96 protein-coding genes and 5 pseudogenes (1 of these 101 cut by a window edge) are annotated in these 115,343 nt (G+C 40.5%); 54 read left to right on the forward strand and 47 right to left on the reverse strand.

What is annotated here, in order from left to right:
- The first annotated feature begins 12 nt into the window (after positions 1-12).
- From KME09_10220 to KME09_10230, 3 genes are read left to right on the forward strand one after another with little or no spacing between them, the layout of a single operon-like run.
- Positions 13-804, forward strand: coding sequence for a MinD/ParA family protein (locus KME09_10220; GenBank protein MBW4534300.1), 792 nt, complete (start codon positions 13-15; stop codon positions 802-804).
- Entirely contained in the window at positions 804-2,078 is a 1,275-nt protein-coding gene (locus tag KME09_10225) for a hypothetical protein (GenBank protein MBW4534301.1), read from the forward strand. Before KME09_10220 ends, KME09_10225 begins: the two co-directional genes overlap by 1 nt.
- Positions 2,079-2,120: 42 nt before the next feature.
- Entirely contained in the window at positions 2,121-3,251 is a 1,131-nt protein-coding gene (locus KME09_10230) for a cyclic nucleotide-binding domain-containing protein (protein MBW4534302.1), read from the forward strand.
- 194 nt (positions 3,252-3,445) lie between these two features.
- Here the strand turns inward: KME09_10230 and KME09_10235 are convergent, their stop codons facing one another.
- Genes KME09_10235 through KME09_10245 form a run of 3 tightly spaced genes read right to left on the reverse strand, consistent with a single transcriptional unit; the run spans position 3,446 to position 8,446 of the window.
- Positions 3,446-7,699, reverse strand: coding sequence for a hypothetical protein (locus KME09_10235; GenBank protein ID MBW4534303.1), 4,254 nt, complete (start codon positions 7,697-7,699; stop codon positions 3,446-3,448).
- Positions 7,700-7,727: 28 nt separating this feature from the next.
- Entirely contained in the window at positions 7,728-8,171 is a 444-nt protein-coding gene (locus KME09_10240; protein MBW4534304.1) for a type II toxin-antitoxin system VapC family toxin, read from the reverse strand.
- A complete protein-coding gene (locus tag KME09_10245) occupies positions 8,171-8,446 on the reverse strand; it encodes a DUF2281 domain-containing protein (GenBank protein MBW4534305.1) in 276 nt (91 codons plus the stop codon). The genes KME09_10240 and KME09_10245 overlap by 1 nt, the downstream gene beginning before the upstream one ends.
- Before the next feature lie 80 nt (positions 8,447-8,526).
- On the opposite strand from KME09_10245, the gene KME09_10250 reads away from it, so the two are divergent.
- Both KME09_10250 and KME09_10255 read left to right on the forward strand, forming a co-directional pair.
- The gene (locus tag KME09_10250; protein ID MBW4534306.1) at positions 8,527-8,802 is read left to right on the forward strand and encodes a hypothetical protein; all 276 of its coding nucleotides are present in this window, start codon (positions 8,527-8,529) and stop codon (positions 8,800-8,802) included.
- Positions 8,795-9,160 carry a type II toxin-antitoxin system PemK/MazF family toxin gene (locus KME09_10255; GenBank protein MBW4534307.1) on the forward strand — a complete coding sequence of 122 codons (366 nt, stop codon included), beginning with the start codon at positions 8,795-8,797 and terminating at the stop codon, positions 9,158-9,160. Before KME09_10250 ends, KME09_10255 begins: the two co-directional genes overlap by 8 nt.
- A gap of 3 nt (positions 9,161-9,163) precedes the next feature.
- Here the strand turns inward: KME09_10255 and KME09_10260 are convergent, their stop codons facing one another.
- The 5 genes from KME09_10260 to KME09_10280 all read right to left on the reverse strand — a co-directional run bounded on the left by KME09_10260 (position 9,164) and on the right by KME09_10280 (position 15,007).
- On the reverse strand, positions 9,164-10,306 hold the full coding sequence (locus tag KME09_10260) for a hypothetical protein (GenBank protein MBW4534308.1): 1,143 nt from the start codon (positions 10,304-10,306) through the stop codon (positions 9,164-9,166).
- A 5-nt stretch (positions 10,307-10,311) separates the two neighbouring features.
- Positions 10,312-12,342, reverse strand: a complete 2,031-nt coding sequence (locus tag KME09_10265; protein ID MBW4534309.1) for an N-6 DNA methylase — start codon at positions 12,340-12,342, stop codon at positions 10,312-10,314.
- Between the two features lie 192 nt (positions 12,343-12,534).
- Positions 12,535-12,768, reverse strand: coding sequence for a helix-turn-helix domain-containing protein (locus tag KME09_10270; protein ID MBW4534310.1), 234 nt, complete (start codon positions 12,766-12,768; stop codon positions 12,535-12,537).
- Positions 12,769-13,707: 939 nt separating this feature from the next.
- On the reverse strand, positions 13,708-14,121 hold the full coding sequence (locus KME09_10275) for a hypothetical protein (protein ID MBW4534311.1): 414 nt from the start codon (positions 14,119-14,121) through the stop codon (positions 13,708-13,710).
- The gene (locus tag KME09_10280; protein MBW4534312.1) at positions 14,114-15,007 is read right to left on the reverse strand and encodes a pirin family protein; all 894 of its coding nucleotides are present in this window, start codon (positions 15,005-15,007) and stop codon (positions 14,114-14,116) included. The genes KME09_10275 and KME09_10280 overlap by 8 nt, the downstream gene beginning before the upstream one ends.
- Positions 15,008-15,131: 124 nt before the next feature.
- Here KME09_10280 and KME09_10285 point away from each other — a divergent pair, with 124 nt between their 5' ends.
- On the forward strand, positions 15,132-15,674 hold the full coding sequence (locus KME09_10285; protein ID MBW4534313.1) for a PadR family transcriptional regulator: 543 nt from the start codon (positions 15,132-15,134) through the stop codon (positions 15,672-15,674).
- A gap of 9 nt (positions 15,675-15,683) precedes the next feature.
- On the opposite strand, the pseudogene KME09_10290 reads toward KME09_10285, so the two are convergent.
- The 6 genes and pseudogenes from KME09_10290 to KME09_10315 form a co-directional block, all read right to left on the reverse strand.
- Positions 15,684-16,238 (reverse strand): annotated as a pseudogene (locus tag KME09_10290) (thiamine pyrophosphate-binding protein).
- Between the two features lie 189 nt (positions 16,239-16,427).
- Positions 16,428-16,907 (reverse strand): nucleoside deaminase, encoded by a 480-nt coding sequence (locus tag KME09_10295; protein MBW4534314.1) that lies wholly within the window; start codon positions 16,905-16,907, stop codon positions 16,428-16,430.
- A 131-nt stretch (positions 16,908-17,038) separates the two neighbouring features.
- Positions 17,039-17,143, reverse strand: a pseudogene (locus KME09_10300) (IS1 family transposase).
- 179 nt (positions 17,144-17,322) lie between these two features.
- Positions 17,323-18,093, reverse strand: a complete 771-nt coding sequence (locus KME09_10305) for a glucose 1-dehydrogenase (GenBank protein ID MBW4534315.1) — start codon at positions 18,091-18,093, stop codon at positions 17,323-17,325.
- 22 nt (positions 18,094-18,115) lie between these two features.
- Positions 18,116-19,483 (reverse strand): beta-lactamase family protein, encoded by a 1,368-nt coding sequence (locus KME09_10310; protein MBW4534316.1) that lies wholly within the window; start codon positions 19,481-19,483, stop codon positions 18,116-18,118.
- A gap of 39 nt (positions 19,484-19,522) precedes the next feature.
- Positions 19,523-20,092 carry a hypothetical protein gene (locus tag KME09_10315; protein MBW4534317.1) on the reverse strand — a complete coding sequence of 190 codons (570 nt, stop codon included), beginning with the start codon at positions 20,090-20,092 and terminating at the stop codon, positions 19,523-19,525.
- A gap of 827 nt (positions 20,093-20,919) precedes the next feature.
- Between KME09_10315 and KME09_10320 the strand changes: the two genes are divergently transcribed.
- The 11 genes from KME09_10320 to KME09_10370 all read left to right on the forward strand — a co-directional run bounded on the left by KME09_10320 (position 20,920) and on the right by KME09_10370 (position 34,215).
- Positions 20,920-21,477: an HdeD family acid-resistance protein gene (locus KME09_10320; GenBank protein ID MBW4534318.1), complete on the forward strand. Its 558-nt coding sequence runs from the start codon at positions 20,920-20,922 to the stop codon at positions 21,475-21,477.
- A gap of 468 nt (positions 21,478-21,945) precedes the next feature.
- Positions 21,946-23,211, forward strand: coding sequence for an NAD(P)/FAD-dependent oxidoreductase (locus tag KME09_10325; protein ID MBW4534319.1), 1,266 nt, complete (start codon positions 21,946-21,948; stop codon positions 23,209-23,211).
- Positions 23,212-23,380: 169 nt separating this feature from the next.
- Positions 23,381-24,073 carry a hypothetical protein gene (locus KME09_10330; GenBank protein MBW4534320.1) on the forward strand — a complete coding sequence of 231 codons (693 nt, stop codon included), beginning with the start codon at positions 23,381-23,383 and terminating at the stop codon, positions 24,071-24,073.
- A gap of 15 nt (positions 24,074-24,088) precedes the next feature.
- Positions 24,089-24,982, forward strand: coding sequence for a DUF2993 domain-containing protein (locus tag KME09_10335; GenBank protein ID MBW4534321.1), 894 nt, complete (start codon positions 24,089-24,091; stop codon positions 24,980-24,982).
- Positions 24,983-25,008: 26 nt separating this feature from the next.
- Positions 25,009-26,163, forward strand: a complete 1,155-nt coding sequence (locus tag KME09_10340; protein MBW4534322.1) for a phosphatidylinositol-specific phospholipase C1-like protein — start codon at positions 25,009-25,011, stop codon at positions 26,161-26,163.
- 276 nt (positions 26,164-26,439) lie between these two features.
- Positions 26,440-27,267 (forward strand): photosystem II manganese-stabilizing polypeptide, encoded by an 828-nt coding sequence (locus KME09_10345; protein MBW4534323.1) that lies wholly within the window; start codon positions 26,440-26,442, stop codon positions 27,265-27,267.
- 154 nt (positions 27,268-27,421) lie between these two features.
- On the forward strand, positions 27,422-27,784 hold the full coding sequence (locus tag KME09_10350; GenBank protein ID MBW4534324.1) for a DUF4278 domain-containing protein: 363 nt from the start codon (positions 27,422-27,424) through the stop codon (positions 27,782-27,784).
- A gap of 461 nt (positions 27,785-28,245) precedes the next feature.
- Entirely contained in the window at positions 28,246-29,505 is a 1,260-nt protein-coding gene (locus KME09_10355) for an efflux RND transporter periplasmic adaptor subunit (GenBank protein ID MBW4534325.1), read from the forward strand.
- Positions 29,506-29,569: 64 nt separating this feature from the next.
- A complete protein-coding gene (locus tag KME09_10360) occupies positions 29,570-32,839 on the forward strand; it encodes an efflux RND transporter permease subunit (GenBank protein MBW4534326.1) in 3,270 nt (1,089 codons plus the stop codon).
- Positions 32,840-32,850: 11 nt separating this feature from the next.
- A complete protein-coding gene (locus KME09_10365) occupies positions 32,851-33,123 on the forward strand; it encodes a hypothetical protein (GenBank protein ID MBW4534327.1) in 273 nt (90 codons plus the stop codon).
- 30 nt (positions 33,124-33,153) lie between these two features.
- Positions 33,154-34,215, forward strand: a complete 1,062-nt coding sequence (locus KME09_10370; protein MBW4534328.1) for an AI-2E family transporter — start codon at positions 33,154-33,156, stop codon at positions 34,213-34,215.
- A 75-nt stretch (positions 34,216-34,290) separates the two neighbouring features.
- Here KME09_10370 and KME09_10375 read toward each other — a convergent pair whose 3' ends face one another.
- On the reverse strand, positions 34,291-37,224 hold the full coding sequence (locus KME09_10375) for a calcium-translocating P-type ATPase, PMCA-type (protein ID MBW4534329.1): 2,934 nt from the start codon (positions 37,222-37,224) through the stop codon (positions 34,291-34,293).
- Between the two features lie 334 nt (positions 37,225-37,558).
- A complete protein-coding gene (locus KME09_10380) occupies positions 37,559-38,164 on the reverse strand; it encodes a Uma2 family endonuclease (GenBank protein MBW4534330.1) in 606 nt (201 codons plus the stop codon).
- Positions 38,165-38,541: 377 nt separating this feature from the next.
- Here KME09_10380 and KME09_10385 point away from each other — a divergent pair, with 377 nt between their 5' ends.
- The 5 genes and pseudogenes from KME09_10385 (at position 38,542) to KME09_10405 (ending at position 42,273) form a co-directional block, all read left to right on the forward strand.
- Positions 38,542-38,805, forward strand: a complete 264-nt coding sequence (locus KME09_10385) for a DUF1830 domain-containing protein (protein ID MBW4534331.1) — start codon at positions 38,542-38,544, stop codon at positions 38,803-38,805.
- A 49-nt stretch (positions 38,806-38,854) separates the two neighbouring features.
- Positions 38,855-39,169, forward strand: a complete 315-nt coding sequence (locus KME09_10390; GenBank protein MBW4534332.1) for a hypothetical protein — start codon at positions 38,855-38,857, stop codon at positions 39,167-39,169.
- Between the two features lie 40 nt (positions 39,170-39,209).
- Entirely contained in the window at positions 39,210-41,627 is a 2,418-nt protein-coding gene (locus KME09_10395; protein ID MBW4534333.1) for a phosphoketolase family protein, read from the forward strand.
- 43 nt (positions 41,628-41,670) lie between these two features.
- Positions 41,671-41,859: pseudogene (locus tag KME09_10400) on the forward strand (Sua5/YciO/YrdC/YwlC family protein).
- Positions 41,860-42,009: 150 nt separating this feature from the next.
- Positions 42,010-42,273, forward strand: a complete 264-nt coding sequence (locus KME09_10405) for a hypothetical protein (GenBank protein MBW4534334.1) — start codon at positions 42,010-42,012, stop codon at positions 42,271-42,273.
- 128 nt (positions 42,274-42,401) lie between these two features.
- Here the strand turns inward: KME09_10405 and KME09_10410 are convergent, their stop codons facing one another.
- The 3 genes and pseudogenes from KME09_10410 to KME09_10420 form a co-directional block, all read right to left on the reverse strand.
- Positions 42,402-42,773: a response regulator gene (locus KME09_10410; GenBank protein ID MBW4534335.1), complete on the reverse strand. Its 372-nt coding sequence runs from the start codon at positions 42,771-42,773 to the stop codon at positions 42,402-42,404.
- Positions 42,770-44,731 (reverse strand): PAS domain S-box protein, encoded by a 1,962-nt coding sequence (locus KME09_10415; GenBank protein MBW4534336.1) that lies wholly within the window; start codon positions 44,729-44,731, stop codon positions 42,770-42,772. Before KME09_10415 ends, KME09_10410 begins: the two co-directional genes overlap by 4 nt.
- A gap of 154 nt (positions 44,732-44,885) precedes the next feature.
- Positions 44,886-45,328 (reverse strand): annotated as a pseudogene (locus KME09_10420) (hypothetical protein).
- Positions 45,329-45,510: 182 nt separating this feature from the next.
- Here KME09_10420 and KME09_10425 point away from each other — a divergent pair.
- From KME09_10425 to KME09_10445, 5 genes are all read left to right on the forward strand, one after another.
- On the forward strand, positions 45,511-45,930 hold the full coding sequence (locus KME09_10425; protein MBW4534337.1) for a response regulator: 420 nt from the start codon (positions 45,511-45,513) through the stop codon (positions 45,928-45,930).
- Positions 45,931-46,013: 83 nt separating this feature from the next.
- Positions 46,014-46,718 carry a phosphoribosyltransferase gene (locus KME09_10430; GenBank protein MBW4534338.1) on the forward strand — a complete coding sequence of 235 codons (705 nt, stop codon included), beginning with the start codon at positions 46,014-46,016 and terminating at the stop codon, positions 46,716-46,718.
- Between the two features lie 149 nt (positions 46,719-46,867).
- The gene (gene ftsH / locus KME09_10435; GenBank protein MBW4534339.1) at positions 46,868-48,790 is read left to right on the forward strand and encodes an ATP-dependent zinc metalloprotease FtsH; all 1,923 of its coding nucleotides are present in this window, start codon (positions 46,868-46,870) and stop codon (positions 48,788-48,790) included.
- 32 nt (positions 48,791-48,822) lie between these two features.
- Positions 48,823-49,020, forward strand: a complete 198-nt coding sequence (locus tag KME09_10440) for a hypothetical protein (protein MBW4534340.1) — start codon at positions 48,823-48,825, stop codon at positions 49,018-49,020.
- 312 nt (positions 49,021-49,332) lie between these two features.
- Positions 49,333-49,689, forward strand: coding sequence for a hypothetical protein (locus tag KME09_10445; protein MBW4534341.1), 357 nt, complete (start codon positions 49,333-49,335; stop codon positions 49,687-49,689).
- Positions 49,690-49,945: 256 nt separating this feature from the next.
- Here the strand turns inward: KME09_10445 and KME09_10450 are convergent, their stop codons facing one another.
- The 5 genes from KME09_10450 to KME09_10470 all read right to left on the reverse strand — a co-directional run bounded on the left by KME09_10450 (position 49,946) and on the right by KME09_10470 (position 54,407).
- Positions 49,946-50,674, reverse strand: a complete 729-nt coding sequence (locus KME09_10450; GenBank protein ID MBW4534342.1) for an alpha/beta hydrolase — start codon at positions 50,672-50,674, stop codon at positions 49,946-49,948.
- Positions 50,675-50,697: 23 nt separating this feature from the next.
- On the reverse strand, positions 50,698-50,943 hold the full coding sequence (locus tag KME09_10455) for a hypothetical protein (GenBank protein MBW4534343.1): 246 nt from the start codon (positions 50,941-50,943) through the stop codon (positions 50,698-50,700).
- Positions 50,944-50,993: 50 nt separating this feature from the next.
- Positions 50,994-51,326 carry an Hsp20/alpha crystallin family protein gene (locus tag KME09_10460; protein ID MBW4534344.1) on the reverse strand — a complete coding sequence of 111 codons (333 nt, stop codon included), beginning with the start codon at positions 51,324-51,326 and terminating at the stop codon, positions 50,994-50,996.
- Positions 51,327-51,471: 145 nt separating this feature from the next.
- Entirely contained in the window at positions 51,472-53,343 is a 1,872-nt protein-coding gene (locus KME09_10465; GenBank protein ID MBW4534345.1) for a response regulator, read from the reverse strand.
- A 59-nt stretch (positions 53,344-53,402) separates the two neighbouring features.
- Positions 53,403-54,407, reverse strand: coding sequence for an NADP-dependent oxidoreductase (locus KME09_10470; protein ID MBW4534346.1), 1,005 nt, complete (start codon positions 54,405-54,407; stop codon positions 53,403-53,405).
- A 521-nt stretch (positions 54,408-54,928) separates the two neighbouring features.
- Here KME09_10470 and KME09_10475 point away from each other — a divergent pair.
- The 5 genes and pseudogenes from KME09_10475 to KME09_10495 all read left to right on the forward strand — a co-directional run bounded on the left by KME09_10475 (position 54,929) and on the right by KME09_10495 (position 57,558).
- On the forward strand, positions 54,929-55,573 hold the full coding sequence (locus tag KME09_10475; protein ID MBW4534347.1) for a universal stress protein: 645 nt from the start codon (positions 54,929-54,931) through the stop codon (positions 55,571-55,573).
- 53 nt (positions 55,574-55,626) lie between these two features.
- On the forward strand, positions 55,627-56,352 hold the full coding sequence (locus KME09_10480) for an MBL fold metallo-hydrolase (protein ID MBW4534348.1): 726 nt from the start codon (positions 55,627-55,629) through the stop codon (positions 56,350-56,352).
- Positions 56,353-56,362: 10 nt separating this feature from the next.
- Positions 56,363-56,443, forward strand: a pseudogene (locus KME09_10485) (universal stress protein).
- A gap of 5 nt (positions 56,444-56,448) precedes the next feature.
- Complete coding sequence (locus tag KME09_10490) at positions 56,449-56,757, forward strand: (2Fe-2S)-binding protein (GenBank protein MBW4534349.1); 309 nt, start codon at positions 56,449-56,451, stop codon at positions 56,755-56,757.
- 270 nt (positions 56,758-57,027) lie between these two features.
- A complete protein-coding gene (locus KME09_10495) occupies positions 57,028-57,558 on the forward strand; it encodes a DUF3124 domain-containing protein (GenBank protein MBW4534350.1) in 531 nt (176 codons plus the stop codon).
- Positions 57,559-57,742: 184 nt separating this feature from the next.
- Here KME09_10495 and KME09_10500 read toward each other — a convergent pair whose 3' ends face one another.
- The 3 genes from KME09_10500 to KME09_10510 form a co-directional block, all read right to left on the reverse strand.
- The gene (locus tag KME09_10500) at positions 57,743-58,522 is read right to left on the reverse strand and encodes a cupin domain-containing protein (protein ID MBW4534351.1); all 780 of its coding nucleotides are present in this window, start codon (positions 58,520-58,522) and stop codon (positions 57,743-57,745) included.
- A 54-nt stretch (positions 58,523-58,576) separates the two neighbouring features.
- Entirely contained in the window at positions 58,577-59,344 is a 768-nt protein-coding gene (locus KME09_10505; GenBank protein MBW4534352.1) for a class I SAM-dependent methyltransferase, read from the reverse strand.
- Positions 59,345-59,513: 169 nt separating this feature from the next.
- Positions 59,514-60,095: an HPP family protein gene (locus KME09_10510; protein ID MBW4534353.1), complete on the reverse strand. Its 582-nt coding sequence runs from the start codon at positions 60,093-60,095 to the stop codon at positions 59,514-59,516.
- A gap of 581 nt (positions 60,096-60,676) precedes the next feature.
- Here KME09_10510 and KME09_10515 point away from each other — a divergent pair.
- Positions 60,677-60,940 (forward strand): DUF1830 domain-containing protein, encoded by a 264-nt coding sequence (locus tag KME09_10515; protein ID MBW4534354.1) that lies wholly within the window; start codon positions 60,677-60,679, stop codon positions 60,938-60,940.
- Positions 60,941-60,959: 19 nt separating this feature from the next.
- On the forward strand, positions 60,960-61,595 hold the full coding sequence (locus KME09_10520) for an L-threonylcarbamoyladenylate synthase (GenBank protein ID MBW4534355.1): 636 nt from the start codon (positions 60,960-60,962) through the stop codon (positions 61,593-61,595).
- 341 nt (positions 61,596-61,936) lie between these two features.
- Here the strand turns inward: KME09_10520 and KME09_10525 are convergent, their stop codons facing one another.
- From KME09_10525 to KME09_10545, 5 genes are all read right to left on the reverse strand, one after another.
- Positions 61,937-62,314 carry a response regulator gene (locus tag KME09_10525; protein ID MBW4534356.1) on the reverse strand — a complete coding sequence of 126 codons (378 nt, stop codon included), beginning with the start codon at positions 62,312-62,314 and terminating at the stop codon, positions 61,937-61,939.
- 103 nt (positions 62,315-62,417) lie between these two features.
- On the reverse strand, positions 62,418-63,323 hold the full coding sequence (locus KME09_10530) for a DUF3267 domain-containing protein (protein MBW4534357.1): 906 nt from the start codon (positions 63,321-63,323) through the stop codon (positions 62,418-62,420).
- A 17-nt stretch (positions 63,324-63,340) separates the two neighbouring features.
- The gene (locus tag KME09_10535; GenBank protein ID MBW4534358.1) at positions 63,341-63,880 is read right to left on the reverse strand and encodes a hypothetical protein; all 540 of its coding nucleotides are present in this window, start codon (positions 63,878-63,880) and stop codon (positions 63,341-63,343) included.
- Between the two features lie 58 nt (positions 63,881-63,938).
- Positions 63,939-64,445 carry a DUF1772 domain-containing protein gene (locus KME09_10540; protein ID MBW4534359.1) on the reverse strand — a complete coding sequence of 169 codons (507 nt, stop codon included), beginning with the start codon at positions 64,443-64,445 and terminating at the stop codon, positions 63,939-63,941.
- Between the two features lie 191 nt (positions 64,446-64,636).
- The gene (locus tag KME09_10545) at positions 64,637-65,158 is read right to left on the reverse strand and encodes a hypothetical protein (protein MBW4534360.1); all 522 of its coding nucleotides are present in this window, start codon (positions 65,156-65,158) and stop codon (positions 64,637-64,639) included.
- Positions 65,159-65,234: 76 nt separating this feature from the next.
- Here KME09_10545 and KME09_10550 point away from each other — a divergent pair, with 76 nt between their 5' ends.
- From KME09_10550 to KME09_10565, 4 genes are all read left to right on the forward strand, one after another.
- The gene (locus KME09_10550; protein MBW4534361.1) at positions 65,235-67,202 is read left to right on the forward strand and encodes a PAS domain S-box protein; all 1,968 of its coding nucleotides are present in this window, start codon (positions 65,235-65,237) and stop codon (positions 67,200-67,202) included.
- Positions 67,203-67,465: 263 nt separating this feature from the next.
- Positions 67,466-68,527 carry a response regulator gene (locus tag KME09_10555; GenBank protein ID MBW4534362.1) on the forward strand — a complete coding sequence of 354 codons (1,062 nt, stop codon included), beginning with the start codon at positions 67,466-67,468 and terminating at the stop codon, positions 68,525-68,527.
- Between the two features lie 188 nt (positions 68,528-68,715).
- On the forward strand, positions 68,716-68,880 hold the full coding sequence (locus KME09_10560) for a hypothetical protein (protein ID MBW4534363.1): 165 nt from the start codon (positions 68,716-68,718) through the stop codon (positions 68,878-68,880).
- Between the two features lie 25 nt (positions 68,881-68,905).
- Positions 68,906-69,376, forward strand: a complete 471-nt coding sequence (locus KME09_10565; GenBank protein MBW4534364.1) for a hypothetical protein — start codon at positions 68,906-68,908, stop codon at positions 69,374-69,376.
- A gap of 126 nt (positions 69,377-69,502) precedes the next feature.
- On the opposite strand, the gene KME09_10570 is transcribed toward KME09_10565, so the two are convergent.
- Positions 69,503-74,590, reverse strand: coding sequence for a translocation/assembly module TamB domain-containing protein (locus KME09_10570; protein MBW4534365.1), 5,088 nt, complete (start codon positions 74,588-74,590; stop codon positions 69,503-69,505).
- Between the two features lie 426 nt (positions 74,591-75,016).
- On the opposite strand from KME09_10570, the gene KME09_10575 reads away from it, so the two are divergent.
- Entirely contained in the window at positions 75,017-76,231 is a 1,215-nt protein-coding gene (locus KME09_10575) for a trypsin-like peptidase domain-containing protein (protein ID MBW4534366.1), read from the forward strand.
- Between the two features lie 184 nt (positions 76,232-76,415).
- Here the strand turns inward: KME09_10575 and KME09_10580 are convergent, their stop codons facing one another.
- Complete coding sequence (locus KME09_10580) at positions 76,416-76,685, reverse strand: hypothetical protein (GenBank protein MBW4534367.1); 270 nt, start codon at positions 76,683-76,685, stop codon at positions 76,416-76,418.
- A gap of 293 nt (positions 76,686-76,978) precedes the next feature.
- Between KME09_10580 and KME09_10585 the strand changes: the two genes are divergently transcribed.
- Together KME09_10585 and KME09_10590 are read left to right on the forward strand one after the other, a co-directional pair.
- A complete protein-coding gene (locus KME09_10585; protein MBW4534368.1) occupies positions 76,979-77,866 on the forward strand; it encodes a DUF2382 domain-containing protein in 888 nt (295 codons plus the stop codon).
- 24 nt (positions 77,867-77,890) lie between these two features.
- Positions 77,891-78,943, forward strand: coding sequence for an AI-2E family transporter (locus tag KME09_10590; protein MBW4534369.1), 1,053 nt, complete (start codon positions 77,891-77,893; stop codon positions 78,941-78,943).
- A gap of 59 nt (positions 78,944-79,002) precedes the next feature.
- Here the strand turns inward: KME09_10590 and KME09_10595 are convergent, their stop codons facing one another.
- Positions 79,003-80,076 carry a DUF3616 domain-containing protein gene (locus tag KME09_10595; GenBank protein MBW4534370.1) on the reverse strand — a complete coding sequence of 358 codons (1,074 nt, stop codon included), beginning with the start codon at positions 80,074-80,076 and terminating at the stop codon, positions 79,003-79,005.
- A 303-nt stretch (positions 80,077-80,379) separates the two neighbouring features.
- Here KME09_10595 and KME09_10600 point away from each other — a divergent pair, with 303 nt between their 5' ends.
- The 4 genes from KME09_10600 (at position 80,380) to KME09_10615 (ending at position 84,211) form a co-directional block, all read left to right on the forward strand.
- The gene (locus tag KME09_10600) at positions 80,380-80,571 is read left to right on the forward strand and encodes a WGxxGxxG-CTERM domain-containing protein (GenBank protein MBW4534371.1); all 192 of its coding nucleotides are present in this window, start codon (positions 80,380-80,382) and stop codon (positions 80,569-80,571) included.
- Positions 80,572-80,792: 221 nt separating this feature from the next.
- Positions 80,793-81,653, forward strand: a complete 861-nt coding sequence (locus KME09_10605; protein ID MBW4534372.1) for a hypothetical protein — start codon at positions 80,793-80,795, stop codon at positions 81,651-81,653.
- A 209-nt stretch (positions 81,654-81,862) separates the two neighbouring features.
- Positions 81,863-82,651, forward strand: coding sequence for a M48 family metalloprotease (locus KME09_10610; GenBank protein ID MBW4534373.1), 789 nt, complete (start codon positions 81,863-81,865; stop codon positions 82,649-82,651).
- Positions 82,652-82,990: 339 nt separating this feature from the next.
- The gene (locus KME09_10615) at positions 82,991-84,211 is read left to right on the forward strand and encodes a chloride channel protein (GenBank protein MBW4534374.1); all 1,221 of its coding nucleotides are present in this window, start codon (positions 82,991-82,993) and stop codon (positions 84,209-84,211) included.
- A gap of 224 nt (positions 84,212-84,435) precedes the next feature.
- Here the strand turns inward: KME09_10615 and KME09_10620 are convergent, their stop codons facing one another.
- The 7 genes from KME09_10620 to KME09_10650 form a co-directional block, all read right to left on the reverse strand.
- The gene (locus tag KME09_10620; protein MBW4534375.1) at positions 84,436-87,696 is read right to left on the reverse strand and encodes an efflux RND transporter permease subunit; all 3,261 of its coding nucleotides are present in this window, start codon (positions 87,694-87,696) and stop codon (positions 84,436-84,438) included.
- 80 nt (positions 87,697-87,776) lie between these two features.
- Complete coding sequence (locus tag KME09_10625; protein ID MBW4534376.1) at positions 87,777-89,432, reverse strand: biotin/lipoyl-binding protein; 1,656 nt, start codon at positions 89,430-89,432, stop codon at positions 87,777-87,779.
- Positions 89,433-89,656: 224 nt separating this feature from the next.
- Positions 89,657-90,988: a DUF2254 domain-containing protein gene (locus KME09_10630; protein ID MBW4534377.1), complete on the reverse strand. Its 1,332-nt coding sequence runs from the start codon at positions 90,986-90,988 to the stop codon at positions 89,657-89,659.
- A 17-nt stretch (positions 90,989-91,005) separates the two neighbouring features.
- Entirely contained in the window at positions 91,006-92,010 is a 1,005-nt protein-coding gene (locus KME09_10635) for a mechanosensitive ion channel family protein (GenBank protein ID MBW4534378.1), read from the reverse strand.
- A gap of 339 nt (positions 92,011-92,349) precedes the next feature.
- Positions 92,350-93,165 carry a potassium channel family protein gene (locus KME09_10640; GenBank protein MBW4534379.1) on the reverse strand — a complete coding sequence of 272 codons (816 nt, stop codon included), beginning with the start codon at positions 93,163-93,165 and terminating at the stop codon, positions 92,350-92,352.
- A gap of 9 nt (positions 93,166-93,174) precedes the next feature.
- Positions 93,175-93,633: a hypothetical protein gene (locus tag KME09_10645; protein MBW4534380.1), complete on the reverse strand. Its 459-nt coding sequence runs from the start codon at positions 93,631-93,633 to the stop codon at positions 93,175-93,177.
- Positions 93,634-93,701: 68 nt separating this feature from the next.
- Complete coding sequence (locus tag KME09_10650; GenBank protein MBW4534381.1) at positions 93,702-94,700, reverse strand: hypothetical protein; 999 nt, start codon at positions 94,698-94,700, stop codon at positions 93,702-93,704.
- Between the two features lie 143 nt (positions 94,701-94,843).
- Here KME09_10650 and KME09_10655 point away from each other — a divergent pair, with 143 nt between their 5' ends.
- The 3 genes from KME09_10655 to KME09_10665 all read left to right on the forward strand — a co-directional run bounded on the left by KME09_10655 (position 94,844) and on the right by KME09_10665 (position 98,334).
- Complete coding sequence (locus tag KME09_10655) at positions 94,844-95,404, forward strand: YIP1 family protein (GenBank protein MBW4534382.1); 561 nt, start codon at positions 94,844-94,846, stop codon at positions 95,402-95,404.
- Positions 95,405-95,657: 253 nt separating this feature from the next.
- Positions 95,658-97,298 carry an alpha/beta hydrolase gene (locus KME09_10660; protein ID MBW4534383.1) on the forward strand — a complete coding sequence of 547 codons (1,641 nt, stop codon included), beginning with the start codon at positions 95,658-95,660 and terminating at the stop codon, positions 97,296-97,298.
- A 199-nt stretch (positions 97,299-97,497) separates the two neighbouring features.
- Positions 97,498-98,334 carry a hypothetical protein gene (locus KME09_10665; GenBank protein ID MBW4534384.1) on the forward strand — a complete coding sequence of 279 codons (837 nt, stop codon included), beginning with the start codon at positions 97,498-97,500 and terminating at the stop codon, positions 98,332-98,334.
- A 26-nt stretch (positions 98,335-98,360) separates the two neighbouring features.
- Here the strand turns inward: KME09_10665 and KME09_10670 are convergent, their stop codons facing one another.
- Complete coding sequence (locus tag KME09_10670; protein MBW4534385.1) at positions 98,361-98,921, reverse strand: DUF3611 family protein; 561 nt, start codon at positions 98,919-98,921, stop codon at positions 98,361-98,363.
- Positions 98,922-98,938: 17 nt separating this feature from the next.
- A complete protein-coding gene (locus tag KME09_10675; GenBank protein MBW4534386.1) occupies positions 98,939-99,493 on the reverse strand; it encodes a DUF3611 family protein in 555 nt (184 codons plus the stop codon).
- Positions 99,494-99,893: 400 nt separating this feature from the next.
- Here KME09_10675 and KME09_10680 point away from each other — a divergent pair, with 400 nt between their 5' ends.
- The 4 genes from KME09_10680 to KME09_10695 all read left to right on the forward strand — a co-directional run bounded on the left by KME09_10680 (position 99,894) and on the right by KME09_10695 (position 102,636).
- A complete protein-coding gene (locus KME09_10680) occupies positions 99,894-100,067 on the forward strand; it encodes a hypothetical protein (GenBank protein ID MBW4534387.1) in 174 nt (57 codons plus the stop codon).
- Positions 100,068-100,150: 83 nt separating this feature from the next.
- Positions 100,151-101,050, forward strand: a complete 900-nt coding sequence (locus tag KME09_10685; GenBank protein ID MBW4534388.1) for a metallophosphoesterase — start codon at positions 100,151-100,153, stop codon at positions 101,048-101,050.
- Positions 101,047-101,424 carry a hypothetical protein gene (locus KME09_10690; GenBank protein ID MBW4534389.1) on the forward strand — a complete coding sequence of 126 codons (378 nt, stop codon included), beginning with the start codon at positions 101,047-101,049 and terminating at the stop codon, positions 101,422-101,424. Before KME09_10685 ends, KME09_10690 begins: the two co-directional genes overlap by 4 nt.
- A gap of 246 nt (positions 101,425-101,670) precedes the next feature.
- Positions 101,671-102,636, forward strand: a complete 966-nt coding sequence (locus KME09_10695; GenBank protein MBW4534390.1) for a DUF3102 domain-containing protein — start codon at positions 101,671-101,673, stop codon at positions 102,634-102,636.
- Between the two features lie 316 nt (positions 102,637-102,952).
- Here KME09_10695 and KME09_10700 read toward each other — a convergent pair whose 3' ends face one another.
- From KME09_10700 to KME09_10710, 3 genes are all read right to left on the reverse strand, one after another.
- The gene (locus KME09_10700; GenBank protein MBW4534391.1) at positions 102,953-103,453 is read right to left on the reverse strand and encodes a tyrosine-type recombinase/integrase; all 501 of its coding nucleotides are present in this window, start codon (positions 103,451-103,453) and stop codon (positions 102,953-102,955) included.
- 63 nt (positions 103,454-103,516) lie between these two features.
- A complete protein-coding gene (locus KME09_10705; protein MBW4534392.1) occupies positions 103,517-104,014 on the reverse strand; it encodes a phage integrase N-terminal SAM-like domain-containing protein in 498 nt (165 codons plus the stop codon).
- A gap of 974 nt (positions 104,015-104,988) precedes the next feature.
- Positions 104,989-105,615 carry a pentapeptide repeat-containing protein gene (locus KME09_10710; protein MBW4534393.1) on the reverse strand — a complete coding sequence of 209 codons (627 nt, stop codon included), beginning with the start codon at positions 105,613-105,615 and terminating at the stop codon, positions 104,989-104,991.
- Here KME09_10710 and KME09_10715 point away from each other — a divergent pair.
- Entirely contained in the window at positions 105,523-106,461 is a 939-nt protein-coding gene (locus KME09_10715) for a hypothetical protein (GenBank protein MBW4534394.1), read from the forward strand. The two genes, KME09_10710 and KME09_10715, sit on opposite strands and share 93 nt — an antisense overlap.
- On the forward strand, positions 106,458-115,343 hold the 5' portion of the coding sequence (locus tag KME09_10720) for a DNA/RNA non-specific endonuclease (protein ID MBW4534395.1). Its footprint extends 2,376 nt past the window's final position; only the first 8,886 of its 11,262 coding nucleotides appear in the window; the start codon lies at positions 106,458-106,460; its stop codon lies off the right edge, out of view. The genes KME09_10715 and KME09_10720 overlap by 4 nt, the downstream gene beginning before the upstream one ends.

Here is a 115,343-nt window from a genome sequence, read left to right on the forward strand (position 1 = left end):
AGGAGAAAAAAAATGTGTCAAGTTGTTTCAATTCATTCTTTTCGCGGTGGTACTGGCAAATCTAATTTAGTTGCTAATGTCGCAGCCACTATAGCAAGTCAGGGAAAAAATGTCGGTGTGGTTGATACCGATATTCAATCTCCAGGAATTCATATTCTTTTTGGCTTAGACGAAAATAAAATTGACTATTCCTTAAATGATTATCTTTGGGGCAAGTGTGGTATTCAAGATACTGCTTATGATGTCAGTCATATTTTTCCCCAGCAAATAAACAGCAATATTTACCTGATACCTTCTAGTATTAAAGCTGGTCAAATCGCTCGTATTCTTAGAGAAGGTTATGACGTAAGCAAACTCAATGATGGCTTTCAAAAACTGATTGATTGTTTAAATTTAGACTATTTATTGATTGATACTCACCCTGGTCTAAACGAAGAAACCCTACTGTCTATAGCTATTTCAGATACACTTGTAGTTCTTTTGCGTCCAGACAATCAAGATTTTCAAGGAACTGGAGTAACAGTTGAAGTAGCTCGCAAACTGCAAGTACCCAAAATGCTAATGGTAGTAAACAAAGTACTACCAGAGTTCGATTTTGACGCTCTGCGCCAAGATATTGAGACTACCTACGATACTCCATTGGCAGGAATTATACCTTTATCGGCAGAAATGGTGCAGCTTGCCAGCAGCGGTATTTTTTGTCTACAGTATCCCGATCACTCTATCAGCAAAACAATAGCAAAAATTGCTGCGCAGATTCTTGGTGAACGACAAAAAGTTTTAGTAAGCAACCGTAATTTCTAATGAATCAACAACTATCTCGTTCTAGAGCGATCGCCAATTATGGAGCTTCTGCTTCAGAAATTGAAGAAATATTAAACTACAATCGTAATGTTTTCGATCTTACTCATCTCAAAGATTTTCTGCGGTTTTCTCGCCCCGATGAAGCTCATCTAACTATTTGGCGAAAATCTTTAACTACAGCGACAGCTACGGGCATATTTGAGGCTCTTAAACCCATTTTAGTCCAACTACAATTTCCGATTCAAAAAGGGATTAGTCAAACTGAGGTCTATCGTGCAGTGACTCTTAAAGGTCAAGCAACGGCAAATATGCAGCAAGTACAAGGTTTACAGCTTCAGTACCCAGAAAAACTCCAGTTGAAAATTCATTCTTGTTTGGCAGGATCTATTCCAGTCTTATTACCAGAAACCCGAGCTGATTTTGTCTCTTTAGTGCAGGCATTAACAAAAAAAAATGAGCCAGAATCTATACCTGATTCTATGGGTGCGTGCATGGTGGCTAACTACAATAATTGGGGGAGAATAAATCAATATCGAGATCGATGGTCATTAAACAATGATGGCAACTGTTCTGAAACAGACTGGCAATCAGAATTTCGCCGACTTATTCCTCAAAAACAATTATATCAAGATTGCTTTATTATTCTGAGCGATGGTTTTTATAGTGGTGTCACTCCTCAAGAGATGAATCTATCAGAGGCAGAATGGCGACGTTTATCTTTAACTATTCGTTTAGAACATGAATGCACTCATTATTTTACTTATCGAGTCTTAGGTTCGATGCGTAATAATCTGCTCGACGAGCTAATTGCTGATTATCAGGGAATTGTCAGTGCTATAGGAAAATACCGTGCCGACTGGTTTTTACGCTTTATGGGGCTAGAATCATTTCCTCATTACCGAAAGGGAGGTCGATTTCAAAATTATCAGAGCAAGCCAGCACTTCTTGATGCAGTCCTAAAGGATACACCTTCGGATATCGCTCATGGGGGAAACCACGCCAGTTCCTATAACGGGGGGAACCCCCGCAACGGACTGGCTTCCCAAGACCGCGCTGCATCGCTTTCCACAGGAGCATTTAACATTTTGCAACAGTTAGTTAAGGCGGCAGCAGAAAATTTAGAGTATTTTGATCGTCACTATGTCAGATTCCAACAGCGGCATAAAGTTTTATTAGCTTTGACCTGTTTTACTCTTGAAGAATTAGCTTCAGCCAATGCACCTGAGCGTATTTTACAAGCTCTTGAACGACTACAAGAAGATATCTGTGTTTGAAATATAAAAATAATTATTTGCAATTTACAAGGAGAAAATCCGATGGGAGAAGTTTTACTGAAAGAATTAAGTCGTAATGACCTTACATGGATGCTTGATTGTGGTCATCGTCAAGAAATAGAAGCGGGAACTATCTTAATCGAAGAAGGACAATCAATTGATTGTCTTCATATTGTGCTGGATGGCACCTTAGCTGCTTCTATATCTGGTAATAATCAAGATCCACTAAGTCGATCTTATACTGCGATAGAAGGAGCAGAATCTTCTTTAGAGATCGCTAGGTTATCTAGTGGGGAGGTTGTAGGAGAAATTTCTCTAATTAGAATGTGTTTGGCAACAACAACCATTACAGCAGTAGAAAAATCATCTATTGTTTCAGTTCCTTTGTTGTCTTTAGAACATAGATTAGCGCAAAATGCAGATTTTGCAGCTCGTTTTTATCGGGCGATCGCTATTTTACTAAAAGATAGATTGCATAATTTCATTGAAACCAAAGTTCACAGAAAATTTAGATCTAGTCAATCAATAAAAGATGTTTTGCTTCTTTTTAGTCAATTGAATGATAGTGATTTAGATTGGATTATCGCCAATGGTGAACTTCAGGAGTTTGCTGTTAATACAACTTTAATTCAAGAAAATGGGCCGATAGATGCCCTGTATATTTTATTAAGTGGTGCAGTTTCGCTATCAAGAATGAGTAGCGATCGCAATCCTTTAGCTCGCATCTTTGCCACATTAGAAGCAACCACAGTAGCAGGTGTAGAAATATCACGCTTATCTAAAGGTGAAATTATCGGAGAGAGCCAGTTTATTGATGGTGAATTACCATATTTTACCGCGAAAATAATTGAACATTCACAGGTATTAGCTATTTCTCGTCAAAAACTCAACGTAAAGCTACAGCAAGATTTAGGTTTTGCTTCTCGCTTCTATCGAACTTTAGCAATTGTGTTTAGCGATCGACTTCAAGAAATGCTTAACAGAATGGGATATAGCAGGCGTATTTACTCTTCAGGTAGTTCTTTAGCTAGCAATGTAAAATATGATCTAGAACTCGATGATCATAGTTTAGGGCAGATATATCTTGCTGGTCAAAAATTTACTTGGATGCTAGAGCGTTGCGGTAGTATTGTAGAAAGTGGAAAGACTTCGGGTCGTGACCACAGCTTTTGACCATGACTTTTGCGATTGTCCTACTCTAATTCAGAGATGGGATTTTTCTGCCAACTGAGGGAGAACTATTTTTGTTTTTCGTGCAGTCGAGATTAACTGCTGATTGTATCGTTGACCGACTCGAAGATTGGTATAGCAGCGTTAGTGAGGGTCAGTTATCGTTGTGGTAAGTGCGATGCCTTTAGGGCATATCGCTACTTTACTTGCGTTCTTAAAAGCAAAGCTGATAAAGAAGCTTTCAAGCTGGTAGGTTTAATCCCTTCAAGATTTAGTAAATTAAGAATTTCTGTGTCATTAACTAGTTGCTTGATAAACTTATCATCGTTTAGCTGACTTTTATCGCCATCGGTGCAATCTCGCAGCAGTTTTTGGACTTTCTTTTGCTCTTTTCCAGAATTAAGTTTCTTCAAAGTATCTTTGACGGTTTTACGGTTGATTCCAGACGGAAAACTATCCATTGCCATAATTCGCTTCTGAATTTTACTAATCCGCTCAGAAGTTAAATTAATGTTTTCTAAAGTTTCTGGTTGTTCTAATTCGGAACAACGCTGTTGCTTGAGTTTCACCAGTTGTTCGTACAAAGAATGAGTAATAGTTAGGATTTTTTTTGCCGAAACTACCTCACCAGAGTCAGGGGTTTTAAATGCTGAAGAAACCGCTATTCCGTAGCCATCATTTTCTTGTGCGAGATCGTTCCAGTAAATTGTTTGTTTATGGTCGGGAATGGGTTCACCATTTGGGCCATAATATTCTAAGGTCAGTGCCACAAGACAAGTTGGTTCATCGGAGTCGTTGGTACGATGTCCGACAGCAATGGGATTGGCTTGGTAATCGAATCCTAATTCCTCAATTAGTTTTCTCAGTTCTTCGCTGTGCAAGATTTCGTTTTGAGTGTAGAGGTCTCGGTTAGCTTCTTGTTTTTGATAAGTCTCTTCTTGTAAACTGCCCTGCTCCAAGGATCGGGCTTTAGTTAAACTGTGGATGAAATCGATATATCCAGGCAAAATTTCATCATCAAAGAGAGTATCGCCATAGATTGAAGCTCCTAGAGTATCGATTCGCTCAATGTTGCCAATTGCGCCACTTTCTTCAACTAGATCGCCGACCAGTTTTTTGTTTAGATTAGATAGGCGACTGGCTTGTCTGAGTAATTGACTTTCGCTATTGGCGTAGTAAATATAAATATTTTCAACTTGACGTTGTTTGGGGCGGTCGATGCGACCAATGCGCTGCTCTAAAATCATTGGATTCCAGGGCAAATCGATGTTAATCAAATAATCTGCATCTTGAAGATTTTGACCGACTGAAAGAGTTTCTGAACCGATTAAAACTGAGATCTCTTCTTCTGGCTGTGGACGTTCGGCAGGATTTCTACAAGTAGCAGCAGGGGCAAACAAGCGGAATATTTGCTGTCGTTTTAATCCAGGTTTTTGATTAGTTCCTTTGACCGCATTATTAGGACTAACTTTGATTGGATAGTCTAAATCGCTGTTGTAATAAAGTTTATTAGAGCCGATTGCCATACCAATTCCGCTTGATGCGATCGCGCCTTCTTTTGCCATGTAGCGGTAGTAATCGATCACCGTATCTGAAAAGGTGGAAATCAAGAGAACTTTATGACCTTGACTGACGATTTCCCTGACTTTCTGGGTAACTTGTTCGCGTTTGTGGTCTTTGACAAATTCATCCACTAGTAGTTTTTGAATCTGTTTGAGTTGAGCTAAGTCGCTGTCACAGTCAGCCATAATTTGGTAGTAAATTTCTTTAGCTCTGATTGGGTCATCTCGCAGAGCATCGGTAGCAAGATCTATGGATTTGCGTAGTTGTTGACGCTTTTCCTCTTTCTTCTCATTGGTTTCTTCCTCGTCTTCGTCGTCTTCATCTTCTAAATAATCTTCATCCCAGTCATCGCTTAGATCTAAGACATCTAATGATTTATCTTTTTTCTTAGACCCAAATTCATAATGCAGCAACAAGAATTCTTTGAGTCCATCAGCATCAGGAGAAACCATTTCTAATCTGTCTTTAACCAAAGCAATGCGATCGCTAAAGTTCTTAATCGTGCGACCCAGAGCATACATACTCGACTCTGCCCGTTGTAAAAAGAAGCGACGTTGATTGGCAAGGAGCGATCGCTGTTCGGTACTGCCCTTGAGATAACGTATCGGGTCAGCTGACGGAATATAGAGGTTGGTTTCAAATTGAGTGAAGATTTGGTCTAATGCTTGCTCTGTATCTGATTCAAATACTACGGGCAACCATTGAGCTACTCGTTTAGCATAGAGATTGAGATCTGGAGTAGCTTCTCTAAGCATCTGTCTGGTGCGTTGGAGAAATAACTCTCGATAGGTGCGTCGAAATAAATTGGTATTGTCGGTAAAGTTTTCGACTCCTGCATCTCGACGCTCGAACCATAATGCTACTTCTGGGGGAAAATCTAAATCTTTGAATCCTTCTGGGCGAGAAAGAAATGGAGACAAAATATTATAGATATCCTCGCGGCGGTTATTCCAAGGAGTAGCTGTCAGCAGTAGAAAATGCCTTTCTCTTTCAGAGGCGCGATCGCTCTGTTGAATCTGCAAACAAATTTGATGAATGCGATTTCGATAATTGCGAATGCCTTCGTGAGCCTCGTCAATAACGATCAGATCTGCACCACCATAGCGATTAAAGTCATCTAGAAATCGGTTGCCTTTGAGACTCATCAAGTTTTTATTATAAAGTTCATAATCGCCCCCTTTAAAGCCAAGTTCGGTCATTTCCCTTTCCCAGTTAGGAAATAACTTTTTGGCAGCAATAATGGCAACCTTAGCTTGACCTTTTTCATTACGGTACAGTTTAGCCACCGCAGCAGCTAATCTGGTTTTTCCCAATCCCACAGCATCAGCACAAACCGCTACGCCAAAATCCTGCATGACTCTAAGACAGTGCTGCGCGCCTGATTTTTGATGCTCGAATAAAATACCTTGGTAGACAAACTCATCTAGTGTGTCGCTTTGTTGGACTCGCAGTAGGTGAGGACGTTCCATTGCCAGCCAGTAGAGAAAGTCTTGAGGTTGCCCGTGTTTTCCTGCCAAGATTAATTCGACTGCTTGCTTAAAGCCTTCAATTTCGGGAAAGTCGGGAATAATTAGGTCTGAGCTTACAGAAATGGGCTTTTCTGGAGTTATGTTATATGTTCCTGTAGTGGCTTTAACTCTGAAATTCTTCAGCGAAGTCGATGGATGATCGGGATATACTTCAACTTGACCGATAATGCGTTCTGGTTCTCGACTGTCGATAGTAACTTTAACCAACTCATCATCGGCAACTTCAATGGTTTCAACTTGGTCTAGGTTACTGCCTGTAATTTCAACTGGGGTGATTTCTCCATTGGGGAATTCGTCAGGAGTAATAGATTCGATAACTGGTTGCTTTAACTGGATACGGCGATCGCGTTCGGCGATTATTTGCGCTAAAAATTCTTGGCTGAGGTCAAAAGTGAGTTCTTTGTCTTGCCATTCTTCATCAAATTCAATAATGCTCTCTTTAATAGCGTCTAAATCTATAGGATCTGAATAATAGAGGAAAGTAACGCTTTCAGCATTTCTGGAATGGGCAGCGCGAGTAAAGTTATCCGAGCCTTCATGGAGAATGTGGTTATCCAGGCGATCGCTCAAGATGCCAGTCTTTTTGTGATAGATAGCCCGTCTTTCTTCCATCTTGACCAGCTTGATTTTTAGAGTACCCAACCTCACTAATTCGGCGAGAATTTCAGTGCTAGAAAAAGAGCTATCTTCTAAACCTGCAAGAAATTCTTGGAGGGTACGACGAATGTATTCGGTTCGATATTCTGAGTCGTGTAGTTTTTGGAGTTCCTTGAGATCTCGACTATTAGTAAATCCTTGCCAATCCATCAACAAGCGGATTTCCCCTTCATTTTTAACAATATTTTGCAGGGGTTCAGAGTAAAGTTTCAGTACGCCACTTTCAAAGTAAGCAGTAGAGCGACGATAGAATTTAGTGCGTTCTAAATAAGCAGTGATAAATTGGTGATATTTGTCAATATCATCTGGTAAATTAAATCGGCGACGGCGACGAATTTTGGTTTCTAATTCTAGAAAGCTTCCTATTAGTAATACTTCTTCTTTAACTGCATTTTCTAATTGAAGAAACTGCTCAATAATTGTTAGTTTGCTGGTGCGTAATAGAGTAGCATTAGGAATATTGCCTTCTTGCTTGGGGATGTATTCAAATATATGAGCGGTATTGAGATCTATCCGAATTAGTTTATAGGTAGAGTGTGTTTGAAAACTTAGGAAACTGACAATATTTTTGAGGAGATTATCGGCATCGCGGTGTTGAAAAACTAGCCAGTATTGATTGTCAACTCCTTTAATGGGATTTCCTTGAGGTAGGTAGTAAGGGCGTTGTTTACGGATTAGGTCGGAGATGATAGTTTCAAGCATAAAAGATTGTATAAGCAGTAAGAAATATTTAAAGCCAGGATTCAACAGATAAGGCTTTAACGGTACGAATTCGTTGAAAGTCGCTATCGGCTGAGACTATTGTGAGATTTTGTTGTAGAGCGAGAGCAGCAATCCAAAGATCGTTTTCATCAAATCCTAAGTCGGTAATTTTTGTCTTTCGGCGTTTGCCTTTTTCTTTAGGAGCAAACTGGTTAAATAAGGCTGCTTTCAGTTGTCCATAAATAATGGCTGCCTCCTCAGTAACTAGGTAAACACGTATATCTTCGAGAAATTCTGCCAACCGAGCGCGATTAGTTTCCTTTTGAGTCGATTTTTCCACCATATATGTGAGTTCTCCCTGGGCGATGATGCAGGTAGCAATATTCAACTCCCCTACTTCAGTGACTCGACGAATAACGTTTGGTACGTTTAGAATGATTGCGCTACAGTGATTCGTATCGAGAAGGTACATTATTCAAAGGGATTAAGGTCATAGTCAAATTTGGCTTTGCCGCGAGTGGCGTAAACGGCACGAAGACATTCTTCCAAGTCGTCACCTGCCCACGTACCAGCGTGTCTAAGAATGGAACGCCCAGAAGCAGGGCGATAAGGTTGTTGAGATTCTGTAACTTTCGGCTTCTCTGAATCTTGTTTTGTTTTTAAATTTCGCAAAAAGTCTAAAGTTTCTTCTAGAAGTTCTTCTGGAGTAGATTCGATTTCTTGAAATAATAATTCTTTGATAGTCATGGTTTAATCCTCACGTTTTTTTTACCGTTACAGGAAACTTATTCATAATAATAGAGAAAGATTTGTGAAATAGAGTGTAAATGAATATTCAATTAGTAGATTCGATCGTTCAAATGATTGGCAATCTCCCATTAGCAGAAAGAGAATTAGTCAAACAAAAACTATTTGCCTTTAATGGCAATAATAGTTCTGAAGATTTAGATAGTCCTACCTTAGAAGACCGTAAGGCTTTTCTGAATAAGCCTTTGGCAGAGCGACAATCTATTCTGGCTACCCAAGCCGAGAAAATAGCCAAACACTATCAAAATTCGACTGAGTGGCGGGAATTGATGGCTGGGGATATCATTGATGACTAGGACAAAACTGCCCCAGAGAGGGGAAATTTGGTTAGTCAACTTTGACCCAACTATTGGTAAAGAGATCAAAAAAACTAGACCTGCGGTTGTAATTAGTTCTAATGCGATCGGTATATTGCCCATCAAGCTAGTTGCTCCTCTTACAGATTGGAAAGATTGGTATAGGGAAAATCTGTGGCACATCAAAATTGAACCCAATAAAGCTAATGGTTTAGCGAAAGAATCAAGTGTAGATGTGCTACAACTGCGTGGTGTTGATACGCAGAGATTTATTCGTAAACTAGGAATTGTTTCTCCTGAAAAAATGTCTGAAATTACTATTGCCATAGTTACAGTGATTGAAGCCGACCTATCCTAATAGTTACTGAATCGGAAAGTCAGGAATAGCTTGGTCAATTTTTGTCATTAATTTAATCGTTTCTTTGAGAGAAACAACAACTTTTTGATAATGCCCGATATCATCTTGACTCAGAGTGCGACCTTTGCGATCCTTGAGCCATTTATGGCAAACTTGATAGCCGCCAACATGGAAGTTCCAAACCGCTTCAGGTACATCCACAAAGCCGTCTTTTTGTTTGTTGATGATTACTTTGCCATCTTCATATTTAGGATGCCCAGCATCGACAATACAGCCGCCACCATTATTGATAAATGGGGATGATGTTTCGTTGAGGATTGGGGATTTCATCAGGTGCAAATTCACCAATTGCTCTCCCAATTCACTCAATTGACGGAATAAATTGACATTACGGGTAATTGGTATATGAGGAAAATCAATCTGTAATAACTCCGCATAACGGCTACGGTAATTTGAAGAGTAAAGAATAGCATAAACGTAACTAAATATTGCTTCAGGAGTAGGAGTGTAACCGAGAAATAATTCGATTTCAGTGAAGAATTCATTGGCAATATTGGGCTTACGGGTAATTCCCATCATTATTTCTGCTGGGGTCGTAGGATAGAGATAAAGGGGAAATAAAGGTGCTGAATTCCCTGGCCTAGTCGCCATCACACCAAATTCAACTATGTGGGTTGTAACCTGTGCATCACGCCAAGGTTCTCCTCTAACTGAGCGAGATACAGACATTGCTAAATTGTCTCCCATCAGCATATGATTCATAACTTTACTGCGTGGACGAGTAACAACGTTAGAATCGTAAACAATATGGCGTAAATCGAACGGTCGATAGAGAATTGGTTTGACACTACAAGTTGACAAATTATGCTTTGTTGCCAGTATCTCAGCATCTATCTTTTCAGTGGCAATAGTCAAAGCATCTTGGCCGGTAACAATCCCCACACTATTAACAGGGAATATATCAGTTATTTTCCACCACTTGTCATATTCACGACGCAAATCAGAATCTTGAGGAATTAATAAATAAAAGCTAGATGTTTCAATATCAATACTTGACCATTCGGTTTTACCAATATCTAAAGCCAACAGAGTTTGGTCTTTTATATTTAGTAGGCCGTGTAAACTCGCGTGAAAAATTTTTGCCATTTTATTTACTCCTGAGCAGGTAATTTAACCATTAAACCGATCGCGACACCCTGCTGAATATCAAAGACATTCTCATCCTTCGAGCCATCTGGTGCGACTTCCTTCTTCTTGCTATTACCATGTAGATCGAAAACATACATCTCATCAAAAGTCTTGTCCAGACTGCGCCGCATTCCCCGAAACGTCGGATTATCCAGATAACCATGATTGGTAATAAAAGCCAAAATCCCTTTCCCCGTCTGCTGAATTCGCCACTGAGAAAACCGAATAAACTTCACATAGTCATCCTGTAACCACTTGGAATTCTTCTCACCCAAAGGCTTTCCATCCACTTGGTAATAGTCCTTGAGCAGATTGCTAATCCACTCGCCCTTATTCTCCGAATGCCCCGAATACGGTGGATTTCCAACAATTACCATCACTGGCTCATCCTGCTTAATGCTGGTAGCCTCATGAGCTTCATCGGCAATAAACTCATCAAATAGAGTCTCAGACTTGCGCGGGGTATTATCCAACGTATTCGTCAGATACACCTTCAACCGCTGATTGGGATCGAATTCATACCCACTCTCCTGCAAAAACAAACTCAGCTTCAGGTGAGCGATCGCATAGGGAGCCATCAACAACTCAAACCCTGCCACCCTCGGCAACAAATGATCGCGCACATATTGCGACCACGACATCTCCCCAAACCGTTCCTTAATCAACCGCTGAGACTCTACATCCCCATCAGTCCCCTTAAACCGCCGCTCCACCAACTGAAAAATCCACAGTAGAAACGTGCCTGTACCCGTAGCTGGGTCTAAAATCATCACATCAGGATCTGCCAACCCTAGCGGCTTGTTAAACTTATCCTTGAGCAGAATATCCACACTCCGCACCATGTAAGAAACTACCGATTCAGGAGTGTAGTAAACTCCACGATTCTTTTTCAGCTTGGGATTGTAAGCGGCTAGAAACGGCTCATAAAAATGGATGATAATATCGTCACGATTTCCCGTCTGGGAGAAATCACTCAAAATCGCCTCTATCTTCGCCGCCCGCAGAATTCCAAAAATATTGGCAATCTCCGTAATCAGTTCATCACCCAGATCTTCAGCTTTCTGCTTAGAAACATCCTTAAATAACTGTCGTAAAAACGGATTCGTCTCTGGCAACTGCTGCCATGCTGACTCTCGATCAAACAATGGCTGCTTAACCGCAGGATCTAGCTGCAACTCTTTCTGCCAACTAATATGACTAAATACTCGCGCCGTAAATAAGGCATAAGCTACCGTCTGAGCGTAGATATCGGCAAACCCATACTCCTTATCAGTTTTCGCCTCCAGCTTCAAAAAAGGTAGTAATTCCTGCTGAAAACTTGCCAACAGCTTGTGCAAATAACCATCCTGCTTTTCCTGCCGATAAACCTGGGGAATAATCCCTTCGATTCTTTTCGCCACCGTCGCTAATTGCTGGGCTAATTCCTTCGCAGTTTCAATTGGCTTATAAAACGCAAACTCCGCCAGGGGAATCGACAGCATCGCCTTGTGCGCCACAGGTAGAGTACCCTGTTTAAGGCGTTCTAGACGCGATCGCAACTCCGCCGATCCCATCTCAAAGTTTTGAATATTCCGCTGCTTTAGCCCGCCCTCAGTCGGCAATACCAAAGTCGCCTGCCCTGTCTCTCCCGATGGCAACAGCAAATACATCACAGGTTTCTGTTCATTAACTCGATCAATATAATGCCCATAAATTTCTTGCTGCTGTTCGGGACTGGTTAAAAATGCCTTAATTTCGCGATCGCCCTTAGAATTAAGTTCGTCATAAAACCCAACTGCGATCGGCTGTGTCTCTTCTGCTGCTGAGTGACTTTCTCCTGGTCGCAAAAACCAAAATCGAGAACCAGAGCGATCGCGCAGTGCGATCGGATAATCTAATAGTTCTTTGAGGGCTTCAACACGGCTTTTTTCATCACCACTCATAACAGATTTAAACTGTTGAGTCGTAAAGCTTAAAGATTTAATTTTTTCGGATTTAATTGGAGCTTGAACCATAATAATTCTCCATAAAAAAGCACGCAGAATCCCTGTCACGCACTGCCGATAAGTGCGTAAAGACGTGAATATTAGCGGACGGGCGCGGTCTTGGGGGTTTCCACCCAACTAAGCGGTGCAAGCCCCATGAGCGACCCGTTCAAGAAGTTAGTGATTAAATTTCGTTTCGCCTTGATTAAAAGGCTGACAGTTTTAGTTAACTGATTTAGCTAGATAGTTTTCCAGTAACTCATCACCTCGTTTTCCTAACTCTGTAAGCTTTGCCTCAATTAGCTTGAGAGCCATTGGAGAAGGTTGAGAATGACCGTTTTCCCATCGGTTAACCGTTGGCGTAACTACTCCTAATTCAACACTTAGCTGCTGTTGGGTCAGATTGAGCTTCTGTCGAAGCGAACGAATCAACTCACCTACTTGAGGCTGTTTCATCGCGCTGATTTTTATTGACTGCATAGGTGCAATAAAGCTCATTTAAGTTATATTGAGCTTCTATTTATTTATTTGATATATTGTTTGATTTCGTAAACGTTATATTGTCGAATATAGCTGTGATCCCAAGCAGATGTAATCGCGATTTACCCTTAATCTCAATAAAATCTTCAATTATCCGAAATTGAGCTACACATACCAAATGTAGCGGAATATAGCTAACAAATTCTTTAAATTACGTTATTTTAGTTCTATATCTAGCGTCCTATCGAGAAATACCTACAGTACTTTTGTACCTAGTACAAATACTTTTTTAACTCCAATACTTTCCTACTTTAAGATCCACTACAACTGGAATAGAGTAGTCATTCTTGAGCCTAAGATTACTCATTGATGATGAGCTTTAAAATAATCGTGTTTGCGATCGCTAATTTAGAAGCTGCTCAAATCCTTCTCCAGAATCAATTTATCTCACTTAATCATTGGAATTACTAAACCTGCTCTAACGTATTAAGGCGGTTGACTATGTTTTGGTCTGATTAAATTTCGCTATTCGACCAAAATTTTTCTGTTGCTATACAAACGCTTAAATCATTTATTTTGCAATTACAAAAATACAAAAGTTGGCTTACGCCCTCTCAATGAAACCTTGCAATTTACTTGCTCAATCCCTTGATTGCATAACTGTTTGCTATAAATTCAATATAGGAGATCGCCTTCAAGCTGTCGTCTATATCAAGTTAAAATTTTTACAGTACAAATTGATAGAGTCGCCATGCGATCGCGGAGTAGAAGGTTGGCTATAACTTAAGTTAGAATCGGATGCACTGATTTGTTTGAGAGTACACCTGAACACGTCGCGAATGCTTACGATTCGGTAAATACAATGCATAAAAGCAGTTCGTCTAGATTAAATTTAATCTGGACGAACTGCTCAATTTATAGTTGAACCTTAGTCGCTAGCAGTGTAACCAAATCAGCATGAGCTAACACCACATCGGGGTTGTGTTGAAACGCCGCATCATACTTCACAGCAAAGTCATTTCCAGCTTCATCAGGTGTGAGTAGAATCCGAACATCAGCAATGACAGCGATCGCCTCAGAGGTGATAGGCTCATCAGAGTGGATTAACTCATCAGTTTGCACGATCGATTCTGAAAGGCGATGCAACCAGGCAAATTGATCGTGATCGATCGCCAGTTGCAGCAATTCGCTGTTAGAGACCCGTCCGCGCACCTGTTCGTAATGAATACGCTCTGTATCCAACAACAGTTTATGCAAATGCAATAACTTGATGCGTATATCGGTCAGCAGTTGATGTTGGGTAATGCGGTGTTGAAGTGTGTTAAGCATAAATATGTCCCATCCTTCCATTTTGGTAATCGTCGATCGCTTGCAGTATTTCGGCTTCAGTATTCATCACAAAAGGACCATAGCGCACCACAGGTTCATTCAGTGGCACTCCAGCAATCAGCAGTAGATCGAGGGGTTGGGTGGCATCCGCAGGATTAGCGATCGCCACTTCCTCACCATCAGGTGCAAAAATCACCATTTGCCCATCCTCACCCCGTTCCTGCTCAGTGCCAAACAAACCAGACCCATCGAGGACATAGGTAAAGGCGTTGTACTCTTTCGGTACCGATTGAACAATGCTTGCTCCCGGTTGGAGCGTGAAGTGCAGATAGATAATCGGGGTGCGGGTTTCAATCACCGCTTTCGCCCCCAACGATTCTCCCGCAATCACTCGCACTGTCACTGACCCATCTTTGGTCTGAGCCACTGGAATCTGCGCTGACGGAATTTCCTGATAGCGAGGAGCAATCATCTTGTCCCGCTGTGGCAAGTTGACCCAGAGTTGAATGCCGTGCAGTCGCCCACCCGTGCGGGTAAACTCAGCTTCTGGCATTTCGGAATGTACTACGCCTGCTCCAGCGGTCATCCACTGCACATCACCGGGATTGAGCAGTCCGGCATGACCGACCGAGTCCTTGTGTTCCAGCCGTCCATCCAGGACGTAGCTGACGGTTTCAAAGCCACGATGGGGATGATCTGGTGCGCCCTTTGCTTGACCGGGCTTCTGATTCACGGGACCCAATTCATCGAGGAGGAGAAAGGGGTCAAACTCGGAAAAGCTACTCTTGGGAAAAGGACGACGCACCAGGAAGCCGGCTCCTTCAAGCGTTTCTACACTATTAATGATTCCAGCAACGGTTCGGAGTGTTTGAGTTTGAGTTGTCATACAGTTGCCTCCAAGCAAACAGTTTACAAAACTTGTCCTATATATGATTAGTCATATATTAGCATAGAAGTATATAAATTCTATGGGTAGGGCTTGCCCTCCCTGTTCGTTCGGTAAACCGCCTATGTCTCTTGCCCATGTGATTCTGGGTCTGCTCCAACAACAGGAGCGGACAGGCTACGACCTCAAAACCAAGTGCTTTGACGATTGCATTGCCCATCTATGGCCAGCAGATCAGGCACAGATTTATCGGACTTTAGACAAACTGGAGTCACAGGGGTGGATTACCTGTACCGTCGAGATTCAGCACGATCGCCCCAATCGCAAGGTTTATCGAATTACTGAAGCAGGTGAAGTAGAGTTAACCCACTGGCTCCAGACGCATCATCCGTTGCCCGTGTTGCGAGAGCCGTTGCTGGTGCAGCTCTATTTTGCGGCTCAGTTGCCTCACGAGGCGATCGTGGATCTGCTAGAGCAGGAACTGGAAGCACGGCAAGAAAAGCTAGCCCAGTGTGAGGAGATCGAGGCTCTATCTTTGAGTAATCCGACTGCATCGCACGAACAAAAACTGCATCGACTAGTTTTGGACTTAGTGAAGCAACGGGAACAGACTTATTTAGATTGGTTGCAAAAGGCGATCGCAGCAATCCGTAGCCAATCAACGTAAATTCCATTTTCAGATCGAGTTCACGTCTGCCATCACTTCCACGAGCGCCAGACCGTTATAGACTAGGGTATCCGCGATCGCTTGGTCTAAGTCTTGCTTTTGAGTGACTTGTACACCCATGCCACCGCAGATTTCAGCATACTTAGCAAAGCTGGGATTGTGTAAGGAGGTCTGCCACACATCCCATTCCTCGGCTCGCTGTTCCTTGCTGATTTTGCCCAGTTCGCAGTTGTTGAGCAGGATATGGGTAACGTTCATGTTGTATTTCACGGCGGTGGTAAACTCCCCCATATACTGACCAAAGCCGCCATCTCCTGAGACAGAGACAATGGGGCGATGACCTTCGGTCGGTCGGAGACCATCGTGTCCCACAGCGGCCCAGGCTCCCATTGCTCCCAGAAAACCAAAGCCAATCGAACCCAGGTAGCCCGACATCAGCACGGATTGAACACGGCACTCAAAGTATCGTCCAAAGGAATAGGTATTGTTTCCCACATCGACCGAGATCAGGGCGTTTTCAGGAACCTGGCGGGTCATGGCTGCAAAAATCGCCGCCGAATTCACGCTAAATTAAATCAAACGATTATAGATTTAATTAAACCATGATTTTGAGACATAAACGTTAGATTAAAAGGTACATTTAATCCAGACAGTTGTACAGCTTCCTTATTGAGAAACAGATGAAGCCAAGAACAGATAAAGCTTCTTTGCTTTCATGATTAATCCGCCCATAACCAAGCATTATCTTGCTGCTCATGAAAAACTGTAGAAGCGACGATGTAAGTCTCGTACTTGCTCAGCTAAGTCGGGAACTGGACCCTCTACCACGAGGCTTGGAACGACCTCGTTAATGGGTAGACTCCGTACAGGAGATGCTGAAACCCCTAACTCGGCGAGCCAAGTAGACAGTTGCGTGGAAGAACTGATGTACACAATACGTCCTAGCCCAACCCAACCATGAGCGGCAGCACACATCGGACAGTGTTCCCCAGAGGTGAAAACGGTCGACGCTGCTCTTTCCTCGATGGTCATGTTCGCCGCCGCCCAGCGCGCTAGAGCGAACTCTGGATGGCGAGTTTGATCGCCAGAGCCGACATGGTTACGTTCCTCAGCGAGAACGGTTCCGTCGGCAGCGACAAGCACAGAGCCAAATGGCTCGTCTCCTGCCTCCAAAGCTTTGGTTGCCAGTTCTATGCAGCGGTGTAAATTCTGCAACTCAGCGTCGTTAATCATGGAGGTCTCCTAAAATTGTTTCTTACGTTCTCTCAAGCCTCAATCGGACATAATACTAAATCCAATTGGTATAAATATATGCAAAATTAGTCATATTTGAACCAATGAGGCGTTGGTAAATGCGTAATGCTTCATGCAAAAGCAGGGACAGTTTTAAATTTTAGATAATGCAATAGTAAACGAATAGAATATCTGAGAAAAACTAAAGATTTGGAATAGCAAAGCGTTTTTCGATTACTTAATTCATTATCTTAAATTTTGGGATGTCCCTGTTCCTTATGTAGAAAATAATTTTCCTTAAAGAGCGATCGCGAAGCGTAGGCTATGCCTAATCGCTTTTTATTTATCATACCTTCATTTACCAACGCCAAAATTAGTTTTTTAATTTGCAACAGGTGTATCAAATTTCGGATGTTTAATCCAACGTTTGCACACCACCACCGTTGACAAATAACACTTGACCGCTTACCCATGACGATATTGGTGCTGCAAAATAAAGCACTGCACCAGCAATATCTTGCACCTCACCTAGTCGCTGTAGTGGCGTATGTGACAACATTTTTTGCTCCCTTTCTGGTGTCAGCACCGAGGCCAAAGCATCAGTTTTTATCGCTCCTGGTGCTACTGCATTAATTCTTACTTCAGGACCATAATCAAAGGCTAGATTGGCAGTCATATGGTTGATTGCTGCTTTAGATGAAGCATAGGCGCTGATAGCAGGACTTTTGTTTATGGATGACATTGAAGACATACTGATAATCGAGCCATACCCAGACTTTTTCATTTCAGGAGCGCACAGTTGCGACAACCGCCAGGCACTAAATACATTGAGTTGAAAAGTTCGAGCAAAGTCATCTACCGAAATATCTGACGGACTTTCTTTTCCAGCACCGCCACCGCCAACATTGTTGACTAAAATATTTATACCGCCAAATTCATCAACTGTACGCTTGACTAAGTTAGTCAGTTCTTCGTCTTTGGTTACATTGCAGGATACGGCGATCGCTTTTCCGCCTTTTTGCTTAATTTCATCGGCTACTTTTTGAGCATCTTCTGTTTTTAAATCCGCGACTACGATATTAGCACCAGAATCAAAGAGCATCAAACAACAGGCTTTGCCGATGCCGTTCCCGCCTCCAGTAACAATCGCAGTTTTTCCTTCTAAGTTAAATAGTTCTGTATTCATGACATTTGTGTGTTATTTGTGGTTAATTTTGTTCGATTAAATGATCGGCTACGGCTTGATAGGCAGGCAGAGAATAAGGATCGTTAGCAGAATTGGCAGCAATAGGATGGGAAGCGAAACGCACGAGAACCATCTGGGCCGTAGGATCGATGTAAATGGTTTGTCCGTGTATGCCTCGCGCAGCAAATGCACCGCCTTCATTGTTAGTAATCCACCACATATCTCGATAAGACCAGCCTTTCAGCTTGTCATAATCTGACTTGGCGAATTTCTCTTTGCTTCCGCCTTGTTGAATATCTTCGATGACAGTTTGAGGTACAATCTGTTTACCCTGCCAACTTCCTCCAAGGCGAATCATTTCTCCAAAACGCCCCAGATCTCGCAAACCCGCACTTAGTCCGCCTGCGGCAGAAGGTATTGCTAATTCATCTACAGAATAATAGGCATCTTGTTCCATGCCAAGGTTCTGCCAGATTTTTTCCGAAAGTAACTGATTTACTGATTTTCCCGTAGCCCTAGAAATTATCCAGCCCAAGGCATCGGTATTAACGCTTTTATAGCCAAAGGCTTCTCCGTGTTCGCCATCCTTTTGTACCGTTTGTAGGTATTCAAAATAACCAACTGGCCCGTTGTAATTTTCGGGCTTGGGCAGTGGACTTCCCGCGATCGCATATTTCCAGATCTCTGCGTTTGGGTTGGAATAGTCTTCGCTAAATTTTAGAGCGGTGGTCATATCCATTACCTCCCTGACGGTGGCATCGGCAAAGCCAGAATTTTCTAGTTCGGGGACGTATTCGGCTACGGTTTTGCTATCATCTAACGCTCCTTCGGCAACCAGCATCTGCGCCAGCGTTCCTGTAAAGGATTTGCTAACTGACATAGCTACGTGTTTTCCAACTTCGGTTAAAGCAGCAAAATACTTTTCATAAATGATTTTGCCTTGATGCAGGATAAGTATGCCATCGGTATAATTCTTTCCTAGAGAAGCCTCCCAAGTCATCTCTTCATCCTCAGACCACGGGACAAAAGTTAGCGTGTCAATATTCTCATCGAGATTGTATTCAAAGGGAACTGGTGGTTTTTTTATTCCACGGGAAACTTCGACTGTAGGCATAAACTGCCTCATGTGCGCCACACTATAGCGCAAAGCAGGAAACTCAAAGAAAGAGCCGTTGGCAAGCTTCAAGCGTTTATCTTCTGGCGGTGGAAACCCCTGCATCCAACCCATTTTTATGGGGTCGCTTTCTCCCGCGGAGAGATATTGTTTTTTTTGGTTATCCTGTGCAGATGAATTCACGGCGATAAAAAATACAACAAAAAGTACGGAGGCGATCGCTAAGAGATTTTTAGAAGTACGAGAAAATGATAAAAGGCTGTTTTTAGGCTTCATTTATTCTTGTTTCTATGCATCATGAGTAGTTGATCTAAATTAGATACCGTAGCCAATTCCTAAGAGTAAGCCGACATCAGTATCATCATTAAAACCTACGTTGACACGGGCTGTTCCTGTTAACTTATCGCTAATCGGAACATCTAATCCTGCTGTTGCTAAAACATTTACATCGAAATCATCAAATATTTTTTTAATTGATATTCCAGCACCAACGAAGGGATAAAGTATTTCTGAAGAACTATTTCTAATGGGGAATCCATAGGTTACGGGCAATAGAATAGTATTTTTATCGCCAAATAGCACCGCAGGATGTAAGGCAAAATGCTCGGTTAAAGCAGCTTTACCTAAGACAGCAAAAGCACCATTACCAATAGCAGTGTCGTCGCCCCCCAAGCCAAGATTTGCACCAATACCTAGATAGCTGCGAGATCTATTATTTTCTCTTGTTTCTACAGGTTCTACTACATCTACTTTTACTTCTTCTCGTTTAAATTGTACGAGCTTCTGAGCATCCGATTTTACATTAAAAGACTCTAGGCTTTTACCATCCCAAACGTCTGACTGTTTGATCGCTTGAGCATCAGCCGATAATGGTTTAAGCAGCAATAGTGTGCTTGCAAGGCACAATAGTAGACCAGTCGATCTAGCTTTTAGAAAAAACATTGCAATTGAACTCCTTATTATATGTCGAGTTAGATAAACTTTAAAAATATTCCTTGACCGAGACATACAATGTATCGCTGAATCGGTAGAAATACTTTTAAGCTATTGCGTTATTTATAGCTAGAAGTTTTGAGGAACTTATGAGAAAAGTTAATAAATGCCAAATTGGGCGTTGCTGATTTGAAGTATACCATTTGCGAAGCTTATCCTTTAGGACAAGGGTACAACGTGAAACCGAAAAGTAATCTATTCGTAGCTATTAGCTGTTAGCTATTAGCTTTTTAAATTCTAGTCATCAACTGAAAAAGTTAAAAATCACATTGTCCTAAAGGACGACGCGAAGCTAGTGGTTTACCATACACCTTCGGATATGGTATACCTTGATTCAGCAACGCCGTCTTTTGCGAGATCGAATTGTATTAGGATGTGCAATTATCAGATCGAAGAAACCTCGTTATAGACAGTGCATTTGATCTTTCGAGCGATGGCAGATAGCATTTTGCTCTTTTATTTCACCGCCTAGATCCCTTCTACTAAGCTCGATAGAGGCAATTGGATAAATTATTACTTTGTTTTGAGGAGAAAATTTGCCAAAGCTCCTCATAAGTTCCTCAAATTATTTGCTTATTAATAAAAAAAGTTGACGAGCATCTCTGAATTTGCCAAGACAACATCAATCAAGTTTATTCCTGGAGCGATTTTGATAGCGAGGAGGAATGCAACTATTAACAAAACCTGAAGAGAAAAACTGAATTAAGGAAGGAAATCAAGTGAGAACTCAGGAACATAGAAGAGATCGGCAGAATTCAGGAGCGATCCTAGCGATGGGCATCATTATGCTCGTGCTAGGAATTATTGCCCTGATTGGACCTTGGTTCTTAGCTTCTATAGCTGTAGAACTAATATACGCTTGGCTTTTGCTAGTTTATGGTATCGTTCAGTTTATCTATGCCTTTAAATCGAGAAGCGTAGGAGGATTGTTACTTAAGCTACTGTTTAGTATCATTTCTATAATTGTTGCGATTCTCTTATTAGTTTACCCATTAGCAGGAGTGTTTACATTAACTCTTGTCTTGGGAGTTTATATTTTTCTCGATGGCGTTTTTCGCGTAATTCAGGCTTTTCAATTACGTCCTCTGCCAAAGTGGGGTTGGGTTCTGTTTAATGGTATTGTCAGCATTATTCTCGGCATTCTCATTTGGTCGCAATGGCCATTCGATGCTAGTTGGATACTTGGAGTATACGTGGGTATTAGCCTAATTATCAACGGCATTGAAGTAATAATATTTCCTGCTTCAAGACCAGTGCCAGAGTTCAATAGCTATTAGCCGTTAGCTCTTAGCTTTTAGCTTAAGTTATCGGTTGGCGTTGGCATTTAATATTCAGTGGGCGTGCCGTATAAACATCTGGGGAAACCCTAAATGACAGGCTCTTAGGATTGTGACCCACCACTGAATAATGTACCGCCAAGCTTCGTTTTGGCGGGGGTCTTAAACCCATAGCTCTTAGCGGACAAGACGTTTATTTTCGAGGACTTTAGAGCTAGAGGCTAAAAGCTAATAGCTAATAGCTTAAAAGATAGACTTATGACTCAAAAATTGCTTTTGGCAGAGCGGCTTCCTGAAGGTGCGCGTCTTTAGCTGTTTTACTGATACGATCGCTGCTCATCCTCATTTCTGACCGACGCACTGTTTAAATTTATACTGCGCCGTCATCATCGTCGAACAAAGCGTATTTTATAAAGATACCACCCAAGCTTTTCTCAAAAATTTACTCACCTACAAAACTTAAAAATCATGAACAATTCAACTGAACCTACTGTTATCGTCGGCGGGGGTTTCGTCGGACTTTTTACTGCCTTATACCTCAGCCACGATCGTTACCCCGAGCCAATAATTCTCATCGATTCTACAGAACGTTTTGTTTTTAAACCTTTGCTATATGAATACCTATCTGGGGAAATGTATGACAAACAGGTTTTACCTCAATACAAGGAACTACTAAAAGGCACTAAGGTAGCTTTTGTACAGGGTAAGGTAACTGGTATCGACCTGGAACAGCGTCAGGTAGAATTAGCTTCTGGTTTGTCTTACAACTATCGTTATTTAGTCTTAGGGGTAGGTAGTAGTCAAGGCTATTTTGGTACTGAGGGAGCAGAAGAAAACGCTTTTCCTTTCCGCACTGGGGCAGATACGGTAAAACTAGAACGGCATATTAGACAATGTTTGCAACGAGCCAGTCAAACTGAATCTCAAGCAGAACGCAGCAAGTTGTTAACCTTCGCCGTCGTAGGAGCAGGTCATTCAGGAATTGAAACGGCAGCGACTTTAGCCGATCTACTACCACACTGGTATACAAGCTTGGGTGGTGATATTGAAGATATTCGCATCGTGCTGATGGATTTCGTTACAGAAATTTTGGCAAAAGATGATATAAATCTTCGAGAAACTGCCCAGGAAGCTTTGAAAAACCGCACTGTTCCTGTCGAACTACTTTTAGGAGCAAAAGTTGCAGCAGTGGATTCAGACTCTGTGCAATATCAATTAGTAAATCGAGACGAAACTGAAACGCTATCGACTAAAACCGCAATTTGGACTGCGGGCATAGCTAACAATCCTTTAATTGAATCTTTGACGCAGATAAAAGATGAAAGCAAAAATGAACATGGTTCTCCTCTGGTAAGATCCACTTTGCAATTAGTCGATTTTCCCGAAGTGTTTGCAGCAGGCGACTGTGCGACAGTTAAAGACCATGCCTTGCCCCCAGTAGCCCAAATTGCCTATCAACAGGCGAAGGGTATTGCCGACAATTTAATCGCCCTATCTAAAAATAAAGAAACCCATTCGGTTGACGCAAATATGCGAGGAACTTTAATAAAGTTAGGACTAAACGAAGCAGTTGCCAATCTGTTTGATAAAATACAGGTCAAAGGAAGAGCAGGAAATCTAATTCGCAACCAGACTTACTTAGAAATGCTGCCGACTCCCCTGCATAACTTTAAAGCAAGTACAGAATGGCTTACTGACGAAATCTTCAATCGTCATCATCATTCATCGAAGTAGATTTTAACAAGGCTTCCGCATTGAAAGGCAGGAGGCAAAAAACAGGGCGTAAGTTTCGTCTAAAAACCAAACTTTCCCTATTTTTCCTCACCTAAATTTGTTGTTTTCTGAAGTTGAGAAAAATTCACCTATAGTTAATCTCAGAGATTTTAAAACGGCATTAGCCTATATGAGATTATTTTCCTTAGTTTTAATTGGTAATTGTTTGTTTCTAGGTTTATTAGTTTCCCCCGCTACTGCTCAAGAGAGATCTGAAGAAGATAGTAAGATCGATATTCCTGTAAAAGAAATCGAGCAAAGTCCTGTATTACAGGAATGGCTAGAGGAAGTACCAAACGTATTAGAAGCAATAAAACAAGATCCTGCTTTTGTCACCCGTTTGCGACTAGGTTTTACTGCCTTTCCCTCTACCGATGATGCGAAGGGACTTAATCTTGGAATTGAAGATATTTTTATTGAGCGCACTGGTTTAACTATTAGTGCTGATTATCAGACGGCATTTAACGGCGATCGCAATGCTTTTGGTGCGGACTTACACTATTTTCTCTTACCCCTTGGTGACTATCTTAATTTTGCGCCGTTGATTGGCTATCGCTACGTTCAAAGCAACGACTTTTCTACCGATGGGGTTCATTTGGGAGTTAGATTGATGTTGTCTTTTTCGCGAACGGGAGGCGGAGATATTTCTGTATCTCAAAGCTTTATAAGTCCAGGAGGCAGTGAGGAAGTAGGAATTACCTTGTTTTCTGCTGGTTACGCTCTGACTTCTAATTTGCGATTATCTGGGGAGATCGAAAGGCAAAATTCAGTTGAGGATGAAGATAGTCGCTTCGGACTGAATTTAGAGTGGTTGTTTTATTAGAAATCGAGCAGATAAATGGAATTATTAATAAGTATCATGTCGGGAATACTGGCGATCGCAACTTCCGTTAATGCGGTGGGAGATAAAATTTTGAAAAATAAGATTGAATCCCAGATCGAGTCAGTAGATACTATTGCAGTGCGGATCGATAATGCACCCAATCACGATCTTTTAGGGGGAAAAGTAAAACGTGTTAGAGTTGCCACCCGCGATTTAAAAATTAGTCGAGCGATCGCTTTCAAAGTCCTAGAATTAGATGTAGACGGGATTAACATCAAGCTAAAGGAATGGTTACAGCAGGATATATTAACAGAAATTGATGGTGTTCCTACCTTGAGATTACGAGAACTATTTGAACAACCAGTCAATATTGCATCGAGGGCGGTTTTAACTCAAGAACAACTCGATAATATACTGCAATCGCCGTTTATCAATAGGACTGTTAGACGGCGATTACAACAAACTCTCAATCGAATAGCCGAATATAACTATGTAAGAAGAGATTTTGAAATTTCTAGTTTTGCTCTGGATTTGATTGGCGAAAATCGCATTGCTTTAAAAATGAAAATTTCTGGTTTCGACCGAAAGGATGGTACTAAGGATGAAGAATTAGATGTAGATTTTAAGTTTACGTTAAAAGTGGTTGATGGCCTTAGTTTTAGATTAACCGAGCAACAGGTATTTATCGACGGAGAAGAAGTTGAACCAGAACAGGGGGTACTTGTTGTTACACCTGTTACTCTCAAAGCTTTAGAAGAGCTAGGAATTAAAGTTAGAGTGATTGAATGGGAATCTAACCAAGATGAACTTGAGCTAGCTCTATTTATTGGCGCGAATAAATATGCAGCCACCGCACTACTGGATGCACGTGGCTTAATTAAAGCTGCTGAACTGTTTCTCGATGAGTAATTTAAGCTTCTAAGTAATAGTAAATTATGAAAAAATATATCTGGGGCGGTGCTGTAGTCAGCATATTAACTTTAATTAGTTTGTTTGCCAAAACTATTAAAGCTGAAGTTAAATTTCAACCCCAAAACCTGAAACTCAATCAGCTGCAATCTCTAGGCACTCATAATTCTTACCACATAAGACCTGCGCCTAATTTATCTAAGGCTTTATCAGATGCTAACTGGTTAGCAAGATTATTATTAGGAACTTTTGAATATACTCATCTACCGTTATCCGAACAATTTGATCTGGGTGTTCGGCAAATAGAGCTAGATCTAATGTTAGACCCTGAAGGGGGTTTATATGCCAAACCTCTGGGAGATTCCCTGGTCGAAAAAAGTGGTTTACCTGCCGATCCCAACTTCGATCCTGATGGAGATATGCAGCAGCCAGGATTAAAAATAATTCATATGCAGGATTTTGACTACCGAAGTACCTGTTTGACCTTTACGAAATGCTTGCAAGAAATAAAAACCTGGTCTGATAATAACCCTCAGCATTTACCAATTGTAGTGCTAATTGAAGCCTCGAATAAGGCTTATCCTAGAATGGTAATACCAGACAAAATGATTTTAGATCTGACCAAACCAGTTAAGTTTGACGCTCAAAATATTGACGAGATCGATAAAGAAATCAATGCTGTCTTCGATCGAGAAGAATTAATTGTTCCTGACGATTTGCGCGGTAATTATTCAATTCTAAAACAGGCGATCGAAAGTGAAGGCTGGCCTACCCTAGCTTCAGCTAGAGGGAAGATGATTTTCTTGATGGACAATCGCAGCGAACTCTATTTAGAAAGATATCCAGGAATGAAAGGAGCAACTCTATTTACCACCGCCAGAGAACCAGGAGAAAATGAGGCGGTATTCATCAATACTAACCAACCGAGAATAGATATTCCCAGCTTAGTTAAAGATGGCTACATAGTTCGTACTCGTGCCGATGCAGACACTTTAGAAAAAAGACTTGACAGTACCGAAAGACGCGAAGCAGCAATTAGAAGTGGCGCACAATATATTAGTACTGATTTTCCCAACCCTAGGGAATACTTTTCAAAATTTAAGCGGTTGTTTTCTGGAAATTCCTTGATTCGTTGTAATCCCTGGAATACTGATAAAAATTGTCGTATTGAGGATAAGTGATTTGGATAGACTATGGTAAAGAATATGATCTATATCTAGACAAGGATTTTAACATCACCTCTAAACGAGATCTTCTCGATTAAAGGATGAAAATTTCAAATATTATTGAGTTTGTGACTCATAAGTTCCTCATAAGTTTTTTTGTAATCTTCTATGTAGAGTGTTAACCAAGACTGTTTGTCGCGCCTATAAAAACCTCATTCTATGGCAATGGCATCTTGCTTGAAAGACTTCCACTCTTATTCAATCTTCATTAAATTCAAAAAGATTAAAGTTATGAGAAACCGTTCGATTATTGCTTGCTTCCTTGCTTTATGTTTGGGAGTCCTAACTGCCTGTAGCAATTCTGGTGAAGTGGATAAAAGAGACTTAAGCTACGACGACATTGTAAATACAGGACTCGCCAACTCTTGTTTAACATTACCCGAAAGCAGCCGTGGTACGATTCCCATTGAGGCTGGCAAACAGTATGCAATCCAAGACATGTGTATTGAACCCAGGGAATTCTTTGTCAAAGAAGAACCTGTCAGTAAGCGTCAAAAAGCCGAGTTTATTGAAGGAAAGCTGTTAACTAGATATACCTCTAGTCTCGACCACATTCGGGGAACTATCGACACCAACGATGATGGTACTCTAACCTTTACCGAGATTGATGGAATCGATTTTCAACCAACTACGATTCTTTTGCCTGGTGGTAAAGAAGTTGCTTTTATGTTTACAGCCAAGCAATTCCAAGGAACTACTACAGCTAGCACCGATAGCATTAATACTTCAACTGATTTTGAGGGTGAATTCCACGTTCCTTCCTATCGCGGAGCAGTATTTCTCGATCCCAAAGGACGTAGTTTTGCTAGAGGTTACGATCACGCTGTAGCTTTGCCAGGACTTGCCGACGATCCAAGATTCTCTAAAGCCAACGTTAAAGAGTTTGTTTCTAGCAAAGGTAAAATGTCTTTGAACGTCACGAAAATTGATAGTGATACGGGAGAAATTACTGGAGTATTTGAGAGCGAACAGTTTTCTGCGACAGACTTGGGTGCAGGAGAACCAGAAGAAATTAAAATCAAAGGCATTTTCTACGGCAGAATTGTAGATAATGCATAGTTAGCTTACAAGGATTATCAGCGTAAAAAATAGAAGATAAAACTGTAACATCGTTCATCTTTTCTGCGAGTTAAAGAAAAGACGGAAGTAAGGAACTATTTCAATATCCTGAAGGAACGCACCTCATATCGACACAATAATAGAGGTGAAAGAAATGAAACTAACTTATCGCGGAATACAATACGATCGAGAAAAACAAAATTTTTTAACATCAACAGATGTAGTAAAAAATGAGATTATCTATCGAGGAAATTCTCTCGAAGCAAATATCGATCATAGATTTCCTTTGATTAAATATATCAAACAGCTATTGAATAAATCTAGATCGCAAACAGTGTTCGATCCAGTCGCATTTTCGTACGAACACAAAAGAGAATTTTTAGAAGCGTGTTGGTATTTGGAGAATAAAGAACTCAATCGCTGTTGGGATCTAACCTTACAGATTGAGAAAACCAAGGCTTTAAAAGCACAACAGAAAACTAAGTTGAAATATCGTGGCCTTACTTATTACCGCTAACTAAACTGGAGATTACGCAATCCGAAGGCTACAGATCGTATTCATCACTACGGCGTTGCTGATTTGAAGTATACCATTTGCGAAGCTTATCCTTTAGGACAAGGGTACAACGTGAAACCGATAAGTAAACTGTTCGTAGCCATAAGCTATAAGCTATAAGCTTTTTTAATTTTCTATCGATGACCTAAAATTAAAAATCACATTGTCTATCACGGATACACCTTCGGATATGGTATACCCAGATTCAGCAACGCCCGTAAAACCAGTTTTATTTTTTACTGCATGGTTGCAATACGCTTGTTCTGGCTTGAAGATTAGCCCTTTCTCAACACACGCTTAAAAAGAACGATCTCTATCAATGGCATGATTGCCTATCGAGGTATCTACGCAACTATAAAAGGCAAGCGGTAATAAATAAATCTCTTAAGAAAAGTATTAATGTCCAAAATATCCTAGTTTTCATGAAAGTTAGAACGACTATCAAAAGGCGTTTGTCTCCTGTCCTATTAGGAGCAACTCTATCCATTTCATTTTTAAGTGCTGCCTGCAATTCTAGCTCAGATGCGAAAGCTGATGCCGAAGCAAATGCTCAAGCAAGTGCGATACCTGTTGAAATAGTAAAATTACAGTCTGATACGATTGGCGATCGCTCTGAGTTTGTCGGTAACTTGGAAGCGGTCAAGGTCGTTGAGGTTAATCCCGAAATTCAAGGACGCATTAAAAAGATTTTAGTTGAAGCTGGGGAGCGAGTTGAGGCGGGACAAACTATTATGGAGTTAGAGCCTGGGGAAAGCGCACCCAACTATCAAGCAGCTTTAGAAGCGGTCAATGTTGCCAAAGACGATTATCAAAATGCGCTTAAACAGCTCGACATTGCCAAAGCTAAACGGGATAGTGCCAAAACTAACTACGATTTAATTAGTAAATATGTACCTCGCGTACAGGAGCTATTTGACGAAGGAGGAGTGGCACAGGTTCGCTTAGACGAAACATTACAAAAAGCCGAAGCAGCAAAAAACAATTTAATTAGTGCAGAACAAGATGTTTCCACAGCCGAAATTAAGATAAACCAAGCACAAACTAATATTCGTCAGGCACAGGCACAGGCAGACGCTGCTTCAGTAAGTACGGGTTATAAAACGATTAAAGCTCCTATCGCTGGGATTGTGGATGATTTTCCCGTGAAGGAGGGAGCTTATGTAACTGCTGGTCAATCTGTAGTGGCGAGAATAACCCAATTAGATGACTTATTCTTAAACATTCAAGTCCCATCTAATCGAGCAAATCAGCTTAAGCTTGGTTTACCCTTAGATTTAATCGATCCTACTACCAAAGAAAAATTATCTACAGGTAAGATTACCTTTATCTCCCCAACGGTTGACCGAGAAAACCAAACTATTTTGGCAAAAGCCCGCTTTAATAATGAAGGCGAATTACGAAATGGACAATATGTGCAGGCGCGTCTTACCTGGAACACCGAGAGCGGAATTTTAGTTCCAACTGGGGCGATTTCTCGAACAGGGGGCAAGGAATTTGTCTATCAAGTCAGCGATGAGCCTAACGAAAACGGTCAAGAGGTTGTTAACCTAACTCCTGTAGAGTTGGGAGCTATTCAGGACAACAGTTTCCAAATCATTGCAGGATTAGAAACAGGCGATCGCATTGCCGTCTCGAATATCCTCAAGCTACGAGATGGTGCGCCCATTGAACCTAAATCTTAGGCAGGTTTTTGCTTAACTACTTTTAAATTATTAATCGCCAACCTTATAAATATTAAAATTAACTATGGGTGTATTCTCTATCTCTGGAAACTTTATTAAACGCCCAGTATTAACTACAGTTTGTACTATTGTCATTGTCCTGCTGGGAGGGGTCTGTATTCCCCTGCTACCGATTAACTACCTCCCCGATGTTTCTCCCGTGCAGATTCAGGTGTCAAGCACATACACGGGGGCAGACGTAGAAACTATTGAAGATACTGTCACCACAATCTTGGAAGAGGAAATTAACGGTGTCCCAGGAATGGATTACTCAACCTCTGAAAGTTATGCAGGCAGTAGTAATATCTCTATTTATTTCCCCACAGGAACTGATAAGGATATTGCTCAGGTTAACGTCCAGAACCGTGTAGCACAGGCTTTACCACAGTTGCCCAGCCCAGTCCAACAAAGGGGGATTACTACCGAAGCAGCATCTAGTAGTATCCTCCTGATCTTTGGTATTTATAGTGAATCAGGGGTATATAATGACATTTTTGTTAGTAACTATGTCGATGCCAATGTCACTAATGTTTTAAAGCGGATTGAGGGGGTAGGAGACGTTACCGTATTTGGGGCAAAAGAAAACGCCATGAGGCTCTGGCTCGATCCCCAAGCGTTAGCAGCTAGAGGATTGAGTCCATTGGATGTATCCCAGGCTGTTAGTTCGCAAAACGTAGTAATTGGTGCAGGTTCTATCGGTCAAGAGCCTACCCCTGGAAATCAAGACTATGAGCTACCAGTTAAGATTCAAGGTCGTCTTCAAAGTAAAGCTGAGTTTGAAAATTTGGTAGTTAAAACCTTGGACAATGGTTCTGTGGTGCATCTAAGAGATGTGGGCTATGCAGAAATTGGGGCGGAAAACTATACAGCCAATGCTCGCGTTAATGGACAAGAAGGGATCGGTATTTCAATCTCTCAACTTCCTGGGAGTAATGCCCTAGATGTCGGTAATAACGTCAAAGATGCAATGGAAGAACTAAGTCAAAATTTTCCTCCAGGACTAGTTAAATCCCTGGTGTACGATACCACTGACTTTATTCAAGTATCGATTAAAGAGGTTTTTATCACCTTGCTTCAAGCGATCGCTTTGGTAATCATCATTATCTTTATCTTCCTTCAAGATTGGCGCACCACAGTTATTCCCGCCGTGGCGATTCCCGTTTCACTAATCGGTGCATTGGGATTTGCTTTTGTCTTGGGATTTTCACTCAACAGCTTGACTTTGTTTGGTTTGATTCTAGCCACAGGGCTAGTTGTCGATGACGCGATCGTGATTGTCGAAGCAATTACCGCTAAGATTGAGTCGGGAATGACACCAAGAAAGGCATCTTTTGTAGTGATGGACGAGATTGCAGGGGCGGTTCTTTCCACTTCTGTAGTACTGATGGCGGTATTTATTCCCGTGGCATTTTTCCCAGGCACAACTGGAATTCTTTATCAGCAGTTCGCCTTAATTATTGCCTTTTCCGTGCTGGTATCAACCTTTAACGCCCTGACTTTTACTCCCGCTATGTCTGCGATCCTGCTCAGATCGTCAGAGCAAACTCAGTCAAATAACAATGGCAAGAAAGGATTTCTAGATAAGATATTTACGCCCTTTAATCGCTTCTTAAGCTGGGTTATAGACCTATACGCGGCTTTCGTTAAGTTTCTCATTCGCATTCGCTACTTTGTAATTGGCTTATTTGTCCTGGGTCTGTTTTTGACTTATATGGTGTTTAAAGCAGTGCCAGGAGGTTTTGTCCCTCCAGAAGATCAGGGGGTTTTCTTGGGAATCATCCAAGCTCCTGATGGAGTATCCTTGAGCTATACAGATCGAGTTACCAAATTTGTCTCCGAGACTTTTGAAAATACTCCTGAAGTAGAAGATTATTTTGTCGCTAGCGGTATTGGTTTAGAAGGCGCGGGCCCCAATAAAGGGGTGTTCTTTGCCAAACTCAAGACTTGGGATCGGCGAACTGGATCGGCTCAAACCGCAGAAAAAGTCATCGAACGGCTTAACCAACAATTCTATGTAAACGAAGACGCAACCATTGCTGCTTTTAACTTACCCCCCATTCCTGGGTTTAGCTCCACTGGAGGGATCGAACTACAGCTACAAAACCAAAGTGGCGGTAGCTTGGATATCGATAATTTTCTGGCAAATGCTCAAGAAATTATTGCTCAAGCCAATCAGTCCCCTGCGGTTGGCTCGGCTTTTACCCAGTTCACAGCCAGTACGCCTCAACTACAGGTAGATATCAATCGCGATCGATTAGAAGCTTTAAATATTGATTTTCAGTCGGCACTCCAAACCATTGGTGCTTTTGTCGGTTCTCAATATGTCAATGACTTTACTCTGGAAGGACTTAGCTATCGGGTATTCTTGCAGGCAGAAGCAGAGGCTCGTAATTCTCCCGATGACCTAGAAAATCTCTACGTGCGATCGCGGGTCGGACAAATGATTCCTCTGGGTGAAATAGCCACAGTTTCTCGCATTGTTGGGCCGCAAATTATTTATCACTACAACGGCGATCGCTCGATTAAAATTCAAGCAGAGGCAGCCGAAGACTTTTCCAGTGGTCAGGCGATCGCTGCTATAGATTCCGCAGTAGCACAAGCGGCCTTACCTGGAGTCACTGGAGATTGGATTGGTTTGGCTAAAGAAGAGCTGGCTGCTGGTAGTTTGGGTGCTTTGGTATTTCTGTTTGGGATTATCATGGTCTTCCTGACTCTCTCGGCTCAGTACGAAAGCTATATCGACCCCCTAATCATTTTGTTAACTGTTCCTTTGGCGGTTTTGGGTGCTTTATCTTTTATTGCCTTAGCAGGGTTAGATAGAAACGTCTACGTGCAGGTAGCACTAGTAATGTTAATTGGTCTTGCCAGTAAAAATGCGATTTTGATTGTGGAACTTGCCAACCAAACGCGGGAAACGGGAGTTTCAATTGTCCAATCCGCACAAGAAGCTGCCCAGGAACGTTTTCGTCCTATCCTAATGACGGCGGTATCTTCCTTAGTTGGTTTCTTCCCCTTGGTTATTGCTTCGGGAGCGGGTTCGGCTTCCCGTCGGTCAATTGGAACGGCTCTAGTGGGCGGACTATTGGTATCGACAATACTGAGCTTTTTAATCGTACCAGTCCTCTATGTGGTTATCAAAAGCTTAGAAGCGAAATTTCTCAATAAAAAACCTCCCAGAGACAATGATGACGACTACAATTCTAACGGTCGTGTAAAAGACGCCAAAGATTTAGAAAGGGGCGATCGTGCCGATGCCCCTGCCACAACTCGCTTTCAAGGAGATAATCCAGTTTGAGAGGATAAATTATGAACCAGCGTAAAATTTGGTTTGCTGGGTTAGTTACAGCAGTACTTGGTGTCGGCATTGGCTTAGTGCTGGCAAAGATTGCCGAAACTCCCTATTCTAGTAAAAACTATCAAAACTTAGAACAGATTTATATGTCGATCTGCGGCACTGGAGGACTGATTGTCGGAACAACTCAAGAAGCTTTACGTCAGCTTCAAACCCAGCGCGATATTGAAGAAGCTCAGAGGCTGCGCGATCGTCTAAAAAAAGAACGGATTTCGCAACATAAGTAACGATCGAAGATTAGTATTATTAGAGTAATAATGTCTGAGAATAAGTTTCCACGCTGGCTATATTGGGGGTTGTTAATAACATTCATTGTTGTTAACGGTTATTTTCTATTTCCTGTATTTCGCTATTTACAGCCGACGCTAATTTTAATCGTAACAGCAGCACTGCTTGCTTTTTTATTAAATTATCCCGTGCGGTTACTTATGTCGTGGAAGTTACGACGGGGTTACGCGATCGCCCTAGTGTTTTTATTGGCACTAATAATTTTAGGTATCATAACTTTCACCTTACTACCCCTATTATTTCAACAGCTAAATGACTTTACCCGTCGTTTGCCAAGCTGGATCGATTCTGGCAAAGAGCAGTTACAAATTTTTAAAATCTGGGCAACTGACAAAAATATTCCCTTTGATGTTGCTGCGTCGATCGCTGAACTAGAAGAGCGTTTTGCTACCGAAGTAAGAGCTTTACCCAGCTACATTATCAATTTTTTAATTGGAGCATTTGATAGCAGTTTAGAGCTTTTAATTACAGTAGTACTAACCTTCTACCTACTGATTCATGGCGATCGCTTTTGGTCGGGAATTTGGCAGTGGTTACCCGATGATTGGGGCAATCGCGTGCAGTCATCTCTTAAACAGAGTTTTGAAAATTACTTTATCGGTCAAGCGACGATCGCTCTTTTGATGAGTATTAGTATTACGACGGCATTTTTATTGCTCAAAGTACCCTTTGGCTTATTATTTGGTCTGACAATTGGGAGCTTAGTGCTAATTCCTTTAGGAGATATTATCGGTATTATTAGCGTTAGTTTACTTACAGGGCTTAAAAGTGTGGGATTAGGAGTAGAAGTCTTCACAGTAGCAATCGTCATCGATCAGGCGATCGATAATACCCTCGCCCCGCGTATTTTTGGTAATTTAGTCGGGCTTAATCCTGTTTGGATTATTATTTCTCTGTTATTGGGGGCTAAACTCGGCGGAGTTTTAGGTTTAATCTTAGCAGTGCCTCTGGCTGGGGCAATTAAAAGAGTCGCAGAAAGCCGAAAAATTACTCAAACTACTGAAATAGATACATTAAGCAGCAAACATTAGTTTATTATGCTTGTAGTAAATCGTAGTTGAGTAAAATCTATTACTTCTTAATTAGCAGCAGCAAGTGAACAATAATCAATCTCCCGAACGTTTAAAGAAACGTCCTAACTCTCCTACCCAAAGCACGACGGAAGTAATTACAGTAATAGCGATCCAGTCAGTTAGAGATAGAGGAACAGTACGGAAGACGCTACCGCCAAACTGGACGATGAGAATTTGTCCGACCAGAATGATAGCTGCGATCGCCACAAAGCCTAAATTATCAATTAAGCCAGTAAAGGCGGAACGGTTTGAACCCAGACAACGGACGTTAAACATATTCCAAAACTGCAACATCACAAAGGTAGTAAAGAACAGAGACAGTTCGTAAGCCGTTGCTTCTCCATTTCGGTCGAGATACAATAAGAATCCTGTCAGAATCAACAGAAAACTCAATCCAGTGATGGCAATATGACGCAACATTTCTGGAGTAATAATAAAAGCTGCGGGATTACGGGGAGTTCTGGTTATTACTTCAGGGTTGGCTGGTTCGGTGGCTAATGCCAGCGCAGCAAAAGTATCCATAATTAAGTTGACCCACAGCATTTGGGTAACCGTTAGAGGCATGGCTACGCCGATAAACGGCCCTAAGAAAACTATACCCAAAGCAGCAACGTTAATAGTTAGCTGGAACAGAATGAATCGTTGAATGTTTTCGTAAAGAGACCGTCCCCAAATCACCGCATTGATAATACTCTTGAAAGAGTCGTCTAATAAGACAATATCGCTGGCTTCAAGAGCGATCGCCGTACCGCTACCCATCGCCAGACCTACCTGTGCTTGTTTGAGTGCAGCAGCATCATTTGTACCATCACCCGTTACTGCTACTACTTCGTCATTAGCCTGTAATAGCTTAACTAAACGTAATTTATCTAGAGGACGGGCGCGGGCTAACACTTTCAATTCGACCGCAGCAATTTTAGCTTGTTCGTCATTGAGTTGACTAAATTGTTGTCCCGTCAAACAAGCATATTGTTGGTGTAGATCCCTATCTGTTACCAGACCCATCTGACTGGCAATTTCTCGTGCGGTTTCTAGATTATCCCCCGTGACCACTTTAACTTTAATGCCTCCCTGGAGACAATTGGCGATCGCTTCTGGGACTTCAGCACGTAAGGGGTCTTCGATGGCTGTAAAGCCTAACCAGATTAAATTGGTGGCTAATTTATTGAGATTATTTATCTGTTCTGGTGCGTCGTGATAGGCAAAACCTAGAGTACGCATTCCTCGACGTTGATAGTCTTGAAGTTTGGCAGATACTGCTGCTTGGTTTGTTAGGGGTTTTAGTCCTGTAGTAGTTAAAATTTGAGTACAGCGATCGAGAATTAATTCTGGCGCACCTTTAACATAAAAAACCTTGCTTTGGGTAACTGCCGAGAGGCCCAAAGTACCCATATATTTATTTTGAGTTGAAAAAGGTATTTGTGCTTCAATTTCAAAGTCACTACGGTAGGAAATGTAGTTAAGCTTTTGGCTTTCCAACCAAAGTAGTAATGCACCTTCGGTAGCGTTACCAATGGGAAGAGTTTCCCCGTCAGGTTTTTTTTCTAAATCGGCGGTACTATTAACGGCAATTGCTTCGGCAATTAATTTTTGAGCATCTCGATGTAAGGGTAATAGAGAAGCATCGAGACTGGGGAAATGAGCCTTTTTGACTCGCATTTGATTTTGAGTCAGAGTACCAGTTTTATCGGCACAAATAACTGTCGCTGCGCCAATAGTTTCGCAAGCGTGCATTTGACGTACTAAGTTGTGGTCAGCAGCCATTTTTCTCATGCTGTATGCCAAAGAAAGGGTAACGCTCATTGCCAAGCCTTCGGGTACGGCAACGACAATAATAGTTACGGCTACCATGAAATATTGCAGCAGTGCGCTGGCGAAAGAACTTGGCAACCAATGATTAAAAGAAGTTGGCAGTAAGTCGGCAAAATAGCCCAAGCCAAATCCCGTCACCAAAATTGCCAGTCCGATAGTTGTAGCTTTTAACCAACTTGCCATACCACCTGTTTTTAACCATTCTGGAACTTGCTGTTTTTTGCCAGCCAATTCCAAGCCATCGTAGATAACTGGCAGCCATATAGGAGTTAAAGCAACTAAGACACTGACAATAGATAATCCAAAACAATACCATTGGGGAATGGTTAAACTATATTTCCCTAAGAAAAAGTCTCTAAGCAATAGTGCGCTAAAAGTCAGACTGGCAAATGTCAAACCGATAACGCCAATTAATTTGCTCAGTTTTTCTAACTGAAGATTGAGAGGAGTTACTTTTTTGTCTTCCACTACAGCTACAGCCATTGCCAGCTTACCAATTTCGGTGCGATCGCCAACAGCAGTAACCTTGACAAAAGCGTTTCCACCTTCGACTAGAGTGCTGCGATAAACTTTGTTGGTGGGATAAGTTTGTGTCTCGGCTACCTCGTCTTGTGCTTCGGCTTGACAACATTTCTTAACCGCTTCAGATTCTCCAGTAATCTTAGATTGGTCGATATAAAAAGCAACCTCTTCCAAAATAACGCCATCAGCAGGAACTTCTTCTCCCTGTTCGAGATAGATAATATCTCCTACTACCAAATCTTGACGAGGAACAGTAGTAAAGTTGCGATCGCGAATTACTTTGACCTGAATGGTATCGTATACCTGATTGAGAACGTCAAACTCTTTCTCAGCTTGGTACTCATTGATAAAGGCTAGAGTAGTTGCTAGCAAAATCGCTACGATAATGCCAATACCTTCTATGTAATCTCCCTCCACTATGCCTACGGCGATCGCCATAACTGCGGCGATCGCTAAAATTTGAATGACAGGATCGTCAAATTTGGCTAAAAATAGTTTCCACGCTGGTTCTCTTTCAGGAGGTTGGAGAATATTTGCGCCGTGTAGTTGGCGGTTATGTTCTACTTGTTGAGATGTCAGTCCTCGATATGGTAAGTGATTATTGAGATGAACTTCTTTAGTTGGTATTTGCATCTGATTTTATAGCTATATATGCGATTTGCTCGATCTCCAATAAAAAGTGCGAGTTGAAAACTCGCGATCGATAAGCTGCTAATTATTGCTTTTAATGTAGTTATCAAAATAGTGAAGAAGTTTGAAGAAGTTATGAGGATTTTTATTAATTTTCACCTTGTACATTTATTTCGTCAGCTTATTACCAAATGCAAATTTTAAAGTTTGGCTTATTCGGACAACAAAATAATCAATAAAAATAGAGGTGCAAATATGAGATTAACTTGGCAAAAAATCAAGCTTTACCTAACTATGATTTGTATAGGGGCGATCGCATTTCAAGCACTACTACAATTTAGATAACTTTCAGAAAATCTTTTTTGATTACTAACGGACTTTCACTTCGTCCTCGATTAACATATTTCACCAATGATTCTGATTCTATAGCGGTCAATAAGTTACTAGCTTGAACCACAACATAACTATCTCGATCGCGATCTAAAGAATAAAAAGTTATTTCATTTTCTTTCCAGATCCACAGTTCAGTAATGCCGATATTTGTGTAGCTAGATTTTAGAGTTTCAACTTCACCACTACTAAATATGACTTCTACTACTAAATCTGGTAAATCTTTATCGCTATTAAAAGCGTAAGCAAGATCGGGTTCTCTTCCTGCTTGTCCCCATACATTCAGTCTTGTTTGTCCAAAAGGAAAATCTTGAAGCTCGTATTTTTCACAATAGGCAATAATTAATCTGTTAATTACCGCAGCAATTCGTTCGTGATTTCGCCCAGGGGACACAATAGTTATTTCTCCATTGAAAAAAGAAACTCGATAACCTGGATATTCTGGTGAATCAAAATTCTGATAGTCTAACCATGTAGCTCCAGTAATAGTCAATATTTGGTCATTTTGAGCAAATTTATCGCGATTAAGGGGTAAATCCGTTGAAATAAGCATAGCGATTACTCATTCTATAATCTAGCTTTTATTTGATTTTACCTTTTCTTTCACCAATTCTTGAATGTAATAAGAGACTTACAATGATTTTTCAGGTGTTTTAGTATCTTGTCTATAGCTTTTAGCAGAATACACTAATGCTACTGCGATCGCGAGTAGATTTTCCTCATAAGTTCCTCAAGTTTGCACTGTAATCTTAAAAATTAACTAGAGCAGCTATTTACTGATGTTACGCACTAATTAATCGCTAAAGACTGAGTAAAGGAAAAACATTAATTTGCTATTTATGCAATAAATCTACTAAAAATGTGTCCTTAAATCAATGCTTTTAGACCATAAAGTAATAAAAATAATTGCTCAGTAAAACGGTTAGAAAAATGAATATCAACAGTAAAATTACCCGAAATATCGCAAACGAGCTTGATGAAAAAACTCTATGTGCCTATCAAAATCTGAGTAGTAATTGGCAAATAGTTAAGATTACTAATCTACCTAACTACTATTGGGAGAGAGCTGTTTTACCTGGTCAAAAGATTATTTTTGTTACATCAATCAAAGCCATCTTAAAAGTTTTTTCGGCTGAAAATATTACTGCAATTTTAATAGATAATATTCCCTGTGATCGGCTAAAAATAAATTAAGCATTATTAAGATCGATTGGCTAAAAAATAACCATTTTTGTTTGATAAAATGCTTACTAAATTAGTAGACTTAACTCAGCTTTGTGTCGTCAAACAAGTTCAATATCTTCTAGTAGAATCAGAGAAAAATGGGGGTAGTTTAATTCTTCAAGATCCCTATTACCAACAGCAGCTAATTGAATATGTTTTATCTAATTTAAATCATCGATATATAACACTTGAGTTGACCGAAATTCCTCAAGACGCTAGTGACGTGTTTCCTCAATGTCCCATAGATGAACAAATAGCAATAAAACAACTGTTACAAAAGAAAATCTCTCAGATCGATCGATACCTAAGCGAAGCCCTTTTATTTTTGCCTTGACAACTAATTACCAACTGCAAAACTTAACGCAAAAACCCTTATGACTTCTGTAACTCAGCCTGAAATTACAAAGCTTCAAGAATCTCTAACTAAAGAAGAATTACGCCTAATAAATGCCTATTGGCGAGCAGCGAACTACCTTTCTGTAGGACAGATATATTTATATGATAATCCCCTGCTCAAAGAACCTTTAAAGCTGGAACATATTAAGCCCAGGCTGCTCGGACACTGGGGAACAACTCCAGGTCTAAACTTTATTTACGTTCACCTCAATCGTTTAATCAAAAATCATGACCTAAACGCAATTTATGTGACTGGGCCTGGTCATGGCGGGCCAGCATTGGTCGCCAATACCTACCTTGAGGGAACTTATAGCGAATTTTATCCCAATATTTCTCAAGATGCTGAGGGTATGAAACAACTGTTTAAACAGTTCTCTTTCCCTGGCGGAATTCCCAGTCATGTTGCTCCAGAGACTCCAGGCTCGATCAATGAAGGGGGAGAACTGGGTTACTCCCTTTCTCATGCTTATGGAGCAGCTTTTGATAACCCCGATTTACTGGTTGTTTGTGTAGTAGGAGATGGTGAAGCCGAAACAGGAGCTTTAGCTACTGCATGGCACTCAAATAAGTTTCTCAACCCTATTACCGATGGTGCTGTTTTGCCAATCCTGCATTTAAATGGGTACAAAATTGCCAATCCTGCGATCTTAGCTCGCATTCCCCACGAGCAGCTAAAAAGCTTGTTTGTCGGTTATGGGTACAGGCCTTACTTTGTTGATGTTGAGGGTTCTGATCCCGAAACTATGCACTCGGTTATGACTCAGACTTTAGAGACAGTTATGGCTGAGATTAAAGCGATCCAGCACGATGCTCGCCATAATGATAGTACCGAGATTCCCCAGTGGCCGATGATAATCCTGCAATCTCCCAAAGGCTGGACGGGGCCAAAAGAAGTTGATGGCAAAAAAACCGAGGGATTTTGGCGATCGCACCAAGTGCCTTTATCTGGGATGGCAACTAACCCCGAACACCTTAAACAGCTCGAAGCCTGGATGAAAAGTTATCAGCCAGAAGAACTCTTTGACGAAAATGGTCAGTTAATGCCCGAACTAGCAGCACTAGCTCCTACAGGCGATCGCCGTATGGGTGCAAACCCTCACGCTAATGGTGGTATTTTACTCAGAGATTTGAAGATGCCAGATTTTAGAGATTATGCCGTCGATGTTCCCCAACCTGGTAACGTTTATGCCGAAGCAACTCGGACGATGGGGAAGTTTTTGCGGGATGTGATGAAGTACAATCAGGACAAATTTAGGGTAGTAGGGCCAGATGAAACCGCTTCCAATCGTCTTAGTGCCCTATTTGAAGTAACCGATCGCACTTGGATGGCCCAAACTTTACTTGAAGATAATGATGGCGGTAACTTAGCCCAGGATGGTCGGGTAATGGAGGTCTTGAGTGAAAACACCTGTCAGGGTTTGCTTGAAGGCTATTTACTCACGGGTCGTCATGGCTTCTTTTCCTGCTACGAAGCGTTTATCCACATCATCGATTCGATGTTCAATCAACACGCTAAGTGGCTTAAAACAACCCGCGAAATTCCCTGGCGCAGACCTATTGCTTCTCTCAACTACTTATTGACTTCCCATGTCTGGCGACAGGATCATAATGGTTTTTCTCACCAAGACCCAGGCTTTATCGATCACGTCATGAATAAAAAGGCGGATATCATTCGCGTTTATTTACCACCCGATGCTAATACCTTGTTGTCCGTAACCGATCACTGTTTGCGAAGCCGTGATTATGTCAACGTTATTGTGGCGGGAAAACAGCCCCAGCTACAGTATTTGAATATGGATGAGGCAATTAGGCACTGCACCAAAGGAATCGGTATTTGGGAATGGGCAAGTAACGATCGCGGTGTTGAGCCAGATGTTGTCATGGCCTGTGCTGGAGATGTCCCAACCCTAGAAACTCTAGCTGCAACCGCGCTCCTACGCCAACATTTTCCCGAACTTAAAGTACGGGTAATCAACGTCGTCAATCTGATGAAGCTTCAGTCAGCCAGCGAACATCCTCACGGTTTATCAGACAAAGATTTCGATATCCTCTTTACTACAAATAAGCCAGTTATTTTTGCCTATCATGGCTATCCTTGGTTAATTCATCGTTTAACTTATCGACGGACGAACCACCATAACCTTCACGTGCGGGGTTATAAAGAAGAGGGAACTACAACTACTCCTTTCGATATGGTAGTCCTCAACGATCTCGATCGCTTCGATCTAGTTGCAGATGTCATCGACCGAGTACCGAAACTTGGGGCTGCTGCTGCTTATGCCAAAGAAATTATTCGCAACAAACTACTAGAACATAAGCAATATATCAGGAAACACGGCGAGGATTTGCCAGAGGTTCGTCAGTGGCAATGGCCTTATTCCAACATCGATCATTGAAGCATTTTCAATTTCAAACACTCTAGTTGAAATGCAGCATAAAGCGGTCAAATTTTATGGCGACAAAGTTGATTTTATTGTCGATGGTGGCGAGAGTAAACACGGCAGAAGTAGCACTTTAGTAGATTTTACAGTAGAAGTGCCAACTATTATGACCTATGGCACAGTTTCTTTAGACGATCTTAGACCTTTAATGCCTCAGATTGTTCTTCCTTCTCACATGATGAAATAGCAGACTTACTAAAGTGGCGATCGCTTTACTATAACTGAGTTAAGTTATAAAACGTTAACTTGACTAGAAACTTAAATTTTTGTATCTTTAGATACAGAAAACATTTTTTATTTATGTGTTCACGCGCTTTTAAACAATCAGGAAACAACGATGACGATGCAAAAACCAAGCGAGCCAAAATCTAGCGTGCAATGGTGTTCGATTCCTCTCAATCGGACTCAAGAAAGAGCAGCTATACCCCAACCCCAACCAGATACTTGGGTGCAACTATTAGAACCAGAATCATTCAGTCCCCTTTGTCATGATGAAGCTTTGCTGCTTTGTCAAATATCAAACTGGGAGTGGGCTGCTTGGATTCCTGACCACGGTGAAGCCGTAATTAACATCGAGCAGTTTTGTTTTCCTATCAGCTAAATTTGAAAGATATCTCATAGATTAACTATCAGTGTAATGCTTGTTTGAGTCCTTCTAAGTTTTCATAAGTAATAATCAAGGCGATTACAGTTCTGCTGAAGTCGATACTAATCGACGTACTGCGATCCTCACCAACCCAAAAAGCCTGAAATTTGACTTGCTAAAGTAGTAGGATCAAAAGGCTTAGTAATAAATCCTTTAATACCAGAGGCATAGAAGCGACGGCGATCTGCTTTCTGAGTTTTGGCAGTTAGAAAAATTACGGGAATATCTTTAACTTGAGGATTATCTTGTAGCTGCTTGAGAGTTGCTAGTCCATCCATTTCGGGCATCATTACATCCAAGACGATCGCGTCTGGCTGTTCGGTTTCGGCAAGCGCGATGCCCTCTCGCCCCGAAGCTGCGGTCAATACCGACCACCCCGTTCGTTTTAACCCGACACGAGCCACTGCTAAGATAGAGGCTTCGTCATCTACCAGTAAAATACGTTTGACAGTCATAATAAGCCAGATTTAGGCAAAGTAAAATAAAACGTACTTCCCTTACCAAACTCACTCTCAGCCCAGATGCGACCTCCGTGTTCTGCAATAATCTTATAACAAATCGGCAACCCCAAGCCAGTACCTCCTTTGTCTCGCGAATCTGAAGCATCTACTTGTTTAAATCGCTCAAAAATGCTGCCCAGTATATCTGCGGGAATGCCGCGCCCTGTATCGATAACTTTAAATAAAACCTCGTCTTCTAAGTTATCGACTGTAACCCAGACTGAACTATTTTGCGGAGAAAATTTGATGGCATTGCTAAGTAAATTGGTCAAGGTTTGATGAATATGATCCCCATCGGCATTAATGGTAATAGAAATAGGTTCTGCTATTAAAGTAATGTTTCCAGCCTTTGCCATCGGCTGCATGACTTCTATTGCTGACTGGATTAGATCGCCGGCATCACAAGGCTGTTTCAGCATTTGGATTTTGCCTGACTCGATGCGCTCTAGATCTAGGACATCGTTTACCAGGCGCACTAAGCGGTCTGTATTGGTCACGGCAATATTCAGCATTTCACGGTCTTCTTCTGATAACCCACTTTGAGGACTGGTGACGAGCAATTTTAAAGCACCATAAATAGAAGTTAAGGGGGTGCGTAATTCATGACTGACTATCGAAACAAATTCGTCTTTCATTCTTTCGGTAGCTTTGCGATTGCTTATATCGCTAATTAAACTAATAAATCCTTTTACCCCTCCTTCTTTATCAAGATCGGGAATATGAGTAACATTAACCCAATGTAAGGAGCGATCGCTCAATTCAAGCTCAGTTTCATAGGTTACTGTTTGTCCTGTCAAAGCTAATTCTAGATGATGTTTAATTTGCTGGTAATATGCCTCACCCAAAATCTCTTGAAGATGACTGCCAATAATTTGAGTAGGGGATTTACCAAACCAATCTCCAAAAGTCTGGTTGACAAATTGATAGCACTGTCGATTATCGACATAAGCAATTAATGCTGGTAGTGCATCTGTAATTAAACGAAGTTGTGATTCGCTCTGTTGTAATACAGCTTCAGATTGTTGGCGAGTAATAGCAATAGAGGCTAAATTAGCACAGGCTTCAATTATCTCTAACTCTTTTGGCTCGGGTAGTTTTGCTTCGGTAAAATACAGAGCGAAAGTTCCCAAAACTTTTCCCGTATTTGATTTAATCGGTTCAGACCAACAGGCTTGAAAACCGTGGGGTAAAATTAGGTGTTGGTAGTCTGCCCATAAAGGATCGGTAGCAATATTACTAACGATTACTCGCCGACCTAAATACGCTGCCGTACCGCAAGAAGTAGCTTTTGCTCCAATGGGTAAACGATCGATCGCCCTAATATATTCTTGGGGCAATTGAGAACTAACAAAAGGTCGTAAATGCCTGCCGTCGTTTTCCATTATCATAATAGTCGAAGTCAAATTTGGAGATAAACGATCGATCTGTTCGCTCAGTTCTGATAAAGTATTCTTGAGCGTCTCTCCCCGTGCGATCGCGCTCATCGTTCGATTCTGAATCTGCTGCAAGCTTTCTATCCATTTACGTTCGGTAATATCTAAGATAATTCCGTCTAACCAAAGAAGATTGCCATCTGGATCGAAAACTCCTTGCCCTTTGTCCTTGATCCAGATAATTGTTCTATCTGAGCGAATAAGTCGATATTCAATTGTATAGGGTTTTCTTCGGGCGATCGCCTCTTGGACTTCTCGAACAACTAAATCGCGATCTTCTGGGTAAATAATGCTTCTTATAGACCGATTTTGATTTTGAATAAAATCGGCAGCAGGATAACCTGAGATCGTCATCATTTCATCACTCAAAAAATCCATTGTCCAATCAGCATCGTTAGCACAACGGTAGATCGCCCCTGGAACATTGGCGATTAAAGTTTTGAACCTTTCTCTTATGATGTGTTCGTAATCTGGTTCCATTTTGCTGCTAGGAAGCGAGCGCTCTGATTGAATATATAGCAATACTAGACAATGTTAGGACGTTTTTTTACTAATACCTACTATTTACTCTACTACCTAATCTTTATTGGGCGTAATTTCTAATATACGATCCATCAACCAATCTCCAGTTATGAATGTCATAAATGTTTAATTCCAATCCATCGGCACCTGCTTGCTCTATTTGACGTACGTAATCACCCCAGCTACCTACTGTAGAACTGTTGAGACTTGCAAAAATGGGAATATCCACCATCTTTTTAGCCCGACGAATACGCTCTAAATAAGCTTCTGAATCGACACTAAAATCTGATTCGGGATAGGTTTTTGTAGGGTGAGCGAAACGATGATATGCTTCATATCTTTCTTCTAGTAGTTGTTCTTCAAACAGAGAATGCAATACCACTGCTCCTGCGTCAGCATCTTCCATCCGTTTAATATTATCGATATTTTCGGTTAAAGGTGCTGCTACACCAACAACCAAAGGCGATTACCCTAAAGGACTAGCTTCGCGTCGCGCTCCGCGTAGCCTTCGGATCGCAATGTCTTACCTAGATAAGTTGTGGATAGGTCTGCCATTTATTTGCCTCCTTATTATTATCTCTAAACTAAAAAAATCTTTTGAGGAAGTTATGAGTAGTAGACAGAACATTAGTAAAGTAAGCCATTAGAAGAAATAGCTTTTGCTCCTCATAAGTAGCTCATATTTTCTGATTAACATATTGTTCATTGTAATGGTATCGAGCGCAGGTTAAATTAATATGGTTTTTACTCGATCGCCTCTTAAAAATAAATTATTGATGTTACAGCTAGCTCGCAAACACATCTTAGCGATCGAAGTTGCTAAAGATCTTCGCGAAATTATTAAACGCAGCTTGGGAAATACGGCAAATTGGCAAGTGTTTTCGGTAAACACGATCGCTGAAGGATTGACTTTAATTGAAACACAGCAACCCGATGTAATTTTAGTCGAAGCCGAGCTGCTCGAACGATGCGATCGCCAGATTTGGCAACAACTACAAACTACTGCTTCTAATCGATCTATTCCCCTAATTTTTATGGCATCAAGAGTTAGAGCCATGGATCGACTTCAATTCCAAGAATTAGGTGCAGCCAAGGCGATCGCTAAACCTTTTGACCCAAAAGAATTGGTAGAAACGATTTCTCAAGTATTAAAGTGATTTTAGCTGCACATCACCACATTTCATAACTTCCTCAAACTTGCAATCTATAGTTGGAATTAATATCGAGAGTAGTAAAAATTATGACCAGAGTTTTTTTTAATAGACAAGAAGCGGGACAAAAATTAGCTCAAAAACTTACCGCCTATACTAATCATCCTCAAGCAATAGTATTGGGACTACCTCATGGTGGCGTACCTGTAGCTTATGAAATTGCCAAAACTTTAAATCTTCCCTTGGATGTTTGTTTGGTCAAAAAATTAGGTCTGCCTAGCCATCCAGAAACAGCAATGGGTGCAATTGCCGAAGATCAACTGTTACCTGATTACTGTGGCAACATCACTATTATTAATCAAAACACGGCTCATCTTGACGGAGTTGATTCAGAACAGATTCAGGCACTTGCTGCTCGAGCAAAAGTTGAATTAAGATGGCGCGATCGTTGTTATCGAAGCTTTCGTCCCATGCTGAAAATTCCACAGCGTTCTGTTATCGTCGTTGATGATGGCATTGCTACGGGTCAAACTATGGAGGCTGCGGTAACTGTTTTGCGACGGCATAAGCCAGAGAAAATTATTATTGCTACTCCCGTGGCATCAAAGTCAGCTATAGAACACTTAGCAGCTAAAGTAGATGATTTTGTTTGCTTGATGAAACCCAAATCATTAGTTGCAGTGGGCTTTTGGTATGAAGATTTTACTCAAATCAAAGATCGAGAAGTATGCGATTTACTTGCTCAAGAAACTTGCAAAACTTTAGCTCACCAAACTTCAGCAATGACTCGTTAATTACTAATGTCACGCACTCATTAATCTGTGAAGGCAGGGGAAGGGGAAAAAGGCGGATTATTCTTTTTTCATCTTTAGCTTGAAACTACCTAGCTTTCGTTATTCTGCGTCAATTAGTTAATCACCAAGCTTCACTCAGGGTAGTAAATATGTTCCAACAGCAAAATCCCCATAAAACACCAAAATTGAGTCAATGGAAATTGACTTTAATTGTGAGCGGGATCGGCTTGATTTTATTTAGTTTATTCCTAACTTCAACATCATCCCCAAAGTCCCAATCTTACAGTAAGTTTATCAACTTGGTAGAGAGCGATCGCGTCGAGCAGGTAACTATTAGCCCCGATCGTCTTAAATATACTCTCAAATCAGAGGGATTTGCCGACAACTCAGAGCAGGCTTTTACTACAGTCCCAGTGACTCAAGATACAGAGTTACCGAAAATTTTGCGTCAACATCAAGTAGAATTTTCCGCAACACCTTCTAATAGTGGTAGTGGGTTTTGGGGTTTTCTCCAACTATTATTTTTCCTCTTTTTATTGGTCAATTTGGGCGGTTTGTTATTCAGTCGCAGTCAACAAGGTACAGCGAGTCCTTTTGCTGTTGGTCGTAGCAACGCTCGTATTTACTCCGAAGGAAGTCTGGATGTTACCTTTGATGATGTAGCAGGAGTCGATGAAGCTAAAACAGAACTTTATGAAATTGTTGATTTTTTGCAAAACAAAACCAAATACGCTCTTCTAGGAGCAAAAATACCTAAAGGTGTGTTGTTAGTAGGACCTCCTGGTACGGGTAAAACTTTATTGGCAAAAGCGATCGCTGGAGAAGCTCAAGTTCCTTTCTTCAGTATCTCTGGCTCGGAGTTTATCGAAATGTTTGTTGGAGTAGGTGCATCGCGAGTGCGAGATTTATTCGATCGCGCTAAAAAACAAGCTCCTGCCATTGTCTTTATCGACGAACTAGATGCCTTGGGTAAGTCTCGCGCCTCTGGTGGAGCTTTTATGGGCGGTAACGACGAACGAGAACAGACACTCAATCAACTACTGGCAGAAATGGACGGGTTTGAACCCAACACAGGAGTAATTTTACTGGCTGCTACTAACCGTCCCGAAGTTCTCGATCCAGCCTTGTTACGTCCTGGTCGTTTTGACCGTCAGATTTTGGTAGATCGCCCCGATAAGTCGGGAAGACTGGCAATATTAGAAGTTCACGCTCGAAATGTTAGTTTGGCTGAAGACGTAGATTTAGATAAACTCGCTGCCCGTACCCCTGGTTTTGCTGGGGCAGATTTGGCAAACTTAATCAATGAATCTGCGCTACTTGCTGCTCGAAATAATCGCTCTGCGGTAACTATGGCAGATTTTAATGAAGCTATTGAAAGAATTTTGACAGGATTAGAGAAAAGATCGCGGGTACTCAATGAAACTGAGAAGAAAACCGTAGCCTATCACGAAGTCGGTCATGCGATTGTGGGTTCGTTGATGCCTGGAACTGATAGAGTCGAAAAGATCTCGATTGTTCCTCGTGGTATTGGCGCATTGGGCTATACCTTACAGTTACCAGAAGAAGATCGTTTCTTGGCGATCGAAGACGAAATTCGCGGTCGTATTGCCACTTTATTAGGAGGACGTGCTGCTGAAGAATTAATCTTTGGCAAAGTATCTACGGGAGCTAGCGACGATATTCAAAAAGCTACTGAGCTTGCTGAAAGATACGTAACTCTCTATGGCATGAGCGATCGCTTGGGCCCCATCGCTTTTGAAAAGGTACAGCAGCAGTATCTTGAGGGTATGACTAATCCTCGCCGTCAAGTCAGCCAAAAAGTTGCCGAAGAAATCGATCTAGAAGTCAAAGCCGTAATTGATGGCGCACATCAGACTGCTAAGACTACTCTTTTAGAAAATCGCGGACTATTAACAGCATTAGCTCAAATTCTCTTAAAACAAGAAATTTTAGCAGGAGAACAACTGCGATCGCATCTGGGTCAAGCTCAAAGAAATGAACGGGTAGATCGATGGTTGCAAACAGGAAAGTTAACTCAAAATAATTTACTTGCTCCTGCTTTATCTAAATAATGGAAAAACTTTTTACTTATCAGGAGTAAGCAATGATGAAATTTTATCTCTGGAAATTTTTGGCTTTATTATTAACAGGGTTTTTACTATTTTCTCTGCCTCTAATAATCAATCGTTTTACTGTACATGACTCAGTTACTCATCAGCTTGAAGAAGCTCCCAAACAAATACACAACTGGCGACAAAGTACAATTGCTTTTCATCCACCACAAAGGACAAATTTAATTTAATATGGCGATTATAAATCTTTTTAAAACAATACTAACATTGTTAATTTTGACTTGTATTTTCTGTTTAATAATGACTACAGACTTGGGCCTTGGTCCAGTCGCTAACGTTGCTTTGTACTTGGGCGGTGTAATTTTGCTAGGTTGGGCAACTGTAGCTTCTTTAAATATTTTTAACGATTGAGCGTAAAATCCCACAACTCGGCATTAATACTGCCAATATTTTTTCCTCATAAGTTTCTCATAAGTTTTTTATAACCTTCTATGTAGAGTGTTAACTAAGAGTATTTGTCGCGCTTATCAAAACAGCACCCTATGGCAGTGGCAAGTTACTTGAAAGTCTTTCACTCTTATTCAATCTTTATTGGATTCCAAAGAATTAAAGTTATGCAAAATATATCAAGATTTACTGTTGGGTTGGTTTTAATTTCTGTACCATTTTTACTTGTAAAAGCTGCTTATGCAGATACCGATCGCGATGCTACACCAGAAGAGAATACTAAAATTGTTGAAGTATTAAAGCAAAATAATTGTACGCTTACCGACGATATAGATTATATTGAGGGTATTGGATTTAAAGCAGAAGATGTTCAATGTGATGATGGTAAAGTATATGATGTATTTTTAGACGACAATTTTAACATTACCTCTAGACGAGAAGATCTTGATTGATTATTGTCAACCGAGTAAGTTTTTTAAAAGAATAAAAATTTTAGAATGTTAATGAGTACGTAATACTTTTGCTGTAAGCGTCCACAAAAAATTAATGATGGAATAAGCCAATTTTATGATTAGCATTCTCTATTCAGCAACGCCATAAAACAATAGTCAATTACTAATCTTTTAGCAGCAAATAAGTTAAACTGCGATCGCCTTATAACTATTAACTATTGAATCTAGCAGTAGGTTTCGAGGCTTTAAGCAAAAGTTAGTTCTTGGGCTGATTTGCATTTGACACTGCGTCTAAAATAGAAGCTAATTGTTTAGGCACGGACAGATATGGGCAATGTCCGCTTGCTAATTCAATTGCTTTGACCCCAAGAAGCTCATGTGCTGCTCTTCGAGACCAGCTCGGATTTATCGTTCGATCGCGATCGCAAACTATATAAGAGTGAGATATATTATTAGGATAATTTGTTAGCGGAAACACTTCGTTGATAGCTGCCTCAGCATTCGTCAGTTGTCTGGTACTAAATCCCCACTCAGCAACTTCTGGTGTACAGTCATGAAACAGAAAGTGCAAGGCTAACTCATAATCCTCGACTGGACATTTTCCCGCTCCTATTAATGATGTCCAAGCTTCTGCCCAGTCTGGATCGAACATATCTTGGCTTTCATCGAATAGCTGCTCGGCAATACTCGTTTCTACTTTGGGAATAAAGGAAGCAAGATAAACCATATGCAGAACTGGTCGTAACCTGGCAACTAAAGGCAGAAAGATGCCGCTAAATGAGTGTCCGACTAGAATTATGCTTTCTTCTATTGTTTCCAGTTGTCTGGCGATTATCTCTGCATACATCATTCCACCAGCATTTTGCCGAGCGCTCGGCAAGTCTATTTTAACTGCTTGGTGATTTAGTTTTTCTAACTCAGGAATTAATAAATTCCAGCACTCGGAATTTTGGGTTGAACCATGTATTAAGCAAAATACGCTCATTACTTTACTTGACAAAAGCGAGATTACCCTTCGGACAAACGAACGCAACCGCGATCGCGTTTATTTCCTATTTTTTTGGCTCGATTCTCCGCAGCTAACCCTGGTAAGAAAAGCACGACGTAAAGCCATGTTAATTGCAACAGGTATATGTCAACCACCAGAAGCAAGTATAGATCGAGCGCAGTTGTTACTACTGCGTTATTGTTTCCTACCAAATAAGACAGTTGAGTGATGCCTTCAATGTTTATCTGCTCTAAAACCAATGTCATGGTATTTTTAACTCCTGTAACTTATTTAGCTGGTTAATAATGGCTAATATTTAGAAGTTAACTGCACTTGCTACCCCTAGCTTGGGCATGGTTATAGTTAGCACCCCATCAATAAATTCGGCTCTAGTTTTTTCGGTTTGAATTGCTACAGGTAAACGAGTATGACATTTAATCTGCCCGTAATTCAATTGAGAAGGAATTAGTTCTTTTTCGTCTGTAGACTTATCTGGGTTGCAAATTCCCAAAATCGAAACAAATCTAATTCGGGCATTAATAATTAGATCTTCGATTTTAACTCCTGGAAGTTCTGCCTTAAGAATTAACTCTTCATCGGTTTCATTGAATTCGATGTTTGGACACCAAGTTTGATTTTGTTCGCTCATTAATAATCCCTCCTAGTAATTTTAGGGAAATTAGTTTTTATCAACGGAGAAAAAACTCCGTCGTTTGAGGGCGGGGTTTTTCACCTTTACTAGTTTTAGATTAAGCAAAAGTTTTGAGGAACTTATGAGGAAATTAAATCAAGTATTAGGGGTTAGGTGTTTTGCTTTGAATTGTGCGGATTCGCGATAGGCGATTGAGGATGCGAGTAGCTAATTGTGTTCCCGTAACTGGTTTGCTGATGTAATCGTCCGCACCGATATAAAATGCTTGCTCCTGAGTTTGTAAGTCTTGATGAACGGTGAGAAACAGAACGGGTAAATGACTCCAGTTTGGGTCACTTCGTAGCATACGACATAATTCAATGCCATTAACATCTGGCATTTCTATATCTAATATCACTAGGTCGGGTGAAGTAGCTTGAAGAACTTGCCAAAACTGATGAGGGTCATTAAGGGTGGTAATTTCAAATCCCCAAGGTTTGAGACTTGTCCGCATTGCCTCTATGAATAAGGAATCATCATCGACAATAGTTATCTTAGTTTCAGCCCCAGAACGTCGCAGCAGTTGAGATACAGCATTCATTGCCTGAGTTGAAGTTACGGGCTGCACCAATAAAGTATGTTTTTTACCGCGCATAATTTTAAGACGCTCGGTAAAATTTTTATCGGTGTTAAATAAGGCTGTTTCTGAGACAATTACCACAATAGGTAGTAAGGGCTTTTGCTGGTGTAGTTGTGCTAGTAAATCTAAACTATCTATCGGACTATCTCGATCCGTTTTGGTTCTAATCTGAAATATCCTGAGCAAAACAATCGCAGGGCGATCTCGCTGAATTATTTCTGGTGCTTCTGATGCAGTTATCGCGATCGCCGTTCGCAGATTATGCGCTGCTGCTTGGGTTGCTAATTGCTCAGTAAAATCGCGATCGTTATCAACAATTAACAATAAGGGAAAACTGTCTAAAACTAAATTAGATCCAGGATTGTAACTGTTAAATTTATCTCTCAAGTCGTTAAGCGATCTACTAAAAGGCTCGATTTGGTCTGGCTGAGGAAAAGTTTCAGCATCGAGAAAGGCTTCTAGTTCTCGTGCTAGCTTCGAGCCATTATAAAAGCCCAGACTTCCTAGAGAACCCGCTAATTTGTGGGCTGCTAAGATCGCTTCCCGTTTTAATTCTTGGTTGAAATTATTTGTTTTTAAGGCGATCGCTACATTCTCTAAAACTACTAAGCGATCGAACATTGCTTCTTTGTGTTGCAGCCAAAGATTAGCAATTTCTGCTGGATCGGCAGATTCGACTGCGGTATTAGCTACAGAGTCAGTTTGTGATTCTGCTTTATCTGGTAGTGGCTTAAGACGGTAGCCTATGCCGTAAACCGTCTCAATCAAATCTTTGGCTGCACCTGCCTCTTTCAACTTTTGACGTAGTGTTTTAATATGTGTCCTAACTGCTCCTTCAGTCGGCGGATCTTCAAAAGTCCAGAGATTTTCAATAACTCCCTCAAGGCTAAAAACACGATTGTGGTTGCGTAAAAATAGCTCTAACAAAGCATACTCTTTTGCTGTTAAATTTAACGGTTTCTCATTATAAAATGCTTCTAAGCTATTAAGATTGAGACCCAGATTACCCCACTTTAATGTAGATGATGAAGCTTGACCTTCTCGTGGTAGTAGGACACGAATTCGCACCGTAAGCTCATCAAAATTAAATGGCTTAACTAGATAATCATCAGCCCCCGCATCAAAACCCTTGACAATATCGGTGCTGTGATCGCGAGCAGTTAACATTAGAACTGGCACACTATAATCGCGATCGCGAAGTTTTTTACACAGACTAATGCCATCAATTTTGGGCAACATCACATCTAAAACCACCAAATCGTAGTTAAAAAGCGTAATATATTCCCATGCTTCCTCACCATCAGAAGCAATATCTACCGCATATCTTTGAGCGATGAGATGGTTAGATAGTGCATCTAGCAACACTTCATCATCGTCTACCAATAAAAGTCTCATCGAGTTTTTTTGTCTGTTTATTTTTTTTGCAACAGAACCCTCCGCGAGCGCGTCGCTACCTAGTCCAACTTCACTACCATCTTGCCAACATTTTTTCCCTCGAAAAGGCCGATAAACGCGCCCACCGCTTGGTCAAGTCCCGTCACCACCGTTTCTTTATTCTTCAGTTTGCCAGCTCGGAAATAGCTCCCCACTTCCCGTTCAAATTCACCCTGAAGATTTAGTGAATCTCTAACAATCAACCCTTTCATCGTCAATCGTTTAGTAGCCATATTCAAGAGATTGGAAGGACCAGGCTGCGGCTTTTCCTGGTTGTAACCTGAGATACCACCACAAGCGATGATTCGGCCATGTACACGTAACGCTGAAAGAGCCGCTTCGAGCATTTCACCGCCGACATTATCAAAATAGACATCAATCCCATCTGGCGCGGCCAAGTTCAATTGTTCGAGAATCGGGCTAGCCTTGTAATTAAAAGCGACATCAAATCCGCATTCTTCCATGAGAAACTTAACCTTTTCTGTTGAACCAGCAGCCCCGATAACACGGCACCCGCGTAATTTCGCTAGTTGTCCAGCCACACTTCCCACCGCGCCAGCAGCTCCCGAAATAAAAATCACGTCGCCAGCTTTAACCTCAACCAAATTCAACCCAACCCAGGCAGTCATGCCCGTCATGCCGAGCGCGCCTAAGTAAACCGATAGCGGTTGAATCTCGCTACTGACTGGATGCAAAGCTTTCGGCGTAGCTATGAAGTATTCCCGCCAGCCAAAGTTGGAAGTGACGATATCTCCTGGCTTGAATTCTCTAGTGCGGGACTCGATCACCTCGCCGACTGCGCCGCCTTCAAGAGGTTTACCTAACTCATAGGGTGGAACATAGGATTTACTATCGTTCATGCGACTGCGCATATATGGATCTACCGACATATAGAGGTTGCGAACGAGTACCTGTCCATCTTGAAGTGGCTCTAGTTCCGTCTGTGTGAAAGTAAAGTTATCTGTGGTTGGAATCCCTTTCGGGCGGGAGGCTAACTGAATCTCGCGGCTGGTGATCTGAGACATATAAATAACCTAGTTTTGTTTTCTTTTTATTTATGGTCAAGCTTCTTGATTTCTCAACTTATTTTCCATTTTTCGACGTTTCACTTCGTCGAGTTTCGATTGAATGTTAGCTTGGTTTCTTCCGCAATCAATAAAATACTTACAAAATTTGTCCAATATAGCCTCTATCTTTAGACCGTTTTAGTAAAATTTATACAATTAAAACGCGATTTAAATATTTGCTAAACCCTATCTATAAAGTTGTTTTTAGCTATTTCTATCCAAAGATGTAGTGACATTCTAACCAATTTCTCCCAATATTTTTGAGCGATGAGATGGTTAGATAGTGCATCTAGCAACACTTCGTCATCGTCTACCAATAAAAGTCTCATCTAGGTTTTGAGTATAATTTGGGGTTTTTCTTCACTTTAGCAAGCTTATTATAAGTGGATGATGTGCGATCGCTATTTTTTCTAGGAAAAATTTTCCTCATAAGTTCCTCAAATTACTTGCCTATATATTATTTAAGCGAGGTAATTAAGATGTTTAAGAAAATTTTAGTAGCAATAGACCGTTCAATCACCAGCAGGGAGGTTTTTGAAATTGCTATATCTCTGGCAAAAACAACTGGAGCAAGCTTGATGCTGCTGCACGTTTTATCCAATGAAGAAAGACAAAATCCAACTCTGTTTGTCTACTCTAGTATCAGATACAATGTGATAAGCGAAGTACTTCTCAAAGCGTATGAAGAACAGTGGCAAAAATTTGAAGAAGAAGGATTAGAATTTTTGCGCTCCCTTGTTAAAGAAGCAACAACCGCAGGAGTTGACGCTGAATTTACCCAATTTTGGGGTAATCCTGGACAAGATATCTGCGACTTAGCCCAAGCATGGTCGGCAGATTTGATCTTGGTCGGTAGTAGAGGTTTGTCTGGTATTAAAGAGATGTTTCTAGGTAGCGTTAGTAATTATGTAACCCACCATGCCCCTTGCTCGGTTTTCATTGTGCATAAAACTGGCAACACCTCGTCATCTCTCTCGATCAATTCTGATTCTCAATCGTTTCAGGACAAGCAACGAGAATTAACTACTTCTACTTCTGAAAAATCAACTTTTAGAAAACGTGAATTTGTAGCTAAATCAATTTCTCAGTTGGAAAAAAAAATCCCAATCTTCAGCAAAATCTAACTAAGTCGTACCTTGAAACAACAAAAAACTTAATATTTCTGGAGGAATAGGAAATGAATCATAATCAATCTATTTGCACTGTTTGTGGCTATAACATGATTGGCGATATACCTGATGTCTGTCCGTTTTGCGGAGCAAATCATAATAAGTTTGTTTCTTGGGATGAGGCACAACAGATCTATCAAGTAACACCGTATCGTGTAAATGACTACGTTACGCAGTTGCTATCCGTGCCTCGTCTTGGTTTAGAACACGCTGCTTATCGCATTGAAACAGATGATGCTGCTGTTTGGATTGATTGTCCCTCAGTATTCGATCCCGACTTGAAACCAGTAGAAGCGATCTACTTTACTCACAAGGATTTTATGGGTGCATCCAACCAGTATCGTGAAGCCTGGGATGCGAAAGTTTATCTGCACGCTCTCGATGCCAAACATCCACTTGCTAGACAATTTCCAGTCGATCAAAAATTTGAGGGTGACTTTAGCGAGCATGGTATTGAAGCTTTCCATATAGGTGGACATACGCCAGGTTTTACCCTGTATATCTATGGCAAGGTGTTGTTTATTTGCGACTATGCCTTTCCTCCAGGGTCGAAAATGCGATTTAACCCTTTTGGCCCGCAAAACGAAACACGTAAACGTGCAGCACGGATACTAGAAATTATTTCCGAGCGCTCGCTCTTAACCGTCTGCGGATATAATTTTGTTACAGAATTTGATAGCTGGCACAAGAATTTCAAGCATTTACTTGAAGAACATTCTCGCACAGTAGCTTAGATAAATTGAGATGTTTGACAAAATTTTAGTGGCAATAGATCGTTCGCCAGCGAGCAGAAATGTTTTTGAAACTGCTGTATCTTTAAGAGAATTTTTATGACGACTATTACCTTTGTAAAAGAAGATAAAGAAGCGATCGCAGCGATGGGTTCTAATTTACGCGAGAAAGCCCTTCAAAATAAAGTTGATATTTATACCTTGGGAGGTAAACTAAGAAACTGTGGTGGGTATGGACAGTGTGGTACTTGCGTGGTTGAAATCGCCGAGGGAATAGAAAACTTGTCTCCCAAAACAGATTTTGAAAAACGTAAATTGAAGAAGAAACCAAATAATTATCGTTTAGCTTGTCAAGCTATGGTTAATGGTTCAGTCAAGGTTATAACTAAACCAAAACCTTCTCGTTAGCATCAACCATGATTAAACTCCTTGACAAACCTGGCGATCGCCAGGTTTGATGTGAATTATATATTACAATTAGTAACTACGATGTCGAGGAAGTTGTCCTCCAAAACAAGATAAAATTCTTCGCGTTGTCCGTTAACTATCTATAAAGTTGTTTTTAGCTATTTCTATCCAAAGATGTAGTGACATTCTAACCAATTTCTCCTAATATTTTTGAGCGAGCGGAAGAACATCAAAAATGAGATTCTTTTTAAGAATGAGATTTTATTGTCAATGAAGCAATATTTTTATTGTTATCTAATAATTGTCAGCATATTTTTGACAGGTTGTAATAATGCACAACCTCCACAAGAGCCTATTTCTCAATTGAAAGTCGTAAATTTAAATAACACGGTTAAGCTTGTCAGAGGTCAAACGGTTTACGTTCCTGTTTACTCGCATATTTATTATTTCGATCGCGATCGAATTCGAGAATTTGCTACTACACTGAGTATCCGCAATACGGATTTGACCAACCCAATTATTGTTACTTCGACAAGCTATCACAATACTAATGGCGAACTCGTTCGCAAGTATTTAGAGCAACCTGTAGAACTCAACCCTTTAGCAACAACAAATTTTATAGTTAATCTAGACGATACAACTGGCGGAGTTGGAGCGAGTTTTATTGTGGAATGGGTTGCTACCAAAGAAGTATCCGATCCTGTTGTTGAAGCAGTCATGATTCATACACCAAGCACTCAAGGACTTTCTTTAATTAGTAATGGTCGAGTTATCAAAAGTTGGAGGGAGGAGCAAAAATAAAATAAGCTGTTTTTTCACTCATCAATTGCTAGATCGAGCCATCGAGCGACAGTTGTTAAAGAAAATTCTTGGATCGTTTGTTGATTTTTCGTTGACACTTTTATCAAAAACATTACGCCTTCATCAACGCCAAAGTAATAAGTGTCCTAAGATAAATCCATATTGCTATAAATAACGATCGAGATTACGAAGCGTTTTGATAGATTTGTTGTTCTCGATTAATAAACACCCCAGCTAAGGCTTGATAAGCTTCAATCCAAGCGGTCATCACTTCTTCGGTCGCTGCATCTCCCAACACATCCTTAATTGCCTGTAACAAACATTCTCCCACTATCGGATACTGTTCTGGTAAAACATAGGTTTGTACGTGACGATGAGCAATTTTATCTACCATTCCTTTTAAAGATTCTAGATCGTCAATATGAGTAGCGTAACTATAAACAGCAGTAGCAAGTTTAGCGGGTTGAGTCCCATTAGCCTGTGCAGCCAGATCGAACTGTGCTTTCACTTCTGGATAGGTATCAAACATAATTTCGTACATCCGAGTAGTAATTTTTTTACCGTGTAGTTTAATTACGGGGGCGGTGGATTTGACGATCTCAATAGTTTTTTGACTAACTCCCTTCTTCGCTGGAAAATGTTCGGAAAAAGCCAGAGTAAATGCTAGATTTTCTTTCGCTTGCACTGTATGGGGTGCATTAGCAGGTATAAAAATAAATACTCCTGGGGCTAAAGCGATATCTTTTCCTTCTAAATTAAGATTTCCTGTACCTTCAATTACAGTTATGACCGCATTACGAGTGGAGGAATGTTCGTCAAGATCTGTACCTGCTGCTAAACAGAATAAGCTGTATTGACTGTTGTTATCTTTGAATAAAACTTTACTGTCGATCCCATTGGTGGGGTATTCAATTAAATCCTGTAATGTAGCATTAAAAGAATTGTTAGCTGTTGCGACTGTCATGATTTTCTCCTTGGTCTTTTGTTGTTTATTTATTACACTCGGTATATCACGTCTCTACTGACTGATAAAAACGATATAACCGATGTTTTTTCCCTGTTGTTGAAAGCTACGGCGCATCTTTTTGACTCTGTGACGCAGACTGGGTTTAGTTAAAACATTCGAGATAATTTTGACTGTTCCTAATAAACCTTCATCCCTGATCATTTGATCGAGATTAAGTAATCCCATTTTTCCTGTTTGCTGTTGCTGTATATTTAAACCAGCATCTTTACAAGCCTTCGACCACTCCGAGACAGTTAAAGGATTAGCATTGACTCGAATAGATTTAGATAAGCTTTTACGCACTTGTTCAGCATGATCGCGGACAAACATTTCATGGGAAAGAAACTTACCCCCTGGTTTGAGACAGTTTCTAATTCCTGATAATATCGCGGCTTTCCCTACATCCGACTGCATGGTGAGGATCGCTTCGGCTAAGACATAATCAAACTTGTCTGTAATCTTATCTAATTGAAAAATATCTCCTTCTAAAATAGTCACTTGGTCTGATAATCCCGCAGCTTTGATATTTTCCCTAGCTTTAGCCACGCTATTAGGGTTTTTTTCGATGCCCACTACACGCACGTTAAATCTTTTAGTTATTTCAATAGCACTTTCGCCACAGCTTGCTGCCAATTCTAATACCGTTTCTCCTGGTTGGAAATTAGCCCAAGTAAACAATTGTTCTGTGGCTGCTTTTCCTCCAGGACGTAATATTCTCTTTCCTGCTGCTGCTAAGACTTGATAACCAGGGACGGTAGCAAAATTAAGAGTAGTTGTCATGAGTTATATCCCAACTCGATACTCTTACTCTGACATTAATTTTATGACTCGTCTTTGAGGTAGCTCATGTTTTGTTTGAGAATAAAGTTTTGTTTAAAAGCATCGAGCGCAGGTTACGGTAATTTTTTAAAGGATCGAAAAAGTAGGCAAAACTCTTTTAAATAAAAGTTTACAACCAATGTTTAGGATAAGGTCTACCAGGAGCCAAATTATTAAAAATTATAGTAACTAAAACGATTCCGATCGACCCCGCCAAAGCCGGAGTAAAAATAAAGTGCCAATCTGCACTACTCAAAACTCCGATTAAAGCGACTGCTCCTGATGGTGGATGTACTGTTCTAGTTAATTGCATTAATTTAATCGTAGTAGCTACCGCTAGAGCCATAACCCAAGGGGCTGTACCAAATAAATGTACTAAAAATACGCAGGTCAACGCACCGATTAAATTTCCCCCAATAACATTGCGTGGTTGAGCTAAGGGACTATCAGGAACACCAAACACTAATACCGCAGTTGCTCCAAAAGGTGCAGCAATCAAAGGATAAGAACTATAAACTGAAAGATAAGCTAAAACTGCAATGCCAATAAAACTACCAACATAAGAAAGTAAAATATGTTGCCAGGAAAATTTTGGTTGGTGTTTTCGACTCTTTCGCAAACTGTGAAATTTACGTATCCAACGCCTTAAAACACTCTTATTAGTGCCTTTTTGAGAGAATTTTTTTCTTACCGTATTATTTCTTAACAGCATTATTTTTTAACAGTATCGATTATAGGAGCGACTACGCATCCGTGATCATTAGTTAAAATAATCTCGACCTAGGTAATTGTTTATTGTTGTTAATATATCATGGTTTTTGTTAAAATATCATGACAAAACAGCATTAAAGTATTTAAAGATACAGAAATATCTAATACCTTGCTTAAGGCTTGCTTATAGATCGATCCCACTTTTTAGGTTCTAATTTTTGGCTTAAATAAACTGGGAATATTTTCCAATAAATGTTAGCTAAAGGTTACTCGTCGCTAGCTCAATTACAGCAAATCTCCATCTTTCAAGATTTAGCGATCGCCTAACAACTACATGGTGTAATTACAGGAAGACTAGAAATCAAAAAAACTGGCGATCGTTATCTGATCTAGCATGCTCTAGCTATACTTCAATCTGAAGTTTATTTTTCCTCATAAGTTCCTCAGATAACTGCTCTAAATTTAAAACTAATTAGATCACAAAAGGAGAAAGAAATTTATTTAAATATTTTAATCATGTTGGATATGCAATTTAAATGTAAATCAGCTAAATAAGATTAATTGGTAAGTTGAACCTAAAAAATGAATATTAACAGTAAAATTACCAGAAATATCACAAATGAGCTTGATAAAAAAATTTTATGTGCTTATCAAAATTTGAGTAGTAATTGGCAAATAATTAAGATTACCAATATACCCAACTACTATTGGGAAAAAGCAGTTTTACCTGGTCAAAAGATTGTTTTTATTACGTCAATTAAAGCTATCTTAAAAATTTTCTCCGCTGATAATATTACAGCCATCTTGATAGACAACATTTCCTGTCAGAAACTAAAAATAAATTAAACTTCAATTTTTAATCCAAATGAATAGTCAAGTAGTTAAACTCAATCGAAATTTAATCCCCGAAATTAAGAGCCGCCTAAAAGCTGGCGAAGTCATCATTCTTCCTACAGATACTGTTTATGCTTTAGTTGCTAATGGCAAAGATATAGAGGCTGTCACTCGACTCAGACAAATTAAAGCCTTTTCTTCCCCCCAACCTCTAGGCATTTTTACTCGCAAAGAAAAAGCAGAGCAAGTGGTGGAAGTAGACCAATTCGCTTTGCAAATGATGAATCATTTTCCCTATCCCGTGACGATGATTATGCGCGCTAAATCTACTTTATCCGAAGCAGTAACAAACGGATTTAAAAATGTTTTTGTCACCTGTCCAGATCGATTTATTTACGATCTCATCATGGAAATACCTTTTCCCATTGTGGGAACTTCTGCTGCTTTTGCAGGCATTCAAGCAAGCAATGCCGAGCTAGCGGTCAAGTTTTTTGGCGACAAAGTTGATTTTATTGTCGATGGTGGCGAGAGTAAACACGGCAGAAGTAGCACTTTAGTAGATTTTACAGTAGAAGTGCCAACTATTATGACCTATGGTACAGTTTCCGTAGACGACCTCAGACCATTACTTCCTCAGATTGTTCTTCCTTCCCACATGATGAAGTAATAGTTGGCCAGAGAGAGGTGTCAATAGACTGATATTGTCAGGTTAAGGAAAACGGGTATGAAATAATGAAAAGATGAAGAAAAATCTTTACTATCATCACCGTTTTCCCGCCGAAATAATCAGTTATTGTGTTTGGCTCTACAACAGCTTTTCTCTTAGTTTCAGAGATAATGAACAATTCGACTAGCTCGTTTAGCTGATACTTGTAATCCTGTTTTTAACCCTTGTTTGACAATATCTTTTATAGTATATCTTTTAAAGCTGGTCTAAAGTCGTGAACTACAACATCAATTTTCCATTCAGGGAGTTGAATATGACAAACCTGAGCCTAAATATTTTCTTTACAAATTAGCTTTAAAAGCTACTGCAACTTGTTCTGCTATTTTTAAAGGATTGAACGGTTTAGTAATTACGCCTTTGATCCCTAACTCGGTAAATTGCGGATCAATAGATCCTTTTCTAGCTGTCAGTAAAATTACGGGAATATCATTTGTCATTGAATTTGATTGTAACCTTTTAAACGTCGTCAAACCATCCACATCGGGCATCATTACATCTAAAAGAATTGCATTTGGTCGTTTGATTTGAGCTAGGTTTAATCCTTCCATGCCAGAAGCAGCCGTGATGACTTGCCATTTTCCGAGAATTTCTAAGCAGGTTTGAATTAATTTGCGAATGTCATCATCGTCATCAATGACTAAAATTTTTTTGAGGCTCATTGTCAGTAAATTTTAAGCTTAAGTTTTCAAGTTATAGCAATTCTCGGTTGAGTGGGGAAAAATAGATTTTTGGCGACTAAAAAATTGATCGTGTTTGACTCTTCTAAATTCTTGATCGAGCGATTGCTAGCCTTAGTAAAATTGTTAAAAGAATCAATACTGCCGCGATCGCTAGTAGGGGAAACAAATCAAGTGCCAGATTAAATCCTTGAGCGTTATTCTCCCAACGTACAATCCACCAACTATCTGTGCCAATTGCAAACGAAGGTACTTGCAAAATATCGAATAACAATGGTAGAACAAAACTAACGACAATCAGTGCAGCAACGACTGAAACGATCACATCTAATAAAGACCACAACCGAGATTTAATCTTTTCACGTCTTTTTTGAAAAAGAAGCGATCTAGGGTTTAGATTGGGAGGTGCGTAAATTGCCATACCTGCTTTGCGATCTTCTACGGCTATCGAGGACGGACAACGCAACAATAATGTCGCCATCCAGATATCTCCAATAGCTCCAGCCGTGTTAAATACTACTATCCAACCCAACCAAGGTGCTTGCGGAAAAATAGCTAGTAATAATAATGCGATCGCATCAATAACAATTAAAGGGGCTAAACTGATCGTTAGGAAGGCATTACGTGAAAAAAGGTAATTGGACGAAGTAGCGTACAGATAAAGCATAAAAAATTTGATACCGACTCCATAGCGCGGTTTACCACCAAAAACGGCGAAAGCCAGACCATGTATCAACTCATGGATGATAAATGTTCCAATCGGGACACCAAGGAAGTAGAGTAATACGATAATTGTTTGCCAAGCTTGGTTAATCGAGCGATCGCCAGCATCTAAAGTCCATGACTGTCCGTGAACGGTCGTGTAAAATGTGCTAATCCCTGCGGCTGCGACTATAAACAGCACGATACTCAGGCTAGTCCAACGTAAAGCAACTTCGTTAGTCAAACGAAAAGTGTAAATTGGTTCATCTCGATTTATCTGACTTATCAAGATTGTTTTACCCCTCTTCATAACGTCTGTCTTTGATAAATCTTGCCAAACCAAGCGTCGCGATCCCTTTCGAGCCGCTTGGCAGCTTTTAGATTCAATCGCCATACTCCAGTATAGACAGTCGCTATAATCAAAAGTAGCACGATGACAAGATCGGAAGATGCGTCATAAACGCTCGGAAGATAGATACAAAGTCCCAAGAATAAAGGCAAAAGATACCAGAGCCAAGAAAGTCTGAGCATTCGAGCCTGATGGGTCATACGATCCTTCCACTTCTCTGGAAACTGAGTTGGGGGAAATACGAAAAGCTCCGATTTAGGAATACGCAGTTGCCACCAAATGATAGTAATGTCCAGCAATAGCGCGAAAATTACCACTCCGCCTCCAACGAGCGAGAGAGTGTTTTCGTTCTGCCTGTAAATATCGTAAGCAATATCTAAAGCGAAGACAACAATGACAGCGCAGGCAACTATTGTCTCACGGACATTCCGACGTTGCGTACATTTTACAAACTCGGTAACTTTTTCTTGTAGCGATTTCTCTTGTCGGTTAGACATATTTACCTCCTTTTGGCATATAAGATTGAAGTATGTATCTGTGATGTTTAGTGTCTGGTTAGTTGTACAATTTCGGGAGTGACGCGATCGCGAGACGGTTTTTTGAAGTTTCAACCAGTACGGAAAATAGGAGCGCACTAAATCCAATTAGTTGCAGAACAAAGCGTGTCGCGTGCGAGTATCCCCATTGGTTTCGTCCCTGCGTCCAATCTGCTGGAATGGAATCAACAGTCCATTGAGCAAACTCAGCATTCATAGGTGCGACAAACGAAAACCAAACTACAAGAGCTAATGCCAGAAAAGTTGCTCCAGCTAACGTCCATTTAAAAGCAAGGCGACGTTGGCGAACGAGGAATGTTAAGGCGATCGCACAAACGATTGCACCAACCTCGCTAAATATGCCAGGAAACGAGCCAAATTGCCGATACAAACTTTGCTGAATCGTTAAGTACAATGACGCAGGATAATTCATCTTAGCTGGCAACTCTAGCGTATGGCAGAACGCCATTCCCATACTTAGTGCTGCCAAGATAATCGTAATAAAACGCCAGGTTCTTACAAACATAGTCATTAATAGTAAATTAAGATTTTTCGGCGTTGCTGAATCAAGGTATACCACAAGGGTATATCCGAAGGTGTATCCTTTAGGACAATGTGATTTTTAACTTTTTCAGTTGATGATCAAAATTTAAAAAAGCTAATAGCTAATAGCTGATAGCTAAAAGCTACGAACAGATTACTTTTCGGTTTCATACTTCAAATCAGCAACGCCGATTTTTCTTGTAAACGCTTAAAGTTGCACACCACGTATTGAAATTCATCGCCAGGAGTCTCAGCATCCATGCGAGTGCGTGATACCCCACCAAAAGCAAACAGGGTAATGCCTTCTACAGAAATACCTTTGGCTCTGGCTACCAAGGAGTGAGAGAGTTCGTGAGCCAGTAGGGAAGCAAAAAATAACAGTGTTGTCACGATTCCCATGACGATATATGTCCCTTGGGAGAGTCCTGAATAGTTGGCGGGGAATACACTGCCAATAAAAGTCCACAAGATTAAAAAGAAAATAAGAAACCAAGATAAATCGACGCGAATTTCAAACCCAAAAATAGAACCTAATCGGAAGCCTTGCATATTAATACCAAAACTAAGATAAATAGCGATCGCTCTTGCTTTGAATGTTATCGATATTAATGACTCGATAAAAAAAAAGAAAATGCCCAACCCATCCAATACGCGCTCGTAGAAGCTGGGAAAAGGCAGTAAAAGGAGCAATATCATGCAAAATTTATGTTTTAAAGTTAAAGCGCAAAAGTGGAAAAGTCGGGGAAAAATTACTGTTTTAAAGAAGTGAATTATGGTGGAATTGAATCGCTCGCATTTGAGACATTACAGCGTTGCCCTAATAGCCGTAATTGTCGCTTTTATTCTCACTCAACTTGTATGGTGGTTGATTCAACCCCATCTCTATCCACTGTTTCTGGCTGCTGTCATGGTGAGTTCTTGGTACGGTGGAATGGGAGCGGGATTGTTCGCCACTACTCTAGCAGCTATCTTATGTGTTTACTTTTTTATACCTATACTTGATTTGTCAACAGTTAGTCGAGATGGCATCGTTGGATTACTTCAATTCATATTAGTAGCTTTGTTGATTATCTTCCTCAATACAAGGCTGCGCTCTACCAAACATCGCTCTGAACTTAATGCATTTCAAGCACAACGCAATTACGCTCACTTGCTAGAGAGTGAAGAACGTTATCGTCTTTTATTAGAAGGAGTTACGAACTATGCCATTTTCATGCTAGATCCAAAAGGTCAAATTACAAGTTGGAATTTGGGAGCAGAACGCATCTTAGGTTATTGCGAAGCAGAAATTATCGGTCGCTCTTTCGCTCTCATTTTTACGCCAGAAGCCATTAAGCAGGGAATACCTACTCGCGCCTTAAAAGATGCTGCAACTAAAGGGATGTCTAAAGATGATCGCTGGCACGTCCGCAAAGATGATACGAGCTTCTGGGCGCATGGTGTTGTTACTCCTTTGCGAGATGAAGAAGGTAATCTGCGCGGTTTTGCTAAGATTTTACAAGACCTAACCGAGCGCAAGCAAGCAGAAGAGGAACGGGAAGAACTATTAAGACGCGAACAAGTGGCACGTGCTGAGGCCGAATCAGCCAACCATACCAAAGATGATTTCTTAGCAGTCGTTTCCCACGAACTCCGAACGCCCATGACTGCGATTGTCGGTTGGGCTGGAATGTTACAAACGGGTATGCTAGATGAAGCAAGAACAGCTATGGCAATTGAAACAATCGAGCGAAATGCCAATTCGCAAATGCAGCTAATCGAAGATCTTTTAGATGTCTCGCGTATTGTTAGAGGTGAAATTTCACTACATTTTAGTGAGGTAGGTTTGGTTGACGTTATTAGAGCAGCGATTGAAGTCGTGCAGCCTACGGCAGATGTTAAAGAAATCGATCTAGAGTCTATACTCGTTTCTTTTGCAGAATCTCTTTTAATTAGAGGAGATTGGGATCGCTTGCAACAGGTAATATTAAATTTACTGTCCAATGCCATTAAATTTACCCCCGAAGGTGGGCGCGTCGAGGTGCGATTGTCAGTAGTCGATCGTCGCGATCAACAAACAAAGATTCGCCATGCTCAAATTCAAGTCATTGATACGGGAATTGGGATCTCTGCCGAATTTTCACCCCATGTCTTTGACCGCTTCCGTCAGGTAGATAGTACCAGTGCCAGATCGAGTAAAGGTTTGGGTTTAGGACTGGCGATCGCGCATCATTTAGTAAAACTACATGGCGGAACTATAAAAGTAGAAAGTCTAGGGATAGGACAGGGAACTACTTTTACAGTCACTTTACCTCTTTTGGAAAGAGCGGAAGAGGTTGAGGAAGCAGAAGAAGTAAAAGAAGAAACTAATATTTCTCTAACTGGTTTGCGGGTTTTGGTTGTGGATGATGATCAGGATGCGCGAGAGTGGATGAGTGTAGTACTTGAAGAATGTGGCGCGGAAGTTATGACTGTTGATTCGGTAGACGAGGCAATTGCAGGACTAGAACGACAAAGACCAAATGTATTAGTTAGCGATATTGGTATGCCAGGGAAAGACGGTTATGCACTCATCCGTAAAATTAGAGAACTCGAATCAGAGATGGGAGGGCGCATACCTGCTGTTGCTTTGACGGCGTATGCTAGAGTTGAAGATTACCAAAAGGCTTTAGCAGAGGGGTTTCAATTACATATTTCCAAACCAGTTAAGGCGATTGAACTGATTACTGTCGTTGCTAGTCTTGCCAGAAGGAATGGATAGGTGCGATCCGAAGGCTGCGCGGTGCGGTAGCGCAATCGCTTAAAAAACTTTGCTTTAGCAATTTTTAAGCCTTGGAGTTTGAGATTGATCCTTGGGTTTCTAATTTTGGTCAGAAGAATACCAAAAAACTGTAACAAACATTTTTATACAGATGTATCTTTTTTACTTGCTTTTGGTAGATGCCAAGTGGAACAAAAACAATTATTACTGAGGTAGATACAAATTTTGCTACTAATCGCTTTTTTTTAAAACAACTTTAATTTATGAAAATTTTGGTAGTTGAGGATGATAATTATATAGCCCAATTTATGACTACGATACTGGGCAAACAACAGCATTATATAGTCGATGTCGCTCCTGATGGTCAAAATGGCTGGGAATTGGCGACTGCATTTAGTTATGACTTAATTTTGCTCGATATCATGTTGCCAGAAATAGATGGAATTAACCTGTGTCAACAATTACGCCAAGAAGGTTGTCATACACCTATTTTGATGATTACGGCAAAAGATAGCGAAACCGACAAGGTGAAAGGGTTAGATGCAGGTGCAGATGATTATTTAGTTAAACCCTTCAATTTTCAAGAGTTATTGGCTAGAATTCGCGCTTTACTGCGTCGAGGAAATACATCTTTGCCGACGGTATTGGAATGGGGTCTTTTACGGCTCGATCCTAGTAGCTGTCAAGTTACCTATGACAATCAAGTTTTGCACGTTACAGCCAAAGAATATGCCTTATTGGAGCTTTTTCTCAGGAACGGTCAGCGCGTTTTCAGTCGTAGTGTGATCGTCGATCTTTTATGGAATTTAGAAGAGCCTCCTCAAGAAGATACGATTAAGTCTTACATTAAAAGCTTAAGGCAAAAACTCAAAGCAGCAGGTGCGCCAAGTGATTTGATTGAAACGGTGTATGGTTTGGGTTATCATTTAAAACTACTGAAAAAAGAGTCAGCCGAGCCAGATCTCAACGAGATGAAACAACAAATTTTATCAGCAGTAGCTGAATTTCGAGACGCTCTTAAAGGGGGAATTAGCGATCGCCTCTCAGTAATAGATTTAGCAATTCAAGCTTTAGGTCGAAATAAACTAAGTCGGCAATTACGGCAAAAAGCAGAACAGGAAGCTCATAAGTTAGCAGGTGCGTTAGGTTGTGCTGGTTTTATCGAAGGGTCACGAATAGCGCAAGAAATAGAGACACTGCTTGGGAAACAAAATTGCTACGATCAAACCCAGTTTCTAAGCTTATCTAAACTTATCCAAGAATTACATTGTCAAATTGAAATTGCTCCAACTCATTTTATTGGAATAGAAGCTATATCGACATAGAGAAATAAGAAGTAAAAAGTAAGAAGTCGCTATAGGTTATAGGTTAGTTTCAGGAGGCAGGAGGCAGAAGTTTAATTGAGTACTACGTAGCTATTTCCTATTTCTTATTTCTTATTTCCTACTTTCGAGCCGATGATTTCTTATCCTAGCCAATTAACGTACTGCGATAAAAATGAGAGGAGAGAAGAATGAGAATTCGCCAACGAATTCAAGCTAAGTTTGTCACTGTAGGAGTAAGCGCGATCGCTTTTATATTAGTTTCTTGTTCAACTTCCGCTGTCTTTGGACAAACTCCGCAAATACCCAATTTAAATTTACCGCAGCTTAACAATTTGCTGGTTTCTAATAGTTAGTGACGAAGCCGTTGAGACAGGCACGGTGAACTTGGATGGTAGTGGATTATTTACGCTCGCTACTCCTATAACCACCAATGGAGGCAATAAGCCGATCGATCAACGAGTTGCAACTATTGAAAATAATCTCGAACAAATTGTCAGCAGTAATTATGATCGCTTAGAAGTTACGACGCAAATTGATCAGAGTAGTGGTTTGCCAATTATCTCTGTCAACAACCGCTATTTAATGACTGTAACCACCTTAGATGCCCAAATACACGGAAGCAATCCACAAAGACTGGCAAATGAATTCGCTTCCATTGTCAAAACGTCGCTACAAATAGCAAAAAGACAAAGACAGCCCAAGTTTCTTGTCCGTCAGGGAATCATTTCTGGAGGAATTATTATTGGTGCGCTCGCTTTTAGTAGTGTATTTGCCACCTGGCAGCGACGCTACCGACGTCAAAAGCAAAGAATAGAAGCCGAAACACCCGAAAATCCTTTAAATCCTTGATTAATTGAGGTGTTTATCCATCGACTAATCAAAGATAACCAGATTGTCTTTATCTTCCATTCAGGTAGTGATAGAAATCTCTATGTAGGTTATAGATTTTAGCGTCGAGCTAAGAAACAGAGAATTTTAAAATTGTTTTTGATATCTAACTTGAAATTCATTAAAAAAGTAATCGTAGGTAGCACTAACAGAATCATCATTAGTTAACTGGTAAGTCCCTTCGAGTGTAGGATAAATTTGCAGATAATCTAAGCCTATTTTTTCGCCCAAGTTATTAATCGTTTCATCGGCAAAATTAAAGATTTCTTGCTCTATGGGTGTAATGAGAAATTGAGTTACGCCAAATTCAAATAATTGTTCTTCGTTACTATCTTGTAATTGTTCAGCTAAACCGATAAATTTATTGCCTAGTAGAGAAATAATTGCACCTTGACTACGAGGAGGATTGCTACTTAAATTAACGGCGGGAGAATTGATCAACTCTCTTGCCGAGCCTTCTGCAAAAGCATTGAAATTAACACATTTTGATAGCTGGTTTAGCTCCTCTTGAGTGTAAATATTAGCTTCAAATAGAGGTTCAAAGGGTGGTTCAATCCGACAGAGATTTCTAGGAGCTTCGTTAATACGAGGGATTATTTCCTCTGCTTCCCCTTCTACAGCTAGAGTAACGTCAATGGTTTCGTTTCTTCCAACTTGAGCAATTGGAGCGGGAATTTCATTGTCATCGACTACGCCAAGATCGATATTGGCAAGTTCGGATACTTCAGTTTGCAACCTGATATCGATCAAAGGATTAAGAATAGTTTCTTCTGGATCGAAAACGATCGCATTGTCATAATCTCGTTGGAGATTGAATTCGCTGCTGGCAAAATCGACATTGGCTTGTGTTAGTTGTAGTGTTCCGCCTGCTTGTATTTCTGGTACATTATTGGCTGCACCATTTAAAATTAGATCCCCACCGAGGACAAACCTATATACCGATGCAAACTGGAATCGGAGATCTTCTATAGCTACAGTAAAATCTTGTAGTCGAGGCCGAAAAGCATTTTCAGTATTAGTATTATTGCTGTTAGTCGAGGCTGTTTCTGTGTTCTCTGATTCTGACTCATCATCAGGTACAAATGCCTGACCGTCGAATAGTTCTATTTCTCCACCAATTAAAGGACTAAAAGCATCTCCTGTAATGATTATTTCACCTTCAACACCACCTTCATATAATTGGTCTAGATCGATTTCACTTTCTTGGAATACTAGAGTTAGGGGATTATTAATCTTGTTTCTTGGCTCTAATAAAGGTAAAACCCCTGTTGCAGATATTTTACTCTTGGCAAAAGTACCTGCTAACTGTTGAACTTTGATTAGTCTTTCCTCTATAGCAATTTCGGCGGTAACGTCTAGAGGTTCGGTGAAGGCAGCAGTTTGCAGAGTAGTATTATTTAAGATAATTTCTCCCGTAGCATCAAGATCTTGTACGAAAAAATCTTGGCTTAAATCCAAACGTCCATTGGCAGCTAGAGTTACATCTGCTTCACCACCCAAAAACTCGATCGCGCCTCCTGTAAAACCATCAATTAAAGCAATTCCACCCTCATCTAAATTTGCTGTTAAACTCACTCGATCGTTTCCTGGTTTAATCGGAAAGGGAATACTTGCCTGTATTTGTGCCGAGGGGGTTTGTGTGGTGTCTAATTCTAGTCGAGCATTATTATAAACGTAGTTTCCAGCTATTTTGGGTAAAGAGCGATCGCTCAAGGTAGCATTTTCTAGAGTAATATCTCCGATAATTCTAGGAGTTGGTAGTGTTCCTGAAACTTCGCCTGTAGTGCTGATTCTGCCAGCTAAATCTACGGGAATATCGATAAAATTACCAATTGTATCTATCGGTAGATCTTGAATCTTAAAATCAGCCGTAACTTGTTCTGATCTGAGTTTACCTTCTAATGCCACAACAGCTTGGGCTAACTGAATTAACAAAGAATCGAGAGCCAATACACCATTGTTATAATTCCCTTCAATTAATAGCTCATCAATGTTAATTATTCCTGGTTGTCTGGGAATATCAAAGACAACATCCCTACTAGTATCCCAAAGCCAATTATTACCAAATATTTGCCAAGTTAGATTAGGAGAAGTTAAGCTACCTGAGATCGCTACATTTCCTGTATACGCACCTTCAAGATCTAACGGTACTGCCAATCCATTGGATTCGGCAGCTATTTGTTGTAATCGTTGTTGGACGATGATTAATAGTTTTAGTAAATAGCTGACTTTGGCATCTTTTTTGCCTACAGACAAGCTTGATAAAGCGTTAGCCTCTGCTAAATCTGGAGGTTGAAAGAGTTCGGTTACTCTTTGTAAATCGTACCAACCAAAAGCCGAAATGAGATCTTGAATATATGCCTGGGGAATATTTAGCGTTCCTTCTATTTCTTGAGTTGCTAAATTTAATGCACCCTGCAAAGTATAAATGCTATTACCGAATTCTAAAACCGCAGAAGTCAATCTAGCTAAGTTTTCTTCAGGAAGGTAAGCAAACTGTGCTGTTATAGCCTCTCCGTCGATATAACCGACACTGGGGTCGATTACTTCCACTTCTCCCGTAGTTGCCAAGGTAAATAAATTAACTAAAGCTTCCCCTGTTACGTCCCCTGTTAATGCTTCGGTAATTCCTAAATTAGTTGCAGGACTTAAATTAAGTATAGATAAAGGAAAATTCCGAACATCTATATCTAAAACCTCTCCTTGACGGTTGGCAGCGACGACAATTGGTTCTGGTGTTCCTTCTCCTTGACGTAATCTAATGAAAGTGGGTAAATAAGGCAAAGGACATTGTGAGTTTTGACAGGGTTCTAAATCCGCAGCAATTATATCTTGTTGTCCCTGTAAATTAATTGATAGTTCTTCTCCTGGGGAGACGTTGACTGTTCCCGATAATCTCGGCTCAAATGCAGTATTACCTACAGCAAAATTTTGTAGTCGTAAGTTACCTGTTAAATTTAAATTACCTGGATTTAGAGACTGAGTTAATAAGTTTTGTCCTCGTAAGCGTCCAGTAAAAGCAGCATTCCCTGCTAAATCGAAGTTTTCTGCTATTAATTGATTATTAGCAGCTATATTATCTAGTAACTCATTAGGTAAAGTATTTAAATTAGAGTTAGCTTGGAGATTGAGATCGACATTGGCAATATCAAAATTTTTAGCCAGATTACTTAAAACTATTTCTCCTTCTGCTTCTAAAGACTGTTCCCCAACTTGAACTGCCACATTATTAGTCTTAACAGTAACTTGATTTGCTGCTATTGAGTTTAAATCTGCCGACAAGTCAAACTGTGCATCTATGGGTTCTGCAAGCTCGACATTAGTGAGAAAATTACTCGCAGGAATATTTATAGCATTAGCAGCAATATTTAAATTACCAGAATCGATCCCACTTCTGAGAGAAACATCACCGCTACCAACATCGAGATTGAGATTAGCAACGCCATCAATAGTATTTAAGGCTTGAGGTGCAAATTTGCCATTTAATCTGACTGTACCAGTTTCTAGAGCTACTAGTTCATTTAGCTGTAATTGTTCTGATACTAGTGGCTGCAAAAAAGGATTTAAAGTTACATTGTTAGCATCTAAAACAGCCTGCCAGTTATTCTCGGCTAAGTTAGCAGTACCGCTAAGATTTATTTCTCCCGAATTTACTTTTAAATTGGTATCGCGAACCGTTAAGATTGAGTCGTCATACAAGATTTCTCCCGTTCCCGAAAGATCAGTTTTACTGGTTGTATTAACAGAAGGTGCTTGCCAGTTGACCAACACCTCTGGTTGAGCGACAGTACCATCTACTATAGCCACCGCAGTAACTCGATCGACATTAAACGGCACGGAATTAGCAAAATAAGGCTGAAGCAATTCTTCGGCTGGTAATTGTGCCTGTAACTTAAATCCTAACGGCATTGCCGATTTTTGAGCATCACCCACATTGGTTTGAACTAAACCTTGTCCTGTAATTTTTCCACCTGCTGCGGGAATAATACTCAAGTCTTCTAGAACTATTTTCTCTAAACTTGCTGCTAATTCTGCTTCTACTGTGTTAAGTTTAGTTTCAGCGATAGTAACGGGTTGGGTATTACCGATCGTTCCTTGAAGTAAAGGCTTAGTTATCGCACCTGATAACTTTAAATCCGCCTTAATTACCCCTGTCACATCTACTGGCGATCGCACTGGTGCAATATTCAGTAATTTTTTTAAAGCAAAAGACGGTACTGTTATATCCACGTCATAACCCTTTTTCCAGTGAATGCGACCATCTACACGAGCAACAATATCGCCGATGCTAGCTTGGGTATTGTTAATTTTTACTTTTTCACCTTGAAAACGTAAACGCGATCGCGCTTTAATTGGCTTGTCTAACTGTTCGGTTTTTGCTTTAATCTGTTGTAGATTGAGAGTGCCTTGGATGCGAGTATTATTTATCTTTTTAAAAGAAGGAATATTAATATTCAAGTTGGCGTTTAATTCACCATTTTGAAGATTAATTGGTAAATTATTTGGTAGTAAAGGTATAACTTTTGATAGAAATAAATCCTGCACCAAAATTTGTGTTTTTGTCTGACCCGTTTCAATCGAGGTTTTTCCAGCTATATTAGCTGTAGCCTCGCCAATTTCTGTCTCCAAATCGTAGCGAAGATCTTGAGGTTGAGCTTGATTATAGTTAACTTCACCGTCTACCTGTAAGTTAATCGGGTTAGGTTTTTCGTTGGTTAGTAGTGCTACTTCTCCAGATTCAATCGCAACGGTAATATCGAAATCAATCGGTAATCCTCCGCCTTCTGATGAACCAGAAGGTAATTCCAACCACGAACCATTTTTATCTTGTTTGAGATAAATATCAGGATCGATTAAAGTAACTTCAAGTGGCAGAACACCACGAAAAAGAACTGGAAGAAGATTAAATGCAACTTTAACTCGATCTATAGTTGCATAGTCTGGATCTTCGTCATTGACAGAAACAGTAGATTTGTCAAAAGTAATACTGTTCAACGAAAAACTTTCTACATCTCCCAGATCGATAGGACGTTCTAAGCTTTTGTTTAATTGCTGTTCTAAAAAAGGAGGAAGCTTTTTTGTTACTACCCATCTCGTTCCTATACATCCTAATACGCCAAAGGCAAGAATTATACTACCAATAGCAATGGTTGATGGTTTTTTAAAAAGTGTCACCAATGTTTGTAATTAAAATTATTTGGCTCTTGAGACATTAATTTTTTATCAAAGGCTTTTCTAGAAACTAAAAACCTTTTGAGTAGCAAGTAATCGCAATTTATTTTGCTCTGGTGTTTAGAGTAATTAAATAATCAACTAAAAGTTATCTACTATTAGATGTAGATCCAGTAAAAAATTATTCCTATTTCAAGCTTTAACTATTTACCAATGAAATAAGATTGCTATACAAAGAGCATCAAAACTTCAAAAAATCGTCACTTCAAAGTCATATCATCTATCTAAATTAAAAATATCAGTTTGAAGTCAAGTAAAAAATCTCCTCCACTCACTTCAAACTGATTTCCCTAACTCTAATACTATGCAATCAAAATCATATTTATTTTCAAATTTTACTACAAACAAACTATAGGTAAATTTCAACAAATGACACAATCTAATATTTGGAAAAAAACAACTACTTCTATTTCTTTAGTTCTGCTTGGTGGCGGTATCGCTCTTGGTGGCAACTATCTCATGAATAGTCCTCAAAGCTTTGCTCAAAGCTCAGATAATGACGTTGTTACTACTAATGAAGGAGCAACAAATGAAGCTACCGAAACAGCAGTAGCTATTCCCCAAAATTATGTTAGCGATGTAGTTAACCAGGTAGGTAGTTCGGTAGTGCGGATCGATGCATCTCGTAAAGTTGCTACTAACGTCCCTGCGATGTTTAACGATCCCTTTTTTCGTCAATTCTTCGGTTCTCAGATGCCCAATATTCCCAACGAACAAATTCAGAGAGGGATGGGATCGGGTTTTGTAATTAGTTCCGATGGTTTGATTTTAACCAATGCCCATGTTATTCAAGGTAGCGACAAAGTTGAAGTAACCCTTAAAGACGGACGTACCTTTGCAGGAAAAGTAATGGGAACAGATCCTTTAACTGATGTAGGAGTCATCAAAATTGCAGCGAAAAACTTACCAGCAGTTACTTTTGCCGATTCTGAGACACTACAGCCAGGAGCATATGCGATCGCCATTGGTAATCCTTTAGGTTTAGATAATACTGTAACTACAGGTATTGTCAGTGCTACTGGCAGAAGTAGTTCTCAAGTTGGCATCGCTGACAAGCGAGTTAGCTTTATTCAAACCGATGCAGCCATCAATCCTGGTAACTCTGGAGGGCCTTTACTAAACGCTAAAGGGGAAGTAATTGGCATAAATACCGCCATCATTCAAAATGCTCAAGGTATTGGCTTTGCTATTCCCATCAATACAGCCAGAGATATTGCTGAAGAGTTGATCGCTAAAGGTAAAGTCGATCATCCCTATTTGGGTATTCAAATGGCAACCATTACACCCGAACTTCAAAAACAACTCCAAGCTAGCAATGAACAATTGCAGTTGACCGCAGAAAAAGGTGTAGTCATTGTCGATGTAGTTCCTAATTCTCCTGCGGATCGGGCTGGGTTAAAATCTGGCGATGTGATTCAAGAAGTTAATGGCGAAGCGGTATCTCAAGTGGATGAAATTCAACAGGCAGTACAAGAAACTCAAGTAGGCAATCAACTACCTCTTCAACTACAACGAAATGGTCAAGAAGTAAATCTCAAGGTTGAAGTCGGAGTTTTACCTACACCTCAACAAACTATGAAATAACTAAAGATTTTAATTTTCCTCACACCACATGAGCGGTAAGTTTTACAGATAACTGAATTTACCGCTTTTTTCTTAAGCCTTTGTGCATTTAAATTGTGTAAGCTTTTTCACTTTTAGGTTAAAACCCTTTTGACTTTTGACTTCACTCAACTTTTAAATAGCGTATCGAAAATAGGACTTAGTATTATTCCGCTTTAATTTCATCAATTTCTAACCAACTAAGTAGGAAGACTAAACTGGCTGCAACACCATAAGGTAGAAAACGATTTAGCCAACGTACTGGATAACTGAGTAAAAAAGCAATAATTGCAGCCAAAGAAAAGATCGTTATTATAGTTTCAAAATAAGTTAATACTGGTAAAATTGCCCAGCCACAGGCAAGAAATAGCAAAAAATGAATTAATGCTCGAATACTGATTCGATGCCAAAATTTTTCTACGGAAGTATCGTTCATTTTTAATTTATAGTATTAAATATTAAATAGCTTGGCGATCGCTCCCATTTGTTCAAAATCAATCAAAAAAATAATTACAATTTTATTAAGTATTTATCTTTCTCATAAGTCTTAAATATTTAAAATATTTTAATCAATCATTGGGAAGATGTAAGAGCTAGAAAAAAATGTTTTATTTTTCTTAAAAAATTATCTTAAAAATTTGAAAAATATTTCGAGTTTTCCACTAGTTTTCCACGATTTAAATTTAACTTGGAATTTAATTAATTTGTAAACAAAAGAGAGATAGAAAAATGGTTCTGTATAAACTTGAAGAATTTGATGAAAATTACCAAGATGCTTTTGGTGGCGACGACATTAAGAAGTATGATGTCTATTCGACGATAGATAATGAAAAAGTTGGCACCGTCAAAAATATTTTGGTTGAAGAAACGGGTCGTTTTCGGTATTTTGTCGTCAATACAGGTTTTTGGATTTTTGGCAAGGAAGTATTATTACCTGTCGGTCGTTCTTTGATTGACTCTAATAATCGCTGTATCTATGCAGTAGAATTCACCAAAGAACAAGCGCGAGAATTACCAGAATTTAGCGAAAATCTGAAAATCGATCGCGACTATGAAGAACGGGTAACGGGAGTTTATAGTCCAACGATGGGAACAGCGACTCAGTTAGGCACTGCTACAGCTTCCATTCCTTATGTAGTACCTGAAACCACAGCTACCCCAACTGAACCCAGCAACATCTACAATTATCAACAACAGCCAGATCTCTTTGAGATGAGCGATCGCGACCATCAAAATCTCAAACTATACGAAGAAAGATTAGTTGCCAACAAACAACGCCGTAAAACTGGAGAAGTAGAAATTGGTAAACGTGTGGACACCGAAACGCAAAAGGTTTCCGTTCCAATTGAAAAAGAACGAGTCGTAATCGAAAGAACTACTCCAGAAGATGCTGGTAAGCCAGTATCCCCTGGGGAAGCTGACTTTCAATCCGAAGAAGTCGCCCGCATGGATGTTTATGAAGAGCAACCAGATATTCGTAAAGAAGCCGTTTTACGAGAAGAAGTTAATGTCAGAAAGGAAGTAGAGCGCGATACTGTTAATGCCGAAGAACAGATTCGTCGAGAAGAACTGGATATAGACAGCGAAGGTCGTCCAATTGTGGATAAAAATCGCTGATAAATTTTTAATGGAGGCAAAATCGTGCGTTTTGGGCAATGGCTCGGTTTAATCGCCCTAATTATTTCTCTTTACATTCTGTGGCAGATTCGGCAAGTCGTTCTTTTGCTGTTTGCTGCTGTAGTTTTGGCAACCGTCTTAAACCGAGTCGTGCGACGATTACAGCGATCGCGGGTTAAGCGAGGAATCGCCATTGCCATTACCATTATTATGGTACTGGCATTTGTTGTGGGCTTTTTTGCGCTCATCGTACCGCGTATTGTCGAACAGTTACAACAATTGATTGATATCTTGCCACAAGTATCAGGGCGACTGCGTACTTGGTTAGATAGTCTACAATCTATAGTTCCCAGCTCGATGTTAGAACAACTCGAACAATTTCGGGGTTTAGAAAATCTGACCCAACAGATTCAAGCCTGGATTTCGCAACTACTCGGCAACTTTTTTGTCTTCCTCAATAACTCTCTGAGTGCTGTCTTGAGCATATTACTATTTTTGGTTTTAACTATTATGCTCTTGGCAAATCCTTCTCAATATCGACGTATCTTTATTCTGGCTTTTCCTTTTTTTTATCGGCGACGTATCGATGAAATTCTCGATGAGTGTGAAACTGCTTTGGTGGGCTGGATTAAAGGCACTCTCATTGCCATGGTCGCGATCGCCTTAGTGTCTTTTATTGGACTGTCAATTTTGAGAGTTCCTCTGCCTTTTGTCAACGCAGCTTTAGCAGGTTTACTAGAGTTTATTCCCAATGTTGGGCCAACCCTAAGCGTTATACCACCAGTACTGCTTGCCTTGCTCGATGCGCCTTGGAAAGCTGGGGCAACGATATTGCTTTATATTGCAATTCAACAGTTTGAAAGCCTAGTTTTGGTTCCTTTGATTATGAAACAAGAAGTAAATCTCTTGCCAGTATTTACTATTTTGGCAGTAGTAATTTTTGCGAATTTGTTCGGGTTCTTAGGTTTGTTGCTCGCTATACCTCTGTTGATTGTGTTGCAGATATGGATAAAAGAAGTTTTAGTTAAAGATATTCTTAACAAATGGTATCTCGATCGAACAAATAATTCAGGCTAACATCTGCTGTTCTACTGTTAGCCTCAGACGATGGAGAAGGATCTCGCCGTGGAGAAAAATTAAAGTTGGAAAACATCGACAAATACTTGTTTTTCTTTTCTAATTCTACTTTGGTCTGGAGAGTCGTAAAAAACCATCAAACTATCTTTTTCCTCCAAATAAGAATATAAAGCCAATCCTTCCGCATGATCCCAACCAACGATCAACGGTAAGTTGAATAAGGCAATAAGGTCATCATCATCTTGTGAGTGAATGAGATTGTCTGATTTTTCTAACGCATTTTGCCAGCAGAAGACTTGCATTTGTCCTTCTAAATCCATAGTTGGCCCTGCCAGAATAATTAAATTTTTGTCTCGAATACACAACTCTCTAATTCCTAAACCATTGAGCAAGAGAAAATGCTTTTTGTATTTTGCTCCCTGCTTAGTAATTTCTTTGAGAGACAAAACTCCAGTTTCGGTTGATTCTATTTCTAACTCTAAAATAATCGCCCAGCCTCGCAGAACCGGACCGCGCAAACCCAAAAACAAACGATTTCCTTGTACGGCTAAACCTTCGATATCCAAACCATTCTCTTTAGAAGGAATGCCTGCTGTGATAAATGGTTTGAGATGTCTATCTTCTTTAAGAAGCTCAAATAATACATTCCGCTCGTCAATGATTTGCAAACAAGCCGCGGTTAATGTTTCTTTCTCAACTGACGAACAAGATTTAACTAATTCCCCGTTGTGTACTGGAATTCTAGCTAAGATAAATCGATTAAGCTCTGTTTTCACTGTTGCCAGCCTTTCCAAATCCTTTTCGAGATCTTTTCCTTTAACTTTTTTGCGTTTGGTACTGTGAGAACCCGTCAACCACAAGTAACCTTCTGAGAAATCCATTCCTTCAATATCAATTTCATCTTCTGTATTAAATAACTCTATATAGTCTTTTAATAAAAAACGTTGATGTTTACCATAACTATGACTATCGAGCGGAGAAAGGCGTTCTACACCGATTGTTTCATCAGAACCAAGCCACAAATTTCCATCAGAGGAAAAAGCGGCAGCGGAAAGGTCGCTAACTATATCGCTAGCCCTGGCTTCCAAGTTGAGTAAGACCCGGCTGAGTAAAAAGCATGAGGACTTAGACATAGTAATTATTTAAATAACTAAAGTAAAGAAAATTTAGCTCGATGTCTTCAACTTAATCAAAAAATTCAATAAATCAATTTGACTAGTTGTAATCCTTCAAACAGTCTAACAATTTTAAATAAATATAATGCAACTATATCTTAAGTTATAAATTTCATCATGCTCGCATATTTTCCACTAGTTTTCCACTTTTATAGCCAAAGATTAGATTAATGGTGTAGAAAGTTTGTAAATGGAGAATCAATTTATATGAAACGTCTTAGTTTATTAAAGATTCTTGGGGTTAGTCTTTTTTCATTAGGTATGACAATAACACCACTAGCTTTGCCTGTTTCTGCTCAAGGTACTCAACCCAATGAACCAACAGTAGTTTATGAAAATCAAGATGACGATTTTGATTGGGGTTGGTTAGGATTATTCGGTTTATTAGGTCTAGCTGGGTTGGCTAAGAAGAATCGTCAAGAACCCACCCCTTATAGAGATCCAAACATCTAATGTGGCAAATCACAGTAATTAATTATAAAGATAAGAAATTCTCAAGCAATTGTCCTACAAAGTAGCTTTAGAGCGATTGAACATAAAGTAAACACTTATCGCTACTTAGAATTTTTGAGATTAACAGCTTAAGACCGATTTAATTTCAGAAACTTTATCAAGATAGTTATCTAGCAAGAGTATTAAAACACCAACATTAAAAAACACAAGGAGATTTCTAAATGCTACAAAAATCAAATAAGTTAATTAAAAGATTGTTGAGTCCTACAGGAGGAGTATTCGCTCTCGCTCTGATGGCAGTAATTCTCCCTGCTTGCAACAATAGATTAGAAGCAAGTAATAAACGAGTGAATCAGCAACCAGTGGCTCAACAGCAAGAGAATAATGTTACTACAGAGGATGTTGGCGAAAATACTCAGGCTTTGATTGGTAAGACCGTAACTATTAGAAGCGAACCTCTCCAAAAAATAGGTTCTAATACTTTCACGGTTAATGACGAAGAATTTTTTGGTAGTGAACCAATTCTAGTTGTTAATTCTTCAGGAGAGCCTTTTACTTTCCCTGAAGATGATGATACAGAAGTACAAGTAACGGGTGAAGTTCGCAACTTGGCAGTAGCCGATCTCAACCGAGAATACGATTTGGATTTAGAGCCAGATTTATATACAGATTATGAGAATCGACCAGCAATTATTGCCCAATCGATCGCACCTGCACCTGAACCTGGAGAAATTGCCGAAAATCCTCAGCAGTATTACGGACAAGCTTTAGCTGTAACAGGCGAAGTAGAAACTCTCTACAATTCCAATACTTTTACCCTCGATGAAGATGAGTTGTTTGGTGGCAAAGACTTGCTGGTACTAGTTAGGAATGGTAACACAGCTAATACAACTGTCCGAGAAGACCAGACAGTAGCCGTAACTGGCGTACTTCGTCCGTTTGTGGTTGCCGATCTGGAACGGGAATACGATTTTAATTGGGATGAAGGCTTTGTAAGACAATTAGAAGCAGAATATAAAACTAGACCCGTACTTATTGTTGACCGCGTATACCAGTCAGCAATTCCAGACGTAGCTAAATAAAGTCAATTTGACCGCTCAATTACAGAGCTACGTCTTTAGCATAAACTTGCGTAAACTCGGCACCAAGTAAAAGAATTTGAGCAGAAATCTTATCTAATTTATCGATTTTTTGTCAAGCATTTTTTTCTGGTCTTCTATCAAAAGATATAAATAAAACTCGGTAGTATATTTGATTTTTTTTAAAGATTAATAACTATTTTGTTGTTTGTATGATAAAAAACCCGTTTTTTTGCCATCGTCGTCATTGGTATTATCCTTTACTTGGCTTTTCAGTCGCGTTAGGTCTTAATGTCGGGACACCTAAAATTGCTCACTCCCAATCCATATTTGAATTGCTGTTTCAAGGAGCGCAAATCGTCCAACTTTATAATATTTCCGATAAAGAAGAAGTGGCTTTGGGCAAACAGATAAACCAACAGCTTGTCAGTCAGCAATTTCAACTCGCTGACGATGCTAGCGCAAACCGTTATGTCGATCGTGTTGGTCAACACTTGGCGCAAAATAGCACCCGTCCCGATATTCCCTATACTTTTCAAGTAGTACAAGATGAAAGTATTAACGCCTTCGCAACTGCTGGCGGTTTTGTTTATGTCACCACTGGTTTATTAAATGCTGTAGACAATGAAGCACAGCTAGCAGCCGTCATAGCGCACGAAATCGGTCATATTGCCGAACGCCATACCATAGACCAAATGCAACAAACTGCGATCGCGCAAGGAGTAGCTACAGCAGTAGGAGTAGATAGTAGCACCCTAGTACAGATCGGGGTAGAACTAGCCTTAAATCGTCCTCGCAGTCGCGAAGCAGAATATGAAGCCGATCGCTTGGCAGTACAAAATTTAGCTCGCACGAATTATCCGCAGGTTGCCATGATTAACTTTTTACAAAAACTACGCAGCCAATCTTCACCGCCAACATTTTTGAGTACTCACCCAGCGACAGGCGCTCGTATTGCTAAACTGCAAAAAATTATTGATTCCCCCCAAGCAAATAGCTAGAGATTAATCGTACTTGAGCGCATTTCAAGTTTGAAAGAAGCAGTTTTGTATAAATAATCGGCGATTAAATTTATTTCTTAAACTCTTTACCAAGAGGGATGTCACGAATTGACAAAAAATATACACTGATTAACTTATTGTCATCGTACCAATAGTATTATGTATGAACCGCTAAAATTGATAAAGCTTATCGCGAGCCTTTTTCTGGTTAACTATTTGTTTTGCTGGATATTTATCGCGCATTGGCTTTTTAGACCGATTGTTACCATCGTTTCATTTTTAGGTGGGCTGACACTGATTGGTTATCTTGGCGTATTTATTATTCATCAAAAATAGACCATGAAACAAAATCCACTGACTCTCTCGCGTTGGGTATTTCTCTGGGCAGCACTTGGTATTGTTTGCGGTCTGTTTGCTTCAGTTTATTGGATTGTTCTCGTTTGGATGACTCATCACTTCGAGAAGTTTGGCGGACTTTCTCTTTTGTTAGTCATGCCGTTTGCAGGTTTTCTGGTGGGGTTAATCATTCATTTATTAGGCAATCCAGGTGAAATCGGCTTAATTATCGATAATATCCATCTGCAAGGGGGACGGCTGGCAATGCGCGAAAACCCTTCCATGATTTTTGCATCTTTGATGAGCATCTCTAGTGGAGGGAGTGCCGGGCCAGAAGCCCCAATGGTTCAGGTTACAGGGTCAATTGGTACGTGGTTAGCTGATCGCTTGCAACTGCAAGGAGAAGCCTTAAGAAGCATGAGCATTGCTGGCATGGCTTCAGGTTTTACCGTTCTATTTGGTGCGCCGTTGGGAGGAGCAATGTTTGCTCTAGAAATTTTGCATCACCAGCATATCGCACAATATTACGAGGCTTTCCTTCCCGCCATTGTCTCTAGCTGTGCGGCGTATACTGTCTTTGTAATGATTACTCGTTTGGGAATTGGACCAGTTTGGCACTTTCCGCACTACCAAGCCCCAGGTATCGATGATTTTGCTATGGCAATTCTATACGGAGTAGTGGGCGCGATCGTTGGCTGGCTATTTATTTTGATTTTTCGCGGCTGCGATCGCGCTTTTACCAAGCTAAATTGCCCGATCTATTGGCAAACGACTCTCGCTGGATTAGTACTTGGCATTCTAGCAGTTATATTTCCCCTAACTCGTTATTTTGGCGAACATCAGCTAGAATCGATTATCGAGGGAAATTTTAATGCCACAACGCTTTTGGGATTAGCTTTAGCTAAAATGTTGGCGATCGCAGTTACCGTAACTGGAGGTTGGCGTGGTGGAATAATCATTCCTTTATTTTTTACGGGAGCTTGTGTTGGTAATGCTCTTGCCGATATTTTTCCCAGAGTGGATTCTGCTTTGGCTATCATTTGTATTATGGCATCTCTTAATGCTACGGTGACGCGAACTCCCATTAGTACAACTATTTTACTCGCCAAGCTAACGGGTTTTAGTCCTCTAACACCAATCTTATTTGCTAGTTTAATCGGCTTTTTTTTAGCACCGAGAATTCCTTTTATTGCCTCACAGCTTAAACTTGAACAAACGGAATAGTCTAGTGTAGAAACTTACTGCGCTTTTCAGTTGAGTAGACCATACAGATTAAACCTGATAATTAGGCTAAAAGCTCTTGCGTAGCTGACGTAAAGCATATAGCTAATAGCTAATAGCTAAAACCAGCTAATTATAAGCGTAGTCCATTCAATTGAAAACTGCTGTAAAAGCGTCATCAAGTATTTATGTGAATAATCTGAAACTCTGCTTGTATGCGATCGCTTTCAAGTCATTGTCACCTCCTGTACCTCAGTCTTTGGTGTTAGTAGTAGATACAAACAAGGGACTACAATCAAGGCAATTAGGGTAGCAGTAATTAACCCGAAGATAATGGCACTACACAAAGGCATCCAGGTGGGATCGCTTAATGCTAGAGGAATCAAGCCAATAATAGTAGTAACGCTAGTAGTTAATATAGGTCGTAGACGATCAGCAGCACCTCTAACCGCCGCTTGTCGTTTTGGCATTCCTTCTTGCTGGTAACTGTTCATCGTATCAACCATGATGATCGCATTGTTGACAACAATCCCTACTAAGGCAATAATGCCGATAAAAGCGGAGAAGGAAAAAGGAATTTTTGTCAAGAAAAAACCGCCAATTGTGCCAATCATCGCAAAAGGAATTGTCAGCAGAATAATAAACGGCTGTCGAAATGAACCGAGTTGCAGTACCAAGACAGCAAATACCAAAAATACTGCTAAAGCAAGTGCTTGACCTGCCGAACCAAAGGTTTCTACCTGGTCTTCCGTCTCACCGCCAAAACTATAGCTGTAACCACTCGGCCAGTTCTGCTTCATTTCTGTTAGTTTTGGCTCTAAAGCTGCTAGAATTTCACCAACAGTTCTGTTTTCGTTTTTCGCTAGTACCGTAGCCGTCCGCCGTCCGTCTCTTCGAGCAATAGAAAGGGGTGCTTGTGCTTGTACTACATCAACAACGGCACTTGCCGAAATTAATTCCTCATCGGGATTATCGCTAAAGAAACGCACCGCTAGCAATTCATCTCTACGGGTAGGCCCGCCAACTTGACCGTTACGCGAGGGCCAAGCGGTGCTAAGGCGAATTTCTAGGTCTTCTTCGTCTCCACCTAGGGCAAAATTGCCAATATCGATCGCTCTAGTATAATATTGTGCCTGGGATGCCAGTTGTTCTTCACTCAAACCGTAAAAACTTAGTTCTTCCCGTTTGGGAATCAGCCGTAAATCTGGCTGTAAAGCCCCTAGGCTATCGCGGACATCGGTAACACCAGGAATTTGTCTTAAAGCCATCTGCACTTGCTGAGAAATTTCTCGCAATTGCGTTAGATCGCTACCGCTAATTTCAATTTGAATTGGATCGCCAGTTTGTCCTGCTTGTTGGGCGTTTAAGACTAGAGTTGCCCCAGGATATTTATCTAATGCTGTTTGCAGTTCATTACGCAGGTCGTCAAGATATTCAAAAGAGATTTGGTCGCGTTCATCTTCGGGAAGAAAAACGCCAGAAAAGCCCAGCAGATAACTACCTTCAGTTGGTTGCAGATCGCCAGATGCTACTAAATTACTACGTTGACCGACATATTTAATGACGCTTTCGAGGTAATCTTTCTCCCGCAGAATTTGCCCTAGGTCGTCGGCAATTTCTTGAGAAACATCAAGGGTTGTAGTAGGTGGTAATTTTACGTTAACGCTAAAGTTGCGCTGGTCAGATTGAGGAAAAAATTCGACTGAGATTTGAGTAAAGATAAAGAGGGTACAGACAAACAGGGCAATTGCTCCTATTGACCAAGCCGTAGCGATAGTTTTGTTTTTTACTGTATGATTGAGACTCCAGCGCGCCCAACGCTCCGAGGCTACTTCAAAGATGCGATCAACGCGAGACTTTGACTCAACGCCTTTGACGTTGGCAAGTAAATAACGAGATAGGGGAATATCGACCAGAATGGCGATCGCAAAACTCAGTACCAAACAAATAATGGCAGCAATGGGCAATAACTCGATAAACTTACCCAGCGTACCGCTGATCGCCATCAACGGTGTTAGGGCGAGAATTGTAGTTAACTGACCTGAAAAAGCTGGGGAAGCATAGGTTTTTATCGTTCGTAGTGCTGCTTGATCGAAGCTTAAGCCTTTGATAAAAATCGCTTCGTGCATTCCTTCCATCATTAAAATAAAAACATCAACTAAAATACCCAAAGCCAATACCATGCCAATTAGCACCATGTTATTGAGAGTTTGACCCATCAGCCAGAGAACTGCCAATGTACCTGAAAACGTTAGGGGAATTGAAAGACCAGCAATTAACGCCTCGCGCCAGGAAAGAGCAATAAATAAGATCGCAAATACTGCTGCCATTGCTTGCAAAGCATTGACAAATAAATTTCCTAACTGTTCCCAGATAATTTCTGATTCATCGGCAATAATGCTGTATTCCATCCCGTAGGGCCAAAGATCGGGATTTTGCTTAATTTCGTCGATTGTGGCGACGACGTTATTAATCACCTCAATCGAATCTTGTCCTGGTACTTTAACTACGCCTACGCTGACAACAGGTTGAAACTCTTCTCCTTGGGTACTGATAAAGGCACGAGTTTCCTCCTGTTCTAGTTCTCGACGCACTGAAGCAACTTCATTTAAACGAACTACTCGCCCTTCCAGACGCGCGATCGGTAATTGCTGTAATTCTTCAACTGTGCGAAACCGACCATAAAAGCGTACTTGACTTCCAATAACGTCGCTTTCAATCTCGTTGAGAGGAACATCTTGGTTAGCAGTGCGGATCTGATTGGCAACGGTAGTCGGCGAGATAACCAAGGCAGCCAAGCGATAAGGATTCATCTGCACGCTGATAACTTCTTCTCTAGCACCGCCAAGATTGACTTCACTTACTCCCGCTACCTGTTCCAAACGGTCTTGTATTTCCTCCGCAGCTTGAGAGATTACGGTTGAGTCAATGTTGCCATACAGTGCCAGAGTAATAATCGGTGCATCGTTAAGTGAAACCTGTTCGACTACAGGCTGTTCCGCATCTTCAGGTAATTCTGATTCTGCCTGAGAAACCGCTTGCCGTAACTCTTGAATGGCTCGATCTGTATCAGCATTACTGGTAAACTCGACGTTGATTACTGAGAACCCCGTGTAAGAAGCACTTTGAATCTGTTTGACATTCTCTACTGAGGTGATTTCTGTCTCGATTTCGTCTGTAACTTGCTGTTCGATGGTTTGTGGGTCAGCACCTGCCCAGGTAGTAGTAATATTGGCAACGGCAATGTCGATATCTGGTTGGGACTGTTTAGTCATAGAAAAATAGCCCAATACTCCGCCTACAATTAATAAGACGCTCAAAAGAATGGCAAAAATCGTGTTGAGAAAAAAGAAACGAGATAGTCGCGAGGTTTGAATGGTATTTTTTGGTGATTCTAAATTAGCGGAATGTCTGTCGCGATCATGTAGGGTTGGCTTCGCCTCATCGCGATTTAAATCTCTATTTTCTGATGATTCTAATTGACTCATTGGAGATTGAAGGATAAGGAAAAAACCTATAACCTAATTATTTATTACTTAATTTCTAAGACCTGACAACTGATAACGGGTTACGGATTAACAATTCTAACTGGCGCACCATCGACGAGAAGATTTTGCCCTTGAATGACAACAGATTCTTGAGCTTTAACGCCACTCATAATTTGTTGTCGGGTAATGCCTTTAATTCCTAGCTTCACCTGTCGCTGTTCGACAATACCTTTTCCATTGACAACGAAAACATAAGGAGTTTGGTCGCGATAGACTACTGCATTGAGAGGAAAGACGACAGCATTGGGTTCTTCTTTTACAGCAATCCAAGTCAAAACTCGTTCGCCATGTTGAATATTAGAAGTAGTTTCTGGAAATAAACGAATTGTAGCTTCGATCGCCCGTCCTCCAGGACTAATAGCAGGATTAACGGCAAAAACTTCACCTTTAGCTTGAGCGTTGTCAATAAAAGTTTCTAGTTGGGTATCGCTATAGGCAAATTCAGGATTAGTGATATTTGCTGTCCCTATTGACTTTTGAATATTTCTTTCTGAAGCCACAAAAGCGGTTTGTCCCGTATTGACTCTTTCTCCATTAGACCTCGCTAGATCGACAATCACTTCATATTGATTGGGATCGATAATTACCATCGGAATGCGATCGAGAATTCCTTGATAGTCTCCCCCCAATTGAGAGGAAACGATTTGTGGCGAGTAATATTCTCCTTCGGTGATGTTGAGATAGGCAACGATGCCGTCAAAAGGTGCGTAAAGACTTGCTCCTTCTAGGGCTACTTCAGTTTGAGTTAATCTCGCTTCGGCTGTAGTAATTGCCGATTGAGTTGCTTCATATTGTTTCTGGGCAGCCTCGACCTGTGCTTGTGCCGAGCGCACTTGTTCTTGGGCAGCAGCAACCTCAGCTTGAGAGGCAGCAACGTTTGCCTCTGCATCCCTTGCCGTAGTGACGCGACTGTCAAATTCGCTTTCAGAAATTGCCCCTTCTTCGACTAGTAAACGATAACGTTCTAGATTGGTTTGAGCGAGATTACGGTTGGTTTGGGCTTTCTCTACTTGTGCCTGGGCTTGCTGTACCTGAGAACGAGCCTGTGCTACCTGAGTTTGAGCTTGTACTACCTCAGCAGCAGCAGCAGCACGATTTTGTTGAGCTTCGGCGATCGCTGCTTTTGCCTGACTTACATCGGCTAATAGTTGGCGATCATCAACGCGAGCAAGTAGTTCTCCTTTATTAACACGATCGCCTTCCCGCAGTCTTCTACCATTGCGCTCAGCTAAATAGGTAACGTCTCCCTCTACTTCAAAAGCTAGATGTTTGTAGTTAACGGCTCGAACAGTACCTTCACTGGAAACCCAGGCGCGAATCGGCTCAGTTTGCGCTTTGGTTGTCCGTACCGAAAGACTGGCATTCTGGTTAGTAGTAGCAGTTTCTTCAGTAGGATTCGACCAAGGGCGAACCACTGCAATACCGCCTACTATTAGCACACCTAACAGGGCTAACCACCAATATTTTTTAAAAGCTGTTTTGATTTTATGATCAGCTTGAGAATGTTCGTCAGCCTTCTCGTTCTCTGAATGCTTTGGAGGAGGTAATGTTGTTTGGTGAATAGATTTAGCAGGATCTATATTATCTTTATTTTCAATCGCCTTATTTGGCGGACGAGTCAAATCGGAGAATTCTTTAGAACTTGTTTGGTTGGATGAATTTTGCTGTAACGACATTAAATAGGTGAAGGTAATGAAATAATTTAGTTACTAATCAGGCAATCATAAAAACGCAGCATTAATAATTAGCATAGCTAGATGGAAAAGAGCTTTTTATCTTTCTAAGGTTTGAGATAAGTTACTAACCATAGACAGGAGTTTCAACAAGGTGAATTATTGTCGAGGCGATCGCCAATAGTCCCGATAGGAAAATATAGTAGGTTCTCTCATTATTTTTCTTTCTAGTTTTTCAAGGCTTTTTCTAGGATTTTGTATCTCTTTTCAAGATCTTTTTTATCTAATTCTTCTGAAATCGCTTGCTGACTATTGCGCCGAATCATCTCGGTATGACGCAATAGTGTGGCACGCTCTTTTCGAGTTGGCGTATAATGAGCGACAGTTGCGATTGCTTCTAACAAACGAATAGTGACTGCAACATCACTTTTACCATACTGTCGAATTTGGTTGAAGGCAGTATTCACTAATCCTGCAAACGTTACTCGCTTGGCAATAACGCGAAGATTGCCCTGGTCATCGTAACGGTAAGGAGAAGGAAAATCTCTTTGAGCGAGGTGGGACAATCCCGCACTGAGGCGATCAATGCAGCGAATGGCAGTAAACGGATCGTTAACGGCGGGAGAAATGGCACGTAGGGCAATCTCAACCAATTGCTCGAGCGGAAATTCTACGTCCTGTTGCTCAGTTCGTTCTTTACCTAGAATAAAAGCATCGTGAAGCTTTTTGACAAGTTTGCGAGTAATTCGTTCTCTGGGATATACAATCATCAACTCGTTACCTTTGACGACAAATTTTCCAGGTCGATAATTGAGGTGTAAGACTAAATCGTGTTTACAAGCAAGCTTTATTAATTCTTCATCGTCGATCGCTTGCAAATATCCGCTACTCGTCGCTTTTACTCCATAAGTATTCAAGTCAAAATCGGCTGGTATATCTTCCACTGCCGATCGAGTTTGAGACGCACCTCGTCCAAGTTTTTCGGGAAAAAGGCGATCGATGGCGCGATCTAGCTCTTTACTAGTATCGGAAATAACGTGAGACACTTGAATAATTGTAGATGCATGATGGATAAAGTAAATTAAGACACCAATGCTAGCGATCGCGAGTAGTAAACCCACTGTAACGGAAAGCTGCGGTACAAAGGAATTGTAATCGTCTCCATCTCCACGGATGGTTCGTAGTACCAGCAATGAATAAATAAACGTGCCAATAAAAGTACCGAGGACGATTTGATTGCCAGTATCCTGCATAAAATTACGCAGCAGTCTAGGACCGAAATTAGAAGAAGCCAACTGAAGTGCCACAATGGTAATCGAAAAGGCGGTAGCAGCAATGCCGATGGTAGAACTAGCAACCGATGAAAGTACCTCACGCGCTCCATTTGCTCCTCCCGTGTAAATCCAACCCCATTTCTCAATTGAGCCATAATAGCCTTGGCGATCGAGCCACAGCATAGTGAAGGCAAGCGCGATCGCTGTTAATGCAAAGATGGTCGGTACAAACCAATAACTTGAGTGAAGCGAGTCCCAGATCTTAGTGAGTTTGATATTATTCATGATTATTCATTGGTTGTTTATGGCTGTTTGTGATTGCCATTACCATCATTTCTAGAAGCTCGCATTTGCGCTAATTGTTTGAGAGAATCACTGATACGACGAGTTTTTGGGGCTTGCTGATTACCTGCGGGCCAACCTTCCCTTTGACGAGAGCGATGGCCATCTGTTTCTTCGGTTTGGTCGTGAAATAAGATCTGTTGGGTGGGAAAAGGTAGATCGATTCCGTTAGCCGTTAGTTTATTTTTAATCGCTGTCAAAACTCGATCGGTCGATTTGAGGTCATCTGCTCGTCTTGGGGGTTTAATCCACCATCGAGCGCGAATATTAACGGTGCTTTCGGCTAAATCTATTACTAGTACGTCAGGTACAGGCTTTCTCAGGACTGTATCCACGCTCTCAAGTGCTTCTATAATTAATTGCTTGGCGCGCTCAAGGTCATCGCCATAACCAATACCCACATCGTATTCTATTCGACGGGCATCAAAAGCCGTATTAACTGTCACCGAATTGATAAATAGCTCGGAATTAGGAATTACTATGCGACGACCATCATAAGTTCTAATTGTTGTCGCACGAGTTTCGATGTTTTCTACCGTTCCCTCAAAGTCGTTAAAGACAATTTGATCGTCAATTTGAAACGGTTCGGTCAACAGAATTAAAATACCTGCCAGAAAATTTTGCAAAATGTCACGAAAGGCAAAACCAATGGCAACACCACTAATTCCTAGTAGTTGGATTAAATCTCCTGCTCTAAATGTAGGAATGACAATTGACAAAGCGACAAACAAACCAATGAGAATGACCGCTCCCTGAGCTAATCGTCCCAAGACCATGCCCAGATTTCTCGCTTGTCGATGTCTGCGAGTAAGGCGTTTGACTATCATCTTCAGCCATCTGGCAGCGAAAAAAAACGCGATAAAAACGATCGCTGCTAAGACCATATTGGGCAGCATGATAATGAAACCATCAATTGATCCCTTAATTTTCCCCCATGCTACTGCAATTGATTTTTGAAAACTCATGTGATTTTATGATAATTTTGACGAAGTGCAAGCAGGCTTAGCCATCTCACGGTGTATTACCTTGCACTTGTTTTGAGCAAATATTGATTACTATAATCAAAAAAAATGTTTTTTCAACCTATCTCTGGTTAGGAAAATATAGTCGTACAAAATGTTATATCGTTTCAGTTTTTAATTAATACAGATGACTGACTGGGTGACTGGAAGAAATTATTTGTCTTAAATATTTTCTTAACTGATATTAGTTATACGATTTATCAAAAGTAACGACAGACTTGGTTCAAAGTCAGAAATTAAAAGTCAAAAGTCATTACTATATTTTTGCAAGCTTGAATTCGTTCACGAGTCATTTATTTCTGAACGACGATCAGACAAAGCTTGTATTTCGCTCCGCAAAGCTTTAATTTCGGTATGTAGCGCATCTATGGATTTAGCACCTGCTAACTCAGCTTCATTATCTTCGGCATCGCGACCAACAAAAAATGTGGCAAGCACTGCCGTCACGTAACCAAATACGGCAAAAGCATACAGTGCCAGAATCAAACAAAGAATACGTCCTTCTGGGGTTTGAGGCCAGTATTCCGAACCCATAGTTGTCATTAGCATCGCCGTCCACCATAATGCTGTACCATAGTCGTTCAAACCGCTTCCATCTGGGGTATCGCTTTCAAAGGCATACATTCCTGCTGCACCGACTAAAATAATAGCTAGTGTGAGCATCACCACATAGCCAAAACCACGACGACCCATACTAGCACCAAGTGCGCTCATACCTCGATTGGTGCGCGTCAAAACACGAATTAAATTTAGTCCGCGAGTCGCCCGTAACCCTTGTAAAAAGCGGACAAATCGGGCGATTCTCAAGATTCTCAGTGCTGGAATCATAAGCGCGATCGCACTGAGCCAATTGCTTTTGAGGTAAACTAACTTGCGAGGAGCAAGAGTAAATGTCAGTGCAAAGTCGAGAATAAAAATTATCCAAATGACTGTGCCGAGTGTTTGCAGTAAGGGATTTAAACCGAGAGTTAATTCAACAACAAACAGCACCAGCCATACCCAGGCTAGTACTATCATTGGCAAATCCAACCAATCTTCAAGCTTTTGTAGAATTTCTCGCCGTTCTCGAGCGAGTATTTGTTTTTCCGACGTTTCCATTACTAACACCTACGCTGTAACTACTAGTGTCTGCGGTGCGACGTGTTTAATTCGAGTCATTAACCAAGAAATTTGTTGTTTTGTTTCACCATCAAGCTTTTCGCAAACTGTTTCGAGTTCTTTATCCCGCAAAGCTCTTGCTGCCTGGAATAAAACTATCCAGCACAAATAAACTTCATTTGCCATCAACCATAAATCGTGAAGATCGCGCAGTAAAGCTAAACTACCACTACGCGTTTCTTCAAATAGCGTTGTAGTAAGTCGCTCTGGTTCTTCACTTTTTTCTTCCGAATAGCGCTCAACAAACGGTTTAAGTACCTGAACGTGTTGCTGCGACAAAGACGACAGTAACATACAAGTTTGACAGACATCTAGTTCCTCGCCGTGGTGTTGGGCGATCGCTATAAAGGCATCGGCAAGCTGTTGCTCGCTATAGTGAACCAGTCCCAAATAATTTCCTAAGTGCATTTTTTATTACTCGCTAATTTTACGAATCCGAACGATTGAGCGCTGAAGATATTTAGCCAACAGCATTCTTACCAAATCGGTAGTCGCTCGATTTTTCGTAGAGTCAAATCTAGGTAAGTGTAATTCGCCTTTGGGACTATTTTTCGTCCGAAATATCCTGTATCTCCATCGTGTGTGTGTGAGCCGCTAATTTTAGCAATGTAATGTCCCTGTTGCTTGGCTCGATTAAACGGGGAACTTACTGTTATAGACCAGCGCGATGGAAAGACAAACTCAGGAATATCTTCGATCCAATCTCTCGTCCCTTGTAAATGATAAACGCGCTCGGCAGCATCAAACCCTTCGCCACCAGAAAAAGCGCCCCCGACAGAAACAACAAAGATGCGAGCATTTAACCATTGATCGAGATAATCGGCTGCACCAAGTGCGATTTGAGCGCCACCGCTAGTTCCAATGAGAATTAGTTTGAGGGGTTGAGAGGAAGAAGTGGGAATTGAATTTACTGCCTGCATTCTTTCGAGCGTTGCACTGGCAATTCCTCGATTATATACGGGGCCGTAGCGATCGTCGATCGAAATGGCAAACCTCCAAAGGTTGCGAATTTTAATTAAGATGTCGGCATTTTTCGACCACCCCTTTCCACCTTCTGCAAAACGCCACAAAGGAGACAATAAGCGTTCGGCTCCAAGACTTTTGTTAGCTGCCGAGTAAGGAAAGACATCTCGGACGGAGACACAGTCAGGATGCTTTTTTAGCAAACGATCTAAAAATTTTTCTTCTCCTGGAGTTAATTGATTGGTTGAATAGTCCCCCACTCCTGTGTAAAAAACAATGTAGCAATCGATCTTTGTAGAGTTAGTGTCAGAATTGGGAATTTTGCTCGAAGGTAAGTTTTTGAAACGATTTTTCCGCTCGCTCATTAATTCTAAATCTTGATTCACCCACCATACTAGTGTGCCAACTGGTGCCAGAGTTCCCCAAATCAACAGGATCGCTCCGGCTAACAGTAATAATTTCCAAGTCGTACCACCGAGCCATGAAAGAAGTTTTCCAACTATCCGAAACATAGTAGTGCCGCTACGCGAATTTCCCGAACTAAGGATAGATTTCCCGAGCCATCACAGTTGCATAATCTGTGTTTATAACTTTATAGATTGAATCATTTTATAATCGATCTGTCATCTATCTTCAGTGGCAAAAAGTCGAAAACATGGCAAAAAGTCGAAAACAAGGACTATGGAAAACACTTATTAAGGCGTTGAGTTTGCAAGCTGAGTTTTATGAGAATGTTCGCAATAATTCTCAAGCTAGACGAATAGCTTTAAATATTGTGACTTTGGCAGCTTTGTCTCATACTTTGGGAAGTGGAGTTATTTTAGCGATCGAGCGTGTTTCGTTTCCCTATCTGCTACCGAGTCTTATTATCAATTTTTTGAGTGTCTCGATCGGATACTACATTTGGACTTGGGTTATTTGGAAATTGGGACAGTGGTTAAAGCCGATCGAGCCAACTTATGGAGATTTGGCGATTCCGATTGGTTTTGCTTATGCACCGCAAACGCTCAATTTTTTGACTCTTATTCCATTATTAGGAAGACCAATTCAACTAATTTTGGCTGTTTGGAGTTTATTAGCTGTCATTGTTGCGGTTCGACAGGGACTAGATCTAAGTACTTTCCGTTCTGCGATTGTCTGTGTAATCGGCTGGACTTTAATTCAATTAGCAATTGGTTTCATCCAAATTCAAACTACATCATTCAATTTTTCGTAAGGGCAATCGATGAGATAGACAAGACACGACCGATAACTCCCAAATTTATTTATGGCGATGGTTGTAGATATGTATTGAATTTAACTTCATCAATGGCGTGATCGTATTTAACCGCAGATATATTCGGTTTGTATAAATTTTGATAGACAAGCGATACCTTAAAGCTATCGAGTCAAAAATACCTATTTCTTCTTCGGTTAGACGCGATTGCACCGACAAAAATTTAATAATAAATAGAAACATAACAACAACTATGAGTATTTCACTAAAAGGGGTAGGAATTGTACTCTCAATCTTGCTATTTCCTGCCGCAATCGTCCCCCTTCCTACTCTAGCAGCTCAAAATATTGAAGTTACTTATGAAATTTTTGAAAGCTCAATTTCTATAAAAGAATTGGAACGATTTGCTAAAGATGGAAAAACTGAAGGAAGTATAGCTGCTTTTGCTGGTAATCTCGATTCGCAACAACTAACCGATCTGCGCCGTCTTCTGTTAAGACCAATTAAGTTAACTTCAGTAGAAGTTTCTCAGTTTTTTAACACGCCAATTGGAGAAAATATATTAAAGAGAGTCGCACAAATCATTCAAACTGAATCTGGTCGTGCGGATTTTTATGCGATTCGTTCCGCTTTAATCTTGGCAGCAGCAGAACAACCACAAGGTTTTACCATCCTTGATATACTACAAAAATATCCAATTAACAGCATTGAGATCGATTTAGCGCGAGGTCTAGAACTTTCTGAGCAATTGCAAGCATTGAGAGAACAAACAGAGCAAGCGATCGCACTTATATCCCAACAGTCTGCCACCGCAGCCACAAAACAACAGCAAATCGATTTTTCCAAGTTGCCAGATTTGCATTTACCAGGAAGTTTTAGCTGGACTGTACAAACTTTGAAACTCGACGATCGAGAGCGCAAGCGTACTTTTTTTGCCGATCTTTATCTTCCCCAAACTCAAAAGCAGAGTAAAAAAACTACTTTTCCTGTAATCGTCATCTCTCACGGTTTGGGTTCAGATCGCAATAGCTTTAAATATTTAGCACAGCGACTAGCTACTTATGGCTTTGCCGTTGCTGTTCCCCAACATCCCAACAGCGATGCCGAGCAATTACAATCGTTATTTACTGGTCGCACTAATGTAGTAACCGAACCTCAAGAGTTTATCGATCGCCCTCTAGATGTCAAATATTTACTCGATGTTTTAGAAACCCGCGAGCGCGCCAATCCCCGCTTACAACTGGATCTGCAACAGGTGGGAATTATCGGTCAATCCTTTGGTGGCTACACGGCACTAGCTTTAGCAGGTGCATCTCTAAATTTCGAGCGACTTCAACAAGATTGTAATGATACCAATACTTTTTTAAACATATCTTCCTTACTTCAGTGTCGGGCGTTAAAGTTACCCCGACTTCAATATAATTTACGAGATCCGAGAATTAAAGCAGCGATCGCCATCAATCCAATTACCAGTAGTGTTTTTGGTCAAACTGGATTAAGTCAAATTGAAATTCCAGTGATGATCGTCTCTAGTAGCAACGATTTGGTAGCACCAGCCTTGCCAGAACAAATTCAACCCTTTAGCTGGCTGACAACACAAGATAAGTATTTCGTGCTGATAAAAGGCGGAACTCACTTTAGCACGATCAAAGAATCGAATTCTAACCCAGATCCGATTGATATACCTTCTGAATTTCTTGGTGAGGGTGGTGAGATTGCCCGCCGTTATCTCAAGACATTAAGTGTCGCTTTTATGACCACCTATATCGCAGATTCTCCCCAATTTCGACCTTATTTAACTGCCGAATATGCCAAAATCATCAGTCAATCACCTTTGCCTCTTCAATTGGTGCGATCGCTATCCTTGACATCCTCTACTTCCGTCGCCAACTAGAAAAAATAGCTATTTCGACAGAGGAAAAACTAGCAAGATTGAGAAAAAATGATGATTAAGGATATTAATCTTAGGCAAAAAGGGCATAAATTTTTAGAGAAAAAACATCTTTAAACGCTTAACTATCAGCAAAATGATCACTCTAAAGCGATCGCCATCCGTATAAAGACAAAATCAACAGAAAAGAGGAAATTAAATTATGTCAAAGTATCGTTCAATTCCCTGGAAAACTATACTCAATAGTGCTTTAGGCTTATCTTTATTAGCACTACCGTTTTTTCCCATTGTTAAAAGTAGCAGTTATTTTCAAGCAACTGCTCAAGAAACAGAGCCAAGAGTTACTCCAGAAGAAATTACAGAACAAACCAAAAAACTTATCGGTAAAACGGTTACAGTTAGAGGTGCAGTTGAAGAAGTTCAATCTAACTCGGTTTTCGCCCTTGCCGATGAACTATATTTTGGTGGAGAACAAGTTTTGGTAATCGATCGTTCTGGAGAACTGCCTGCACTTCCAGAAGATGGCACTCAGGTGCAAGTAACAGGTAGAGTAGACAGAGTAATTACATCTAATACCGTAGAAAATCAAGATTTAGACTTATCTCCTGATGTCGTTACCCTTTATAAAGATCGACCAGCAATTATTGCTGAATCGATTATTTTATCTCCCAATGCTAGTGAGGTGACTGAAAATCCTCAAAGTTACTACAATCGACCAGTTGTAGTTAAAGGAAAAGTTGAAGAAGTTTTAGCAGATAATACTTTTACTTTGTCTGAATATAATTTGAAAGGAGGTAAAGATCTATTAGTATTAAGCGTTGCTTCTCAACCAACTCCTACGATAGATGCAGAAATTTTTGCCAGAGGTCGTGTTCGTCCTTTGAATGTAGCCGAGTTGGAAAGAGATTACAATCTAAATTTAAATTCCGCTCTTACTGAGAGACTTGAATCAGAGTATTCTCAGCAAGCTGTATTGGTTATCGATAATATTGCCCCTGCACAAATCGACTTATCCGAGCCGAGAATCGATACGGAATAATTTTAAAGAACTCTCATTATATCTCATTATACTTCTTCTTTTGAGATCCAACTGAGCAATCCTAGAGAGTTAAGACTACCAAAAAAATGTGCGCCCAAAATATTAAACTGCGCCAAGATTAATAATAAGTCTGCGCTTCTTACTACGTTTTCTCTTTTATATACAGCAACTCCTTGAGGTCTGGAGATCGCATCGGCGACCAAAGTAACTAGACTAATCTCTGAAGCGATAAAAGCCAACAATAAACCTACTAAACTTGTTAATAAACCGATACGGAGAAACCAAATAATTTCTGTCCTACTAGGTTGTGTATCTGGATTAACCCGCTGTAATTGTTTGGCTAGTTGGCGGTAACGATAAGCCCAATAAACACTAAAACCTAAAGCAATCAAGCTAAAGACAGCAATAAAAATACCTACACCAGTACCATTATTGGTTGCGCTACGACTAAAAAAGACGAGCAAGAGCGTAATTCCTGATATAGAACCCAGGAGTATATGAATCCAATAGCTGATACGGCTTAAAATGCGAAAAGTATTGGCAAATTTGCTTTTATCGGGTAATTTTGATGTTACTGATTTATTCATGTTTTTACGTAAAAGATTTATTCCCGTGTAATCCAGTTAAGTAGTCCCAAAGAATTAATAGCTCCTAATGTATGTGCGCCCAAAATTGTGATGTTGACAAAATCTAAAAATAAATCGGCTGTTTCAATTGCCTGTTGTGGCTCGTATACTCTTCCTCCTTGTGGTTGAGCGATCGCTTCAGCAATAATAGTTACTACCGTAGTTTCAGAAGCTAAAAAAGCTAAGATTAACCCCAATAAACTTACTGACAAACCGATACGTAAAACATTAATTATCTCTGCTCTTTCTGGTTGCACAGTGAGATTGGTAGATAGCTGTTTTGCCAGGCGACTATAACGCCAATCCCAAAAGATTCTAAATCCCAAGACAATTAGACTAGCCACAGTCAGAATAATACTAGCTTTGATCGCTGCATTGTTTGCAGGTGCGCCCAATCTTCGACTAAATATTATTAATCCTAAAATAATCCCTGAAGTTACACCTAGAATTAAATGAACCCAATAACTAATTTGTGCTAAGAGGCGAAAAATATTAGCAAATTTATGTTTTGGGGGGATAGAAGTGGAATTCATCAATTTTTTTTTAGATACTAACTATTTAAGATCTTGTAAAATTTTAGATTTTTTTGACTCTACCATAAGACTTAAAAGTATTTATAGCAATCGTCTATGATTTCTTACTTTTAGTAGTTAAACAAAATGACCTGGTCACTGTCCATATATTCAAATCAAAAATTAATCATACTTTTAATAGATAAAAAAAGAAATTTAATTAACTAATATTTAAAAGCAAAAAGCATTACTATAGCTGAGTCAAAATAATGAATAATCAAGCTGATAAATTTAAGTTTTTAAATTCTAGATTCAATTAGCACCTGATGAAGCTAAGGAACGAAACTTGGGTGTCGTCAAAATTGAAGAAGATAGCGAAGTTTATCTTAATTAATTTTAGTAATGGACAAGAAGTTAAATTATGAAAAGTCCTAGTGATCTCATCATTAATTTTATTATAGCGATCGCCTGTGTATTTTTAGCTTACGCTTTGGGCAGAATGTTTTTGAGGGTGATTAAAGTTCCTCAAGTGGAAACAGAAAATGATTTTGAATCGCAGCTATATATTCCCCAAAATATCTCTCTGAAACTATAGTTGGCTCGGCGTAAATGGTTTTTTTACCCAAGATCTAGGTTTTTAGAGATAAATAAAGCGATCGCGATCATCATTTTTGACACATGAAAAACATAGTTCACAAACTTAAATATCCTACTTTAGGAATAGTAGGTGCGATTGCCTTGCTGACAATCTGGAGTTTTATTGAACCTCGCATCCTGAACACGGAAACTGAAACTGCTAATATTCCTAATCTGCCAACTTCTTGGCAAGACAAACAAATTGGTCAAATCTCAGATTTTCAAATCGGATTGTGGGGCGACAATCGCGGTACTGTTCGTCACAGTGTTGCCAAACTCATAGAAACTAAACCTGCCGTGACATTAATTAGTGGTGATTTTATTTATCATCCAGGCTCTAATGCTCAACCAGAAATTGAAACAGCAGTCGATTTAGTCCGCCCCTTGGCGAAAGCTGGTATTCCTACTTATGCAGTGTTGGGTAATCATGATTACGGCATGAGTAGTAGATCTGCACAGCCTAATTTAAAATTAGCCAATCGTTTGGAAACAGCTTTAGAATCTGCTGGTATTCAAGTATTAAAAAACGAGGCAGTAAAACTACAACTGCCGAATAGCAGCAAGCCATTATATTTAGTTGGAGTGGGTTCGCTATGGGCAAATCGGGATAATGTGCAGCAGGCATTAAGGGATGTACCAAATGACAGTCCACGAATCGTGATGATGCACAATCCAGATACTTTTGAACAGTTTCCTGTAAATTCAGCCCCTTTTGCTGTGGCAGGACATACTCATGGAGGACAGGTGCGAGTTCCAGGTTTACCTCAATGGTCGTGGTTGAGGTTTACGCAGCAGGATAAAGTTTATGCCGACGGCTGGGCAAGAGGCTTTGGTGAACCTGGTAATCAACTTTATGTTAATCCTGGTATCGGCATGAGTATTGCGCCTATACGCTTATTCTGCCCCCCAGAATTAACCTTTTTTACTCTTCAGGCAGCTTGATCCTAACTGACTCTCCTGAACCAGGTGAAATCGCTGCCAATCCCAGTCAATATTACGGACAAACTCTTGCCGTTACAGGAGAAGTAGAAAATATCTATGGTACAAATACATTTACTCTTGATGAAGATGAGCTATTTGGAGGACAAGATTTATTGGTAGTAGTAAATAATCCCAATAATGCAGCCATACAAGAAGATACAACAGTTGCGGTGACAGGAGAATTACGCCCTTTTGTCACTGCCGATCTTGAAAGAGATTATGAGCTAACTTGGGATCTTGATGTACAAAACCAATTAGAAGCAGAATATTCCCAAAGACCAGTTTTAGTTGTCGAGCAAGTTTATCCTTCGGCTATTCCTGAAGCAGCAAAATAACCAACTGTGTTTCTTCATTTAGTTATATAGCGTTGTGTTGATCGCTTTTAGACAAATCATATATAGCGATCGCACATATATCCAACTTATGTCATCGATTTGACATAGGGCGTGTTAATCGCTTTCACCAAAATGACATAAAGCGATCGCATCAATGTCAAACTTGAGTCATGACCAAGACATATTAGCTAGATAGATTGTTTTTAATACTAGCATTGTGAAAAATAACCTATCAACCTAATAAATATGAATGATACCAATCAAATACCACAAAGTTTTGAATATACGCTTTTAAATGAAGAAACAAAAATTATTATTGAGAAAAGAACATTAGAAATCAAAAATTTAATGCGTCTTACTGCTGAAAATATTATTGATATTGGACAAAAATTAACAGAAGTAAAAGAACAGTTAGAGCATGGTACTTTTCAAATCTGGTTGAGAACAGAATTTGAATGGAGTGAACAAACTGCTCGACAGTTTATGCAAGTATATCGTTGGTCAGAAACTATTGAAAACAAAAATTTTGTGTTTTCACAGCTAGGCACATCTGCACTATATTTATTAGCTGCCCCTTCAACACCTCCTGAAGCAAGACAAGAAATTTTGAATTTAGTTGAGATAGGGGAAAAGATTACCTACACTCGTGCCAAAGTTGTTGTTGATCGCCATAAGCAGACAGCTTTAGCTCCTGTACAGGAGAAACAAGACAAAGTAAAGGACATTAAAATTCTTAACACAATGGCTAAAACCGATTCCACATTAAAACCATCTTCAAATCAATTATTTCGCCTAGAAACTGAGGATTTAGGTTGTATAGTAAGGCTATATCAAGCCGATGAATTAGAATCAACCACAGAATTAACTGTAGGAGCAACCGTTAAAATTAAAGTTGGTCATAGGCAAGGACAAATAGCCAAAATAACTGCAATCATGACCGACTCACAATTGTCAGAAGTTGAGAGTGCAAAAACCAAAGCATCTTCTTTTCGTAAGTCTGAAACCAGTAATATTATTATTCGCACTATTGACGAAGTCGAAGCACTACACGAAAATGAGCATTTAATTGTTAGCTATGGTAATGTTTTTCTTACTGCTGAAGGAAATCCTGATATTTTATCGGCTTTCATCAAACAGTTACAAACTAATACTATGTTTGTTAAACATATATTCGAGCAGGTTTTAAATCAAAACACACAAGCTCAACTATAAACAAATCAATTTCGCAGGACGACGCATCTAAATCCATTTGAGTTTTGATTCAATTAAGGAGTTTATTTCTAAGTACAAATACCGCCTTAGAGGTCAACTAATTTGACCATAAGGTGATGATGGAATTATTACCAATGTAGATGCTGCGTTCTTCAACAAATGGGGTCTTTAGCCATCTCGCCTGGTGAAGCTATAGTGCTGCCGTGTCTGTGTGGGTGATGTGCGTGGTTTTTAGTCATGCTTCTACAAGCTCTTGACGTAAGTGGGTTCTATCGCTCTTTAATGAGGGATAATTGATTATCTTCCTATTTTTTCGCTAAAAATCAATATCAATTTTTGAAGCAGGACTATTTTCCTGAGAACTAAGAACATGCGTATAGACAGCAGTAGTTTTAGGATCGCTATGTCCCAAAAAGTCCTGAACCTCCCGCAAAGAAGAACCATTTTGAAGACTCAAAGTCCCTGCGGTGTGACGTAGACTGTGGGGAGAAAGGCTACGTTCAAAATCGCTATGTTTCAAACCACACTTGGACAAGTAACTATCGACAATATGACCAATCCCTCTTCTAGACAAGCGTTGAGCGTAACGACGATTAGATAAGGAAATAAGTAAGGGAGAGGTTGAAGTTAACTTTTCTTTAGCCCTTATGCGAGCTTGACGATACTGAGCTATTTCCGATCCCAAGTCAGGGCGTAAAATAACGGTTCGGATACTGTTTTTGCCATCAAGCTTAAGATAATACTGACCGCCCGATTCGCTAAGATCGCCCAAATTAGCTCGATACATTTCGATGCTACGACAGCCTTGGAGTGCCATACAACCTAGTAAAATGCGATCGCGTAATACCTGTACTTTGGTAGTTTTATCTCCACGAATTTTCTAGGTAGGCGCAACGCTATCGAATAACTGCTGTAGTTCTTCTAAAGTCAAATAATTAATTGTGCTAGCAACTTCTCGCTTTTCCCTTGGTGCTTTCACTCCCGCAACAGGATTTTCCTTGACCAGTTTATCTGCCAAACAAGCAGTATAGAAATGCTTGATAGCTAAAAGAGATAAACGAATTGTCGGGGATGTTTTCGATTCATCGATTAATTGTTTGCGGTATTCAAGAATATTTTGTTGAGTAACCAAGGCTGGATAAAGTTCTCGCTCTTTACACCAATCAAGAAACTGAGCGACATGACTCTTATAGGTTTTAATCGTATCCACACTGGCATTGCCATCAGCAATAGTTAGGTTAAGATATTGCTCAAAACAGTGGAGCATCACACGGAGCGTAGGTAAAGTAGAGATAGTAGCGATTGCGGAGCTAGTCGAAGACATCGCCGTTCGACCGCCCCGTTCAAATCTACCTTTATTCAATCGTCGAATAGCCATCCCTTTTCCCTTTTCCCTTTTCCCAAATACGAAGCAATCTAAAACCCTCAAAAAAGTTTACTACGTAGAAGGTCTGTTATTTGCTCTAAAAGTTGTAAAATTGGTGAGTAATCAGAGCAAATTAGGGCATAATGCAGCTTGTATGTTCTCTCACCACAAGAAGCGCAGTTAAGGGATAAATTAGAGCATCAGGTACGGACGGGGTTCGTGCTTCGAGGCCAGGCACTGAGGACGATTAAGCGGTTAAAATTGTATCGCGATCGCTTTTCAGATTTTGAGTCTTATTGCGATGAAGTTTTTAAGTTTTTATTTAGTATAGAGCGGATATTTTTAGTTTTTGATGTATGATACATAATCTAAGCTTGAATAGTTTTCTAATTACTAAAATGAGTGAAAATCATGTCATGTTGATGGCTAAGTTTATCCATAGTCATCCCGAACCGCGGAAGGCGGTGAACGCAGGCTCCGCCTTTTTAAGGCGGAGTACCGTTCACTTCAGATGTTGCCTGCTAGAGTTTGGCGGACTCATTATGAGGATGAATGTAAACAGGAAAATAGAACTTATGCTTTTTCTGCTTTGAGGCAATATTCTTCTCTGGTCAGAATCCAAAAATCAAATCGATATCATCTCTATGGCTCGGCGAAGATTCCTGCTAAGGTCCATTGGTGACAAGTTAAGAGACTACGATGTTTGTCAACTAGTGTTGAGCTATAAGCCGTAAGCTATAAGCACGGGGCTTACGCCCCAAGCGCGCTTCGCGCTTGCCCCGAAGGGGCTGTAGCTTTTAAAAAATTTTTCAGGTACTTTAACTGTTTAGAAAGCGATCGCTTTTTATTGAGTTTGATTCCATATAAGCGTATCTAATCTTCCTGATGAAGTAGAAAATCGCATCGAAGCGAATAAAGATTTTCAATATGATGATTCTGATTTATCGGCATTTTTGTTGAGCGACTCAACTACTTTATCTTCAGACTCAATCTCCCCAGATTTTCAAACCTTGTTGCATAACACCATCGGTCATGATGGTGTTATTGAAAGTAACACACCAGACATCTATCACAAAATCGAAGAATCTAGCACCAGTGAGATTGGCTCTAGTGAAATTAGCGTATTCGACGCTAGCATTAAAAAATTCAGCCCTTATCAGATTGGCTCCAGTAAAATCAACATCGGTGAGATTGGCTCTGGTGAAATTAGCTCCTTCCAAGAAAGCATCTTTGAACATGGCTCTAATCAAATTAGCCCCACTCAGGTTAGCCCCACTCAAGTTGGCTTTTCTCAACCTAGCACCGATCAAATTAGTGGAATTCAAGTCAGCCCCACTCAAGTTAGTCTCAACCAAGTCAGCCCCACTCAAACTGGCTTGTCTGAGATAAATTTCTCTCAAATCGGCTCGACTCAAGTCAGCCCCACTCAAATCAGTTCTGCTCAAACTAGCTCGACTCAAGTTAGCCCCACTCAAATCGGTACAGATCAACTTAGCATCTCGCAAGTCAATTCCAGTCAGTTGAGCATCAATCAACTCGACACCACTGAGATCGACACCAGTAAAATCCCGCTCACCAGCAGCGTACCTTCTGAGCAATTCCTCAGCAGTCATCATAACTCAACCTCCTACAACTTCGATAACAGTGCTAGTTTACTCGCAACAGGCACCGAAATCATCAACCCTAAATCAGTAGAATATAATCCAAAAACCAATACAGCTACACTATACTTCGATGGTTTTGAAGCTAGTGAATACGAACTAATCGTCGATGACAATCTAACTAACCCAGATGGCATTACCCTAAAAGAACCCTATCAGGTAGACTTTACCGCCGTTTCCGACTTTAGCGAACTAGTCGATCTAAAATTCACCAACACCAGGAGCGATCGCCAAAACCAGACCATCTCCTTTGATATCTCTTTAACTAATACAATCGACTACGACCTCTCCCTCCCCTTAAATCTAGTACTCCGATCGGGCAATAACAGCGAAACTGCCCAACCCAGTAAGTACACCAGTATTAGTGATACAGGAGCATACTTTATCGACCTCAGTGACTCCTTACCCGATGGTATTCTCAAGTCGGGAGAATCAGTTACTGAAGAAACAGTCACCATCTACAACCCCGATGACCTGAGATTTGAATTTGAGCCAGGTATTTACACTCTACCCACCAACAATCAAGCTCCAGTTTTCAGTTCCGAACCAATCACTGTTGCCACCGCAGGAGAAAGTTACGTCTATAACGTAGCAGCTTCTGACCCAGACGGCAGCGTAGTTGGTTATCTGCTTTACGATGCCCCAGAGGGAATGTCAGTCAACCAGTCTGGTCAGATTACTTGGAGTCCTACAGAAGGTAGTCCGAGTGAGGCGAAAGTCAGTCTGCACGTTCTGGGGAATTTAAGTGGAAGCCCAATTACGGACAGGCTGGTGAGTATACCCTTCAGTTTGCAGTGACTGATAGTCATGGTAGTCAGGATCTTAAAGAAGTTGAAATTGTTGTTGCCAATGTCAACCGTCTACCCAGTCTTGCAGTTAAGCCTCAGATAGTAGCTTTGGGTGAAGAATTAGAATTTACGCTCTTTGGTAAAGATCCTGATGCAGAAACCACCTTAACCTACAGTTCTTCAAATCTACCAGAAGGTGCAACATTAAATGCCGAAACAGGACTGGTTAAATGGCAACCATCTCCAGGACAGGTAGGGGATTATGTGGTTACCTATCAAGTATCTGACGGTAAAGACACAGTTGAGAAAAATACTTTAATTCGCGTTGAAGTCGAACCAACTCTACCTGTTGTTAATTTAGAATTCACTCCCAGCTTTGCGCCTATTCCAGGACAAAAGGTAACTATTAATGCTTTAGCAGATAGCTTTACTGAGATTAAAGAACTTAAGGTACTGGTCAATGGTCAAGAATTAGCTTTAGATAGTCGCAATCGAGGTTCATACACTCCCAGTCAACCAGGTAGGGTGGAAATAGAAGTTACTGCTACTGATGCTGCGGGACGTACTGCGACTACGACTGAAATCCTCAAGGTGCGCGATCCTCAAGATAATGACAAGCCTGTGGTGGCATTTGGTTTGGGCTTAAATGGTGAAGCCTTCGATCGTGCTACAGATATTAAGGCCACAATTAGCGATCGCAATCTAGATGAGTGGACGCTTGCTCTCAAGGGAGAGGATGAAGTCTTAGCTACAGGTTATGGCAATGTTAATAACAATGTAATTGCCAAGTTAGATCCTGCTCTTTATAGTAATGGTTTCTATACTTTAGAGTTAACTGCTACCGATATTAAAGGGCGGACTTCTACTACTGAAATAATTGTCGAAGTTGAAGGCGATGATAAAAAGGCTCAATATCAAAGGGTTGATACTGATTTATCCCTTGACTTTAACGGTACTACTATCGATCTAACTCGTCGTTATGATTCCCCTAAGCGAAATGAATCGGGTAGTTTTGGTAATGGTTGGGCTAGTAGTTGGAATTTTGACCTAGAAACCGATGTCGAGATTCGTGGTACGGGGAATGAAGCAGTCAAACCATTTGAAACTGGTACGAGACTGTACTTAACTCTTCCCGATGGCGAACGAGTCGGCTTTACCTTCCAACCCGTAGCCGAAGAGATTACAGGCTTGACTTACTATCATCCTGCTTGGGTGGCTGATGCTGGAGTTAACTATACACTTGAATCTACTGATGTTCTGTTGAGTAAAGCTGGCGATCGCTTTTACGATCTCCAAACAGCCAAACCCTATAATCCCTCTGCTCTCTCTGCCTCCTCTGCTTATACTCTCACTGATAGTGACGGTACTGTTTATCAATTAAATGCCGAGGGGGTTTTACAAGAACAGGTTACTAGTAATGGCACGCGGTTGATTTATAGCGATAGCGGTATCTTGAATCCTGAATCTGGAGAGATGGTGCGGTTTGAGTCGGATGAAGCTGGTAGGTTAACTAATATTACTGCACCTAACGGCACTAGTGTTATTTATGACTATGATGAGGCTGGTAATTTAATCAGTGTCAGAAATCTTTCCCTGGGTGATTCTGTTCGTTACAGCTACGGTGAAAAAGGATTGAATTTAATTGCTGGGGATACGGGTGAAGCTGTTGCTTACTTCGATACCCCTGTAGTCAAACCAATTACGAAAGATTTAGGTACGGCTAGTTCTTTTACTGGCAAAACAATTACTGGTAGTTCCCCAACAGCCAATCTTTACAGCTTTGCCTTGAGGGAATCGGAGCTTAAATCGACTAATACTGGCTTTGTCCTCTTGGGTGTCGATACTGGTAGTAATGAGATGCCTGTAATTGAAGGTTTGACACCAGTTAGTAGTACTGATGGTTTTGCTTTATTTGCGATTGACCGTGAAGGTTTGAATTTACTGAGCGTTAATGGTGATTATGAACTGCAACTTGGTATTGCTGGGGATGTAAATAATGATAATGCCGTCAACGGTGTTGATAGTCAGTTAGTAACCGATGCTATTGGTAAGTCGGCTGGGGATGCTGGTTACGATCGCACCTTAGATCTTAATCGCGATCGCACTATTGATGCGACCGACTTACAAATACTCGGTAGTAACTATGGCTTCCGTTATAATCAGGCTCCTGTAGTAACTGACGGAGAAGCTATAACTCATGAGGATCTGAGCGTTGAGATTCCCCTGAAGGATTTAGCTAACGATCCAGAAGGCGATAAGCCTTACGGCATGGCTTCGCAACGCATTTTCTTTAAGGCTACTGATGTTCAACATGGTCAAGTTATCTTTACCCCCGACGGTTCTCGTGCCATCTTTAAGCCCTATGTGGGTTATACAGGTACGGCATCCTTTAAGTTATTTGCCGACGATGGTTATGGGGTAAGTGATGCTGCGGTTGTGTCGATTCAGGTTAGTGATGCACCTTTAACTAGCTTGGACTTTGTGGAAAGAAATCCCCAGTTAGAGGTAGGCGAGCAAGTTGAATTGCAAGTGGTTGCTGACTTTGCCGATCAAGAAGATGTCGTGCTGCCTGGGGATTATTTGACTTGGCGTACTGAAAAGACAGGGGTAGCTACTATAAGCGATCGCGGTACGGTTACTGGTGTGAGTAATGGTACTACCATATTCAGTGTCGAACGAAATGGTTTGAGTGCTGTTACTGCTTCGAGAGTTGGTCAGACAGAAATTCCAGGAACTGAGGCCGAATTAAATACAGCGATCGCTCAATACTTCGGTTTGGATGTTTATCCCGATGCAGTAACCTTAACCAAAGATGTTGAAAGACAAATTCTCGTTGGTATTGAGGGTCAAACTGATTCTCCAGATCTGAGTGATGATACTACTGGTACGCGCTATTTTGTCAATAATCCAGAGGTGATCGGCGTTGATGAAGATGGTTTAATTACCACCCTTATGGAGGGAGAAGCAGAAGTTACTGTCATTCATGGTGGTGTTGAGTCAATTATTCCCGTCAACGTGGAAACTTCTAATCTTGGTGCAACCGAGTTGGATGCTGATGGTGGTATTGTCGAGAATAGCGAAGGCTATCAGGTGATGATTCCTGAAGGTGCATTGGCCCAAAAAGCAGAAATTAATATTACCAGTATCGAGCAAAGCGAATTAACTGCTCCTTTACCAGAGAAATTTGAAGTTATAGGTGCGTTTAATCTAGAATTAGGGGATGAAGATTTAGCAATTCCTGCTCAAATAGCTATCCCTGCACCAGAGGGATTAGCACCAGGTACAGAAGTCTTCCTAATGCGAGATGGGGAACTACCCGATGCGACGGGTACTTGGAATCCCATCTGGCTAGTGCAAGAATCAGCAATTGTCGGTGATGACGGGATGATCCGCACTTCTTCTCCTCCTTGGCCTGGAATTAAAAAGGGCGATGATTATATTGTTAGCGTACCTAAGTTTGAATATAAAGTTGGTAAAACCTATGGTGGTTTTGGTACTTATACAGGAGCGAGTAATCTGGCTGGTACGGCGGTAGTCACCTCTGGGGTAGGAGTACTGGCATCTAATTTCAGTGCTATTTTTAGTATTCCTACCTTCTTTGAAGCGAATTTAAGAACTGTCGAAGTTATTACCATTCCTAAGATTGGTAGTTTACCGAAAATCACTACCGCAGGTGTAAGCATCAATCCTCAAGGAGTTCCAAGTGCAACCGTAGAGTTAGATACCCCCTATTTTAAAGATAATAATCCGTTCCTTGCGCCAGCTTTGGAAAAAGGCAAAATAGATTTTAGCGAAACAGAAGAACCAGTTGTTTACTTAACAGGAACTAATTTCTTAATCGATGGTGAAAATACCAATGTTTCTGAGACAACGTTTGCTGACTTAACTCCAATTTTTGAATACGCTGGAAAGGAATACGAAGGTGAAGTGATTTCTGATTTGAGTAAAACTTTGGGAGGAAATCGTTATCAAATTGCGATTAAAGTTCCTCAAACAGTAGTCTTATCTGAATCTGCGATTAGCTTAACTAGAACTCAGATGGAATTAACAGATGCTAGTAATCCTAATTCCATCAAGCCTGTTCCTTATAAAAGCGAAAGTAAAATTACGATTAGTCCTCAAGATGTTGATTTAACCCTGGCACCACAAGCATTCAAGGATCGAGTTAGTGTCTTTAATGCTCTTAATCCCGAAGAAATATTGGAAACAGGTGATTTAACTAGCAGAGATCTATTATTAGCTGAAATTCCTGTAGGTACTGGCGGGACTTTTGATGATGAACCTAGAGATTTAGCTGCCACTCATGACGCTACTCGTGCTTATGTGTCTTTACGAGACTCAGGTAAATTAGCTCTAATCGATTTGATGAGTTTGCAGCAGGTTGACACCAACTCAGAAACTCCAAATGTCATCGATCAAATTAAATTACCAGTCAATGCTGCTCCTCATGCCATTGTTATTTCTCCAGATGACCGCTATGCCTATGTTGGCGATTATCGTAGTGAAACCCTATACATCGTTGATATCGATGCCAAATCTACTACTTATCATCAGGTAATTGAAGTAATTAATCTGGCTGGTGTAGAAAATGGATTACGTTCTTTAGCAATTAGCGAAGATGGTAGGAAATTATTTGCCAGCGCCCCTACTAGTAATAGTAGAGCAGGGGAAGGCAAAGTTTATGTATTCAATATCGATCCTCAAGATCAGCCGAAGGAATTAAAAGATCAACCAGGAGAATTTGAACCCAATACTCAGAAATGGCATGAGATTATTGGCACGGTTGAAGTGGAAAAAGGAATTGAGGGAATATCCGCCTCTCCAGATCCTCATGTTATGGTTTTCACTAATCGCTTTGAGGATTACAAGGGCTTTGGTCGGATTAAAGTTACCAATGATGACCCGACTAAATTTGCTGCGAGCGTGAGCTATACACCTTTGGGATTGGGTTCGGCTCAGGATTATTTCGATGTCAATGAGGCTAGAGATGTAGTGATTACCAGTGATGGTAAGTATGGCTTTGTCGCTGGGGCTAATTCGCGTAATATGGGTAGTGGAATTCCGAGTATTGATGGGCCCAAAGCGGGTAGTAATGTCGGGATTATTGTCGATCCTTTAACTGAAAATGCCAAGTTAGTTGCTGCCACTCGACCAATTCCAAATGCTTGGACGAGCAGTATTACTATTTCTGGAGATGATAAATACTTGTTCGCTTCCTATCCAGGAGTAGGCGGGGTTTATGCTTGGTCTGTTGAGGAGATAATTAAGACCCTTGACGATCCTAGTGGAAACGTAATCGATCATTTAGGCAGAGGTATCGCTTCTCCCGTATTTAACCCAGCCACCAAAAGAATTGCTACTAAAGCCGATCTGAGCAGTGTGCCGATTGACAATATTAATCCCAAGATTACGATTGCCTCGGATTTACAGCTAATTAAAGATAAATATACTAGATTCAATGGTCTTGAATATGTAAATGATGTCGAATTTGGTGTTCCCGAAGAATCCAAGCGCGCACCTCTGACTATTGGTTTTAATCCTTGGTCGGTTGCTAATGCTACTCGTCGCAACTGGTTAAACTTGCTACCAGTTGACGAGGATGACATAACTCAAGATTTAACTCCAACTCTTGAATGGGAATTTGACAAAGAATATGAAGATGTCAAAGAGGTCAATCTTTTTGTTAGTTCTACTCCCAAAAATCAAGGATTATTACCCTGGGATCAATTAGCAGATTTAAAAGATCCTACTTTACTACCTGAATTGAGCGTAGCGCAGAAGAAAAAATTGCTGACAGAACCTTGGGGTGAATTTGATGACTTTAATCCTGGTCGGATCATCACCGCTACTTGGAAAAAAGATACTAAAACTTGGTATTGGCGTGATGGAGAAACAGTTATTGCCAGCACTCCAGGTAATCCCCCCAACTCGAAAACCAGGTTGACAATTCCCGATGAGCTAGCCCTAACTTTAGGAGAAGACTACTACTGGGCAGTGCAAGCTACCGCCGCCACTGGAGAGGTAAATTTAGACACCTCTGGTGAGTTTGAAACTGTTGCGCCCATTAACGACCGTCCTTTTAGTAGCGTGACTGTGATTACTCATGGCTTTAACTTAATTCCTTTCCCTGGAGAGCATGAGGGAATTCCCGAATCAAGTTACCAAATGGCCGAGAAAATTGTTGGTATTCATGGGGAAGATAAGGAAGGTCTGATCTTACGCTATGACAAACCGACAGGTAATTGGGTACCTGTTCAAAAGGATGAAGTATTTGGTTGGAGAGATAACACGGACTTAACCAACGGATTAAAACCAGAAGAACCTGGTTACATGAAGTTGTTGGGCAATGTGATTAACACTCAATACCAACACCGACCAATTATCCTGCTGACAGAGTGGTCTACCAATGGAGAATCTACGGTTCCCGATTCTGGCTTTACCGAAGGTGCTGCTGATGCCTTCTTTGCTTCGATGGTAGAACTTGATCGAGTATTAAAAGTTAAAGTCGGCGACGATGTATCTCCTGGTGACGGGATTTATAAAGATAATGGCGATTTGCGTCGTGAACAAGGGAATTTATTTAATTCGCCGATGCACTTTATTGGTTTTAGTCGAGGTACAGTTGTTAATAGTGAAATCATTCAACGTTTAGGAACTTACTATCCTCTTGCTGGTGGTTTTGAAGCTGACGAAAATGGCAAGAGAATCGAAAATACTGGCGATCTTCAGATGACCACCATAGATCCTCATGATTTTGCGCAAGAGGGTCTGAATATACCAGTAGGAGAGCTTTTTGATAAAGCACTGGCTTTATCCAAGAATTTAGCTAAAGATCCTTTGACACGAAAAATTGCCGAAGAAATTCTTAAATATGCCTCAAAAATATCTAGATTTAGTCGCGAAGACCTAGATTATTCTGATTTTCAAGAACCAAGAGTTCAGGTTTGGGACAATGTTAGTTTCGCCGATAATTATTATCAAACTACTAATACTGGTAATCCGCTTAATCTAACTCCCAATGGTCGTGAGCTTGTCAACATCAATCCGTCTCCTTATAGCAATGCTGCCGATGTGAACTTGGATCTTTCAGATTTTCGAGGTTTCAAAGGCATTGAAGCGGTGGTTAAGTATCCCATCGGCGGGGCGCACTCGGCAACCTTGGCATGGTACACAGGTACGGTAGATCAAGCATTAACCAGTATTGATAATGAGTTTGTGTATGAAGAGGACGGAATTGAAATTCAAAATCAGAAGGGCGAGGTCAACCTAGACAAATGGTACGATTCTCAACTAGATGTAAATGCTCCATTGTGGTACTCATCTGGCAACAACCCAAATGATACTCCAGATGAATATGACTCTGAAGAGGGTATTGGCACTGGTTGGTATTACTCCTACCTTAATGGAGGAGAAAGACCAGATGGTCGTCGCTCGACAGTGACACCAGCTTTTGACAATACTTTTGCACCCAGACAGCGTGGCGATTTTGCCGTTCCGACTCTATTTAACGGCAACTTTGATACTTCTTTTAGTGGCAATGAAGAAAGCTTTAGAAGTAATACTGTTCGCAATGCCTGGGGTGGGGCCATTGCTGGTTGGTCTTATCACAATGGCAGATTAGATCAATTTGATGTAGGTAGTTTTGGCGATCTTAAGTATGGTGTCAGTATCAAAAATCTGGTTGATTGGAAGAGTATTCATACTCTAAGCGATGATTACCGTAGTCAAGTAGGTTATAGCGAAACGCAACCCAATTTTGCTCTTAAGATGGATGGTGGTGACAGTATTGTTCACAACCGCTTTGTTGTTCCTGATTGGGGTGCGTTGAGGTTCGATCTTCATACTCCGAATATTAATGGAGGACAACTACAAGTAACACTTCAAGCAGCCGATGGAAGCGCAGCAGGAGTTTCAACAGCAATCTTTTTAGAACCAGCTATAAACAGTGCTTTAGCATATTCAGAGAATACTCGTAAAATTGGTTATGGAACACAAGGATTTGAAACCTTTACCTTAGATATACCAGACAATTTGAGAGGTAAAACTGCCATTTTATCTTTTCAATTAGATGGTGGAAATCCAATTTATCTTGATGATGTTTTCTTCCAGAGTAAAGACTTGATGTTAGGATTGCCTACTTTAAATGAGCAAAAACCTAGAACTGATCTATCTTTTGCTGATAACTTCTTAATTGAAAAACCACAATATAGCTTGTCGTATAACCAAGACAAAAAAGGTTCCAATTGGGTTAGTTGGCAAGTTAATCCAAGTTGGCTTGGAAATGTCTCTCGACCAGGCGCAGAGGAAGCAAGACTCGATACTGACTATCCTTATGGAGAAACAGATTATCCTTGGATATCTGATCCTACATTGCCTAGTGGTTTAACAACCACAATTCCTACAGATTATAGAGCTGATTCAAGTTATGATCGAGGGCATTTGATTCCTGTTAGAGATAGAGATAGAAGTGTCAAAGATATATTATCTACATTTTTGACTACTAACCTCTTGCCTCAACATTTTAAAGTTAATCAGTCTGGAGGTTCGTGGTTTAAATTAGAAGAATTCACGGATAAAGTTGCCGAGCGTGGTTGGAATCTTTATATTACAGCAGGTGGAGCGGGAACGATTCCTAATTCTCCACTAGAACAAGTTCACGGAATTAATACGCCTGAATCAATATGGCAGGTAATAGTAGCACTCAAACCAGGAGAAAGAATCGAAAATATAGATATCGACACTCCAATTATTGCTGTTAATATTCCTAATGAGAGACCTGTTCCAATTCCAGACGACCCAGATTCTCCAGATCCTACAAAGTGGTATACCTGGATTACTACCATTAACGAAATTGAAGCATCAACTGGTTTGGATTTGCTCTCAAATTTGCCA

Source organism: Pleurocapsa minor HA4230-MV1, assembly GCA_019359095.1.
GTDB lineage: Bacteria > Cyanobacteriota > Cyanobacteriia > Cyanobacteriales > Xenococcaceae > Waterburya > Waterburya minor.

Excerpts from the sequence above, each read along its gene's own strand:
- KME09_10220 (MBW4534300.1), top strand. The coding sequence starts at position 13 with ATGTGTCAAGTTGTTTCAATTCATTCTTTTCGCGGTGGTACTGGCAAA.
- KME09_10225 (MBW4534301.1), top strand. The coding sequence starts at position 804 with ATGAATCAACAACTATCTCGTTCTAGAGCGATCGCCAATTATGGAGCT.
- KME09_10230 (MBW4534302.1), top strand. The coding sequence starts at position 2,121 with ATGGGAGAAGTTTTACTGAAAGAATTAAGTCGTAATGACCTTACATGG.
- KME09_10235 (MBW4534303.1), bottom strand. The coding sequence starts at position 7,699 with ATGCTTGAAACTATCATCTCCGACCTAATCCGTAAACAACGCCCTTAC.
- KME09_10240 (MBW4534304.1), bottom strand. The coding sequence starts at position 8,171 with ATGTACCTTCTCGATACGAATCACTGTAGCGCAATCATTCTAAACGTA.
- KME09_10245 (MBW4534305.1), bottom strand. The coding sequence starts at position 8,446 with ATGACTATCAAAGAATTATTATTTCAAGAAATCGAATCTACTCCAGAA.
- KME09_10250 (MBW4534306.1), top strand. The coding sequence starts at position 8,527 with ATGAATATTCAATTAGTAGATTCGATCGTTCAAATGATTGGCAATCTC.
- KME09_10255 (MBW4534307.1), top strand. The coding sequence starts at position 8,795 with ATGACTAGGACAAAACTGCCCCAGAGAGGGGAAATTTGGTTAGTCAAC.
- KME09_10260 (MBW4534308.1), bottom strand. The coding sequence starts at position 10,306 with ATGGCAAAAATTTTTCACGCGAGTTTACACGGCCTACTAAATATAAAA.
- KME09_10265 (MBW4534309.1), bottom strand. The coding sequence starts at position 12,342 with ATGGTTCAAGCTCCAATTAAATCCGAAAAAATTAAATCTTTAAGCTTT.
- KME09_10270 (MBW4534310.1), bottom strand. The coding sequence starts at position 12,768 with ATGAAACAGCCTCAAGTAGGTGAGTTGATTCGTTCGCTTCGACAGAAG.
- KME09_10275 (MBW4534311.1), bottom strand. The coding sequence starts at position 14,121 with ATGCTTAACACACTTCAACACCGCATTACCCAACATCAACTGCTGACC.
- KME09_10280 (MBW4534312.1), bottom strand. The coding sequence starts at position 15,007 with ATGACAACTCAAACTCAAACACTCCGAACCGTTGCTGGAATCATTAAT.
- KME09_10285 (MBW4534313.1), top strand. The coding sequence starts at position 15,132 with ATGTCTCTTGCCCATGTGATTCTGGGTCTGCTCCAACAACAGGAGCGG.
- KME09_10295 (MBW4534314.1), bottom strand. The coding sequence starts at position 16,907 with ATGATTAACGACGCTGAGTTGCAGAATTTACACCGCTGCATAGAACTG.
- KME09_10305 (MBW4534315.1), bottom strand. The coding sequence starts at position 18,093 with ATGAATACAGAACTATTTAACTTAGAAGGAAAAACTGCGATTGTTACT.
- KME09_10310 (MBW4534316.1), bottom strand. The coding sequence starts at position 19,483 with ATGAAGCCTAAAAACAGCCTTTTATCATTTTCTCGTACTTCTAAAAAT.
- KME09_10325 (MBW4534319.1), top strand. The coding sequence starts at position 21,946 with ATGAACAATTCAACTGAACCTACTGTTATCGTCGGCGGGGGTTTCGTC.
- KME09_10330 (MBW4534320.1), top strand. The coding sequence starts at position 23,381 with ATGAGATTATTTTCCTTAGTTTTAATTGGTAATTGTTTGTTTCTAGGT.
- KME09_10335 (MBW4534321.1), top strand. The coding sequence starts at position 24,089 with ATGGAATTATTAATAAGTATCATGTCGGGAATACTGGCGATCGCAACT.
- KME09_10340 (MBW4534322.1), top strand. The coding sequence starts at position 25,009 with ATGAAAAAATATATCTGGGGCGGTGCTGTAGTCAGCATATTAACTTTA.
- KME09_10345 (MBW4534323.1), top strand. The coding sequence starts at position 26,440 with ATGAGAAACCGTTCGATTATTGCTTGCTTCCTTGCTTTATGTTTGGGA.
- KME09_10350 (MBW4534324.1), top strand. The coding sequence starts at position 27,422 with ATGAAACTAACTTATCGCGGAATACAATACGATCGAGAAAAACAAAAT.
- KME09_10355 (MBW4534325.1), top strand. The coding sequence starts at position 28,246 with ATGAAAGTTAGAACGACTATCAAAAGGCGTTTGTCTCCTGTCCTATTA.
- KME09_10360 (MBW4534326.1), top strand. The coding sequence starts at position 29,570 with ATGGGTGTATTCTCTATCTCTGGAAACTTTATTAAACGCCCAGTATTA.
- KME09_10365 (MBW4534327.1), top strand. The coding sequence starts at position 32,851 with ATGAACCAGCGTAAAATTTGGTTTGCTGGGTTAGTTACAGCAGTACTT.
- KME09_10370 (MBW4534328.1), top strand. The coding sequence starts at position 33,154 with ATGTCTGAGAATAAGTTTCCACGCTGGCTATATTGGGGGTTGTTAATA.
- KME09_10375 (MBW4534329.1), bottom strand. The coding sequence starts at position 37,224 with ATGCAAATACCAACTAAAGAAGTTCATCTCAATAATCACTTACCATAT.
- KME09_10380 (MBW4534330.1), bottom strand. The coding sequence starts at position 38,164 with ATGCTTATTTCAACGGATTTACCCCTTAATCGCGATAAATTTGCTCAA.
- KME09_10385 (MBW4534331.1), top strand. The coding sequence starts at position 38,542 with ATGAATATCAACAGTAAAATTACCCGAAATATCGCAAACGAGCTTGAT.
- KME09_10390 (MBW4534332.1), top strand. The coding sequence starts at position 38,855 with ATGCTTACTAAATTAGTAGACTTAACTCAGCTTTGTGTCGTCAAACAA.
- KME09_10395 (MBW4534333.1), top strand. The coding sequence starts at position 39,210 with ATGACTTCTGTAACTCAGCCTGAAATTACAAAGCTTCAAGAATCTCTA.
- KME09_10405 (MBW4534334.1), top strand. The coding sequence starts at position 42,010 with ATGACGATGCAAAAACCAAGCGAGCCAAAATCTAGCGTGCAATGGTGT.
- KME09_10410 (MBW4534335.1), bottom strand. The coding sequence starts at position 42,773 with ATGACTGTCAAACGTATTTTACTGGTAGATGACGAAGCCTCTATCTTA.
- KME09_10415 (MBW4534336.1), bottom strand. The coding sequence starts at position 44,731 with ATGGAACCAGATTACGAACACATCATAAGAGAAAGGTTCAAAACTTTA.
- KME09_10425 (MBW4534337.1), top strand. The coding sequence starts at position 45,511 with ATGGTTTTTACTCGATCGCCTCTTAAAAATAAATTATTGATGTTACAG.
- KME09_10430 (MBW4534338.1), top strand. The coding sequence starts at position 46,014 with ATGACCAGAGTTTTTTTTAATAGACAAGAAGCGGGACAAAAATTAGCT.
- ftsH (MBW4534339.1), top strand. The coding sequence starts at position 46,868 with ATGTTCCAACAGCAAAATCCCCATAAAACACCAAAATTGAGTCAATGG.
- KME09_10440 (MBW4534340.1), top strand. The coding sequence starts at position 48,823 with ATGATGAAATTTTATCTCTGGAAATTTTTGGCTTTATTATTAACAGGG.
- KME09_10445 (MBW4534341.1), top strand. The coding sequence starts at position 49,333 with ATGGCAGTGGCAAGTTACTTGAAAGTCTTTCACTCTTATTCAATCTTT.
- KME09_10450 (MBW4534342.1), bottom strand. The coding sequence starts at position 50,674 with ATGAGCGTATTTTGCTTAATACATGGTTCAACCCAAAATTCCGAGTGC.
- KME09_10455 (MBW4534343.1), bottom strand. The coding sequence starts at position 50,943 with ATGACATTGGTTTTAGAGCAGATAAACATTGAAGGCATCACTCAACTG.
- KME09_10460 (MBW4534344.1), bottom strand. The coding sequence starts at position 51,326 with ATGAGCGAACAAAATCAAACTTGGTGTCCAAACATCGAATTCAATGAA.
- KME09_10465 (MBW4534345.1), bottom strand. The coding sequence starts at position 53,343 with ATGAGACTTTTATTGGTAGACGATGATGAAGTGTTGCTAGATGCACTA.
- KME09_10470 (MBW4534346.1), bottom strand. The coding sequence starts at position 54,407 with ATGTCTCAGATCACCAGCCGCGAGATTCAGTTAGCCTCCCGCCCGAAA.
- KME09_10475 (MBW4534347.1), top strand. The coding sequence starts at position 54,929 with ATGTTTAAGAAAATTTTAGTAGCAATAGACCGTTCAATCACCAGCAGG.
- KME09_10480 (MBW4534348.1), top strand. The coding sequence starts at position 55,627 with ATGAATCATAATCAATCTATTTGCACTGTTTGTGGCTATAACATGATT.
- KME09_10490 (MBW4534349.1), top strand. The coding sequence starts at position 56,449 with ATGACGACTATTACCTTTGTAAAAGAAGATAAAGAAGCGATCGCAGCG.
- KME09_10495 (MBW4534350.1), top strand. The coding sequence starts at position 57,028 with ATGAAGCAATATTTTTATTGTTATCTAATAATTGTCAGCATATTTTTG.
- KME09_10500 (MBW4534351.1), bottom strand. The coding sequence starts at position 58,522 with ATGACAGTCGCAACAGCTAACAATTCTTTTAATGCTACATTACAGGAT.
- KME09_10505 (MBW4534352.1), bottom strand. The coding sequence starts at position 59,344 with ATGACAACTACTCTTAATTTTGCTACCGTCCCTGGTTATCAAGTCTTA.
- KME09_10510 (MBW4534353.1), bottom strand. The coding sequence starts at position 60,095 with ATGCTGTTAAGAAATAATACGGTAAGAAAAAAATTCTCTCAAAAAGGC.
- KME09_10515 (MBW4534354.1), top strand. The coding sequence starts at position 60,677 with ATGAATATTAACAGTAAAATTACCAGAAATATCACAAATGAGCTTGAT.
- KME09_10520 (MBW4534355.1), top strand. The coding sequence starts at position 60,960 with ATGAATAGTCAAGTAGTTAAACTCAATCGAAATTTAATCCCCGAAATT.
- KME09_10525 (MBW4534356.1), bottom strand. The coding sequence starts at position 62,314 with ATGAGCCTCAAAAAAATTTTAGTCATTGATGACGATGATGACATTCGC.
- KME09_10535 (MBW4534358.1), bottom strand. The coding sequence starts at position 63,880 with ATGTCTAACCGACAAGAGAAATCGCTACAAGAAAAAGTTACCGAGTTT.
- KME09_10540 (MBW4534359.1), bottom strand. The coding sequence starts at position 64,445 with ATGTTTGTAAGAACCTGGCGTTTTATTACGATTATCTTGGCAGCACTA.
- KME09_10545 (MBW4534360.1), bottom strand. The coding sequence starts at position 65,158 with ATGATATTGCTCCTTTTACTGCCTTTTCCCAGCTTCTACGAGCGCGTA.
- KME09_10550 (MBW4534361.1), top strand. The coding sequence starts at position 65,235 with ATGGTGGAATTGAATCGCTCGCATTTGAGACATTACAGCGTTGCCCTA.
- KME09_10555 (MBW4534362.1), top strand. The coding sequence starts at position 67,466 with ATGAAAATTTTGGTAGTTGAGGATGATAATTATATAGCCCAATTTATG.
- KME09_10560 (MBW4534363.1), top strand. The coding sequence starts at position 68,716 with ATGAGAATTCGCCAACGAATTCAAGCTAAGTTTGTCACTGTAGGAGTA.
- KME09_10575 (MBW4534366.1), top strand. The coding sequence starts at position 75,017 with ATGACACAATCTAATATTTGGAAAAAAACAACTACTTCTATTTCTTTA.
- KME09_10580 (MBW4534367.1), bottom strand. The coding sequence starts at position 76,685 with ATGAACGATACTTCCGTAGAAAAATTTTGGCATCGAATCAGTATTCGA.
- KME09_10585 (MBW4534368.1), top strand. The coding sequence starts at position 76,979 with ATGGTTCTGTATAAACTTGAAGAATTTGATGAAAATTACCAAGATGCT.
- KME09_10595 (MBW4534370.1), bottom strand. The coding sequence starts at position 80,076 with ATGTCTAAGTCCTCATGCTTTTTACTCAGCCGGGTCTTACTCAACTTG.
- KME09_10600 (MBW4534371.1), top strand. The coding sequence starts at position 80,380 with ATGACAATAACACCACTAGCTTTGCCTGTTTCTGCTCAAGGTACTCAA.
- KME09_10605 (MBW4534372.1), top strand. The coding sequence starts at position 80,793 with ATGCTACAAAAATCAAATAAGTTAATTAAAAGATTGTTGAGTCCTACA.
- KME09_10610 (MBW4534373.1), top strand. The coding sequence starts at position 81,863 with ATGATAAAAAACCCGTTTTTTTGCCATCGTCGTCATTGGTATTATCCT.
- KME09_10615 (MBW4534374.1), top strand. The coding sequence starts at position 82,991 with ATGAAACAAAATCCACTGACTCTCTCGCGTTGGGTATTTCTCTGGGCA.
- KME09_10620 (MBW4534375.1), bottom strand. The coding sequence starts at position 87,696 with ATGAGTCAATTAGAATCATCAGAAAATAGAGATTTAAATCGCGATGAG.
- KME09_10625 (MBW4534376.1), bottom strand. The coding sequence starts at position 89,432 with ATGTCGTTACAGCAAAATTCATCCAACCAAACAAGTTCTAAAGAATTC.
- KME09_10630 (MBW4534377.1), bottom strand. The coding sequence starts at position 90,988 with ATGAATAATATCAAACTCACTAAGATCTGGGACTCGCTTCACTCAAGT.
- KME09_10635 (MBW4534378.1), bottom strand. The coding sequence starts at position 92,010 with ATGAGTTTTCAAAAATCAATTGCAGTAGCATGGGGGAAAATTAAGGGA.
- KME09_10640 (MBW4534379.1), bottom strand. The coding sequence starts at position 93,165 with ATGGAAACGTCGGAAAAACAAATACTCGCTCGAGAACGGCGAGAAATT.
- KME09_10645 (MBW4534380.1), bottom strand. The coding sequence starts at position 93,633 with ATGCACTTAGGAAATTATTTGGGACTGGTTCACTATAGCGAGCAACAG.
- KME09_10650 (MBW4534381.1), bottom strand. The coding sequence starts at position 94,700 with ATGTTTCGGATAGTTGGAAAACTTCTTTCATGGCTCGGTGGTACGACT.
- KME09_10655 (MBW4534382.1), top strand. The coding sequence starts at position 94,844 with ATGGCAAAAAGTCGAAAACAAGGACTATGGAAAACACTTATTAAGGCG.
- KME09_10660 (MBW4534383.1), top strand. The coding sequence starts at position 95,658 with ATGAGTATTTCACTAAAAGGGGTAGGAATTGTACTCTCAATCTTGCTA.
- KME09_10665 (MBW4534384.1), top strand. The coding sequence starts at position 97,498 with ATGTCAAAGTATCGTTCAATTCCCTGGAAAACTATACTCAATAGTGCT.
- KME09_10670 (MBW4534385.1), bottom strand. The coding sequence starts at position 98,921 with ATGAATAAATCAGTAACATCAAAATTACCCGATAAAAGCAAATTTGCC.
- KME09_10675 (MBW4534386.1), bottom strand. The coding sequence starts at position 99,493 with ATGAATTCCACTTCTATCCCCCCAAAACATAAATTTGCTAATATTTTT.
- KME09_10680 (MBW4534387.1), top strand. The coding sequence starts at position 99,894 with ATGAAAAGTCCTAGTGATCTCATCATTAATTTTATTATAGCGATCGCC.
- KME09_10685 (MBW4534388.1), top strand. The coding sequence starts at position 100,151 with ATGAAAAACATAGTTCACAAACTTAAATATCCTACTTTAGGAATAGTA.
- KME09_10695 (MBW4534390.1), top strand. The coding sequence starts at position 101,671 with ATGAATGATACCAATCAAATACCACAAAGTTTTGAATATACGCTTTTA.
- KME09_10700 (MBW4534391.1), bottom strand. The coding sequence starts at position 103,453 with ATGGCACTCCAAGGCTGTCGTAGCATCGAAATGTATCGAGCTAATTTG.
- KME09_10705 (MBW4534392.1), bottom strand. The coding sequence starts at position 104,014 with ATGGCTATTCGACGATTGAATAAAGGTAGATTTGAACGGGGCGGTCGA.
- KME09_10710 (MBW4534393.1), bottom strand. The coding sequence starts at position 105,615 with ATGACTGCTGAGGAATTGCTCAGAAGGTACGCTGCTGGTGAGCGGGAT.